Genomic DNA, 82,152 nt, shown 5'->3' with positions numbered 1-82,152 from the left:
CGACAGGCGGTGACGCGGTAGCGGCCGGCGGCTTCGGCGAGACCGGCTGCGCGGCCGGGCGTGGCGGCGGCGCGGGCGGCGTGGTGCGTGGGCGGAGCGTCAGGGGCCGCAGCCACTGTATCCACACGCGCTCGCCACGCGGCGCCGCCGACGGCAACGGCCGCATCACCGCCCACAACAGCGCCAGATGCAGCAGGACGATGCATCCCAGGTTGGCGGCGCGCCGCTGGTTCATCGTGGCTGGAGACCGAGCGCCTTGCGGATATGCGCCGACACGATGCGCCAGGACGGCGACGTGGCGGCGACTTCATCATAGTGGCTGCCGCCCGGCAGCGATACCACTTCCGCCGCATCGCCGGCCGCCTGCGCGCGGCGCGCATAGTCCTGGCCGACGCGCAGCGGCGCGATGGTGTCATGCTCGCCGTGAATCAGCACCGTGCGCACGCCAAGCGGCAGCATCTCCGCCGGCGAGGTGTCGCTGAAGATATCGGGACGCGCGGCGCTGGCGACGCCGGCCAGCTGCGCCATGTCGCGGTCGCAGCTGGTCTTGATCAGCGCTTCCTCGTTGCGCAGGTCGGCCAGGCCGCCAAGGCTGATCACCACCGGCACCGGCAGCGGATCGGCCACGTACAGAGGACTGGTGCGCGGCAGCCGCGCGCGCGCGCCGGCCCATTGCGCCAGGTGGCCGCCGGCCGAATGGCCCACCAGCACGATGCGCGACAAATCCAGCTTGTGCTCCGGCGCCAGCAGGCGCAGGCGGTCCATCGCGGTGGCCACGTCGTGGTACATGCCCGGGTAGCCGCCGCCCTCCTCATCGTAGCGGCGGTACTCCAGATTCCACACCGCGATGCCCTGCGCGGCCAGGTCGCCGGCCATATTGCGCATCTGCGTGATGCCGCCGAACTCCTTGGTCCAGCAGCCGCCGTGGATGATCACCGCCACCGGGAACGGGCCGTCGCCGGCAGGCTGGAACAGCTCCGCGAACTGCGACGGCGCCGCGCCGTAGGTCACATGGCGCGTCGGCGCCGGGCCGCTCAGGGCCAGGTAATCCTGCAACGACATCGGCGCGGCCGCCGCGCCGCCGACACTGCCCGCCATGGCGGCGGCCAGCAGGGTTGTTCTCATTTTTTTCAGCATGCCTGCTCCTCGATTGAGCCGCCATGCTACACCAAGAGCATGCTGACTATGCGGCACCTGTGAAACCCGCACAGCGCTGCGGCCAGGGGCCGGCCCATGGGCCGGCGGGGCGAAGCCCCTACCCTGACCCTGGGTCAGACCCTTTCGTCAGGGGTAAAAAAAAGGGCCGCCGAAAGGCGGCCCAAAAAGCAACTAAGCCCCCGCTTAGAACTTGTAGTTGGCGCGTGCGTAGTAGTAGCCGCCGTTGATGCCGAACGGCGAGAAGCTCGGCAGCACGGTGACCGCCGCGTTGTCGCCCGCCGCGCGCTGGTCAGCCAGCAGCGCCGGATTCACGCCATTCGGATACTTGTTGAACAGGTTGTTGGCGCCGACAGCCAGCGACCAGGCGTTGTTGATCTTGTAGCCGACTTCCAGATCGGTGATCGCCTTGGCCGAGATTTCGGTCAGGTGGTACACCGAACCGTCTTCGCTGCCGTACTCCGACGATTTGCCGTAGATCGCTTCGCGCAGGTTGACGGTCCAGTTACCGATCTTCCACAGTGCGCCCAGGTTCACGCGCACTTTCGGCGACGCGGTTTCCAGATCGGAGATCGCGGTCTTGTCCAGCAGCGTCTGCGGCAGCAGCTGCGTCGGCGCCTGGTTGATCTTGGTGACTTCCACCTTGTTGTAGTTGGCGGCGATCGACCAGTCCACCTTGCCGGCGGTGCCGTAGTTGGAGTTCACCGTGGTGACGAACTCCAGGCCGCGGCTGCGGGTGTCGACGGCGTTGGAGAAGATGTTGATACCGGTCTGGCTGACGGTGCTGTCCAGCACGTTGCCGTTGGCCTTGATGGCCGCCGTCACCGCCGGCGAATTCACCGAACCGCCGGAGCCGTACAGCGCGCCCGAACCGACGATGCGGTCGCGGATCTTGATCTGGTAGACGTCCAGCGTCATCGCCACGTTGTTGGCAGGGTTCAGCACCAGGCCCAGGCTGAAGTTGGTGGAGCGTTCAGGCTTCAGGCCATCGACGCCCACCAGTTTCGCGCCGGCTGAATTCGGCGCCAGCTGCACGAAGGCGGTGGTCGGGCCGACGTTGGTGGCCGAGTAGTATTCCTCGGCCAGGGTCGGCGCCCGGAACCCGTTCGAGAAGGTGCCGCGCATCGCCACCACCGGCGAGAAGTCGTAGCGGCTGGTGAGCTTGCCCACCTTGGCGTTACCGAAGTCGCTGAAGTGCTCATAGCGGCCCGCCAGGTCGACCGTCAGGTCCTGGATCGGATTGCCGGCGAAGTCCAGGTAGGCGGCCTGGTTGGTGCGGCGGTGGCTGCCGGCGTCGGTCAGCGAGAAGCCTGGGTAGGACTGCGAACCTTCCTTGTAGCGCGACGCCGCGTCGCCGGCCTGGATCTCGTACTTGTCGACGCGGTGCTCGATACCGCCGGCGATGTTCAGCGGCTTGGACCAGCCGATGTCGAATTCCTTCGACGCTTCCAGCGTGGTGGTCAGCTGGCTGGCGATGAAGGTGCCGGCGCTGAACACGGTCGGCGTGTAGCCGGTGTCGGTGAACAGCGAGACGTTGCCCGAATCGGCCACGCCGATGCGCGCCTTGTCGCGGCCATAGGTCGAGCTCAGGTCCACGTTCCAGCCGGCCAGCTTGGTCTTGTAGCCGCCGGTGAACGCGAAGTCGTCTTCCTTCATGGTTTCCTTCGGCGAGAAGCCGGTAGGATAGATCAGCGGCAGGCGGCTCGGCAGGCGATAGTTCTCGAACGCGCGCGCTTCCTTGCGGCCGGCGGTGGCAAACGCATACAGCTGGCTGTCGGCGTTGACGTCCCAGCCGAAGTTGGCGGCGAAGGTGTTCAGGTGGTACTGCGCGTCGCCCGAAATATGGTTGACGTGCGGGTAGCCCGGTTCACGGAACATGCCCGGATAGGCCGCCATGTTGGCCGGATCGACCACGCGCGGGTCGATGCCGCCACGGTCGCTGTAGCCGTGGTATTTCGATTCGGCGGTCAGGCTCAGGAAGGCGTCCTGGAACGGCGTCACGCCGATGTTGGCGGTGCCGTCCAGCGTGCGGCCGCCGCCATCGACGTAGCCGCCGCCGCTGACGGTGGCGGTGCCGCCATGGTTGTTCGATTTCAGGATGACGTTGACCACGCCGGCGATCGCGTCGGAGCCGTATTGGGCGGCGGCGCCGTCCTGCAGCACCTCGATGTGGTCGATGGCCGACACGGGAATGTAGTTCAGGTCGGCCGCCGCGCCGCCCTGGTATGGTCCGCCCAGCACCGCCAGGTTGGCGGTGCCGTGACGGCGCTTGCCGTTGATCAGGACCAGCGTGTTGTTCGGGCTCAGGCCGCGCAGGCGCGCCGACAGCGTCATGTTGGCGGCGTCGCCGCCGAAGGCCTGCGCCGTGAACGACGGCAGATTCTGCGCCAGCGCCTGGATCAGGTCCGGCTGGCCGGTGCGCTGCAGCGATGCCGAGTCAAGCACCTGGATCGGCGATGCGCTGTTTTCAACCTTGATGCCGCTGGAACGCGTGCCGGTGACGATCACCGCGCCGACGTTGGGCGCGTCGGCGTCGGCCGGCGCTGCGGCGACCGCGTCATCGGCGGCTGGCGCGGCGGCGTACACGCCGAAAGCTAAAGTGGACAACACGGCAGCAACGCCGATCTTCAGTGTGGCCTTATGCATATTTTAATTCCCCATTTTTTTGAATAAAAGCGAAGGTAAGACCCGAAAACACAACTCCCGATTTGCTACGTATCTTTTATTTTTTGGCGGCGACCACTTCGATTTCCACCAGCCAGCCGGCGTTGCTCAGGCCCGCCACCTGCACCACGGCGCGCGCCGGCAGGTTCATCTGAGGGCCTGGCTGGGCGGTCGCGCCGAAGTACTGGGTGTAGGCTTCCATGAAGCCCTTGGTGTCGGCCTTGCCGCCCTTGGCCGGATCGCCGACCAGGAACACCTGCATCTTCACCACGTCGGACATCTCCAGCTTCATGCCCTGCAGGACTTCCTTGATCTTCTTGAGCACCGACTCGGTCTGGGTCTTGGTGTCGCCGAAGGCTTCCAGCGAATCGGCCGGCGCGTCCTTGTTCACCACCGCCGGCACCTGGCCGCTGATGAAGTGGATGGTGGCGGTCGGCGGAATGCTCACCGCCAGCGCGATCGGAAAGTCGGAGTTGGGAATCTTGTGGCGGACGATGTCGGCTTTCGGCGCGGCGGCGAAGGCGCTGCCGCAGGCGGCGGAGATCAACAGGCTAACGATTGCTTTTTTCATTGTGTGCTCTTTCAGTGTTTGTTGGACATGCTGGCGTCGCCGAAGGCGTCGACGCCGAGTGCGGTGCGCAGCGCGCCGACATCCGCTTCGGTCAGGCCGTCGGCCTTGTTGCCCCAGTTGGAGCGCACGAAGGTCAGCACGGTGGCGATATCGCGGTCGCTCAGCGATTCGCTGAAGTCCGGCATGCCGCCGCGCCCCTTCAGCAGCACGGTGGCGACGTCGGTGTTTTTCCCCTGCACGAACTTGTTCCCCGCCAGCGCCGGGAAGGCGCCGGGTATGCCCTTGCCGGTCGGCTGGTGGCAGGCCGCGCAGTTCTTCAGGAACAGCCCCTTGCCATCGAGCGCCGGTCCCGCGTCCTGCGCCCGCGACGGCGACGACGCCGCCGCCAGCACGGTGGCCACGATCGCCATCACGGCCTTGATCAGCGTGTCTCTCATGCGCTGGCCCTTTCATGGATCTTGGCCAGCTGCTGCCACGCCGACTCGATGGCGCCGGCCTGCCAGCCGGTCAGGTAGCTCAGGTGCTCGCCGGCCAGCAGGATGCGGCCTTCGCCCTCCACCAGGGTCGGATAGGCGGCGGCGCGGGTCTTCTCGGTCCACTCGGCCCAGCCGCCCAGGTTGTACTGCACGCGGTGCCAGGCGACCGAGAACGCGTTCTCGAAGTTCTCCGTGTACTGCGGGAAGATCTTCTGGCCGGCGGCCAGCGCGAACTCGGCGCGTTCCTTCGGCGACAACGCGCTGATTTCAATCGCGGCCGTCTGGTACTGGTAGTAGCCGAGCAGCACGCCCTTCTTTTTCTGGAAGCCATACGACGGCACCGAGATCTGGTTGATGCCTTTCAGGTCGGTCATGATGTGACCACCGTAGATATGGTCGTCCTCTTCCCAGAAGCGGCGCTTCATCTGCAGGCCGATCTTGCCCACCGGCGCGTACGCCACGGTGGCGACGGCCTTCTTGAATTTGTCCGAAAAATCGGTATCGATCTGGCGCAGCACCGACAGCGGGATGGCGCACAGGCAGTAGTCGGCGCTGATGGAGCTGACTTTATTGGTGCCGGTATCCTTGTAGGTAACCGTCACACCCTTGTCGTTCTGACGGATGGTCTGTACTTCGGATTTGTAGCGAATGTTTTTGCCGACGCGTTTTTCGAACGCCTTGGCGATGGAGTCCATGCCGCCCACCGGCTGGAACATGGTGTTCTGCATCGGGAAATCCTGCACCGCGCTGTAGACATTGCCCAGCTTCGACGCCAGCAGGTCTTTGAAGCCCAGCGGGTCGGACAGCTTGCCCGGTCCCGGATTGATGCCGGCGCCAGGATTGGTGGCGAAGCCGCGACCGCTGCGGCCCTTGTATTGCAGGTCGCCCGGCGTCAGCGCGCCTTCATGTTGCAGATAGTCCAGCAGCAGGCGCTGGTCGTCGGCGCTCAGTTCCTGGTCCAGCTGATGATTCTTGACCGACTTGGCCAGCAGCTCGGAGACGTTGCCGCGCATGTCGGCTTTCACTTCCTTGATGCGCAGGCGCTTGCCGGCGAACGGACCGGCGTTTTCGGAATACACGTAGGAGTGGTCGTTCTCGTTGACCATCACTTCCAGCGGCACCTCAAACAGCCTGGTGTAGTGCAGCGTCGACTGGTGATGCAGCGGAATGCGCCATGGGCCGTGATTGATGTAGTGGCCGTCGTCGAATGCGCAGGTCTGCTTTTCGCCGCCCAACTCGGTCAGGCTGAAGCCCTTGCGCGCCGTCTGGCAACGGCCGCCGGCAAAGGCGCGCGCTTCCAGGATCTGCACCTTGTAGCCCAGCTTCTCCAGCTCGAACGCCGCCGTCATGCCGGCCAGGCCGGCGCCCAGGATCAACACCTTCTTGCCCTTGCCGCTGCCGCTCAGGGCCGGCGGCGCCGAGGCGGTGGACTCGATGCCCATGCCCCACGCACTCATGGTACTCAACAGCAGGCCGGTGCCGCCAACCGCCGCGGTCCGGTACAAGAAATCCCTCCTCGTCAATGAGCTAAATGATTTAAATGGTTTTACCGTTTTGCTATCCATCTGCTTCCTCGCCAATCTGCTGAAAAACCCTTGGGCGACTTGCATGCCCATACCTCTTCATTAGCAAACGGCGTGCCACAGATGACAAAAAAATAAAGCTGTTTCGGCTTGCAGGCGTTACACAAGGAAACGGCATAAACGATATAAAACAATGTTTTTACGGCTATCCGTAAATGCTTGTCTATACACGTTAAAGCCGGGAGCGGACGACAAACTTTATTCGTAGCGACAGAACTTTGTTCAGGCCGGACAAAAAAAATGCACTGCACCGTTAAGATGCAGTGCACGAAGGTGGACGGAAATTAACCGACGAAGCTGGCGTAACTCTGCGTAGTGCTACGTAGCGCGGCGGCAGGCAGCGCGGCCTGTGCACGCGGAAGGTGCGCAATCTCGGTGGTCGACAGATGCAGGTGCGCCAGGCTGTTGTCGGCCAGGTGGCAGGCGTGGAACTGCATCGGCGCGGCGGCATCCAGCAAATAAACCGTGTCCATGTTGGACGGGTCGTAGGCCACCTTGACCTGCCATGGACCGCGCAGGCGCGCCCGTTCGAACCAACGCTCGTTGATGGCGCGCGCACAACTGTACCAACTATCGTATAGCGCGATGCCGTCGGCGGTGACGGTGGCTTGTGCCACCGGCATCAGGCTGCAGCGGATCAGGTGCTCAGGATAGATCTTTAATCCGCCACCGCGGTTTTCCACACCCCAGTCCCACAAGCGGCGCGGCGTGGCGCCGTCCGCGGCGGCCAGCGCCTGGCGGTTGTTGTAGTACAGGATGCAGTCGATGACGATGCGGGTGAACTGGTCCAGGTCCATCACGCCATCCAGCCGGCATGGCGCGCCCTGCGCATTCGGCGCCAGCAGGCGGAAACGTTTTTCCAGCACCGCGCGCCAGTCGGACGGCCCCTCCTCCACCGCCACGCAGCGCAGGTTGAAGTTGTTCAGCAGCGTGTCGCCGCTCCAGCCCAGCGTCAGCGCGGCGTTGGCCAGCAGCGTTTCCGGCAGGTGGCGGCACGGCCACTGCTCGGCCTCGATGCGGCGGCCGAGCTGCTGGCTGTAGCGCTGCTTGTCGGCGCCGCAGTTGGCCAGCGCCAGCATGGCGTGCGGCCACTGCGCCTCGCCCAGGCCGATGTAGACGCCGCACACCATGCGGCTGAAGGTGTCCGTCACCACGTACACCAGCGGCTGGCCGATGGCCTGCAGGCGGTCGGCGCGCGACACCAGCTGCACCTCGGCGCGCACGGCGTCCAGGTAGAAGCCGGCGCCGGGACGGCCGGGCGGCAGCGCCGCCAGCGGCTGCTGCAGCGCGCCCGCGACCACGCTGGCCGCAGGCTGGCGGCGCGCCACCTCCGGCGGCCGGTCGTCGTCGTGATCGAGCCAGTAATTGAACTGGCCGAAGGTCGGCACCTCGGTGGCGGCGCCCGGCGATGCCGCCTGCACCCGCCCGGAGGCTGGATCGATGCGGCGCTCGACAAAGAAATCGCCCAGCATCTGCTGGTAGGCGCCCAGCCGCGAGAACTTGGCGTTGGCGGCCGCATAGCGGGCCGTGGCGACACGGAAGGTGCGGCGGATGTCTTCGTCCGCATTCAGGCCCGGACCGGCGTCAGCGCCGTTCTTGCGCGGCCTGCCGCGCTTGACGCCGGCCGACGACTGGCGCACCTTGCCACGGCCGCCGGAATTGCTGTAGTCCGGCAGCAGCGCATTGGGCGTCTGCCCGCGCTGCCAGTAGCGGCGCAGGTAGCGGTAGATGGTGGGATGCGACACCGCATGCTGCGCGGTGGCCTGGGCGATCAGCTGGCCGCGCTGGCGCGCCTCGTAGATGCCCGGCTCCTGCGCCACCAGCGCCTCGATGATTTCCCAGGCGCGCGCACGCAGTTGCAGGTGTTTCGGCGGCAGCAGTTCCTGGCTGACCACCATCAGGTAAGGATCGGCCGCCAGCACGCTGGCATGGCCGGCCCGGATGTCGGCGTGCAGCGCCGACAGTTGGATCATCTCGACTTCCGCCGAGAGCGCCGCCACGTCGAATACATAGGCGTGGCTTTGCTCGGGTGAGATCCAAAGGATGCGGACGGTGCGCGGCGACGGATGCGTGTAGTGCAGCAGGTCGTTCCGCAGCAGCATTAGCGCCCCTTGGAGAAATTGCCAGCGTTGAACGGCCGCGTATCGACGTAGATCGAATGCGGTCCCATATTCGATTCGCGCAGCATTTGCGGCTTGATCGAATCAACCAAGACAGTCCACAGCTTCCTGAATGAAGTCATTGCCTTGCTCCCACGCTAACGTCTCCAGGTTTGAGGCGCTGATGCCGCCGCCACTTATCACGATTGTGCTATCACATATGCAATAAGCGGGCCAGCTTGCTTCTACTATGACAACGCTGGCGACTGCGGCTCTTTAACCTTCGACAAGCTTTGTTTTGGTGCAATGCAGCACCGGCGCTGTGCATGGGCAGGAATGAAAACGGGGCCTTGCGGCCCCGTGGTATCAGTACTTCTTGGCTTTAGGCTTGGCGCCCGGCGCCGGCTTTTTCGGCGGCGTGTGCTTGGCCGATTCCGGCGGCATGCGGTCAACCTGGCTGATCTTCAGCTGCGCGCCGCCGACCCAGACCTTGCCCAGGCTCTTGAACATGTCGTCAGGCATGCCATCCGGCAATTCCAACATGGTGTGGTTGTCGAAGATCTCGATGCGGCCGATGTACTTCGCTTCCAGGCCGGTCTCGTTGGCGATGGCGCCGACGATGTTGGCTGGCGTGACTTCATTGGCGCGGCCCACTTCAACGCGGAAGGCGCTCATCGGCACCGACTGCTTGCCGATTTTTTCCTTTTTCTTCTTGGCCGGGGCGTCGTCCACTTCCTCGGCGGCGGCGCGCACGGTTTTCTCCAGTGGCGACGCGGCCGGCGACGGCGCGGCGGCGGCTGGCTTGACCGGCTTGACGGCGGCGGCCTTGACCGGCTTGGCCGGCGCTGGCGCCGACGCTGCTGGCGCGCCCTCGCCGTCCACGCTGATGCGCAGCGCCTGGCCGGCGACACGGATGCCGGCCATCATGTCCAGCGCTTCGCGGCTCAGGGTGTCCGGCATGTCCAGCACCGCGTAGTCGTCGTAGATCTCGATGCGGCCGATGTTCTTGGAGTCGATGCCGCCTTCGTTGGCGATGGCGCCGACGATGTTGCCCGGCTTGACGCCGTGCTGGTAGCCCACTTCAATGCGGTAGGTGCGCATGCCCGGTTCCGATTCGCGCACGATGCGTTCCTTTTTCGGGAAGCGCTCGCTGCGTTCGCCACGCTCGGCGCGGTCGCCGAAGCGGTCGCCGCGTTCAGGGCGGTCGAACGACGAGGTGGCGCGTGCAGGACGCTCTTCCCACTGCGTGACCTGTTTCTTGTCCAGCAGCAGCGGCACGTCGCCACGGGCCATCTTGGCCAGGGCGGCGGCGATTTCCAGCGCCGGCACGTTCTGCTCGCGCTCGAAGTCCTCGATCAGCGACTGGAACTGTTCCAGGCCGCCTTCTGCCAGCGTGTCGGTGATCTGCTGCTTGAACTTGGCGATGCGGACGTCGTTGACCGCCTGGATGGTCGGCAGCTCCAGCTGGCCGATCGGCTGGCGCGTCGAGCGTTCGATCATCTTCAGCAGGCCTTTTTCGCGCGGCGTGATGAACAGGATCGCCTCGCCGCTGCGGCCGGCGCGGCCGGTGCGGCCGATGCGGTGGGTGTAGCTTTCCGGATCGTGCGGCACGTCGTAGTTGACCACGTGCGAGATGCGCTCCACGTCCAGGCCGCGGGCGGCGACGTCGGTCGCCACCAGGATGTCGATCTTGCCGTCCTTCAGCTGCTGGATGGTGCGCTCGCGCTGCGCCTGCTGGATGTCGCCGTTGATGGCGGCGGCCGAGAAGCCGCGTGCCTGCAGCTTCTGCGCCAGTTCCTCGGTGCCCAGCTTGGTGCGCGAGAAGATGATCATGCCGTCGAAGTTCTCGGCTTCCAGGATGCGGGTCAGCGCGTCCAGCTTGTGCATGCCGGACACCAGCCAGTAGCGCTGGCGGATGTTTTCATTGGTGCCGGTTTTGGCGGCGACCGTGATTTCCTTCGGATTGCGCAGGTAGGTGTTGGCGATGCGGCGGATGGCCGACGGCATGGTGGCCGAGAACAGCGCGGTCTGGCGCGATTCCGGCGTCTCCTGCAGGATGCGTTCGACGTCGTCGATAAAGCCCATGCGCAGCATTTCGTCCGCTTCGTCCAGCACCAGCGTTTTCAGCTTGGACAGGTCGAGCGAACCCTTGTCCAGGTGATCGATCACGCGGCCAGGGGTGCCGACCACGACGTGCACGCCGCGGCGCAGCGCCGACAGCTGCGGGCCGTAGCTTTGGCCGCCGTAGATCGGCAGCACGTGGAAGCCGGGAATGTGCGTGGCGTAGGTCTGGAACGCCTCGGCGACCTGGATCGCCAGTTCGCGCGTCGGCGCCAGCACCAGCGCCTGCGGCGTGGTCTGTTTGATGTCGATGCGCGCCAGGATCGGCAGCGCAAAGGCGGCGGTCTTGCCGGTGCCGGTCTGGGCCTGGCCCAGCACGTCGAGGTTCTGCATCAGCAGCGGGATGGTCGCGGCCTGGATCGGCGACGGCGACTCATAGCCAACGTCGTTCAGCGCCTTGGTAAGCGGGGCGCCGAGATCGAGATCGGAAAAAAGGGCAATAGGGGAGACTGGAGTTGCAGACATGGCGTCACTCAAAAAAATTGTTCGAATCGCCGAATTGCGAAAGAAATTTGTGCGTAGTTTACTCTGTCTGGCCGGAACTCGCGGTTTTTTACGTGAAATCAGGGCAAAATGCAGTCTTTTCATTCTTATATGCTCAAGATTACCTTCCTTGCATTAGCGCTGCTGGCTGGCGGCGTGCAGGCGCAGACGCCGATCTGGCCCGGCGCGGCCCCGGACGCCATCGCCGCGCCGAAACCCGAGTCCTCCGCGCGCGCCGAGGGCCACGGCGGCTGGACCAAGGTCAGCGATGTGAGCGTGCCGACCATGACGGTGTATCCGCCCCAGGGCGACAATAGCGGCGCGGTGGTGGTGGTGTTCCCCGGCGGCGGCTTCAAGGTGCTGGCCATGGATCTGGAGGGTACGGAGATCTGCGACTGGCTGACCGCGCGTGGCATCACCTGCGTGCTCCTTAAATACCGCGTCCCCAACGGCAACCACTACTGGGACGAGAAATGCAACTGCCACATCACGCCCAAGGTGCCGCGCGCGCTGCAGGATGCGCAGCGCACCATCCGGCTGGTGCGCTCCAGGGCCAGGGAACTGAATATCGATCCGGCAAGGATCGGCGTGATCGGCTTCTCGGCCGGCGGCTACCTGGTGGCGCAGACCAGCAACATCTTCACGCCGGCCTACAAGCCGGTCGATGCGGTGGACAGGATCAGCAGCCGTCCGGACTTCGCCATCGCGCTGTATCCGGGCCACCTGTGCCGCCCCGGCGGCAAATTCGACGGCAGCATCCGCGTCACCGCCAACACGCCGCCGACCTTTCTGCTGCAAGCCTGGGACGATCCGGTCGACCCGGTGTGCAACAGCCTGCTTTATGCGGAGGCGCTGGACCACGCGGGCGTGCCGGCGGAAGTCCATCTGTTCGCCAAGGGCGGCCACGCTTTCGGCCTGCGCGACAAGGAGCATCCGATTTCGTCCTGGCCGTCGCTGGTGGAAAACTGGCTCAAAGACATCGGCGTGCTGAAAGCGCTATAGTAAGTGTTTTACTTAGACGGAGTTTCTCCTCATGCGCATCCTGCTCACCGCCGCGCTGCTTGCCGGCTCGGCGTCCGCCGCCACCTACGGTCCCCAGCTGGAAGGCTTTAACTACCCGCATCCGCTGCAGAAATACAGCTTCACCTCGCAGGGCGTGAAGCTGGAGATGGCGTATATGGACGTGGCGCCGACCGTCGCGGCCAACGGCAAGACTGCTGTCCTGCTGCACGGTAAAAACTTCTGCGGCGCGACCTGGGACCAGACCATCACCGAACTGGCCAAGGCCGGCTACCGCGTGGTGGCGCCGGACCAGATCGGCTTTTGCGCCTCTTCCAAACCGGAGCACTATCAATACACCTTCCAGCAGCTGGCCGCGAACACCGATGCGCTGCTGAAGAGCATCGGCGTCAAGCAGGCCGTGCTGGTCGGTCACTCGACCGGCGGCATGCTGGCCACCCGCTATGCGCTGATGTATCCGGACGCCGTGGCGCGCCTGGTGCTGGTCAACCCGATCGGGCTGGAGGACTGGAAGGCGATGGGCGTGCCCGCGCCAAGCGTGGACCAGTGGTATGCGCGCGAGCAGAAGCTGTCGGCCGACAGCGTGCGTTCGTATGAAAAGGCGACCTACTACGTCGGCAACTGGAAGCCGGAATACGACAAGTGGGTGGACATGCTGGCCGGCCTGAACGCCGGTCCGGGCCACAAGCTGGTGGCGTGGAATTCGGCGCTGATCTACGACATGATCTTCACCCAGCCGGTGGTGTACGAATTCCCGCTGCTGAAGGTACCGACCTCGCTGCTGATCGGCGACGCCGACACCACCGCCATCGGCAAGGACGTGGCGCCGCCGGACGTCAAGGCGAAGCTGGGCCACTACAATGTGCTGGGCAAGGAAACCGTGAAGAAAATACCGAATGCGCGCCTGGTGGAATTCAAGGGCATGGGACACGCGCCACAGATGGAAGACCCGGCGGCCTTCCATCGCGCGCTGCTTGAGGAACTGAATCGCTGAAATGCCAATGCAGAAAAGACGGAGTTGGAATCCGTCTTTTCTCTTGCGCCGCCCAGGCCCGGAGGGTCCGGGGCGGCACGTCAAGCCCGAGGCTTACTTGATTACTTGCTGGCTGCTGGCGCCGCAGCTGCCGGGGTCGAAGCTTCAGCTGCTGCCGATGCTTTGACGTGCTTCTTGTGGGTCGCTTTCTTGGCGGCTGGCGCCGAAGCGGCAGGAGCCGAGGCGCTGGCCGATGCCGAAGCCGAAGCGGCTGGCGCAGGGGTTTGAGCGAAGGCAGCGGAAGCGAACAGGCCGGCGATCAGGGTAGCGATTACTTTTTTCATGATTCAGTCCTCTTTAGTTTATACGGTTTATATAATTACTTGCTTGATTACTTGCTTGCTGCTGGTGCTGCTGCGGCAGGTGCTGCGTCTGCCGGTTTGGCTTCTTTAGCCTTGTGATGTACTTTTTTCTTCGCGGCTGGTTTCGCTTCGGTTTTTTCCACGGCTGGCTTGGCTTCTGGAGCGGCAGGGGTGGTGGCAGGCGTTTGCGCGAAAGCTGCGGTTGCGAACAGGCCGGCGATCAGAGAAGCGATTACTTTGGACATGATGTTTTCCTTTTCGGGGTTTTCGGCATCAGGACAATTCCTGTGTCGCATGAGCAAAAAACGCGGCGTCCGACAGTCCAGTTGACGACCATTACAATTGCTTACAATCACGGTTTCACATCGTCCTTGAGGGCCGCCAGCGCGATCTTCTCCACCAGGCCCGGCGCGATCAGTTTCAGCCAGCGTCCCAGCTTGCCCTTGGTCGACATCACCACCTCGCGCTGGCGCGCGTGCATGCCGGCGATGATCAGCGCCGCGCACTCCTCCACCGGCATGGCCTGGTCCTCTTTCAGGCTGCTGCTGCCCAGCTGTCCGCCGGCGGCGTTGTAGCCGCGGTGGCGGATCTGCGTCGCCACTACGCCGGGATAGGCGGTGGTCACGCTGACGCCGGCCGGCTTGAGTTCCGCGCGCAGCGCCTCGAAGAAGCCGGCCATGGCGAACTTGGTGGCGCTGTAGGCGGTGCGTCCGGGCACGCCGACCAGCCCCGCCAGCGACGACACGGCGACGATGCGCCCGCGCGACTGCTTCAGGAACGGCAGCGCCGCATGCGTGCACCACACGCTGCCCCACAAATTAATCCGCATCAGTTCCTCGTACCAGCCCAGGTCTTCGACCTCGGCGAACAGCGCGTGCGCGGAGCGGCCGGCGTTGTTGATCAGCGCATCGATGCTGCCGAAGCGGGCGATCGCCGCATCCACCAGCGCCACGCACTGCGCCTGTACCGAAACGTCGGTGGGCGCCACCAGCGTCCGCGCGCCCAGCGCCGCGCACTGCGCCGCCACCTGCTCCAGCATGGCGGCGTTGCGGGCGGCCAGCACCAGCGCCACATCGGCGCCGTGCTTGCGTGCCAGTTGCCGCGCGATTTCCGCGCCGATGCCGTCCGATGCGCCGGTGATGATGATGGTATTCATAGGTCCCCTTTATTTTTGGCATATACAGTAAGATTACCGCCTTCTGTTCAAGAATTACATCACGGAGTAACTTAATGCGCCTTCCCGTTCTCGCCCTCACCCTTGCTGCCGGCCTTGCCCTGCAAGCCCACGCCCAGCAACCTGTTGTCGCCGAAGCGCCGCTGCGCGCCCACCTGTCCTTCCTGGCCGACGATTTGTTCGAGGGCCGCGGCACCGGCCAGCGCGGCGGCGACCTCGCGGTGCGCTACCTGGAAACGCAGGCCGCCGTCATCGGCCTGAAACCGCTGGCCGATGGCGGCTACCGCCAGTCCGTCAAGATGGAAGGCAGCAGGCTGTTGCCGGGCAGCTTCACGCGCTTCAGCGCCGACAGCGGCAAGATCCTGACGCCGGCCAACGGCAGCGAGATCGTGTTCGGCAGCTTCGGCGGCAAGGAAGACGTCACCGTCGATGCGCCGCTGGTGTTCGTCGGCTACGGCGCCGTCGCCCCGGAAGAAAACTGGGACGACTACAAGGGCATCGACATGAAGGGCAAGCTGCTGGTCATGATGGTCAACGACCCGCAGCCGACCGCCGAGGAACCAAACCGCTTCGCCGGCAAGGCCTATACCTACTACGGCCGCTGGCTGTACAAGTTTGAGGAAGCGGTGCGCCAGGGCGCCGCCGGCGTGCTGCTGATCCACACCACGCCGTCCGCCTCCTACGCGTGGAGCGTGCCGGCCACCAGCTTCGCGCACGAACGCTTCCACCTGGCCGGCAGCGGCAATCCGATCGAAGGCTGGCTGCAGGAAGAGACCGCGCGCACGCTGTTCGCCGCCGGCGGCTTCGATCTCGACAAGCTGCGCGCCGACGCCGAGCGCCGCGACTTCCGCCCGGTCGACCTGAAGGTCAAGCTGCACGCGGAGGTAAAGAGCAAGATCCGCCAGATCGAACAGTTCAACGTGGCCGGCATCGTGCCCGGCACCGATGCGAAGCTGAAAGCCGAAGCGGTGGTCTACTCGGCCCACTGGGACCACCTGGGCATCGACGACGCGGCCAAGGGCGACCATATCTGGAACGGCGCCATCGACAACGCCTCCGGCGTCGCCGCGCTGCTGGCGATGGCGCAGGAAGCGGTCAGGCACCCGGCCAAACGCACCCAGGTCTTCCTGTGGCCGGCGGCCGAGGAAACCGGCCTGCTGGGCAGCGCCGCCTACGTCAAGAACCCGGCCTGGCCGCTGGACAAGACCAGCGCCGACCTGAATCTCGATTCGATGAACTTCGTCGGCAAGACGCGCGACATCGGCGTCGCCGGTTCCGAGCGCAGCAGCCTGTACGCGGCGGCCGGCGTGGTGGCAAAGAAAATGGGCCTGACGCTGGCACCGGCCATTCCCGACCTGTCGGGCGCCTACTTCCGCGCCGACCACTTCAACTTCGCCCGCGCCGGCATCCCGGCCTTCAACGTCGGCTCGGCGGTGTTCTCGGGCGACGGCTACTTCGACTTCGTCAAGGACCAGGAGAAATCGCGCGCGCGCCTGGTGGCGTTCAAGCAGGACTACCACCAGCCGTCCGACGAATACCACGCCGACTGGGACTTGTCGGGCATGGTGCAGCAGGCGCAGTTCACGCTGAACCTGGGCTACGAAGTGGCTAACGCGCCGAAAATGCAGACCTGGAAGGCCGGCGACGCCTTCGGCAAGATCAAGCGTTAAAGAAATGCCACATGGAAACGGAGCGAGTCCGCCTATAATTCAGGCAGGGCGTACAACCGGGGATAGTCGTGTGGCTTAATGTTTTGATCATGTTGCGGCGCGGCCGCTGGGGCGCGGCCGCCGCCGCCCTGCTGCTGGCCGGCGCCGCGTCGGCCGCCAACGTCAATTTCAACGGCAGCAACACGGTGCCGGTGTGTCCGCTGACAGGCAGCACCTACACCTGCGCCGCCCTGCCGCTGGGCGCCAACGACACCGCCGTCATCAGCAGCGGCTACACCGTGGTCGTCAACAGCGACGTGGCGCTGGCCTACGCCCAGGGCCTGTCGATGAGCGGCAGCGCCGTGCTGCGCGCCACCGGCAACATCGACCTGTCCGCGTCCAATGGATTGAACGTCAGCGGCGGCGCGCTGATCGCCGGCGGCAACTTCAAGCTGGGCTCCAACGCCCAGAGCATCACCGCCAACGTCACCGCCGCCACACTCACCACCGGCGGCTCGTCGACCTACATCGGCGGCAGCGTGACCACCAGCGGCAACATCAACCTGGGCTCCAGCTCCACCATCACCGGCGCGGTCACCAGCACGGCCGGTTCCATCACCACCAATTCCAGCGTCAACCTGGGGCCGCTGTCGGTGGCCGGCAGCATCAACCTCGGCTCCAGCAACACCATCAACGGCGCCGTCAGCGGCGGCTCGATCACCACCAATTCCAGCGTGACCATGGGCGCGCTGACGATTACCAACGCGGTCAACCTCGGCTCGTCCAACACCATCAACGGTTCGGTCAGCGCCACCAGCATCACCACCAATTCCAGCGTCACCATCAACGGCTCGATCACGCTGAGCAAGACCAACAGCAGCAGCGTGGCCGACCTGGGATCGGGCATCAAGGTGACCGGCAACGTCACCGCGTATGCGGTCAAGACCAATTCGCCGGGCACCATCAACGGCGCCATCGACGCCGCGACCACCATCGATCTCGGCTCCAGCATCACCGTCGGCGGCCTGATCAGCGGCGCCACCGTCACCACCAACTCGCCGGTCACGCTGAACGGCGGCGTCAAGGCCAGCGTGTCGCTGACGGTCGGTTCCGGCAGCTCGATCACCGGCGACATCGTCGCGCCGGTGGTGACGCTGAATGCCTCCAACATCACGGTCAAGGGCGCGGTCACCGCCACCACCTCGCTGGACATGGGCAGCGGCACCGCCATCACCGGCACCGTCAAGACCGGCAACCTGACGATGCGCGCCTCGAACGCCGTCATCAACGGCAACGCCACCGTCACCGGCGACGTCGACATGGGCTCCGGCACCACCATCAACGGCGACCTGAGCGCGCGCAACGTCAACACCCGCGCCAGCAACGCCGTGGTCAACGGCAACGCGGCGGTCAATTCGATCTACATCGACTGGGGCAACAGCGTCACCAAGACCATCACCTGCACCGGCCCCGGCGCCGCCCTGTGCAGCTGCGTCACCAAGGCCGATCCCAACTACCAGCCGACCTGCGGCGCGGCCCCGTCCAGCGGCGCCGACCACATCCAGATCACCCACAACGGTCAGGGCCTGACCTGCCAGGGCTCGCCGGTCACGCTGCGCGCCTGCGCCGACGCCAACTGCACCAGCACCTACAACGGCAGCACCACCGTGACGCTGACGCCGGGCGGCGGCCAGGTCACCTTCACCGGCACCGGCAACGCCATGGTGTACGACCAGAAAGCGGAGACGGCGGCGCTGTCAGCCGGGGCCAACACCAGCTGCATCAACTCCGCCAGCAGCAACAGCACCAACCAGTGCAACATGACGTTCTCCGCCGCCGGCGTGCAACTGGCGGTGCCGGATCATGTATCGATGTCCTCCAACGTGCTGATGAACATCCAGGCGCTCAAGGCCGGTCCCAACAACGCCTCCTGCGTGCCCCTGGCGCAAGGTCCGGTGCAGATGAATTTCAGCTGCGGCTACAAGAACCCGGCCAGCGGCACGGCTGCGCTCCTGCTGGGCAGCGGCGACAAGGCGGTCGCCTGCAATGGCGGCACCACGCCGGTCGGCGTCACGCTCGACAGCAACGGGGTCGGCACGCTCTCCGTCAAATACCCGGATGTCGGCCTGATGAGCGTTGGCGCCAGTTACAACACCAGCGCCGTCGACGCCGCCGGCAGCACCAGCTTTACCGCCGCCCCGGCATCGTTCCAGATCGTCGGCAAGCCCACCCCGGACATCACCATCAACAAGACCGCCTTCGCGCGCGCCAGCGATCCGTTCGTGCTCAAGGTCAGCGCCGTCAATGCCAAGGGCGATGTCACGCCCAATTTTGGCCAGGAAACCCCGGCGCAGTCGTTTACCATCGGCCAGGTCGTGCTCAAGTTCCCGAGCGACGGCGAGCCGATCACCCCGGCCATGCTGACCCAGGGCACGTTCGCGCGGATTGCCGGCGGCATCGGCCAGAGCAACACCGACAGCAGCGGCCTGTGGGTGTTCCGCGAAACCGGCGTCATCACGCTGAACGCCGCGCTGTCCAACAGCAGCACTTACTACCTGAACACCACCGCGACCGGCTTCAAGACCGTCGGCACCGTCGACCTGCGCTTCGCCCCGCACCATTTCGATACCGTGCTGCTGCCTGGCGCACAAATGCCTTGCGCCCAGCTGGGCGGCTACAGCAATCCTTGCGCCAAGCCCTACGATCAAGGCAATTTCCTGTATGCCAAACAGGGCTTCAACATCCAGCTGAACGTCTACAAGGACGCCACCACGCTGTCGAAGAACTACCGCCTGCGCAGCGCCGGCAGCACCGACACCGAAGACGTGGCCCGCGCCATCACCTTGTCGGCGGCCAACGTGGCCGACGGCAGCGCCAATACCGTCCTGAACGCGGTGACGCCGTCGTTCCTGTTTGCCAAGGGCGTGGGCCTGCTCAACGGCAGCGCCCTGCCGGCGCTGGACTATGTCGCCAGCCAGTCTCCGCCGGCCGTGCCCGGTGCGCCGGCCACCATCTTCGTGCGCGCGGCCGACAGCGACGGCGCCACCTCGGCGCGCAGCGGCGCGATCGAGGCGCCGCTCACCATCGTCAGCGGCAAGATGATGACGGCCAATGCCTACGGCCCCACCACCGCCAAGGTGCCGGTCGAGGTGCGCGCCATGTACTACTCGGCGGCGGCCAAGACCTGGCTGTTCAATCCGCTGTTCCCGACCAGCGGCACACCACCGAACAGCAGCGTGCCAGGCGCCAGCTTCAGCGTGGCGGCCGACGGTGGCGTGTTCAAAAATTGCAATGGCATCAACTGCGCCGCCATGCGGCTGGTGCCGTCCACGGTGACGTTCGCCAACGGCAAGGCGATGTTCATGGTCGCGCCGCCGAACGCCAGCGGCTGGGCGGACGTCAGCCTCAACCCGACGCCGACCAATGCCGCCATGCCGGTCTACCTGCCGGTCTACGACACCGGCCGCCTGACCTTCGGCACGTTCCGCTCCGGCCCGGTGATCTACACGCGCGAGGTGTATAACTGAGCGGCGCTGCACGGCGCCGCAAAACGGGGTAGGATGGCCGTTTTTCTGAACCACCGCATAAGGACATCATGGAAACCAACTCCCAGTGGATCGACATTGACACCACCGACGGCACCTTCGGCGCCTACCTGTCGCTGCCGCGTGGCGGCAAGGGCCCCGGCATCGTGCTGCTGCAGGAAATCTTCGGCGTCAACCAACACATCCGCAACGTCGCCGACCAGTACGCGGCCGACGGCTACGTGGTCATCGCGCCGGACCTGTTCTGGCGTCACGGCGCCCGCATCGAACTGGGCTATGAGGACGCCGACTGGCAGCGCGCCGTCGAACTGATGCAGGCCACCGACTTCGCCACCTCGCAACAGGACATCGGCGCCACCATCAAGGTGCTGCGCGGCCTGGACGCCGTCGGCAACGCGAAGGTCGCCAGCGTCGGCTACTGCCTCGGCGGCCGCCTGTCGTACCACACCGCCGCCAACGGCCTGGTGGATGCGGCCGTGGCCTACTACGGCGGCGGCATCCAGAACGCGCTCAACCGCGCGCCGGAAATCACGGTGCCGCTGCTGATGCACTTCGGCGGCGCCGACAGCCACATTCCGCAGGACGCCGTGAAAAGCATCGCCGAAGCCTTCGACAGCAACGAGCAGGTCGAGATCCACGTCTACGAAGGCGCCGAGCACGGCTTCAACTGCAACCACCGCGGCTCCTACCACCAGCGCGCCGCCGCGCAGGCGCACGGCAACTCGCTGCTGTTCCTCGGCGAACTGCTTTAAGCCGGCAGGCCGCCCGGCGCGCCACGCTGCTTCAGCCGCCGCAGCTGCAACACCACGCCGACCAGGAACAGCAGGAACATCGCCCCGGTGATGGTCTGCAGTTCCGGCGCGTCGGCGTTCGGCAGCAGCGGCGCGCCGTAAGGCAGGCGGGTGGTCGATTCGGTCACCGCCGGAATCATGTGGAAGAAAAACGTCAGCGAGTAGCAGACCGTCGACACCGCCAGCGAGCGGGCGCCGAACCTGCGCTGGTCGGCCAGCCACGCCAGGCCCAGCACCACCAGGGTGACGATCCCCAGCACATGCGGCTTGCCGAAGCCGCCATGCTGAAAGATGCCGAAGCCGGTCAGGCAGGTCAGCAGCGTGGCCCAGACATAGGTTTTGCCCAGCGTACTCTCGGGCACGATGCGCTTGTCGCGCACGAAGGCGATCAGCGCGGCAACCACCGCCACCAGGCTGATCAGGGTGTGGATGACACCCAGGTAGGTGAGACCGTAGATCATGGCGCGTCCTTTCACAGTAGATCGCCTGATGCTACACAGGATGGCCGCCGCTTTCGTACCTCGAAAAGGGTATTGTGGACAAAATTAGAAAAATAACATCAGGATTGCAGCAGCGCGCGCAGCTGCGCCGTGGTCAGCGGCGGCGCCGTGGCGCGCTCGCGCAGCGCCCCCAGGATGCGCACGATCGCCTCCGGCGTGCGCGCCGCGCTGAAGTACCAGCCCTGCACGCAGCTGGCGCCGCGCCGCGCCAGCCAGAGCAGGTCGGCCTCGTCCTCCAGCCCCTCGCACAGCAGTTCCGCCTTGAACAGTTCGGCGATGCCCTGGATCAGGTGGAACAGGCCGGCCACCCGCTCGCTGCCCTCGACGCCGTGCACGAACTGGCGGTCCACCTTCAGGCGGTCGAACGGGAAGCTGCTGATCGCGTCGAGATTGGAATAGCCGGTGCCGAAGTCGTCGACCGCGATGCGCGCGCCCAGCGCGCGGAACTCGGCCACGCGCGGCCCCACCAGGTCGGCCGTGGCCAGCAGCTGGCTCTCGGTCACCTCGAATTCCAGCATGCCGCCGTCGATGCCGTAGCGCGCCAACAACTGCCGCAGATCGGCGATCACCTGCGGATGCAGCAGCGAGCGGCGCGAAAAGTTCAGCGCCACCGGCACCACCGGCAAGCCCTGGTCCAGCCAGGCGCGCATGTCGCGGCACACCTGCTCCAGCACCAGCATGTCGAGCTGGTAGATCTTGTCGGTGCTTTCCGCCAGCGGGATGAAACTGTTGGGAAACACCATGCCGCGCGCCGGATGCTGCCAGCGGACCAGCGCTTCCAGCCCGATCAGCACGCCGCGCAGGTGATCGACCTGCGGCTGGTAGTGCGCCACCAGCGCGCCATACTGGCGCTCGCCGTCCAGCGCGCCCTGCAGCTCGAACACCATGCGCGAGCGCGTCAGCAGTTCGGCGCCGTACTCCTTGAGCGCGGTGCGCTGCAGCGGGCCGCCGATCGACGACGACGCCGTGTCGGCCGCGTCCAGCAGGGCCACGGCGGAGCCGCTGTACGGCAGCGCGTGGTGCGCGATGCCGACCCGGCCGTGCAGCACCTGGGTGCCGCCGCGGCCCAGGCCCAGCGGCCGGCTGATGACCGCCTTCAGCGCTTCGAGCAGCTGGACCTGGCGGTCGCGCGCGCCGAACAGCGCAAACGCGAACTGGTCGCCGCCCAGGTGGCCGACCAGGTTTTCCGGGCCGGCCCAGATGGCGATGCGCTGGCCGATCTCGCGCAGCACCAGGTCGCCCTGCTCGCGCCCGAAGACATCGTTGAACTGGCGGAAGCCGGCCAGGTCGATATAGCCGACCACCAGGTGCGGCTGCGCCGTCTGCTCCAGCCCCAGCTGCAAGTGGTGCAGGAACACGTGGCGGTTGGACATGCCGGTCACTTCATCGCAATAGCGCAACTCCAGCGTATCGACCACCAGCCGGGCCATGCCCTGCAACATCATCTGCTGTTCGGCGTCGAGGCGGCGCACGGCCCTGCTCATCACCCACAAGGTGCCCAGCAGATAGCCGCGCGCGCCATGCAGCGGCACGGCGGCGTAGTGGCGGTAATGGGGCGCGTGGGTCACCAACGGATTGTGGCAGAAGCGCGCATCGTCGCCGGCGTCCTCCACCTCGAAGAAATCGGACTCGGTGGCGGCGCCCACCACCCAGGTGCAGAACGAGCCGGAGCGCGGCACGTGGCGCGCCTCCATGCCCACCCGCGACGGCAGCCAGATCTGCGACTGGTAGACGATGCTGATGCCGCCGATATCGGCGCCCACCGACTTGATCGCCAGGCTGGTGATCAGGTCCAGCTTGGGATCGGGCTCGTCCAGGGTAATGGCGTAGCGCGACAGTTCAGCGAGACGGCGCTGCTCGGCTTCCTGTGCTGGTAACTCGCTGGTATCCATGCTTGCCCCCACTCATTCATGCTTGCATGGTGACATAAAAATGTAATTGTTGCATCCATTTCACGGCGCCTTGGCCTGCCACCAAAGGCGGAGTGCGCGTCTTGCGTTAAAATGCCTGTTACCTTTTCAAGGACCGTCATGGCACGCTTAAAACTGGATTTTCCTGAAGATCAATATTGTTTTTCCACCCAGCTGACGGTGCGCGTCACCGACATCAACGGCGCCAACCACCTGGGCAACGATTCCATGATCTCGATGATCTCCGAAGCGCGCGCGCGCTTCCTGTTCGACCACGGCGTGCAGGAGACCGGGCCGGACGGCATCGGCATCATCGTCACCGACCTGGCGACCACCTACAAGGCCGAGGCGCATGCGCGCGACCAGCTGGTGTTCGAGGTGGGCGTGATGGATTTCAACCAGTACGGCGGCGACATGGTGTTCCGCGTCAGCCGTCCGCGCGACGGCAAGCTGGTGGCGATGGCCAAGTACGGCTTTGTGTTCTTCAACTACCGGACCAGCCAGGTCACCCCGATGCCGCCGGAGTTCCTGGCCAAGTTTCCCAAGGTGAACCGGCTCGACTGACCTAGCGCTGCGCCACCTTCGGCACGATGGCCTTGTTGAACCAGTCGTCGAGCATCTGCTTTTCGTAGCGCATCGGATCGCTGTCGAAGTAGGTGGTGCGGCTCTGCTGGTAATTCATGTTCGACAGATTGTCGTCGCCGCTGCGCAGCACCTGGCCGTTTTCCTCCAGCGTGTAGCGCAGGTGCATGCGCGGCCAGTCGGCGCCGCCGGTCATGATGCGGATGTCCTCGCCGCCGCGGCGCGGATACAGGCGGCCGGCCAGGTCGATGTCCAGCACCTCGATCTTCAGCGTCTGCCCCGGCGGCAGCTTCTTGTCCAGCGTGGCGAAATAGGCGCTGAAATCCTTCAGCGTGCGCTCGCGGTCGTAGCCGCCGCGCGGCACATCGGTGTAGTCTTCCGGCTTGGTGTAGGTGACGGTCACCTCCGCCAGCGCGGCGCGGGAGGCCAGCAGCGCCAACACGGCGGCCAGCACGGTTCGGGTCATCAGGCGCATGATGGCGCTCCTTCCATGGTTGATACCAGCAATATAGACCTTTTCCCCGGCGCGCGCCCGCGCTGAATAAGTTTGTTACCAATCCCCGGCCGCCGCGCCTGCGTGACGTTTTGTATCGCTTTGTATCGCAATGTCACAGCCCTGTCATACCAAATCGCTAAGATTGCCGCCGTCGAAGCCTAGCCAACGCTTCGCATGATGCCCGCCAGGCACATGGACCGGCCACACACTACAACAGGGTAAGCACACCATGACCGAGCAACTTGATCCGTCCCGCCGCAGTCTTCTCAAATTCCTGTCCAGCGCGCCATTGCTGCCGCTGGCCGGTGGCGGCGCCACCGCCGCCCTGCTGGCCGCTTGCGGCGGCGGCGACACCGCCGCGCCGGCGCCGCAACTGATGTCGGTGAGCTTCTCCGGCATGGCCGCGCCAAGCCTGGCCGACGCGCCGAAAATGGCCACCACCACGGTTGCCTCCGCCATGCAGGCGCTGTACTCGGACGGCAAGACCATGCCGTACAACCTGGCTTACCAGACCTTCTTCATCACCGGCGCCCAAGTGCCGAACGGCAGCGGCGGCACCACGCTGGCCGGCGGCTACTGGGACATCAACAACAAGCCCATCCTCGACAAGACCGACGCCAACTCGCGCCAGTTCTTCTCCGACGCGCCGGACGGCACCTCGCTGCTGAAGCTGGCCTCGACCACCGTGGCCGGCATCAAGGGCAACGCCGTGTTCGCCGTGGTGCAGTTCGAATACACCACCCGCAACGTCAAGGGCGACTCCGTGTACGGCATGCTGCCGTCGCCGATCGCCATCCTGACCCTGGACCAGGACAAGACCACCGGCGCGCTGACGCTGGTGAAATACCACAACGTCGACACCAGCCCGGCCAACGGCCTGTGGATCACCTGCGGCGCCAGCCGTTCGCCATGGAACACCCACCTGTCGAGCGAAGAGTACGAGCCGGATGCGACCGTCATCGGCACCAACACCCAGTTCGCCAACTTCAGCCTCAACCTGTACGGCGACGCCGCCAAGGCCAATCCGTACCACTACGGCCACCTGCCGGAAATCACCGTCAATCCGGACGGCACCGGCAGCTGCAAGAAGCACTACTGCCTGGGCCGCATCTCGCACGAACTGGTGCAGGTGATGCCGGACGAGCGCACCACCCTGATGGGCGACGACGCCACCAACGGCGGCCTGTTCATGTTCGTGGCCGACAAGGCCAGGGACCTGTCGAGCGGCAGCCTGTACGTCGCCAAGTGGAACCAGAAGACCACCGACAACGGCGGCTCGGCCACGCTGTCGTGGATCAAGCTGGGCAGCGCCACCTCGGCCGACATCAAGGCCCTGGCCGACAAGCTGAAAGCGACCGACATCATGGACGTCAAGACCGCCGATCCATCGGACGCGTCGTACACCAAGATCCCGTTCAACGGCAAGTTCAACTGGATCAAGATCATGCCGGGCATGGAGAAGGCCGCCGCCTACCTGGAAACCCACCGCTACGCCGCGTTCAAGGGCGGCAGCATGGGCTTCACCAAGATGGAAGGCACCACCGTCAACGCCAAGGACAAGATCGCCTACTCGGCCATCGCCGCGATCGGCTCGGCCATGACCAACGGTTCGGGCGGCATCTCGATCAAGGGCCCGAGCGCCGGCGCCGTCTACGCGCTGAACATGAAGGCCGGCCAGGTGGACGACAGCGGCGCCGCCATCAACAGCGAATGGGTGCCGGTCGACATGGCCGCCGTGCCGGCGCTGCTGTCGGAAGATCTGAAAACCGCCGACGCGCTGGGCAACCTGGCCAATCCGGACAAGGTGGCCAATCCGGACAACATCAAGTTCTCGGAAAAGCTGCGCACGCTGTTCGTGGGTGAGGACAGCGGCACCCACGTCAACAACTTCCTGTGGGCCTACAACGTCGACACCAAGGCGCTGACGCGCATCCTGTCGACGCCGTCGGGCGCCGAATCGACCGGCCTGCACGCGGTGGACGACATCAACGGCTTCGCCTACATCATGAGCAACTTCCAGCACGCCGGCGACTGGGAAGCGGCGCTGCACGGCAAGGTGCAGGCCACGCTCGATCCGCTGATCCGCGCCAACTACCGCGACCGCTACGGCGCCGCCGTCGGCTACCTGACCGGCTTCCCGGCGCTGAGCTTCTAAGGCGCCACGCACCGGTTCGCGCTTACCTGACGATCCGCGTCTCCGGCACCGGGCCATAGCCCTTGCTGGAGCCGGTGAAGCGGAGCTCGAACCGGTCCAGCGTCACCGCCGGATCGAGCGCGTAGACTTCCAGCGTGTGGCTGCCGGCCTGCCACGGCAGGTTGGCGATCTCCGCCGACACCTCGTTATCGAGCACGCTCTGACGCCAGGCCGCCGCGTAATATTCGCGGCCGAAGTCGAGCACCTGCGGCGCGCCACCGTCCAGCGACACCGCGATGCGCATCCTGCCGCTGGTGGTGGCGGGGAACAGCGGCAACGCCACCGCGCGCAGTGTCACGGTCTCGTCGAACACATAGTTGGGGAAGCTGTAGTCGCGCTCCGGCTTCAGCGTGTGGAAGCGGTACAGCAGGCGCGGCGCCTTCGCCAGCGCGGCCGCATCGGCAACGTCGACCGGCTGCAGATCCAGCGCCGCCTGCACATCCGCGCCCGTGTGGCCGACACCGTCCAGCACACGCCATGCGCCGCTCAGGCGGTCCGCGTGCGCGGCATACATCGACACCACGCCCTGCGCATCGATGAAGGACGCCGCCTTATCCGCTATCGGCGGTGCGACACGGACGTGGACATCGATCGGCTGCTGGCCGACGCTGCACGTCACGCGTATCAAGCCATCCTGCATCTGCTTCGGCGCCTGCGACCAGTCGATCGACACCTTCAGCCGCTGTTCATAGCCCGCCGCTTGCGAGAAGCGGCCGGTGGTCTTGTCGAGCTTAATCCACGGCACGCTGGGCACCGCGCTCCAGCTGGCATCCAGCGCCTGGCTGGTGAAGATGTCGAAATAGTAGCTGCGCGCGCCCAGCTCGGGGCTGAAGGTCGGCAGCGTCGGGAAGAACCAGTCCTTGTCGTCGAAGAAGCCGCCGCCTTCTACCTGCACCGGACAGCGCCGCGCATCGTCGGGTATCGACCAGGTGGGAATGGCCGGCGGCAGATAATTGGTCAGCGACTGCGGATAGCTGTTGGAGATGTAGCGCCACTTGCCGCCTTCAATCTCCTCGCCATAGCGGCGCACGTTCGACAGGATGGCTTCGTGCGCGCGCCTCGACGCTTGCGCATAGGCGTTGGCGCTGGCGCGGCGCTGCATACCGTAAGCGATCGACTTGTCCATGGCCAGCTGGCGCAAATTCATATTGCCGGCGACGGCGACCGGGTAACCGACCAGTTCATAGAACGCCGACTTGCGGTCGGCGGGCAACAGCGCCTCCAGCTCCCGCGCTTCGGCCATCAGCGTCTTGTAGGCGTCGGCGCGGCGCGCGTTCTCGTCGCCGAAGTCGGTCAGCGAAAACCGCGTCTGCTGCACCGGCGTCATCGGAAAGGTGGTGTTGAACGCCATGAATTCCGGATTGCGGCCGAAGGCCAGCTTGTAATAGCGCCACATCACGTCGGCGACCTGGCCGCCCTGCTGCGCGCCGAAATTCTGTACCGCCCATTGCTCCATGTAGGCGCGCGCGGAACCCGGCTGGGCGAAACGGTCCATGTCGAAGGCAAGCGCCAGATAAAAGTCGAGCAGGTATTCCACCGGCTTGATGTTACCGGCGTTGAGCATCCACACGCTGCGCGCATTGCCGTGATAAGCGCGCGTCATCTCTTCCCACATCAGGTTGGGATCGGTGGACGGCAGCAGCAGGTAATTGCCCGGCGCGCCCCAGAACGTGGCGTGGTAGTAGACGCCGGAGCCGCCCGCACGTTCGCGCTCGTGGGCGTCGTTCAGCCGCAACAGGTAACCGTAGTTATCGTCGGGCCAGATGATGGTGACGTCGTCGGGCAACTGGATGCGGCCCGTGTTGTAGGCGGCCGTCACCTCCTTGTACGGCGTGAAGGCCTGCGGGATCCGCTCCGCCGGCTTGCCGAGCGTGGCGCTGAGGATCTTGCGCTGCGCCTGGATCACGTCGTGCAGGATGTCGCCCATCTTCGCGGCGAAGTCGGCGCCCTCCATCGGGAAATCGTCGACGCCGCGCATGCCGACCGTGTAGAGATTGTCGTACTTGCCCCACTGCTCGACCGCGCCGCGCCAGTAGTCGGTCAGCCGCTCCTTGTTGGTGCGCCAGTTGTAGGCGCCCATGGTTTTCTCGTTCCACTCGACGGCGTTGTCGCGCAGGAGCATTTCGACGTGCGACGAGCCACGGATGACCGCATAGTCGGCAGCGACATCGTAATTCTCCGGCTTGAGGTTGAACGGCGGATCGGTGCTGTTCATGCCCGGCCAGATCAGGTTGGCCTTCAGGCGCCACATCAGTTCGAATACACGCGCATAGGTCTTCGGCCCGATGCCGCCAGCCTCCGGCTCATGGGTCCGCGCCCAGTCGCGGAAGAAGGACGCGTTGATGAAGAAGCCGCGGTACTTGACCGACGGCGGCCTGGAGAAACTGGCGGCCGCCGACACGTCGATGCGCGCCACCGGCCGCGTCTTGACGTCGGCCCACCATTCCCAGGCCGACACGCCCATCTCGCGCGTCAGGTCGACCACGCCCCACACCGCCCCGCGCGGGTCGGCGCCGAAGATGAGGATGGCGCGCGCTTCCGGATCCCAGGGAGCGGGGATCACGGCGCGGCCGTAGGTTTCCCACTTGCCGGCAATCGTCGCGGCGGACAAGCCGTTCTTGCGCAGCAATTCGGCAATCACCGGCGACGAGGCCAGGCCGACGATCACGCCTGTTCCGTGGCCGGACGCGACGCCTTGGCCGATGTCCGGCGCGCGGCCGGTGAGGTGTTGCAGATCGCCCGCCAGCAGCTCGGCCGCCTTGCGGATCGGCGCACCGCCCGCCGGATCGTAGACGACCCGTGCCACCGTGCCGCCGTCGTACAGCGCCAGCCGTGCCTGCTCGGCGGCCTGCACCGGCAGCACGCATGCCAACAACAGGCAGCAAGCGATGCCTGAAAAATAACGAACCATGTCTCCTCCTTTGGGTTTTTAACCTCTGTCCCCGGAGGATACCTCAAATTGGTAGCGCAACCATTTATACCCTATCGGCGAGACGCCTCGCCGTACTGGCCGCCGCCCAGGCCTTTTGCCCAGTCAGCCATCAAATCATAAAAGCCTGGCGGGATGCGTGTGCGTTTGCGCATCCCATCGGCGGCCTGGTCGTACTCCCACATGCCATGGTCGGTGTGCGGGAACACGTAGATGGCGATATCGCGCCCCTGGCTGCGCACTTGCGCGAGCCGCTCCAGCGTCAGCGCAATCGGCGCTTGCCGGTCCTCGGCCGCCAGCGCCCACAGCTGCGGCACATCGAGATTGCTGATGACTTGCAAAGGATTCTGCGTCCAGTCGACTTCCAGCTTGTCAAAGCGCGGCGTGCCTTGGGTGCGCAGCTCTTCCACCGGCATGCCCAGCAACACGCCGGTGTAACCGCCCTTGATCGTCGGGAACCACGGTTCCTTGGCGTAGCGGCTCTGCGCCTGCGCCAGATCGCCCAGGCCATCCTTGTATCCGGACTTGACCAGCCGCGCCGTGATGTCGGTGATGCCGCGCGCCTTGGCGACGACGTCTTCGCCATAGCCGCGATCGCGCAATTCCTTGGCCACCTGCGCCGCATCCTGCTCGGCGATATCGACCGCCAGCCCGTAGCCGATGCCGACAAACTCCGCCTTCGCACGCGACGCCGCGAGCGGCGCGATCCAGCCGCCCTGGCTCAGGCCCAGCAGCCCGAAACGGCCGAAGCGCCCTGCCGCCAGCCGTTTCGCTTCGCGCGACGCCGCCACCAGATCATCGGCCAGTCGCGGAAAATTCTGCGTGTACTCGCCGCCGGACATGCCGGTGCCGCGCTTGTCGTACACGAACACCGACACGCCCCGCGCCACCAATTGATACGGATCGCGCGCCCGGTCGATCCAGCCGCTGTCCTCCGAGCCGTGCGCGTAGATCACCAGCGCCGTCTGCCTGCCCGCGCCAGGTGGCTCCAGCAAGCGTCCGGCCAGGGTGACGCCGTTGGAGTCGAAGCGCGTATTCGTTTCCACCACCGCGACTTTCGGCCAGGCCTCGCCGTCGACCACCACGGCACCCGCACCGCACACCAGCCGCGTCGCCGCATCCTGCGTACTGCCCACCGTTCCATCGCTGAAGGTATAGCCGAATCCTTTGTTCGCCTTGGTGACACCAACAAAGGCTGTCTGGTTCTTTTGAAAAACGCCCGTCTCGCAGGAGGACGCCGCATGCGTAACGAGAGCAAGGAGCAACAGGGAATAGCGAATCATGGCTGTATCCGGATGGTTGAACTGGCGCAAGCCTAGTCCAATCCCGCTCACTACAGTCATGCCATCTGACCAATCGACAAAATTCCGGTATGAATGGCGCCCACCGGCGATAAGCGAGACAACCCTACCGTGCGTCGCGTGCCCTCCGAAGCGGCCGATAATGGTCGCAGCGGATTTCCCGAGGAGAACGATCATGTGGAAAAGAACAGCTTCGGCCTGGGCCTTCATGATAGTCAGCGGATGCGGCGGCGGTTCCAGCTCCGGCGGCATGGCGCCGGCCACGCCAACAATGCCGACAACGCCCTCCACCAGCACGACGGTGGTCACCACCGGCCTGCAAGCCCCATGGGCCATCACCTTCAACGGCACGACAGCGCTGGTCAGCGAACGCGGCACGGCGCGCATCCTGGCCGTTGGCACGAACGGCAGTTTAACCAGCATCGCCACCATCGCCGGCGTGAACGGCAGCGGTGAAGGCGGCCTGCTCGGCATCACCGTGCATGACGGCTATCTGTATGCCTACTTCACCGCCGGTACGGAAAACCGCATCGAACGCTACCCGCTCACCGGCGCCGGCGCCAGCACGCGCCTGGGCGCCGCCCAGACGCTGCTGACCGGCATCCCCTCGCGCACCAACCACAATGGCGGACGCCTCGCCTTCGGCCCCGACGGCATGCTGTACGCCACCACCGGCGACGCCGGCACGTCCAGCCGCGCGCAAGACCTGACCTCGCTGGCCGGCAAGATCCTGCGCATGACGCCCGATGGCCGCATCCCCGCCAACAATCCTTTTCCCAATTCCTACGTCTACAGCTACGGCCACCGCAACGTACAAGGCCTGGCGTGGGCCAGCGACGGCACGCTGTACGCCTCCGAATTCGGCGAGAACACCTGGGACGAACTGAACATCATCAAGGCCGGCGGCAACTACGGCTGGCCGGCGGCCGAAGGCAAAGTCGGCGGCACGCTGTACATCGACCCGGTGCAGCAATGGCCGACCGCCGAGGCCAGCCCGAGCGGCATCGCCATCAGCGGCGGCAACCTCTACATCGCCAACCTGCGCGGCGAACGCCTGCGCAAGGTGCCGCTGGCCGCCGTCGCCACCGCCACCGAGTTCTACACGAAGCAATACGGACGATTGCGCGATGTCGTCGCCGCGCCCGATGGCCGGCTCTACATCCTCACCAACAACACCGACGGCCGCGGCACGCCGCAAGCCGGTGACGACCGCATCCTGAGTACGCCCCTGCTGTGAAGGATCTGTGCACTCCATGCATAACGGTTGACGAGGTTGGATGGATTGTGCCGACAGCACGGCTGCCTTACGCTGCTCCCATTCATTACTCGGGGAGCATACGAATGTTTGCATCGATCACCATCAAAATGCGGCTGATCGCCACCATGGCGATACTCGGCCTGGTCGTCCTGGCCGCCGGCGGAGTGAGCCTGTGGGGCATGCACAAGGCGAACGCCTCCCTGGATATGGTGTATACCAATCAGCTGGCGTCCGCAATCAACCTCGGCAGCATGAAAAACTATCTGGGCCGCGCCCGCTTCGCGATCGACCGCGCGCAATTCCGTCCCGACGCGGCCGATGTGCCGCAGAGCCTGTCCAAGGCGGAGGAATTCATCCATCTGGCCGACCAGGAGTGGCAAAGTTACATGGCCCTGCCGCTCGATCCCGGCGAACGCGACCTGGCCCGCGCCGTGGGCGCCAGCCGCGACGCCTACGTCAACGAAGGCCTGCAACGGGTCACCAGGGCTTTGCTGGACAAGCGTCCCGCCGATGCCGAACAGCTGATCTTCAACCAGCTGGCCAGCCGCTTCGTGGCCTTCGACAACGCTTGGAACAAGCTGCAGGAATACCAGCTGACCTTGGCCAGGGAACGCTACGACGCCAGCCAGGCCTTCTACGATCGCTTCCGCACCGCATTCTCCCTGGCGCTGCTGTTGATGGCCATGTTCATCACGAGCGTCAGCATCGTGCTGCTGAAGGCCATCATGCAGCCGGTGGCGCAAGCCATCCACCACTTCGGGCATATCGCGGAAGGCAACCTGGCCGAAGCCATCGACATCCGGCGCCGCGACGAAATGGGCGCGCTGCTGCAAGGCCTGGACCGCATGCAGCAGCAACTGCTGACCACCGTGCGCACCGTGCGCGACGGCAGCACCTCGATCGCCCAGGCGGCCAGCGAAATTTCAGCCGGCAACCAGGACCTGTCCGACCGCACCGAAAAACAGGCCGCCAGCCTGGAGGAAACCGCCGCCTCGCTTGAGCAGCTGACCAGCACCGTGCGGCAGAACGCGGAAAACGCCCGCCACGCCAACCGCCTGGTCACCGATGCCGCGCGCGAAGCCCGGCAAGGCGGCGCGCTGGTCTCGCAGGTGGTCGACACCATGAGCGGCATCGAACAATCCTCGCGCCGCATCGTCGACATCATCGCGGTCATCGACGGCATCGCCTTCCAGACCAATATCCTGGCGCTGAATGCCGCCGTGGAAGCGGCCCGCGCCGGCGAACAGGGACGCGGATTCGCGGTGGTCGCCAGCGAGGTGCGCAACCTGGCGCAGCGCGCCGCCAGCGCCGCGCGGGAAATCAAGGGACTGATCGAACAATCGGTGCGGCAGGTCGCCAACGGCACGGCGCAGGTGGCGCAGGCCGGCGCCTCGGTACACGGCATGGTGGCCAGCGTGGCGCGCGTCACCGACATCATGGCCGAGATCATGGTCGCCAGCGACGAGCAAAGCGCGGGCATCCATCAGATCAACGACGCCGTGGCGCAGATGGACGCTGTCACGCAGCAGAACGCGGCCCTGGTGGAACAGGCCTCGGCCGCCGCCGGCGCGCTGGAAGCGCAGGCCGGCACGCTGGACCGGCTGGTCAGCGGCTTTCGCCTGGGACCAGGCTCCAGTTCGGCGGATGGCCGATATGCGCTCGCAATGCGTCCAGCAACACCGTGACGCGCGCCGGCGGCTGGCGCAGCGCGCGCAAGGCGTGGATGCCGGTGCAGGCGCGCGCCTGCTCGGACCATTCGGGAAACAGCTGCACCAGCAGCCCGGCCTTGACGTCCGGCCCCACCACCCAGTCGGGCAGGTAGCCGATGCCCAGGCCTTCCAGCGCCGCCAGGCGCATGGCCTCGAAATCGTCGCAGGCAAACACCGGCTGGCCGCTGGCGGCGCGCGCCGGATGCCCCAGCACGTCGGCCCAGCCCAGCAGGTCGGCGCCGTGCAGCTTGTCGATCAGGCAGTGTGAGGTCAGCGCGGCGAAATCGGCCGGCGTGCCGGCCCGCGCCAGATAGGCAGGGCTGGCGCACAGGATGCGGGTCTGGGTCGCGAGGCGGCTGCCGATCAGGGTGCTGTCGGCCATGTCGCCGATCCGTATCACCAGGTCCAGCCGCTCGGCCACCGGGTCGGCCAGCCGTTCCGTCAGGTCCAGTTCCAGCCGCAGGTCCGGATACTGGCGCGCCAGCTCGCCCATCACCGGCAGCACATAGCGCTTGCCGAAGGTCGGGAAGCACGCCACGCGAAGGATGCCGGTGACCGCGCCTTTCATCGAGGCCAGCTCCTGCTGCGCGTCGGCCAGCGAATCGAGGATCTGCCGCGTGCGCACCAGCAACGCTTCGCCGGCGTCGGTCAGCGTCAGCAGCCGGGTCGAGCGCAGGAACAGCGGCGTATCGAGATAGGCTTCCAGCGTATCGATCTGGCGGCCGATGGAGGATGGCGTGCGGCCGCGCCGCCGTCCCGCACCGGAAAAGCTGCCCTCGCGCGCCACGTCGGCGAACACCCCCAGGAATTCCGCGAATTTTTCTGACTGCATCTGTGCGTTCCTTGCATAGCCGTTGTGGGACCACGCCATCTTATCAGCGGCGCCGTCCGGTTTTACTCTTCTTCCCATGGCAAGTCTACATGCTACCGAGTTCACCCAAGGAAGAAACCATGCAAAAGTCCAGCTACGATCCGCTCCACCTGTTCATCAACGGCGCCTGGCTGGCGGCCGCCGGGCGCGACACCGCCGCCGTCATCAATCCCGCCACCGGCGCCACGCTGGGCCGCCTGCCGCTGGCCACCACCGCCGACCTGGCCGGCGCGCTGGAGACGGCGCGCGACAGCTTCGACATCTGGCGCCGCACCGTGCCGGCTGAACGCGCCCGCGTCCTGCGCAAGGCGGCGACGCTGATGCGCGAACGCGCCGAACATATCGCCACCATGCTGACGCTGGAAGAAGGCAAGCCGCTGGCCGAAAGCCGCGATGAAGTGCTGCGCGCGGCCGACTACTTCGAATGGTTCGCCGAGGAAGCGCGCCGCATCGACGGCCGCGTGGTGCCCGCCAACCGACCCGGCGTGCAGCAGCTGGTGAAGCGGCAGCCGATCGGCCCGGTGGCCGCCTTCACGCCATGGAACTTCCCCGCCATCACGCCGGCGCGCAAGCTGGCGGCGGCGCTGGCGGCCGGTTGCAGCATCATCCTCAAGCCCGGCGAGGAAAGCCCGGCCACCGCACTGGCGCTGGCGCGTTGCCTGGACGATGCCGGCCTGCCCAAAGGCGTGCTGCAAGTGGTGTTCGGCGTGCCGGACCGGGTATCGGCGCAACTGATCGCGTCGCCGGTTATCCGCAAGGTGGCGTTCACCGGCTCGATGCCGGTGGGCCGCCTGCTGTCCGAACGCGCGGCGGCCGGCGTCAAACCGATCACGCTGGAATTGGGCGGCCACGGGCCGGTACTGGTGTTTGCCGATGCCGACATCGACGCGGCCGCGAAGGACGGCGCCGCCAACCGCTTTCGCGGCACCGGCCAGATCTGCATTGCGTCGACGCGCTTCCTGATCCAGAGCGACGCCTATCACCGCTTTGCCGAACGCTTTGTCGCCGCCACCAGGCAACTGGTGATCGGCGACGGCATGGCGCCGGAGACGCAGCTTGGCCCGCTGGCCAATCCCCGTCAACTGGCCAAGATGGAGGCGCTGGTCGCCGATGCCGTGGAACAGGGCGCGACGCTGCTCACCGGCGGCAAGCGCATCGACCGCCCCGGCTACTTCTTTGCGCCCACCGTACTGGCCGATGTGCCGATGAGCGCGCGCATCATGCACGAGGAGCCGTTCGGCCCCATCGCCGTGCTGCGCCCGTTCGACACGCTGGAGGATGGGCTGGCCGAAGCCAACCGCCTGCCCTACGCGCTGTCCGCCTATGCCTTCACGCGCGACGCGCGCACCGCGCTGGACGTCGGCGACGGCCTGGAAGCCGGCATGGTCGGCATCAACCAGTACCGCATCGTCGCCACCGAACTGCCCTTCGGCGGCATGAAGGAAAGCGGCCACGGTTCCGAAGGCGGCACCGAAGGTATCGCGGCCTACCTCACCAACAAGTTCATCTCGCAAGCCCACTTTCAGGAGTAACGCCATGTCTTTCACGCTCAACGTCAACGGCCACCAGCACGTGGTGGACATCGCCGGCGACACGCCGCTGCTATGGGTGATACGCGATGTCATCGGCATGACCGGCACCAAATTCGGCTGCGGCATCGCGCAGTGCGGCGCCTGCACCGTGCATCTGGACGGCGAACCGGTGCGCTCCTGCGTGCTGCCGGTATCGGCGGTCGGCAAGCGTGCGATCACCACCATCGAAGCGGTCGGCGAGACCGACAGCGGCAAGCGCATCCAGGCCGCCTGGCTGGCGGTGGACGTGGTCCAGTGCGGCTATTGCCAGTCGGGACAGATCATGTCGGCGGCGGCGCTGTTGCGGCGCAATCCGGCGCCCACCGATGCCGACATCGACGCCGCCATGTCCGGCAACATCTGCCGTTGCGCGACCTATGTCCGCATCCGCGCCGCGATCAAGCAGGCCGCCACCGGGAATATGGTGGTCACGCAGGCGATTTCAGTGAGCGCAGCGGGAGGCCGGAAATGAGCGATTTTTCAAGCACACGCCGCGCGCTGCTGAAGGCCGGTGGCCTGTCGGTCGCCTTCATGTGGCTGGGCGCACCCAAGCCCGCCCTGGCGCTGGTCTCGCCGCACCGCCAGGCCGGCGACGCCGAAGCCGCCGCAGCGGACGGCGCGCCCGCCTTCACCCCGAACGCGTTTGTCCGCATCGACGCCAGCGGTGTTATCCGGCTGGTGATGCCGATGGTGGAGATGGGCCAGGCGATCTACACCGGCTCCTGCATGCTGCTGGCGGAAGAACTCGACGTCGACCTGGACCAGATCCAGGTCGAGCATGCGCCGCCCAGCGACGCCCTGTACGGCATGCGCATCCTCAAGGCGCAGATCACCGGCGGCTCCACCAGCACGCGCAGCACCTTCACCGAATTGCGCCAGGCCGGCGCCATCGCCAGAACCCTGCTGGTCGCGGCCGCCGCAGCCAGATGGAAGGTCGCGCCGGAGGCTTGCACGGTCGAACGCGGCGTGATCCACCATCGCCCCTCCGGCCGCAGCCTGAAGTACGCGCAGGTGGCCGCCGCTGCCGCCAGGTTGCCGGACCCCGGCGCGGTAAAGCTCAAGTCGCCCGGCGAGTTCCGCCTGCTCGGCAAGCCGATGGCGCGCCTCGATTCGGACGACAAAATCCGTGGCGCAACCAGGTTCGGCATCGACGTCAGCCTGCCCGGCATGCGCATCGCCACCGTCCAGGCCTGCCCGACGCTGGGCGGCACGCTGGCCAGTGTCAACGACCGCGCCACGCGCGCGATTCCCGGCGTGGTCGACGTATTACGCATCGACAACGCGGTGGCCGTGGTGGCGACGCATTTCTGGGCCGCCAGACGCGGCATGGAAGCGCTCGACATCGTCTGGAACCACGGCCCCAACGCCGCACTGACCACGCAGCAGCTGCGCGACGGCCTCGCCGCCAGCCAGGCCAGCGGCAAGGCCATCGTCGGCAAAGAAGTCGGCAGCCGTCCGAACGGCGACACCATCCAGGCCACCTACAAATTGCCGATGCTGGCCCACGCCACCATGGAGCCGCTCAACGCCACCGTGCACATCACGGCGGAGCGCTGCGAAATCTGGGCCGGCACGCAGGTGCCGACCAGAGTGGTCGCCAACGCGGCCAGGATCACCGGCCTGCCGGTGGAGAAGATCGTGCTGCATCCGCAATACCTGGGCGGCGGTTTCGGACGGCGCCTGGAAACCGACTATGTCGACCAGGCGGTCGCCTTCGCCCGACTGGTGCACTGTCCGCTGAAAATCATCTGGACGCGCGAGGAAGACATCCGCCACGACATCGTGCGCCCGATGTATCACGACGTCATTTCCGCAGTGGTGGACAGCAAGGGTTATCCAGTCTGGCTGGGCGATCGCGTGTGCAGCGCCACGGTGCTGGGCCGCTGGCGTCCGGGCGGCATGCGCAAGAACGGCCTGGATGGCGACGCCATTGAATGCGTCGCCGACGTGCCGTATGCGATTCCCAACCTGAAGGTGGAATGGGTGCGCCACGACATGCCGCCCGGCCTGCTGGTGGGCTGGTGGCGCGGTGTCGGCGCGCTGCACAACCTGTTCATTGTCGAGAGCTTCCTGGATGAGCTGGCGCACCGCGCCAAGGCCGATCCGGTGGCCTGGCGCCGCACGCTGTTGCGCAACAATCCGCGCAGTACCGCCGTGCTGGATCTGGCGGCGTCGAAGATGGGCTGGGGGAGTCCGCTGCCGCCGCGCGTCGGCCGTGGCGTCGCGCTTGGCGAACCGTTTGGCAGCAAGGTATGCGCCATGGTGGAAGTGGAGGTCAGCCCACAGGGCGATGTGCGGCTGCGGCGCGCCGTGGTGGCCGTCGATTGCGGCATTCCCGTCAATACCGGTTCGATTGAAGCGCAGATCCAGGGCGGCCTGCTGTTCGGCTTGAGCGCGGCGCTGTTCAACGAAGTCACCATCAAGCACGGCGCCATCCAGCAAAGCAACTTTAACGATTATCGCATGATACGCATGAACGAAACGCCCGACGTCGAAGTCCACATCGTCCACAGCACCGAAGCGCCCGGCGGCATCGGCGAAGTCGGCACCGCGATTGCGGCGCCGGCCCTGGCCAACGCCATCTATGCGGCCACCGGCGTGCGCCTGCGCGAACTGCCGATCCGCCGCGAACTGCTGGCACAGAAAGGGAGCGCGACATGAAACGCGTCCACCTCATCGCATCACTGTGCGTGGCTGCCGCCGTGGCCGTGGCGGCTTACGGCTACCTCACCCGCTCCGATGCGTCGCCCGGCGCCGCACCGGTGCTGCACGGCGCGCCAGCCGCGGCGCCGCAGATCGTGCGCGGCGAGTATCTGGCGCGCGCTGCGGATTGCGTCGCCTGCCATACGACGCCCGGCGGCAAGTCGTTTGCCGGCGGGCTGGCGTTCAAACTGCCGTTCGGCACGCTGTACTCCTCCAACATCACAGCCGACAAGCAAACCGGCATCGGCAACTGGAGTGACGACGACTTCGTGCGCGCGCTGCATGACGGCGTGCGCCATGACGGCCAGCGCCTGTATCCGGCTTTTCCATACACCTCATACTCGCTGTTGAGTCGCGACGATGCGCTGGCAATCAAGGCCTACCTGTTCAGTTTACCGACCGTCAGCCAGCAAACGTCGCAGCCGGACCTGGCCTTTCCCTTCAACCAGCGCTGGGCGATGGGCTTCTGGAACGCGGTGTTCTTCAAAAGCGCGCGCTTCACGCCGGCGCCTGACAAGTCGGCGGAATGGAACAGCGGCGCCTACATGGCCATCGCCCTGGCCCACTGCGCGGAATGCCACACGCCGCGCAATCTCGGCTTCGCGCTGGAACACCGCAACGAACTGGCCGGCGCCATGGTGAACGGCTGGCGGGCGCCGAACATCACTGCCGATCCGGCCCACGGCATCGGCAAGTGGAGCGATGCCGACCTGTACCAGTACCTGCGCTTCGGACATGCGGCCGGCCATGGTTCGGCTGCCGGCCCGATGGGCGAGGCGGTTGAAAACAGCCTGCAATTCCTGGCCCCCAAAGACATCCAGGCGCTGATCACCTACCTGCGCAGCATACCGCCGCGCAGCGGCGACCAGACCGCGACAGTGAACGTCCGGCCCGACACCTTGGCAACCTCCACCGCCTACACGCCTGCGGCCAACACGCCGGCCGATCTGCAGACAGGACTGAAGCTGTTCGAAGGCAGCTGCGCCAGTTGCCACCAGTGGAACGGCCAGGGTCCGCAATCGGAACACGCCGCGCTGCTCGGGGCGCGCTCGGTCAACGATCCATCCGGACAGAACATCGTGCAGGTGCTGCTGCACGGCGAAAAGATGCGCATCGCCGGCAAGGACGTTGTCATGCCGTCGTTCGGCGCGGCCTTGAGCGACGCCGAAATGGCGCAGTTGAGCAATTACGTGATCTTCCAGTTCGGCGGCAAGCAAGGCAAGGTCACGCCCGCCATGGTGATGGCGCAACGCAAGAACTAGGCGCACTTGTGCGCGACGCGCACAGCGCTTTGGCGGCGGCTGGCGATTATCAAAGGGCTGGTTCGCCGCTATCCTGATTTCACTCTCATCCAATCAAGGACTCATCATGAAAGCCATCACTTTTGACCAGTTCGGCGCTGCCGACGTACTGAAGATCGGTGAAGTGCCCGAGCCGGTACTGCGCGCCAACGACCTGCTGGTGCGCACCCGCGCGGCCGGCGTTAACCGCGCCGACCTTACCCACCGTCGCGGCGGCTACGGCTGGCCGGATTTTGGCGACTCCACCATCATGGGCCTGGAAATCGCCGGCGACGTCATCGCTGTCGGCGAGAACGTGCAAGGCTACGCGGTGGGCGACCGCGTGATGGGCATCGTTGGCGGCGGCGCGTATGCCGAGGTGTCGCGCATCGACTACCGCATGGCGATGCCGATTCCGGAAGGCCTGGACTATATCCAGGCCGCCGCCATCACCGAAACCTTCGTCACCGCGCATGAAGCGCTGATCCACCTGGGCAAGCTGCAAGCCGGCGAAACGGTGCTGATCCATGCCGGCGCGGGCGGCGTCGGCGGCGCGGCCGTGCAACTGGCGCGGGCCAGCGGTGCGACCGTGATCGTCACCGCGCAGACGACGGCACACGCACTGGTGCACCGCCTCGGCGCCCATCATGCCATCGATTATGTGGATGAGGATTTCGCGCTGGCAGTCGCCAAACTGACCGCGGATCGCGGCGTGGACGTGATTCTCGACTTCATCGGCGCACCCTACTTCGAGCGCAACGTCAACTCGCTGAACTTCGGCGGCCGGCTGGTACAGATCGGCATCATGGGCGGCATCGAGGATGCGCGCATCCCGCTCGACCGCCTGCTGTATCGCCACCTGCAGATCATCGGCACCGTGATGAAGTCGCGCTCGCAGGAAACCAAACATGCCATGTCGCGCCGCTTCAGGGAGCGTTGGCTGGCGCACTTTGTCAAGGATGGCCTGACCCCGGTCATCGACAGCGTCTTTCCTCTTGCCGAAGCCGGCGCCGCGCAGCAGCGCATGGAGGATGGGCTGAATGTTGGAAAAATTGTTCTCACCACCTAAAGGAGAAATATCATGACTGTCATCCGTTCCGATCTCATCCTGTCGCAATCCGCCTTCAGCCACATCATCGATGTGCCGTTTGAACAAATCGATATCGCCAAGTGGCTGTTCACGCTGCCGGACGCCGAGTACCAGCGTTGCGCCCCGCCCGACCACATCGCCGCCGGCGCGACGTTCACCGACGACGGCCGCCGCATGTCGATCAATGTCGAGATGATCGGCAGCGGCTTGGTGGTGCAGCACTATGTCGGCGAAGTCACCGAAGCGTCGCACTGCCGCATGGTGTCGACCTCCGACGTGTTCACGCCGAACGGCCGCACCAAGGTGCAGGTGATCTGGGATTTGAGCGTCAGGAAAATCGACGCGCAGCGCAGCGAGTACACCAACGCCGTGATTTCCCATCCGACCGAGGAGTTCCTGGCGTTCATCAAGGAGCACGGCATTGCGTGGGAGCAGGCGCAGAATGACCGTCAGCAGTCATCCGGCGACCACAACCGCCGCGAGACGCCGCTGTTCGCCGAAAGCATCGCCCGCGCCGCCCGCCGCGCCAACGCCTGACGCCGCGTCGTTGCCGCGCAGGTGGGAACCCATGCGCTGCCGCTGGGCACGCGGCGTATAGGTTCCCGCCTGCGCGGCAACGACGGTTCAGTGTTCGTGGCTATGCCATTCGGCAACCGGGCTCAGATAATCCTCGTCAGCAACCTTGTCCAGCCACACCACGGCCACACCGTCAAGCGCTTCCTGTACCGCGATATGCGTCATCGCCGTCGTGGCGGTGGCGCCGTGCCAGTGCTTGTGGCCCGGCGGACACCAGATTACATCGCCGGCGCGGATCTCCACCTTGGCCTCGCCTTCGCACTGGGTCCAGCCGCAGCCGGCCGTGACGATCAGCGTCTGGCCCAGCGGATGCGTGTGCCAGGCCGAACGCGCGCCCGGCTCGAAGGTCACACTGGCGGCCGACACGCGCGCCGGCGCCGGCGGTGTGCTCAACATCTCAATGCGGACGCGGCCGGTAAAAGTGGCCTCCGGGCCGGTGATCGAAGGCATGCTGCCTACACGTTTGAGTTCCATGATGTTTCCTTTTAAATGTTGTCCAGCGCCGCCTGCGCGCGTTGCGCCGTCGCGGCATCCACCTGCGTTGCCAGCACCTGAATGAATTGACGCAGCTGCGGCCTGGTGATGCCGACGTTGATGCTGACGCGCACATGCGATTGCAGCTGCGGCTCGACGCCGCTCAGCGCCGCCAGCACGGCAACGGTCGCCAGCTCGCGGCTCTGCCAGTCCAGGTTGTCGCGGTTGAAGATGTCGCCGAACAGGTGGGTCTTGAGGAAGGCGTCGATGGCCGGCGCAAACGCGAACACCGGGCCTTTGACCGGCGCGCCGACCAGCCTGGTCTGGTTCGCCGTGCCGGAGGCCAGCAGCGCCTCGCCGGTCTGGGCCGGCGCGGGATCGCGGCCCGGCGCATCAACCACGCCACGCTGCTTGCGTTCGTCCAGCACCTGCATCAGCGCGGTCAGCGCATTCAGGCTGCGTGGGAAGCCGGCGTAGGCATACAGCTGGACCAGGATTTCCTTGCATTCGCTGATGTTGAGGCCGGCATCCAGGCCGTGACCGAGGGCGGTTTTGAGTTTCGGCATATCGCCGCTGGCGGCGAACGCGGCGATGGGCCCGATCGCCTGCCGGCTGGCGGATAGTGTTTGTTCTGCTTGCATGGCAGCTTGCTCCTTGACTGGTTGAGCGGCGGCGCTGGCGGCGCCCAGGGCGAAGCCCAGCGCAATCATCAGGCGGCCGGCGCGTAAAGGTTTACTGCGGTTGATATTGTTCATCGCTGACTTTCTCCATCCACTCAACGTTCCTGCCGTTCGCGGCGCCGGTCACGGCGAGGTGGGTCATGGCGGTGGTTGGCGCGGCGCCGTGCCAGTGCTTGACGCCGGGCGGGCACCACACCACGTCGCCGGGCCGCAGTTGCTGCACCGGCTTGCCCCATTCCTGCGTCAGTCCCGCGCCGGCGGTGACGACCAGATACTGCCCCTTGGGATGCGTATGCCAGGCCGAACGTGCGCCCGGCTCAAACGTCACGTAGGCGCTGGAGGCGTTGATGTCGGCGTTGGCCGGCGCCAGCATGTCGACCCGCACGCGGCCGGTGAAATACTCGGCCGGTCCAGCGGCGGCGGCAACGGTGCCGGCCTTGGTGACGGTCTGCTCCGCGCCGGCGTTGAGCGCCATGCCGGCGAGCAGGATTGCTGCGATCATTTTCATCGTCATGTCCTTTCGCCTAGCGGCCGACGCGCTGTTGCAAGTGCGCCGGATAGCGGTCGCCCTGCACCGCGATGCCGGACACGGCGTGCTCGATGTCGGCCAGGTCGGCTTCGCTCAGACGCACGTTCACCGCCGCCAGATTTTCCTGCAGGCGATGCGGCTTGGTGGTGCCGGGAATCGGCGCGATCCACGGCTGCTGCGCCAGCAGCCAGGCCAGCGCGATCTGCGCCGGCGTCGCCTGCTTCCGCGCGGCGATGGTGGTGATGACATCCACCAGCGCGCGGTTGCTCTTGCGCGCATCGGCGGCGAAGCGCGGCACGATGTTGCGGAAGTCGGTGCTGTCGAAGGTGGTGCTCTCATCGATGGCGCCGGTCAGGAAGCCCTTGCCCAGCGGGCTGAACGGCACGAAGCCGATGCCCAGCTCGGCCAGCGTCGGCAGGATCTCCTGCTCCGGCTCGCGCCACCACAGCGAATACTCGCTTTGCAGCGCCGTCACCGGACACACGGCATGCGCGCGGCGGATGGTTGCGGCCCCGGCTTCCGACAGGCCGAAGTGCTTGACCTTGCCTTCACGGATCAGATCGGCGACCGTGCCGGCCACGTCCTCGATCGGCACGGCCGGATCGACGCGGTGCTGATAGAACAGATCGATGGCGTCGACACGCAGGCGCTTCAGCGATGCCTCGGCCACGGCGCGGATATGCTCCGGGCGGCTGTCGACGCCGTTGATGGCGCCCTTGTCGTCGAACTGGAAGCCGAACTTGGTGGCGATCACCACCTGGCCGCGCATCGGCGCCAGCGCCTCGCCGACCAGCTCTTCGTTGGCATGCGGGCCGTAGGCTTCCGCCGTGTCGAAGAACGTCACGCCCTGCTCGAAGGCGGCGCGGATCAGCTTGATGGCGGCTTGCGTTTCCGTGGCCGGGCCATAGCCAAAGCTCAGTCCCATGCAGCCCAGTCCCAGCGCCGAGACTTCCCGCTTGCTATTGCCCAATGTACGTTTTTCCATGGCGAGACTCCTTTGATCAGATGGCGTCTAATGTACCGGCTGCGCAACCGTGCGAATAGATGCTAAAGTTGGCATGAACTTATAAGCAGGACTCATCAATGCACTTCTCCAACTACAATGAAATCCTGGCGTTCATCGCGGTGGCCAAGGAAGGCAGCTTCACCAAGGCGGCGGCGAAACTGGGCGTGTCGCAGTCGGCACTGAGCCAGACCATACGCACGCTGGAACAGCGGCTGGATTTGCGCCTGCTGGTGCGCACCACGCGCAGCGTCTCGCCGACCGAGGCGGGCGAGCACATGCTGCGCACGGTGGCGCCGCGCTTTGATGAGATCGAAGCCGAGCTGGCGGTGCTCAGCGAACGCCGGCTCAAGCCGGCCGGCACCATCCGCATCAGCGCGGGCGAGCACGCCGCGCTGACGGTGCTGCAACCCAAGCTGACCGAACTGCTGCTGCAATATCCCGACATCCATGTCGAGCTGATCGCCGAAAACCGCATGACCGACATCGTGGCCGACCGCTACGACGCCGGCGTGCGCCTGGGCGACCAGGTGGCCAAGGACATGATCGCGGTGCGCATCAGCGCTGACCTGCGCTGGCTGGTGGTCGGTGCGCCGTCTTATTTCGCGCGCTATCCGGCACCGCTCGCGCCGCAGGAACTGACGCAGCACAACTGCATCAACATGCGCCTGCCCACGCACGGCGGCATCTACATCTGGGATTTCGCCAAGGATGGCAAGGACCTCAAGGTGCGCGTGGAGGGGCAGCTGGTGTTCAACAATCTCGGCTTGCGCATCAAGTCCGCGCTCGACGGCCTGGGCCTGGCGTTCCTCCCCGAGGACCAGGTCCGGCCCTACATTGAGCAGGGCCGCCTGGTGTCGGTGCTGGAGGACTGGTGTCCGGTGTCGCCCGGCTACCGGCTGTACTACCCGAGCCGGCGCCATCCGTCCTCCGCGTTCACCCTGTTGGTGGACGCGCTGCGCCATCCGGGCTAAAGCTCGAGGCGGCGCTCGCTCATCCACTTGACGATGGCGGGATCGCGGTGCGAGAAGAAGCTGCTGACACCGTTTTCCAGCGCCGCGATGCGGGCCAGGTCGGCATCGTCCAGACGGAAATCGAAGACATCCAGATTCTCCGCCATCCGTTCGCGGCGCGTGGTCTTGGCCAGCGCGACGATATTGCGCTGTACCAGCCAGCGCAGCACGACCTGCCCCACCGATTTATTGTATTTGGCGGCGATGGCCACCAGCACCTCGTTGTGGAACAGATTGTTCTTGCCTTCGGCAAACGGCGCCCACGCTTCGGCCTGCACGCCGTTGTCGCGCATGAAGGCGGTGCTGTCGTCCTGCTGGTGCCAGGGATTGACTTCGATCTGGTTGATCGCCGGCCGCACTTCGTTGAAGGCGATCAGATCCATCAAGCGGTCCGGCTCAAAATTGCTGACGCCGATGGCGCGCAGCTTGCCGGCGCGGTAGGCCTCGGCCATCGCGCGCCAGGAGCCGTGCACGTCGCCGTAGGGCTGGTGGATCAGGTACAGGTCGAGGTAGTCCAGCTGCAACCGTTGCAGCGACTTGTCGATGGCGATCCTGGTGTTGTCGTAGCCGGTATCCTGCACCCACAGCTTGCTCGTGATGAAGAGCTCGGCGCGATCGATGCCGCTTTTCTTGACCGCGGCGCCAACCGCCTTTTCGTTCATATACGATGTCGCGGTATCCAGCAGGCGGTAGCCCGCCGCGATCGCGTCGATCACGCTGCGTTCGCACTCGGCCGGATCGGGAATCTGGAAGACGCCGAAGCCCAGCAGCGGCATCTTGATTCCGTTGTTCAGTGTTACATACTCCATGGTGTTTCCTCGTTAGCTCAGTCGGATGAATCTACTGTAACGAAAACCGGTGGCTTTGATTAGACGGCGCAATCCGCAAATCATTATTAGTCGGACTTATGAATTCCGACGCCGTGGCGTTCAACGCCACTTTTTACAAAAATCTTTGTTTTTCGATAGCAATATTGCTAAAAACGAAGTATTGTTGTGTGTGCACATAGCGTTACAAACGGCTAAAACCCCGCCATATGTATCTCAGCGCACAGTAGAGTAGCCAAGGTGTTGTGCACGGCAACAGGAATTTTTATTGCCTGTTGTTAATGGCTGTGGGTCAGACTACAATCGGGAAATTCACTCTGTCAGTGTCATTTTGCGGAATTTGTTCATATGTCTTTTTTGTCCTCTGCCTCGCCCAAGTTAGCACCGTGGAAAGTCCTGTTGGTCGACGACGAACCGGATATTCATGACATCACCAAACTGACGCTGAGCCGCTTCCGCCTCGACGGCCGCGCGCTGAGCTTCGTACACGCCTACAGCGGCGCCGAAGCCAAGGAAGTGCTGGCGCGCGAAACCGATGTCGCGCTGGTGTTCCTCGACGTGGTCATGGAAAAGGAAGACAGCGGCCTGGAAGTGGCGCGCTGGATGCGTGAAGACCTGGACAACCAGTTCACCCGCATCGTGCTGCGCACCGGCCAGCCCGGCCAGGCGCCGGAAGAACGCGTGATCGTCAACTACGACATCAACGACTACAAGGAAAAGACGGAGCTGGACCGCACCAAGCTGTTCACCACCACCTTTGCCGCGCTGCGCGCCTACCGCGACATCATGAAGGTGGAAGAAGCCCACCGCGCCCAAGTGAATTACCGCGAAGGCCTGGAGCGCGTGATTGCCGCCTCCTCGCATATTTTCCGCCAGCGCAACCTGAAGGATTTCGCCAACGGCCTGCTGCAACAGGTCGTGGCGCTGCTGCGCCTGGAACACAGCATGCTGCTACGCCTGCGCGGCGCCACCGCCATCACCGGCGAGAACGATTACGAAATCCTGGCCAAGATCGGCGACGAGGACGGCACGCTGATGTCGCCCGAAGTGCTGGCGCAGATCGACGCCGCCAAGAGCAACAAGATTTCGCGCGTGGAAGGCGACACCTACATCGGCTACTTCCCCAACAACAGCGGCAAGGCGTCGCTGCTGGTGCTCAAGGGCGTGGAAGAGATTTCGGAAATCGACACCAAGCTGCTGGAAGTATTCTGCTCCGGCGTCGCCATCGCCTTCGACAACATCCTGCTGAACCAGGAAATCACCGACACCCAGGCCGAGCTGATCATGCGTCTCGGCGACGTGGTCGAATCGCGCTCCAACGAAGCGGGCAACCACGTGCGTCGCATGTCGGAAGTGTGCCACCTGCTGGCCCTGGAAGCCGGGCTGCCGGAAGACGAAGTGGCCGTGCTGCGCCATGCCGCGCCGATGCACGACATCGGCAAGATCGCCACGCCGGACGCCGTGCTGCTGAAACCGGGCAAGCTCGACGCCGCCGAATGGGAAATCATGAAGCAGCACCCGGCGGTCGGTTTGTCGATCCTGGACGGCTCGCAGCGCCCGATCCTGAAAGCGGCCGCCGTCATCGCCCACCAGCACCACGAGAAGTTCGACGGCAGCGGCTATCCGCAAGGTTTGAAGGGCGAAGACATCCACCTGTACGCGCGCATCGTCGCCGTGGCCGACGTGTTCGACGCGCTGATGCACAAGCGCTGCTACAAGGAAGCGTGGCCGATCGAGAAGGTCATCGAGCATCTGCGCGAAGTCGCCGGTCATCACCTCGATCCGAAGTATGTCGACCTGCTGGTCAAGAACATCGACAAGGCGCTGGCCATCAACGAGCGCCTGCCCGACTAAGCGAATAAGCATATTAGCAATTGTTCGTAGGGACTGGATTTCCTTGCCCGTAAGATCGTGGTCTGCCTCCCCAGACCACGCAAGGAAATCACGATGCACCAACACCTTCTTCCACCGCTGTTCCTGTTGACCGCGCTGCCCGCTGCGCTGGCACAAGCGCAGGAAGCGCCAGCCGGCGGCGACACCGCCGCCATCGACCAGGTCACCGTGGTCGGCTCGCGCGCCCGCAACCGCACCGTGTTCGATTCCGCCGTGCCGATCGACCGCTTCGGCGCGCGCGAGGTGGAAAACGCCCTGTCCAGCGGCGAGGTAGGCGCGGCGCTGCAGGCGCTGGCGCCATCGATCAATTTCCCGCGCATTGAATCCAGCGGCGCTTCCGACTCGGTGCGCGGCGTGCAGCTGCGCGGCCTGGCGCCGGACCAGGTGCTGGTGCTGATCAACGGCAAGCGCCGCCACGCCAGCGCGGTGCTCGATACCGAAAGCAGCTTTGCCGGCACGGTGCCGGTCGACATCAACGCGATTCCGCCGGGCGCCATCGACCACATCGAGATCCTGCGCGACGGCGCCGGCGCGCAATACGGCAGCGACGCCGTGGCCGGCGTCATCAACATCGTGCTCAAGCAGCAGCGCAGCGGCGGCTCGGCCTCGGTCAGCTACGGCGCCAACCACACCGACTTCAAGCCGACCGACGAGAAGAAGACCGACGGCCAGACCAGGATCGTCAACGCCGACTACGGCGTGCCGCTGGGCGACGCCGGCTTCCTGCGCTTCGGCGCCGAGAGCCGCAGCCGCAATCCGACCCAGCGCGCCGGCTTCAGCGACGCCGGCTGGACGTCCTGGAACACCACGCCGGCCGATCAGGCGCTGGACGGCAAGGTGGTGTTCAAGTCGGGCGATTCGCAATCGCTGAACAACTATTTGTTCTACAACGCCATGCTGCCGATCGCCGACGGCGTGGACGCCTACTCGTTCGCCACCGCCAACAAGCGCAAGTCGGACGGCAGCGCCTACTTCCGCTACCCGGGCGATCCGTCCAACGTGGAAGCGGTCTATCCGCAAGGCTACCGCCCGGTCACGCATGGCGATGCCAGCGACCTCAGCGTGGTGGCCGGCGTGCGCATCGCCAGCGCCGACTGGAACTGGGACATCAGCGCGCGCCACGGCAGCAACATCTTCCACTACGACGTCAACAACTCGCTCAACGCCTCGCTGGGCGCGCAAAGCCCGACCAGCTTCCACCTGGCCACCTTCGACTACCGCCAGGACGCGCTGAACGCCGACGTCACGCGCGAGCTGGACTTCGGCGTGCCGGTCAACCTGGCGGTCGGCGCCGAGTACATCCGCGAAACCTATACCAGCTCGCCGGGCGATGCGGCCTCCTACGCGGCCGGTGCGTTCACCGACGCGCCGCCGGGCGCACAGGCCGGCCCCGGCCTGCGTCCGCAGGACGCGTTCGACGGCAGCCGCAACGTGCGCTCGCTGTACGCCGACATCGAAAGCGACCTGACCAGACAGTTGCTGGTGGGCCTGGCCGCGCGCTACTCGGACTACAGCGACTTCGGCAACGCCAGCACCGGCAAGCTGTCGGCGCGCTACAAGTTCACCGACAACTTCCTGCTGCGCGGCTCGCTGTCGAACAGCTTCCGCGCGCCGGCGCTGGTGCAGACCGGCTTCCGCTTCTCCACGCTCAACTTCAACAGCGACGGCACCGGCCTGCAGACGGCGTCGCTGCTGCCGGCCAGCGATCCGCTGGCGCGCGCTTTCGGCGCTCGGAATCTGAAGCCGGAGAAGTCGACCAACCTATCGCTGGGCCTGGCGTGGAAGCCGGCGCGCAACACCAGCTTCACGCTGGACGGCTATCGCATCAAGATCAAGGACCGCATCATCCGCACCAGCGACTTGCAAAGCGACGCCGCCACCGCCTACCTGGCCGGCATCGGCCGCCGCGACATCCAGTCGGTGGCCTACCTGGCCAACCTGCTGGACACCACCACCACCGGCCTCGACGCGGTGCTGAACCACGACCTGAACTTCGCCGGCGGCAAGCTGGACCTGAACGCCGCGCTCAACCTGAACAAGACGCGCATCGACACCGTGCACCAAAGCTCGGCCGCGCTGTCGCTGATCGATCCCGACCTGACGGTGCTGACCAACGAGAGCCTGTTCCGCATCCGCAATGCCTCGCCAAAGAACAAGCTGGTGTTGAGCGCCGACTGGCAGGCGGCGCAATGGAGCCTGCTGGCGCGCGCCACGCGCTTCGGCGCGCTGAAGGACTTCTCGTATGACGACGAGGCGCCGCTGGAAGACGGCGTGCACGTGCAGCGCTTTGGCGCCGTCTGGACATTGGACCTGGAGGCCCAATACAAGCTGACCAGGCAGCTGACGCTGACAGCGGGCGCCGACAACGTCCTCGACCGCTATCCGCAGCGCGTGCGCGAAACCAACAACGCCACCTATGGCGGCGCCCTGCCCTACAACTTTATCAACCCGATCGGCGTGAATGGTGCATATTTCTATGCACGTGCACGTTACACCTTCTAAGGACACCATGAAAAAACTGCTTACCGCCCTCTGCCTCAGTGTAGCGCTGACCGCCCCGGCCTTCGCCCAGCATGCGCTGGTGCTGCAAACCGACTTCGGCACCTCCGACGGCGCCGTCTCGGCCATGCGCGGCGTGGCCTACGGCGTCGATCCGAAACTGACGGTGGCCGACCTGACCCACAACATCCCGGACTACGACATCTGGGTGGGCGGCTACCGCCTGTTCCAGACCGCCAACTACTGGCCGGAAGGCACGGTGTTTGTGTCGGTGATCGATCCGGGCGTGGGCACGTCGCGCAAGTCGGTGGTGCTGAAGACCAAGGGCGGCCGCTACTTCGTCGGCCCGGACAACGGCCAGTTCACGCTGATCGCCGAGCGCGACGGCGTGGCCGAGCTGCGCGAGATCGATGAAAAGGTCAATCGCCTGGCCGGCTCCGGCGAGTCCTACACCTTCCACGGCCGCGACGTGTACGCCTACGTCGGCGCGCGCCTGGCGTCCGGCGCCATCACCTACGAACAGGTGGGTCCGGCGCTGCCGAGCGAGTCGGTGGTCAAGATCGCGTACCAGCACGCGGTGCGCAGCGGCGACACCATCCGCGGCATCATCCCGGTGCTGGACGTCAAATACGGCAACGTCTGGACCAACATTCCGAAGTCGCTGTTTGATGAACTGAAGATCGGCCTGCACGACCAGGTGCAGGTGCGCATCCTGCACAAGGGCAAGGAGGTCAACAAAGTGGTGGCGCCGTTCGAGCACACCTTCGGCGGCGTCGCCAAAGGCAAGCCGCTGGTCTACCTGAACAGTCTGCTGGATGTGGCGGTGGCGATCAGCCAGGGCAACTACGCCGCCAAGTACAAGATCGACTCGGGCGTGGACTGGGAGGTCGAGATCGCCAAAAAGTAACGATGGCGACAGTGGTGAACGGATTTCCGGGGTTTTGACTCCCCCAGAAGTCTGGTTCGCACCTGTGGAGGATCAACAGTCCGATGTTTCCTTGCTAGCATCATCACTCCCTGCCACAAAAAGGAAACATCATGCACGCCACCCGCTTCAGCCTCGCCGTCACCGCCCTGGCCGCCGCCCTGACCCTCCCGACCGCCTTCGCGGCGGATGCCAAACCGACCGTGGTGCTGGTACACGGCGCCTTCGCCGATTCATCGAGCTGGGATGGCGTTGCCGCCAAGCTGGAAAAAGACGGCTACACCGTCATCGGCGCCGCCAACCATCTGCGCAGCGTCAAGACCGACGCCGCCTCGGTCGCTTCGGTGCTGAAAAGCGTCAGCGGTCCCGTGGTGCTGGTTGGCCACTCCTACGGCGGCTCGGTGATCAGCGCCGCCGCCAGCGGCGCCAGCAACGTCAAGGCGCTGGTCTACGTGGCCGCGTTCGCGCCGGATGCCGGCGAAACCGCTGTCGGCCTATCCGGCAAATTCCCGGGCAGCACCCTGGGCCCGGCGCTGGCGCCGCCGGTCGCGCTGGCCGATGGCGGCAAGGACCTGTATATCCAGCAGGCCAAATTCCACGGCCAGTTCGCCGCCGACGTGCCGGAAGCCAAAGCGCGCCTGATGGCGGTCGGCCAGCGTCCGATCACCGACGCGGCGCTGAACGAAGCCTCGCCGGCGCCGGCCTGGAAAACCATTCCATCGTGGTTCATCTACGGCAAGGCCGACAAAAACATTCCGGCTGCCTCGCAAGACTTTATGGCCAAACGGGCCAATTCGAAAAAGACGATCGTGATTGACGGCGCCTCGCACGTGGTGATGGTCTCGCACCCGGCCGAAGTGGCCAAGCTGATCGAAGAAGCCGCCGCCGCCAAATAAGCGCCAGGCGGAGCCGCGTACAGCGCAGTCAAAGCAAGCGGCACCCGAAAAACCCGCACACCGCTGCGGCCAGGGTCTGACCCCGCATGGGGTCAGACCCTTTCGTTCGGGGTACTTAAGAGAGCGGAGGAAGCATTTTCCCGGCTTAGCGCTGTCCTCCCCCGCCCATCAGCCTCAGCCGTGATGTTCCTGCTTCCTGACCTGCTTCTCCAGCATGGCGCGCAGCGCTTTCAGCGACTGGGAAACCGCCTCCACCTGCTTCGCGTCTTCCTCGCCCTGCGCATCGTAGGAGGAAGAAGGCACTTGTACCGCATCCGCATCGGCGGACGCCTGCTGCGCGGCATACGCGTTGCGGCCTTCCGCATAGGCATCGGTGGTCTCCGTGGCCGGCGCCTCGGTCCCCGCATCCGGCACCGAGGTCGACGCGGCCGTATCCGACACACTGCTTCCGGAAGGCGTCTTCAAAATATCGGCCGCCTGCTTCAACTGGCTGGCCAGCTGCTTCAGCTGTTGTAGCACCGCCTTGGCATCCTTGCCACCGAACAGCATCAGCATCCGGCGCAGGGATTCGATCTGCTCCTTGATCTCCTTCACCCGTTGCCGCGCCAGCGCCTTCTGATCCAGGTCCGCACGCCGCGACAAGCCATCGATGGCTGCCGCGTTCTTCTTCGCACGATCGAGCTGCTTCTGCAGCAGATCCTGGAAGGCATCGCTCTTGACATCAAATGTCGATGAAAAACTGAAGGTGGATATGGGAAGCATGGCAGGTCTCACGAATGGCTGTTCAAGTTACAAAGGCGACAAGAACAGCCGTTTCGTTAAACCGCATTCACCGCGCTACCTATCCACCAACCGGCAGCCACCGCACCTTTCAGTCTGTTTTGGTCGAGGAAACAGGCAATGGGTTATCCTTGCTTTCTCGGCTCCAGGTCTCAGCAAGAATCGAATAGCGCTTCCAATCAAACAAAATGATCAGGTTTGTTTATTCCCCGCCCGGTCACCGCCCCTTGGGGCGCGGTGCGTGACTCGTAGGTGCTCCAGACATTTATCGAGGCGCCAAATTGCCGTATGCTCCGCCCCACTTCGACCTCGTAAAACCCGTCATTGAACGCGCTAGCAGATTGCCGGTGGTACTCCTCGATGCTCATGGCGGTAACGCTGGCGGAACCGTCGGCATCGCGCTTGGGTTAGTTTGCTTATCGCCTTTCCTCGATAACGGCCCCCGCTGAATCAAAGAAATATATCTCATCATTATCACCAAGCAACTTTGCATTCAGCGATTTGGCAATTGAGACTAACTTTTTGATGAAAAGCTCATCAGGATTTTTGGTGTAGATTTCACCACAATTGCTCCACCAAAGCGGCCATGATTCTGAACCGATTACAACAATCCAGTTCTCATTTCCAGCATTTTCCGGATCGGGCTGAATATCGATATCGCTATTGGCGTAGCTAATCCACTCATCTATTGAGATCGATGGTCCATCCTCATCCGACCAGAATTCTTTGCGTGTTATATGGAAATCGTAGCCCATGCGCGCCTTTCGATACACTTAAACTTTCACTATAGTTGAGCTAACCCATAAACGTATAAACCACAATTCCGGATGCCGGCACAACAAGTACCGTTCCGTTTTTGTACCGTCGATAGAAAGATCCTGCTCTACGCAGAGCAGCGTAAATGACGCTATGCAGCTCAGCTCTTATCCATGTGCAACCAAGGGATGCGGCCCAGTCACTTTCTGAAATCAATTCAACGGTATAGGGTGTTTCCTGCCAAACACCGGATCTACCCCTTGTGTTCACATTTGAAACGTCGGCGACACCATCATTCAACGCCGTTATACCGGCAACACTGAGCTTTTCTTTCGCCTTGGCCGTCAGCTCAAATATCGCCGCGCCACAGCCACCACGCACATCCCACGTGATTCCCGAGTCGACCAGTTTCGCCACCTCCACTTCAGGCGGTATGTGTTGCCGGTATGAGTCGTTTCTCCAGCAGGTATAGGAGTCGAAAAGCAAATAGGCAGGCCACAAGATTGCCGCAACCACCACTAAACAGATTAGCGGCTTCCGGATTGGGTTGTCGATGTCATCCAAGTTCTTTTCCTGGTCCAAGGTCCGCTCCTGGCCGGTTGGCGTCACGGGTCAGCGAGTCTCATCGTGTGAGCGTTTCAGGCCAACCGGTCGGCCAGGAACTAAAGCCCTGTTCAGATCGATAGGTTTCGTCATTTTATTGATAGAGGAATACGCCCAAAACCGCAATGGAGGCTAGCGCTACGAGTCCTAGGAGATGTATCGCAACAATTTCAAAATAAATTTGCATTGCCAGGCCTCTCTCGGCTCTGATTTCCCAAAATTCCTTAAGCGTTCTCGGGCGCACACGGCCAAAAGATAAAGCTCTAATTGTGAAGCGCCCCAAACTATAGAAGAGGACATCGCCGACTAAATGGAGTGCGGCCTCGGCAATCAATAGCATCGTTACTCCTTCCATAGCGTCCGACAGCTAATGGCCGGTCTTCGATTCCAGGCCGACGAGCGGACTTGCCTTGGTTCATTCTTGCGTAGCAGATTTGGGCATTCGCGTTTCCTTGGACATTGGTGCTGCTGGCGACGTTTGCCGGGTGATCTCTGCACGCGCCTCTTGGTCCCTCATTAACGCCTCGCCATCCGCGCGACGTTGTTCAGCCTCTGCAGCCGCTCTTGCTTCCCGCATCTGTCGTGCGTTTTTGGCCGCAGTCCCGCTAAAAATGCCGTCTTCCGGGATGCCGACTATTCGACCATCCAGCAACTCAAAACGAATTGAGCCGCTTGTTGTCCCGTTATAAAGCTGCTGCGGCTCATTACTGTGCTGCCATTCAATTGACGTTTTACTCTGACCAGTCGGCGGAATGCCAATGATAGAAATCGCTTGCGCGACCGTCATTCCATTCTTGACCTCATTTGCTCGGCCCTGTGCACGCTGGTAGCTCCCAACGGAGCAACCAGCAAGAACTGACGCCATGCAGAGAATGATGAGTAGTTTTTTCATGTTTGTTTACAAATAGCCAGCCACTGATCCGACGTGCCTTGCTTCAATGGTATTTCCTGAGGGTCTGCAAACGCATTGATGGCCAAGCTAAATAGTGCGGCACATTACGTGTCATATTCGCCGCTGTCCCAGGGTTCAAAGAAAGCCATATAGTTCCCAGGCTGAACCTCCACGGCCCAGACATCATCATCGTCATCGGGTTCGCGAAGCACCAGACCAAACGTTGTATCAAAGCGATCAACTGAAAATGGCGCTATTTCTATTCGCTCAAAGGAAACATCACCGAGTTCTTTCAGACGTTGTTCGTACAGACTCTTGCGCGCTTCGTGGTCCAATGAGGCTCGCGGACCAAGGCTATCGATCTTTGCTTCGATCAGGACGCCTTGCTGGTCAAAGAGATACAACGCAACGAATTCGCCCCCGATCCTTCCAGCGATGGCCGGTTCGAATGGCAATGTAAGAAAGAACTGGTGCCCAGCGGGTGTCCGACCAATGTGTTCCGCATGGTAGTCATCGTGGTCAATTGCGACCAGTTTGGGAGGGCTACTGTTCATGCCAAGCTAACCAAGACGCCAGCGCCAAATAGGAAATGAACACGATAGCGGCAAACAGTGCATCCATTTGATCCAGGTGGCGATACCGATACCAGTGGCCGGCAAGAATAATTCCCGCACCAGGTGCTGCCTTCCAGACATGCTGGCGTATCACCGCAAGAGGACTATTTTTGTCAGCCATGCGCTTTTTCCGATTGCGTTCAATGCTGATGATCGAACTCAGCCAAGGTGCATAGCGTAGCACCTTGCCTAATGGGAATGTTCACACTTTGTCACGTAAGCTACTTACGTTTGACCTTGGGAAAGCGCAGCTTGTAGTGCAACCCCATGCCTGGCGCGCTGACCACCTTGACGGTGCCGCCCAGCGCGCCGGTCACCAGGTTGTACAGGATGTGCGCGCCAAGGCCGCTGCCGCCGGAGCCGCGTTTGGTGGTGAAGAAGGGATCGAACAGCTGCCCCAGCGTGGCGCTGTCCATGCCGATGCCGTCGTCGCTGTATTCGAATTCGACGTTTTCGCCTTCGACCTTGCCGGTGATTTTGATCTTGCCTGGCTGCCCTTCCTCGAAACCGTGCACCAGCGAGTTGACCACCATGTTGGTGACGATCTGCGAGATCGCGCCGGGGAAGCTGGCCATGTTGATCTGCTCGTCGCAATCGATCTCGATCTGGATCGGCTTGCCCTTCAGCTTGGGCTGCAGCGACAGCAGCACTTCGTCCAGGTATTTGCGCAGGTTGAAGCTGCGGATATCGTCCGACGACTGGTCCACCGCCACCTGCTTGAAGCTGCGCACCAGCGCCGCCGCCCGCTGCGTGTTGGTGGTCATGATCTTCAGCGACTGGTCGATGATCTCGAAGAACTGGTTCAGGCCGTCCTCATCCAGCGCGCCGTTGGCCAGGTCTTCGCGCGTCAGCTTCAGCTCTTCCACCAGGTGGCTGGTGGCGGTGACGCAGATGCCCAATGGCGTGTTGATTTCGTGCGCCACGCCGGCCACCAGCCGGCCCAGCGAGGCCAGCTTCTCCTGCCGCACCAGTTCGCCCTGCGCGTCCTTCAGCGACGTCAGCGCGCTTTCCAGCGCGGCGTTCTGCTGCTCCAGCGTGTCCTTGGCGTGACGGATCTGGCGGTCGGCCTGCATGCGGGCGATCGCCACCGCGACATGGCTGGCCATGAAGGCCAGGATGTCCAGATCGGCCTGGCTGTACTGCACCTGCTGGTCGTAGCTCTGGACGATGATGACGCCATACGCCTGGTCGCCCAGCAGCATCGGCGCCCCCATCCAGCTGGAGATTTCGACGTTGCCCAGCGGGTGTTCCATCTCGCCGCTGTCGATCAGCGCCTGAAAGCCCACGCGGTCCAGCAGCATCGCCTGCTTGCGCTGCAAGATGTACGAGGACATGCCAACGCCGTAGTCGAAGCGCTTGACCGGCGCGTGCTCGTCCTTCTCGTCGACAAAATACGGGATGCTGATTTCCTGCGTGTCCGGGTGATACAGCGCCATCAGGAAATTCTTGGCCGGCACCAGCTTGCTGATGATTTCGTGCAGCTCGTGGTTGAGGCGGTTGCCGCCGGTGGTGGTGGCCGACAGGTTGGCCAGCTCGTACAGCGCGCGCTGGATGTTTTCCGCGCGGCTGCGCTCGGCCACTTCGTGCTGCAGTTGCACCGTGCGTTCCTGCACCGCGCGTTCCAGCCGGTCCATGCTCTGCAGGCCCTGCAGCGCGCTCGACACGTGGTGCGAGATCAGCTGGAACAGCGCCTGGTCTTCCTCGCTGAAGGTGTGTTCCTTGTCGTAGCTCTGGATCACCACCGCCCCCAGCACCTGGTGATTCTGGTCCAGCAGCGGGCTGCCCATCCAGTGTTCGGCGATGGTGCCGATGCCGAAGCCGGCGTTGTCCTCGCGCTTGGAGACGTGCTCGGCCGCCGTCATGACGATCGCCTCGCGGCTCAGGATCACCGCCGCCGTCGGCGATTCGCCCGGCACCAGTTCAAACAGTTCCTCGCGGCTGGGCGGTTCGTCGACCTCGTCGACAAAGTAGACGAAGCGCACCATGTTGGCCGGCCGTTCGTGGTCGCTGAGCGCGACGAAGAAGTTGGCCGCGTACATGATGCGGCCCAGCGCCGCATGCACGGCCTGAAGGAATTCGCTGATGTCGGTGCAGCTGCTAGATTTCTGCCCGATTTCGAGCAGCACGGTTTGAACGGCTTCCAGCCGGGTAAGGCGACTTTCCATCAGTTTTCCTATGTTGGGCACATGCACATAGGAAATACTAGCAGGACTGCCTGCGCCGGGCCAGCGCCATCGGGACGATTACGGCTTTTTATAGCCGTTTTCGATCCACGCCGATGCGCTGGCAACGCTGAGCTTGAAGGTTGGCGCCACGCGCACGCGCGCCAGTTCCTCGCCGTACTGGTCGAAGGCGGTCAGCGTGGCGTAAGGATCGTCTTCGTCCGGCGTAATGTCCAGGCAGACTTTGAGCTGGCCGTCATCGGTGCTGACGAACACGTTCTTGTGCAGCTGCGCGTGCAGTTGCTGCTCGTGGCGGCGGATCACTTCGTTGGCGGTCTTGACCAGCGTATTGAAGGCGTTGACGTCCAGCGGCTTGGGATTTTTCTTGTCGCGGCCCATGGTCCACGGACCGACCAGCGCCGGTTCCGGCTCGCCATCCTTGATCATGGCCACCGCCCAGCCGTCGTCGTCATCGTTGTTGATCACGCGCGCGGTCCAGCCGTTGCCTTGCCACAAGCGGTCTTCTTGCACCGGGGCATCGTCGTCGGAATCGGGGAAGTCTGTACTCATGGTGTTTGGGCGAAAAAGAGACGGGGCTGAATGATAAGCGCCGCGCCGCGTAACAACAATAGGCATACCGCAATCGCCCCGGCCGGACACAGATTTCGGTGAAAAGTCACACTTACCGACGAAACGTTCTAAATCTCAATTGGTATTGCAAAGACGCCATTACTATTATTAATTTTGAATCACAGAGTTCCTATAATTAATAAAAAACGGGAGAACGTTCATGCGTATCGCCAAATTCCTGCTGGGCCTTGGCCTGGCCGGCGCAACCGCCGGCGCCAGCGCCACCGTGATCTACACCGCCACCACCGGGCAGAACTCGATGCAATCCGTCACCGCCACCGTCAATTTCGACTCCGGGCTGTTGCCGACCGGCTTTGCCACCTACGACAACATCAATGCGCTGATCCCGCATCCCGGCAACTCGGGCTACGCCGCCCAGCCGCCGGGCGATCCGACCGGCTTCTTCTCGGTGGGCGCCACCCACGGCCAGCCGTCGTCCTCCAGCGTGAGCTTTGCCGGCTACGGCGTCAGCTATTTTGGTTTCTACATGGGCTCGCCTGACGAGTACAACATCGTCACGCTGTACAGCGGCGCCACGCCGGTGCTGAGCGTCAACGGCACGCAGATGGCCGCCGCCGCCGGCCATGCCAGCGACGGCAACCAGAGCGTCGGCTTCTACATGAACTTCTTCTCCGACACCGCCATCACCAAGGTGACGTTCTCCGCCAACCAGGACGCCTTCGAGTCCGACAACCACTCCTACATCGCCGTCGTGCCGGAGCCGGCCAGCTACGCCCTGCTGCTGGCCGGCCTGGGCCTGGTGGGCGCCATGGCGCGCCGCAGTCGCCGCTGATAGTATGAGCGTCTCTGCTATGGCAATCGAATGACGCCAGCTTGGCGCTCCAGGACGCTCATCATTATTACGCTCCCTACCACATCAAGTACTCGCGCCTCATTCCTGGCGGATTGCTTGTCGTGGCGATCATCCATCACCACAATAATTTGGAGTCCTTTGTATTGGTCAACAGCACGAATATCCAGCAACTTTTTTGCGGCAGAACTGACTGAGGCATGGCGAGGATTTACTGCCAGCACTGCGCCGTCATCCAGGCTAAAGTGCAGCTTGTAGACGTGTCCCGATATCCCCTTGTATTCAGGGCTGTCGCTAATGACAGACTTGGGTTTCCACGCGCGCAAACATACTTCAACCTCGTCCAGGAAAAGCGACAGGTCCGTGGATACCCCCACCTGCTCCGATTCCCATTTCGACAGGCCTAGCATCGCAGAAACGTAATTGGCAAAGGCGGCCGGTGCGCCTTCCTCCGTAGACCAGATTTCCAATTCACCCGAATCATTTAAAGTGACATGATGGGGTTCCGCGATATTTTTAACGAATTTCGTCTTCCTATGGTCGTCCAGTGAAACGCCGCGCCTTAACAAATGCAGCAATCCGCCCCCGTCATCGAAAAAACGAATTTGCGGACCAAGCTTTTCTATGAAAACAGGCAGTTCGTCGCCATCCGGGTATCTGAAGGGTGTATCCACCATGGCAATGAGACCATCATCCGTCAGCGGATGACAAGCAAAGCCTAAAATTTCTGACATTCGATTGCAGATCATCTCTCGCCCCTGAGCTCAAAATGCTCCGGATAAACCGGCCCAACCGAAAACACAACATTCGTCGCGTTAGAAAAATATTCCAATATATCTTCAAACTGCCATTGCGCCCACTCTGGGGCGCCAGTCAGCCGAAGCTTACCAATGTGCTCATGTGAAAGGTCATGCCGGTTTTTGATCCGCTTTCTACACTGCCTGATGTCTAACTGATACACCCGCTCAAGACTGTAGGGTGTGCGCTTAAAGACACTGAACACATAGTTCACCATACCGGTTTTATAGCTTCGACGGAAGAACAATTTGACCTGCATCATAGTGCCAACACCATCTTCGTCGGTCAGGCCAGCTGAGATCGTAAAAGTACCGGGCTGTATTTTTTCCGGAATCCAATCACCATCCATCTCGCAAAATGTCCGCCTGCTTAACAACCCTCGTGCTTCTGATTCGGGAATGTCGTTCATGAGCACACGTGAGCAGAAAACAGACAATGCCACTGCAGACTCAAGTCTGCAGTGGCAGCTTATTGATAGTGGTGAACAGCCTCAGCAGGTCATGCAGGGCGCCCGCTCGGTGATCGGCGGTTTCAGCGGCGTGACGCGCGGGTCGATGGCCGGCTCCGGCATCTGGTAGGTGAACGGCGTAATGATGATCGGCGGTATTGTGGGCGGCGCCGAGGGCGGGCCTTTCGGGCCGCCGCCAGTCAGGCGCTGGGCGCTGCGCTGGCGCCGGTTACACATGCGGGTCGAGGGAATCGATTGCCCCTCGCTCATTGCTAGCCAAGCCATGTTGATGCCCTCCATATGCAAGTGAGAGAGTATCAGTGTAGACCAACATATCTTTAAATCAAGGTCTAATCCGCCCGCCGCACGGTTCGTCGTCGCTGCCTCGCGTTCCATCCCGCAAATCCGGCGGTCCGTCGCAATCCGATGGCCGATGACGGCGCGCATCGCTACAGTTCAACCATGCCAAACGGCATCGAACAACATCAAAAGAGGTAACGCCATGAACACCAACGCTAAAAAACTGATCTTCGCCGCCGTGATCTTCCTGCTGGCAATTGCCGCCTGCCAATCGATCTTTGGCGACGGCATGCATGTGAACATCGACGGCGATGAATTCGACGGCCCTGTGGGCGCGGTCATGAGTGTCTTCTTCGGCGGCGCCGGCATCCTGCTCGCCGGCCTGATCATGACCTGCGTGGCGGTCTTTCTGTGCCTGCTGTTTGCCGGCCTCGGCATCCTGGCGGTGGCCGGTGTGGCGCTGGCGGCGGTGATCGTGATGGCCTGCGTCTCGCCCCTGCTGCTGCCGCTGCTGATCCCGATCGGCCTGTACTGGATCTTCGTCAGCCGACCACGCAAGCAACGCCTGCAAGCGACCCTGCAACAGCCTGTGTAAGTTTCAACCGGAAGCGGCCGGGACCTGATGTCCCGGCCGGTCCGCCTCGACATCCATCAGTTCCACCCGGTTGCGCCCGCCACGCTTGGCGCAGTACAAGGCCTGATCGGCACGGATCAGGGCCGGATCGCCCCCCGGCGTCCTGCCGCCCATGGCCGCGATGCCGATGCTGACGGTGATCTTCAGCACCACGCCGCCATCGAGCTGCATCGGCGTCTGCTCCACCCGCTGGCGCAAGCGCTCGGCAAACACCGCCGCCGCATCCAGATCCGTTCCCGGCAACAGAATCGCAAACTCCTCGCCGCCGATGCGGCCCAGCATGTCGATCTTGCGCTGGCTGTCGCGCATCAGGTCGGCCAGCTGGCGCAGCACGGCGTCGCCGGCCGCGTGGCCGTGTTCATCGTTGATGCGCTTGAAGTGGTCGATGTCCAGCAGCAGCACCGCCGCGCCGCCACCGATGTCGCGCTGCAAGCGGCCCTCCTCTTCCTGCAACCGGCCCATGAACTCGCGCCGGTTCGGCAGGCCGGTGAGGAAATCGGTGGTGGCCAGCACGCGCAGCTCGTCGTCCATGCGGCGCCGTTCGGTGATGTCGAGCGTCGAGACGATGACGAAATCCAGGCTGTGCGTATGGCCCGGCATCACCAGCAGCGTCAGCTCGTTCAGGCGCGCCACCCCGTCCAGCCGTTCGAAGCTGCCCTCGCCGGCGAAGAAGTGCTGGCCCTGCGCCAGCGCCGCCAGCGCGCGCGCGAAATTCGGCATGGCGGTGCTGTCGAAATTCTGCGCCAGCGTCAGCGCGCCGATATCCTTGCGGCCCGGCGGCGCCGCCACCTGCTCCAGCGCGGCGGCGTTGACGTCCAGAATCCGCACCAGCGACGCCATCCGCCGCAGCTGGCTCGGATTGGCTTGCAGATAGGCCGGCAGATCCTCGATGCCGGACAATTCCAGTTCCGCCAGCGCGCCGCGCACGGCCGACCAGTCCTGCTCCCACAGCGCCACCGGCGCATGGTCGTACAGGCTGCGGAAGCGCGCCTCGCCGATGCGCAGCGCAATCGCCGCCTGCGCCTGTTCGATGGCGATGCCGGCCAGCCGCGCGCCCTGTTCGATCAGCACGATATTGGCCAGGCTGGGCAGGCGCGCCTCGCGGTGATAGATCGCGAAAGTGCCCAATACCGCGCCGCTGGTGCTGATGATCGGATCGGACCAGCACGAGCCAAGCCGCGCCTGCAACGCCAGGTCGCGGTACTCGCCCCACGAGGTCGCGCTGCGGATGTCCTCGACGATGACGCGGCCGCGCGTCTGCACCGCCAGGCCGCAGGCGCCCAGGCCCTCGCGCGCCGGCATGCCGTGGATGGCGGCGTTGTAGAACGCCGGCAGGCTGGGCGCCGCGCCCACCAGCAGATGCTCGCCGCTTTCGTCGAGCAGCAGGATGCTGCACAACATATCCTCGTTGTCCGCCTCCACGCCGAGCACCACGCTTTCCAGGATGGTTTGCAGCGGCGCGCCGGTGGCCAGCAGTTCCAGCACGTGGCGGCGGGTCTGCTCGCGCTGTTCGATCTGCGTGCGCTCGGTGATGTCGCGGAAGGACCAGATGCGCGCCGGCTCGCTGCCCAGTTGCAGGCCGCGCGTGTGCTTCTCGATCACGCGGCCATCCTTCAGTTGCAGCACTTCGTGCTCTTCCTCCAGCGGCGCGCCGCGCTGCACGCCGGGCAGCGTCAGCTGGCCCGGCTCGTCCAGCTGCAGGCCGCATTCGGGATGGCGCAGCTGCGCGCACATGTGGGCGATCAGCACCGCGCCGTCGCTCTGCCAGTCCAGGCATTCCGGCACATTCCACAACTCGCGGAAGCGGCGGTTGGAATTGAGCACCGAGCCTTTCAGGTTGTCGACCAGGATGCCGTCCACGGTGGAGTCCAGAATGCTGCGCAACATGGCCTGGCTGCGCTGCGCGCTGTCGGCCAGCACCATCAGCGTGGCCTGGCCCTCCTTCAGTTCTTCGGTCAACGCGCGACTGCGCACCAGGCTGGCGCGCGCACGCACGCGGCCGCGCGCCAGCAGCCAGGTCAGGCAGGCCAGCAGGCCGCTCAAGGCCACGCCCAGCACGGCGATCACCTGCGCCTTGTCGCTGCGTGGCGATCCAAGGCCGGGCAGCATGCCGATGCGCAGCGTCCAGCGGTGGTTGGCGACGCTGACCTGCTGATGCGTCGTGCGCGACGTGTCATGCACCTGCGGCGAGCTGTCGTACATCAGGTTTTCCGGCGTCATGGCGACGCCGTCGTAGATTTCCACATCCAGCGCGGCGGCGCGCGGGCCGCCCAGCCCCGCCATCAGGTCGCCCACGCGGAACGGCGCAAACACCCAGCCGCTGATGGCGGCGCGGCGCTGCGCCAGCGTGTCGACTTTCTGTCCATGGTTAAACAGCGGCAGCAGCACCAGGAAGCCCGACTGCGCCGGCTCGCCGGTCTCCTGCACCAGCCGGATCTTGGCGCTCATGGCCGGCTGGCCGGAGTCGCGCGCCTGCTCCAGCGCGGCGCGGCGGCGCGGCTCGGACGCCGTGTCATAGCCAAAGGCGCGGCGGTTGTTGTCGTTGAACGGCTCCAGGTAGACGATGGGCGCGTACCAATCGCGCTCGCCGTCGGGCGTGATGCGGTAGTCGGGAAAGCCGTCGCGCCGCACCAGCGCTTCATGCGCCTCGCGCTGGCGCGGGCCGATCAGCTTCATGTAGCCGATGCCGTGCACGCCGGGGAAGTGATGGTTCAGATCCTGGCCGGTGAGATAGGTGCGGAATTCTTCGCGGTCGACATCCTGCGAACTGGCGAACAATCCCTGCACGCCATACAGCGCCTGCACGTAGGTCTGCATGCGCTGATCGAGGTTGTTGACCAGCTCACGCACGCGGCCGTCGAAATCGGCCTGCGCATCCTGTTCGGCGTCGGCCAGGGCGCCGTGCCACAGCACGGCGGTGACACCCAGGCAGCCGGTCAGCACCAGCGCCGGCAGGACGCGCGGCGACAGCAGATTCTGCAGCAATCGACGCGAACGTGCCTGGGTGTCGGCGGGCATTTACACCTCGGCGCCCACGAACTGATGGTAACCACGGGCGCGCAGCGCGCAGGCCGGGCAGGTGCCGCAACCGTAGCCCCAGTCGTGCAGCGCGCCGCGCTCACCGAGGTAGCAGGTATGGGTGCCGTCGCGGATCAGGTCCACCAGCGCCTGGCCGCCAAGTTCCTGGGCCAGTTCCCAGGTCTGCTTTTTGTCGCGCCACATCAGCGGCGTTTCCAGCTTGGTGCGGGTGTCCATGCCGAGGTTGAGCGCCACTTGCAGCGCCTTCATGGTGTCGTCGCGGCAGTCCGGGTAGCCGGAGAAATCGGTTTCGCACATGCCGCCCACCAGCACCGTCAGGCCACGGCGATAAGCCACGGTGGCGGCCACCGTCATGAACAGCAGGTTGCGGCCGGGGACAAAGGTGTTCGGCAGGCCGTTGGCCTGGGTCTCGATGGCGATATCGTGGGTCATCGCGGTTTGCGAGATTTCGGAAATCAGCGACAGGTCGATCATGTGGTCCTCGCCCAGCCTGGCGTTCCATTCCGACGACTGCTCGCGCAGGCTTTGCAGCAGCTTCGGACGCACGGTCAGCTCGACCGCGTGGCGCTGGCCATAATCGAAACCGATGGTTTCAACGCGGGCATAGTGTTTCAGGGCCCAGGCCAGGCAGGTGGTGGAGTCCTGGCCTCCGCTAAACAGGACCAGGGCGGAATCGGTAGGCAGCATAGTTCTTTCCAGATGAAGCAATATTATAAGTACGCCATCTTTCGGGGCAATCCGGTAACATGCGCATGACGTACCCCTTAGCGTACACCTTCATGGAGTCTCATGTTACCGGCATCGCCAGCAAAAAAACGGACAGGATCACGAATTTTGGCACAAGTTGTGGCAAAAGGGTCTGCCTGCCTCGCTGCGGCCATGCTATCCGCCGCGGCTCAGTCCGCCGAAGGCCTGAAATACGAGGTGCGCATCGACGCGCCGACCGACGTGCGCGAGCTGCTCGAACATAATCTGGACCTGGTCCGTTTTCGCGGCAACGACCGCATCGACCGCGAGCAGCTGCAACGGCTGGTGCGCGTGGCGCCGGAGCAGATCCGCACGCTGGTCGCGACCGATGGTTACTATTCGCCGGTGGTCAGCGCCACCTTCGATCGCGAAGCGCCCGGCACGCCGGTGGTGCAGGTCAAGGTGGAACCGGGTGAACCGGTACGCGTGGGCGAAGTGGATCTGAGCCTGCAGGGCTTTGCCGCCAATCCGGACCAATCGGCCGAAAAGCAGTTCGACGTCAATGCGCTGAAGGCCGGATGGCCGCTCAAGAAAGGCACGATTTTCCGTCAGGACGAATGGGAGTCGGCCAAGCGCGCCATGCTGCGCTCCGTGGTACAGACGCGCTATCCGCGCGCGCAACTGGTCGACAGTCAGGCCACGGTGGACCCGGAGGCGCATCTGGCCAATCTGCGCGTGGCCATCGACAGCGGGCCGGAGATGCGCTTCGGCGAACTGCGCATCGAAGGCCTGAAGCGCTATCCGGACAAGGTCGTGCGCAACCTGAACCAGATCAGTCCCGGCGACTACTACAGCGAGGCGGCGCTGCAATCGTATCAATCGCGCCTGCAGGACACTGGCTACTTCGCCAGCGTGGAAGTGAGCGCCGACACCAGCGCCATCCTCACCGAGCAGCTGGACGCCGCCGCCATGACGCCGGAGCAGAACGCGGCCGCGCCGATGGCGCCCTTGCCGCTGCTGGTGCGCGTGGTGGAGAACAAACGCAAGAACGTCAGCGCCGGTGTCGGTATCTCCACCAACACGGGTAACCGCGCCTCGCTGACGTATGACGATCTGTCGGTATTCGGCCTGCGCATGAAAAGCGCGCTGACGCTGGAGACCAAGAAGCAGACCGCCACCACCAACTTCTACTTCCCGGTGACGCCGGACGGCTACAACGACAGCATCGGCGCGTCCTTCGAACGCAGCGACATTTCCGGCGAGGTGACCAGCGTGGCCAGCATGTCCGGCAAGCGCGCCTGGGGTACGCCGCTGCTGGAACGCTCGCTGACCCTGGAGCTGCTGACGGAGACCAAGACCATCGGCGGCATCCCGTCCAGCCAGAGCAAGAGTCTGCCGCTGACCTACGGCGTCACCTGGCGCAAGCTGGACAACCTGCTGTTCCCGACCAAGGGCTATGCGCTGAACGCGCAGATCGGCGGTGCGCTGCTGCCGATCCTGACCGATGAAGCCTTCGTGCGCGGCTATGCGCGCGGTGTGGCGTACCTGCCGCTGAGCGTCAATACGAATGCGATCTTCCGGGGCGAGCTTGGCGCGCTCACGTCGCGCAACAAGGACGGTGTGCCGGCGGTGTATCTGTTCCGCGCCGGTGGCGACCAGTCGGTGCGTGGCTACGGCTATCAGGAGCTGGGCGTGCCGCTGGACGGCGCGATCACCGGCGGCCGTTATCTGGCCACCGCCAGCGCCGAGTACCAGTACTGGTTCAAGCCGCAGTACGGCGCGGCAGTGTTCTACGATGCGGGTAATGCCGGCGACACGATCAGCGCCTTGCATCCCAAGTCCGGCTACGGTGTCGGCGCGCGCTGGAAGAGTCCTGTGGGGCCGATCAACGTCGACGTGGCGTATGGACACGCGGTTCACAAATATCGTTTGCACTTCTCGCTGGGATTCACTTTCTGATGGCTGACCAAGACAACACTCCTCAAGAACACGTTGCGCCGCGCCGTCGCTGGCCGCGCCGCGTGGCGATCGGCTTCGGCGTGCTGGTCGTGCTGTTGTTCGGCGCATTCTGGCTGCTGGGGCGCGAGTCGACCTTGCAGCAACTGGTGCAGCGCATCTCGAACGCCAGCGGCGGACAGATTGCGGTGACGGGCGTCAGCGGATCGCTTTACCACCGCATGCACATCGATAAGCTGGTGTACCGCAGCAAGGGCACCGTGGTGACGGCGGAGCAGATTGATATCAACTGGTCGCCGTTGCAGTATTTTTCGGAAGGGCTGACCATCAGCGAGCTGCATGCACGCAGCCTGCTGGTGCAGAACAGCGGGCCGTCGGAACCTTCCACGATGCCGGAATCGCTGGCGTCGCCGATTAAGCTCAGCATCTCCGACGGGCGGCTGGACAAGTTGACGCTGACCAGCGATACCGGCAGCAATGTGATCGACCGTCTGCGCTTCAAGCTCGATGGCGACAAACAGGCCTGGCATGTGCAGGACGCGTCCGCGCACACGGCGTTTGGCGACATCAAGGCAGATGCGACCATCGCCGGTAGCAAGCCGTTTGCGCTGCAAGGCAAGGCGACGCTGGTGTATAGCGATGCAACGGCGGCCAGCGGTGCGGCCGCGCCGGCGGGTGGTGCGCGGCTGGCCGTGCAGGCCGGCGGCGACCTGGCGCTGCTGACGCTGAAAGTTCAAGGCGCGGCGAATGGCGCCAGTGGCGAAGCGGCGCTGGCACTGGCGCCATTCGATCCGATCATCCTGCGCGCCATCGACCTCACCGGCCGCGATCTCGATCCGGCCGGCTTCAACGCCGAATGGCCGGAAGCGAAGTTCAGCCTGAAGCTGACCGCCGCCATCGCCAAGGACCAGAAGATCTCCGGCCAGTTCGCCGTCCTCAATCAAGGCAAGGCCGCGCCACTGGACCAGAAAGGCCTGCCGCTGCAAACCTTCAGCGGACGCCTGGACGGCACCCTCACCGCCTCGCTGCTGGACAACGTCATCCTCGACCTCGGCGCCGCAGGCAAATTCACCGGCGCCGGCAAGGTGGATCGCAGCGGCATTGACGCCGGCATCGACGCCGCCAACTTCAAGCTGCACACCGACCTCTTCGACCTGAAAGACATCCACACCAGCATCAACAAAACCGCCATCGCCGGCGACATCACGCTCACCAGCACGCCGAAGAAGCAAGCGCTGACGGCAGCGCTTGCCGACAAAGGCGTCCGCCTCGATCTGCAAGCCACGCTGGCCGACGCGCTGCTGCAACTGCACCAGATGCGCCTGCAAGCGAAGAAAGGCAGCATCAGCGCCACCGGTCAGGCAAGTCTGAAAGACAAGCAGGAATTCAGCGCCAAGCTGACCGCCGATCATTTCGACCCGTCCGCGCTGGGCACCGGCTACCCGATCGCCGACCTGAATGCGGATATCAACGCCAAAGGCGCACTGTCGCCGGCATGGCAAGTGGCAGCAGCGTTCCAGATCAAGGCCAGCAAGTTGATGGGACAGACGCTGACCGGCAACGGCAAGCTCAATGCCGACGCCAAACATCTGAGCGGCATCGACGCGCATCTGGCGATGGCGCAGAACACCGCCGACGTCAGCGGCAATTTCGGCGCGCCTGGCGAGCAACTGAAGTGGAAAATCGATGCACGCCAGCTGTCGGCGGTCAGCAGCGACCTGCTGGGTGCGATCACCGCCAGCGGCGTGGTCACGGGCTCTATGGACGCGCCGCGCAGCAGCTTTGAAGCCGATGCGCGCGGCCTGGCGTTCGCATCGGCCAAGCGTCCGGCGGACAGCCTGATTCACGCTGCCGGCGATGTGGCGATGATCAAGGGCACGCCGGAGCTGAAGATGAACGGCAGCGTACAGCGCCTGAATCCCGCTTCGTTCGGCGCGGCGCAGGCGGGCGCGGTCAATGCCGTCTTCAATGCCGATGCGCGGCTGGCCAGCGATTGGCGCGCGGCGTTCAATCTGACCTTGCAGCCGTCGACGTTTGCCAATGCCCCCCTGTCGGGCTATGCCAAGCTGACGGCTTCCAAGGGCAGCGTGAGCAATGCGGACATCGATCTGCACCTGGCGTCCAACAGCTTGCAGGCCAAGGGCAGCTTCGGCAGCGCGCTCGATAAGCTGGAGTGGAAGCTCGATGCGCCGCAACTCGGTGCGCTCGGCCCGCAGTTTGGCGGCGTGCTGCGTGCGGATGGCACGCTGTCCGGCACCAGCGCCCGCCCGGCGCTCGCCCTTAATCTCGATGGCAGCAACCTGCGCGCGCCCGGCCAGCAGCAGGTCGGCAGCATTCGTGGCAACGCGACGCTGGGGAATACGATTGCGATGGCAAGCGGCGCCGCGACCGGCGGCATAGCGGGCAACGCCGGGCGTGCGGCAGGCAGCGGCGCGGCGGTGGCCGATGCTGCCCGGACGACCTCGCGCAGCGGCGCAACGGCGGCCCGCGCTGGCGCGGCGCAGGCACGTGGCAACGCGGCGGCGGATTCGCTGGCGGACGTGCCGCTGGTGAGCGACATCGCCATCACGCGCTACGTGTCGCCGGCCATCACCATCGACAAGGCGCGGCTGCAAACCAGCGGCACGCGCTCCGCGCACATCATCCAGTTGAGCGCCTCGAATCCCGACTTTGACGCTGCGCTGCGCGTCAAGGGCAGCTGGGCCAACGACACCTGGACCGGCGCCATCGACACCCTGCAAAACAAAGGCCGCTTTGCACTCACCCTGGCCGCGCCGGCGCCGCTGAAACTCACCGCACCGGAAGACACCGGCGTCGCCGGCCTACTCAAGCCCGTGCAGATCGCGCTGGGCGCCACCACCATCAACCTCCCCGCCGGCACCATCCGCATCGACAACCTGGAAAAATCCGGTTCCGAATGGCGCAGCAAAGGCCAGGCCGCCGGCGTGCCGGTCAACTACCTGGCGCAACTGTCCGACGCCTGGCGCGACAACGTCCGCAGCAACATGACCATCGGCGCCGAGTGGGGCCTGAACCTGCAAGCCGCCACGCGCACGCTCGCCGGCATGGTCCACGTCTACCGCGAACAGGGCGACCTGACCATCATCGGCGCCGACCTGCCGCAGCCGCTCGGCCTGCACACGCTGGACGCCCGCGCCGACGTCAACGACGGCACGCTGCGCGTACAACTGAACGTCGACGGCACGCGCGCAGGCCAGGCCAAACTCGATGGCAGTGCCCAGCTGCACGACGGCCGCCTGGCCGACGACAGCACCTTCACGCTGGCGGGCAGCGCCAACATGGGTTCACTGGCCTGGCTTGCGCCACTGGCCGGCCAGCCGGGCCTGGAAATCGACGGCACCTTCAAGATGGCGATCAACGGCAGCGGCACCATCGCCGCGCCGCAGCTGAGCGGCGACATCACCGGCGACAAGCTGGTGGTCAACTGGCTCGATCAGGGCATCAAGCTGCGCAACGGCCAATTGCAGGCGCGCCTCACCGGCGACCAGCTGCAACTGCAAAAACTGGCCTTCGACGGCAACCAGGGCCGCGCGCAGGCCGATGGCTGGATACGCTACGCCGCCAACGAGGCGACCATGCAGCTCAAGCTCACCGCCGACAAACTCGAAGTGCTGTCGCGCCCCGACCGCATCCTGGTGGTCAGCGGCACCAGCAACCTGACGCGCGACGCCAGGCACTTCCAGCTGGACGGCAAATTCCGCGCCGACCGCGCCAGCATCGAACTGGCCGGCGCCGACACGCCGACGCTGAGCGACGACGTGGTCATCGTCGGCAAGGGCGCGGCGCCGGTCAAGGCCGCGCAAGGCATGCCGCTGAATATCGACGTCGAAGCGGACCTCGGCAACGACTTCAATCTGAGCGGCAAAGGACTGGATGCGCAACTGGCCGGCGCGCTGCGCATCCGCGTGGCAGACCGCCGGCCGCCGCGCGTCAACGGCAGCATCCGCGTGGTCAGCGGCACCTATGCGGCATATGGACAGAAACTGGTGATCGACCGCGGCGTGATCAACTTCACCGGCGCCTACGACAACCCGGGCCTCAACATTCTGGCCGTGCGGCGCGGTCCGGAAGGCGAAGCGCTCAGCGAAACCAATGTGGAAGCCGGCGTGGAAGTGCGCGGCACGGCGCTGGCGCCGCAGGCCAAGCTGGTGTCCACGCCCACCGTGTCGGACAGCGACAAGCTGGCATGGCTGGTGCTGGGCCATGGCATCGACAATACGCAGGGCAACGACATGGCGCTGCTCAGCACCGCCGCCGGCGCGCTGTTCGGCGGCTCGGGACAGGGCAAGCTGGCCAAGTCGCTGGGCGTGGATGAACTGGGCGTGGGCCAGGCGGCCGGCACCTCGACGGCCGGTGCGGCCACCGGCTTGCAGAATACGGTGGTCACGGTCGGCAAGCGCATCTCGGCGCGTACTTATCTGAGTTTCGAACAGGGCGCCAGCAGCGCGACCAGCCTGGTCAAGCTCAAATACAAACTCAACCCGCGCATCACGCTGCAATTCCAGACCGGCACCAACAACGCGCTGGACGTGCTGTACAACTGGGCCTTCGACTAACTGGGATTGTGATCCGGCACCGGATCATCCTGCGGCGCCGGATGCGGAATATTCGGCGGCGCGGGATCATCCACGGGAACGACAGGATCAGGGGCGCGGTGAAATAATTTCATGGTCGATACTCCAGTCGAAGGAACACTGCGACCATTCTACGCCGTTGCGTGTTTGACGTATTTCTCCAGCCAGGCATTGGTTTCGTACAGCATGTGCATGATCGATTCGCGCGCGCGGTAGGCGTGCGATTCGTTCGGCAGCATCACCAGCCGCGCGGTGCCGCCCAGTCCTTTGATGGCCTGGAACATGCGCTCGCTCTGCAACGGAAAGGTGCCGGAGTTGCTGTCCTCCGCGCCGTGGATCAACAGCATCGCATCCTTGATCTTGTCGGCGTTATTAAACGGCGACATGGCCTGATACACCTGCGCCGCCTGCCAGTAAGGCCGTTCCTCAGACTGGAAGCCGAACGGCGTCAGCGTGCGGTTGTAGGCGCCGCTGCGCGCGATCCCGGCGCGGAACAGGCGCGTGTGCGCCAGCAGATTACCCGTCATGAACGCGCCATACGAATGGCCGCCGATGGCGATGCGGTGGCGATCCGCCACGCCGCACCGCACCACCTCCTCCACCGCCGCTTCGGCCGACGCCACCAGTTGCGGCAGATAGGTGTCGTTCGGCTCTTCGTCGCCGACGCCGACGATCGGGAACGACGGATTGTCCAGCACCGCGTAGCCCATCGCCAGGAAGGCCGCCGGTCCCCAGTAGCTGACGGAGTTGAAGCGGTACGGCGAGCCGGTGGTCTGGCTGGCCGCGCCGGCGGATTTGAATTCCTGCGGATAGGCCCACATCAGCAGCGGCAGCGGGCCGTCGCGCGCGGCGTCGTAGTCCGGCGGCAGCATCAGGGTGGCGGTCAGTTCCACGCCATCCTCGCGCGTGTAGCGGATCTGCTGTTTCGCCACGTCCTTCAGCTGCGGCGTGGGATGCGGATAGTTGGTCAGCGCCGTCAGTTGCTCGCCTTCCGGCCTGGTCAGGTCGCGCAGATAGTAGTTCGGCCGCTCGGTCGGCGATTCGCGCGTGGTGAGCAGCAGCGTGCCGTCGTCGTTGAGCACCGCCGCCACGTTTTCAAAATATGGCGCGGCGCTCTGGAACAGGCGCTCCTTCTTTTTCGTGGTCAGGCTGACGCGGTCGATGAATGGACGGTCGCCGTCCGGCGTGGCGCCGGCGCCGTCCATCAGCACCGTGGTTCCGGGGCCGATCAGCAGGCGCGGGAAGCCGTTGACGTCCGCGCGCATCACCGGCGAACCTGGGCTGTTGTAGCGGTCTTCATATGAACCGGTGTGGATCAGCTCCGGCGGCGTCGACAGGTGCCCCGGTTCGATCATCCACTGCTTGTAGGCGCGCGTCTTGTGCCAGCGTTCATTGATCAGCGCGACGTCGTCACGGCCCCAGGCGATGCCGGCATAGCGCATGGTCAGCCGCGCCAGCACCAGCGGCGGTTGGCGGAACGGCGCCGCCTGCAGCATCACCAGGTCGCGGATGCCGTCGACGACTTCGCGCGCGGGATCGCCGCCATCCTGCGCCTCGGCCCACACCAGGCTGGCCGGCGCATCGGCGCGCCACGACACATGGCGCACGCCGTCGGACACCGCGTCGTTCCCCTGCGGCAGACCTTCCTCCAGCGGCAGGTTGGCCACCGTGTGCACCACCACGCCGTGCAGGTCGCGTACCTCGACCCGCTCGCCGAAACTGGACGCCGGCACGATGTAGGAATACGGCCGCGTCACGCTTTGCGTCAGCAGATACTCGCCGCCCGGCGCAATCGAAGTGCGCGAAAACTGGCCCGGCGCGCCGACCAGCCGCGTTTTGCCGTGCAGGTCGATGATCGCCATCTGCACCGTGATGTAATACTCGAACAGGCGCGCGTCGTCCTCGCTTTTCAATAGATCCTGATAGGTGCGCAGCTGGCGCACATGGCCATCCGACGTGCTGTCCTGCGCTATCGGCCCGGAGGGAATTCCGCTCGACACCGGCGCCTTGCCGATGCCCGCCGGCCGCCAGTGCACCAGCAGCCCGCTGCTGTCCGGCAGCCAGTTGAAGCCGCGCGTCAGCACCGCCGACAAGGGTTGCGGCGACAGCTTGCGCGCCTTGCGTTCGGCCACATCCACCACCCACAGCTCCACCGATCCGCGCTCGCCCTTCAGCGCCACGTGCGTGAAGGCCAGGTGGCGCTGGTCCGGCGACCAGCTCACGTCCGACAGCCGCAGGCCGCGCGGCAGCCCGGTGATGCGGCGCTCCTTGCGCGTGGCCACTTCCAGCAGCGACAGGTCGGCGCCGAACGAAAACCGGGAAGCAGAACAGGTGCGCGGATTGATGCGCAGGCCGGCCAGCTTCAGCTCCGGCTGCGCCACTTCGGCGATGCCGGGCAGCGGCGGCGTCTCGATCACGGCGACGATGTCGCGTTGCGGACTGAGACTGAGCGCCGGCGCGCGCGCCGCGTCCACGATGGCTTGCAAGGCGGCAGGCGGCAGGCGATAACCGCCCTCCTGGGCGCCGGCTTGCGGCGAAGCGGCCATCAAGCCAAGATTCAGCGGCAGCACGGATAGGGGTTGGTTCATGATGTCCTTTCGGTCCAGTTTGCTTATGCTAGCCTTGATTGCCGATCCGTGCCGTACAATCACAGTTTTTCAGATTTCTACCTCGGACAGATTATGGAAATGACCACAATCGTACTGCTGCTGCTCGTGCCGCTGGCGGTATGGCGTATTTATTCGCGTCTCAAGATCGTCTTGGGCCGCACCAAATCCGAACTGTGGCGCCACTACGCCACGCTGGGCGTGATGGTGTTCATGCTGCTGGCGGTGGCCGTGCAAACCTTCGGCAACTGGACCGCGCTGGCGGCGCTGGCGGCGGGCGCCGTGATCGGCGGCCTGCTGGGCCAGCGCAACATGAAGATGAGCCGCCTGGAAAACCGTCCCGACGGTTTTTTCTACACGCAGAACCGCAAGCTTGCGCTGCTGGTCATCATGCTGTACATCAGCCGGCTGATCTACCGCTTATTTGAGGCCTATCTGCACATGCACAATGGCCTGCCGCTCGATCCGGACTTCCTCGGCAATCCACTCACCGCCTGGCTGTTTGGCCTGCTGGGCGGCTTCTATGGCGTATACGCGTGGCTGCTGGTGCAATGGCGCCGCACGCAGAAGCCGGTGCCGCGTCCGATAGACATCTTTGACATCAAATAAGGCGCGGTGCTATCTTTAGTCTGACTAAGGAGCACCGCCATGACCACCCGCCAGCAGCTCGCGGTTTACGACTTCTACACGAAGACCATCAGGAGTACGATCGGCCTGCGTGGTTTCACCTTGCAACTCAGGGTGGAGAAGGCCGCGACGCTGGATGAACTGCGCCAGCTGCGCGCGCCCTATCTCGAAGCCGTACAAAAAGCAAAGGGCCGCGACAAGGCGGCCCTCCTGGCGCAGCAGCTGGACCAGCTGCTGGACACACCCCTTCCCGATTAAGCGGCTTTCGCCGCCTCCTCCTTGCGGCGCTGCAGCACGAAGATCGGCTGCGCCCACTCGGTATCCTTTTTCTTCTTGCTCGTGATGAGCGTCAGTTCCGAAGGATCGTAGACGTCGGTGTTGTGCGTCAGCGGCGTCGTCATCAGGTACTGGGCGTCGGTGTTCTTCAGGAACTCGCCGACCAGCTGGATGTTACGGATATCCAGGTGGGCAAACGGTTCGTCGATGAACACAAAGCCGCCGGAACCGTCTTCCGACTTCAGCAAACCAATCAGCAGCACCAGCGATTTCATCACCTGCTGGCCGCCCGACGCTTCGCCGTCGTTCATGCCGATCACGCCCTTGCCGTCGAACTTGAAGCGCACGTGCAGGCCGGCCTGCGCCAGCTGCACGTCGTCGTTTTCCAGCTTGACCGGGTCCGCATGCACCTCGATGCCGGCCAGCTGGCCCAGCTCCTTGATGTTGGCGGCGTAGGTCTTGATGGTGTAGCGCAGCCGCTCGATGTAGGCGCCGCGCGCATTGCCGGTCGCTTCGATCGCGCGGTTGTTCTGGTAGCGGCGCTCCTCGGTTTCCGACTGGCGCGAATGCAGCTGGTCGTTCAGGCGCTGGTACTGGTCGATCACGGTCGCATCGAGTTCCCAGTCGCTGCGCGCCAGGCTGGCTTCCAGGCTGTGTACGCGCAGCGTGACCTGGTGCGCGTTCTGGTGTTCCTTGACCAGCGCGGCGCGCCGCGCCGGACGGCGCCAGCCCTGCGGCAGGTGGCGCCAGCTCTTGCGCAGCGCCAGCAAGGCCCTGGCGTGTTCGGTACGCTGCTCCAGCACGCGCTTGTGGTTCAGGCGCATGCCGGCTTCCGCTTCCGACAGGGCGAAGCGGGCGTTCTGCCAGGTGGTGTCGGCGCGGGTGCGCGTGACCACGGCGGTCTTGATCAGGTTTTGCAGTTCGCCCAGACGGGCGCCGACTTCGCTGCGTTCCGCGCGCAGCGGCACGGCGTTGCGTGCGGCGTCGTCGAATTCCTCGGAGCGCGCGCCCAGTTCCTTGGCCGCATCGACACCGGCCAGGCGCGTCTTCAGCGAGCTGATTTCGGTCGCCAGCTTGGACACTTGCAGCGTCAGTTGATCCTCCTGCGCCTCCAGCGCCGGCAGCGATTTCTGGATCGCTTCCATACGCTGCGTGCGGCCGGCGGAGCCGAAGCGGTAGCGCGAGGCTTCCACGAACAGCGAGCGGCCGCCGCGGCGTTCGCGGTGGTAGGCTTCCGGCGTGATCCACTCCTCGTGACTGCCCAGCCTGGCGCCGACGTCGACGCTGTCCACGCGGGTGATGCGCGACAGCTGTTCCACCAGCCATGCCGGCACCTTGGCCGAGAACTTCACCACCGACATCAGGCTCTCGTCCTTGATGGTCGGCGCGTGCACCAGATCCGGCACGATGAAGTGGCGATAGCGCTCCTTCTCCGCCAGGCGGTACGCGGCGGCGGCGTCGGACGATTTATCCAGCAGCACCACGGAGGCATAGCCACCCAGCACGCCTTCGATCGCACCCTGCCATTTCGGGTCCGTCACTTCGACGATGTCCGACAGCATGGCGTGGCTGATGCCGGCGTCGTTCAGCGCGCGGCGCATGGTGCGCTGCACTTCCGGCTCCGGCAGCGCGGTCTTGCCCTGCAGCGCCGAGATGGTCGACAGCTCGCTGGCGATCTTCGAGGCGACGGCGTCGCGCGCGGTGCGCTGGCGCGCCAGTTCGATTTCTTTTTCCTGCAGCGTCTTGGCCACTTCGGCCAGGTCCGAACCGGAGTCCGACGCCAGCTTTTCCAGGCGCGCCTTCTGCTCCAGCAGGCTTTCCAGCGGCTTGAGTTTGCCGTTGATGTGCGTCAGGCGCGTTTGCAGCGAGGTCGATTCCTGCTCCAGCACCGTCTCGTGGCTTTGCGCGTCCGACAGCGCCTTGGCTTGCGCCGCCAGCATGTTGCGCTTGTCGGCCAGTTGCGCGTCGGCCTGCATCAGCGGCTTGCGTGCTTCGCGCAGCTGGCGGCTCAAGGTCGCATGCTTCTCGCGCGCTTCGTGATATTCCAGCGACGGCAGCACTTCCTCTTGCAGGTTGCGGCGTTCCTTGTTCAGGTCTTCCCACTGGTGGTAATTGGCCACGCGCAGGCGCAAGCCTTCCAGATTGGTCTTGGAGGCTTCCAGTTCCGCTTCAAAGCGTTTCAGTTCCGTCTCGGTGTCGCGCTGGTGGCGCTTCGCTTCGTCGTAGGCGTCCAGCACTTCCTTGTCGCCGAAGACCTGGAACACCAGGTCCAGCAACTGGCGCGGCGCGTATTCGCACAGCTTGTCGGTCTCGCCCTGCTCCAGGGCCAGCACCTTGGCCATGGCCGGCGACAGGCCGGCATTGGCCAGGCGCTTGCGGTAGTTTTCCACGCCGAGCCAGTCGTTGCCGGCTTCGCCGATGTCTTCGATCTGCACGTTACCAGGACGCATAAGGTACTGGCGCTTCCAGTCGCCGCCGTTCTTCTGGATCTGGCAGAACAGCGTGACTTCGTCGTCGCTGAAGAAGCCGGAGCTGCGGAACGGACGGTTGGACAGCTGGCGGCCCATGGCCTTGTTGTCCACCACGGCGCGCAGCCAGGCGGTCTGCTGGCCGCTGTGGCGCGCGTAGTGCTTGTAGGTGCGGCCCATCGAGCAATCGAGGCCGAACAGCGTGCGCAATGCGTCCAGCAAGGTGGTCTTGCCGGAGCCGTTCTGGCCCGCGATGGTGATGATCTTGGCGTCCAGCGGGATGTTCTTGATGCGTTGCCAGTAATCCCAGTGGACCAGTTCTAGCGATTTAATGTGAAACATGGCTTAGTCCTTGGCTGGAGTGTCTGGATCGATAGGGGCAGGCGGCGGCGCCTCGAAGGCGGGCAGGATCTCTTCTTCGTCCTCGGCCGCTGCGGCTTCCTCGTCGTCATTGACGTCATTGACGTCATTGGCGGCCACCGGCGGCGCGCTGCGCGGCACCGGGATGATCTGCGCCGGCGCGCGCTTGAACACGTCGGCCAGCGCGCCGTTGACGATGCGTTCCTTCAGCACGTCGGTATCCATCAGCAGGTCCAGCAGCGGGCCTTCAACGATGATGTCGCCGCGGCGCTCGATGAAGCCCAGCTTGGACAGGATGCCGAGGTTCATGTCGAGACGCGTTTTCTTGCCCAGCTTGTCGCCGAAGTCGGCCAGCAGCGCCTTGTAGGCGATGCCGATCGAAGTGTCTTCCGCGCGCGGCAGCGGCTTGTCGACGCCGAACATGTCGTTCTGGTCGTCCTCCGCGTGCTGGTGGGTTTCCTGGCGTTCGCGCTTGGGCAGGATGATCTGCGCCCACAGCACCACCAGCAGCGCCACGCCATCGCGCGACAGGCCGAAGTTATTGTTCTGCCAGACGTCCTTGGCGCCGAAGATCTTCGGCTCGATGGCGCGGTGCAGCGCCAGCGTCACGTGGTCGGCATACACGTTGTCGAGCAGCTTGAGGCCGACGGCCAGCAGGCGCGCATCGACTTCGGTGCGGAACTGTTCGTCCGACAGCACGCGCTTGACCAGTTTGTCGTCGCGGCGCAGGGTCTGGTGCGACAGCAGGCGCGCGATCAGGATTTGGGAATCGTCATTCATCAGACTTGTCGCCTTCCGGATTCAAAGACAGTGAGAGGGAGGCAAGGGACATCGCTGCGACCTCGAGGTCGGGCAGCTGGACCATTTCGTCCTGCGGCGAGAAGGTCACCGGCAGGCGCGCCAGTTCGGCGGTGGCGCCTTGCAGGCGCGCTTCGTCGGCATCGCCCAGCAGCGGCAGCAGCGAGGCGCGGTACGACGCCACGGCGAACGACGCCGGCAGCAGCGACTCGTGCGCCTGGATGGATTTCGGGCCTTCGTCGGCGATGCTGGGGAAATTCCCCAGCGCGGCGAAGTCGGACAGGCGCGCCAGCCAGTCGTCCAGCTCCTGCTGCATCGCAGGGCCGTCGCTGATGGTGGTGGGCGCGTCGGTGCCGGTCGGCAGGCCATTGGATACGGTGGTGTTTACGCGGTCGGCCATTAATTCTGTTTCTGCTACGTCTATCATTTCTGCGGGCGTGATGAACAGCGGGACCACCGGCTGGTCGATCGCCCCCAGGGCCAGCGAGGCCAGGTCTTCGTGTTCCAGCAGCCAGCGCTTGATGTCGGTGGTCGACAGGCCGGACTGGCCCAGGTGCACCCGCTGGCGCTCGATCTGGTTCAAGGCGCGCGAGAACATGCCCTGCATGTTCAGCAGCGCCGATTGCGCGCGGCCGATGGCCTGCGCCGCCTTGTGGGTGGCGCTGTCGGCGTTTTCGTCGGTGGTGATGGCGCGCAGGATCTCCGAGCCCTTCTCCACCCAGTCGCAGGCCATGTGCCACTTGGCCTGCGACGCGCGCAGGCGGAATTCGGAACCGGAGGCGATGGCGTCCGAGAATTCCTCGGTCAGCTCCATCAGGCGGCCCAGCAGGTGGTTCAGCTGGTCGACGGTGACGCCGCCCATCACCTGGGCGCCGGCCACCTGCGACAGCAGGAAGCCCATGTCCGAGCTGTCTTCCTCCTTGCCCAGCGCCAGCAGCGCGTCGATCGCCGACAGCACGTTGCGCGCCATCGGCGTGACGCGGTACACGGCCTGCTGGGCGTCCCACGCCAGCAGCTGGTTGGAGCGCAGGCGCATCAGCACCGTCTCCAGCGATTCCGGCAGCAGGTAGCCCAAACGGGTGTTGATGTCGGCGCGGGTGAAGCTGGTGACGCCGGTTTCGGCGGCCAGCTCGCGCAGCACCAGCAGGCGCACCAGCACACCATCGAAACCGCCGTGGAACAGGGCGGTAAACACCTGCAACAGCGGCTGCGCGCGTTTCAGGTGGTAGACCTGCTCAATCTCGTCAGCGGAAATGTGCGGCTGGAAGTGGGCCTGCAGACTGTCCTGCTCCTGCGGGTCCGGTGCGGCTTCACTAGTTATAGGTTCGATCATTCTTTGCCATTCTGTGCACCCCGCCATTGTATTTTTTACAAATAAACCTCATTGTCGCGGGGGCGTCAGTATAGCAGGAGCCTATTTCTTCACGACCTTTTCCAGCGTCTGGTCGACAAAGTCGCCGTCGTTGTCGTTAAAGCGCACCCGCACCGGATACCAATCCATCGACGGCGCCAGCCACAGGTCGACCTGCTGGCCCTGCGCATCCGGCGGCGGCGCCTTGATCAGGTGCACCGCGCTGACGTCGCCGGAGCCGATCTGCACGTTCTCGGTCTTGACCACCTTGAAGGTCCACTGCTCGGCGTCGCGGCGGCCGGCCACGAACAGATGCCACTCGCTGCCCGGCTTGAACTTGTCCGGCGTGGCGCGCGCCAGCGCGGCCAGCTGCCATTGGGCGCTGCTGCGATCCTGCTCGCCCCCCAGGATGGGATAGGTGACGTCGCTTTCGGTAAATGCAATAGTCTTGCCGTCGCGCTTGAAGCTGGTGGTGTACGGCTCCTTGCGCAGGCGCTTCTCGTAGAAGCTGACCGGCGCCAGGCCGAAGTCGTCGATGCCGCCTTCGCTGCGGTTCTCGACCACCTTGCCGAAGATGGCGGCGCGGCTTTCGGTGGCGATCGAATACTTGCCGTCGCCGGCGCGCCATTGCACGGTGGCGGTGCCGTTCAGCGACAGGCCGCTCTGCTTGATCTTCAGCGCGTAGCTCAGGTCCGCCGACGGCGGCGGATTGGTCGGATGTTTGGCGCTCGGATGTTCGTCGGCCGCGTGGGCCAGCGCGGCGCCGGCCAGCAGCAGGGCTGCGCAAAGGGTGGTCATGTTTTTCATCTTATTTTCCTGCTTCAGTCATCTTGATATCGGATACGGTCTGGGTGGTGACCGCGCCATTGCCTTCGCTGACGCGGATCTGCACCGGATACCAGTTCAGTCCCGGCGCCAGCCAGATTTCCAGCCTGGACGAATACGCGCCCGGTTTCGGCGGACGGTTCAGATGCCAGGTCACCACCTTGCCGGTCTTCATATCGAGTTCCTCTTCGCCGACCAGCTGGAAGCGGTAGACCACCGCCTCCTTGTCGTTGGCGACCTGGATGTCGATGTCGCCGCCGAACTGGTTGACGTCGGCCCGGCCGATGCCGCCCAGCTGGAACGGCACCGTCACCGTGTCCTGCGCACCCACCAGCAGCGGATAGGTGGTCTCGACCGCCGAGAAGCTGATGGTGCTGGCGTCGCGGTTGAAGTGGGTCGCGGTTTCGGCGCGGCGCGCGCGCTTTTCCGTGCTCTTCACGGGCGCGATGCCGTAATCGTCGATCTCGCCCTCGCTGCGCGTCACCAGCAGGTTCAGACGCGTGATCAGCAAACTCAGGCCCGCCTCCACCGACGCCCGGTAGTGGCTGCCGTCAGTATGCCACGTCATCGTCGCGGCGCCCGTCCATTTGGTGCCGTCGGCGTCGACCCGCGCCACCGCCATGTCGAACACCGCCGGCGGCGGCAGGTTGACCTTGTAGCGGCGCATGCCGGGATGCGGCGCGGGATCCGGCACGGCGGCGGCCGGCGTCTCGCCCTGCGCCACCGGAGGCGGCGGCGTGCCGGTCTGCGCCTGCGCGGCA

The 82,152-nt window shown here is 64.7% G+C and carries 68 protein-coding genes and 1 pseudogene; 26 read left to right on the top strand and 43 right to left on the bottom strand.

The window, feature by feature from the left end; genetic code table 11:
- The 9 genes and pseudogenes from GJ695_RS23010 to GJ695_RS22970 form a co-directional block, all read right to left on the bottom strand.
- Positions 1-235: pseudogene (locus GJ695_RS23010) on the bottom strand (hypothetical protein); the annotation flags it as partial.
- Positions 232-1,125, bottom strand: a complete 894-nt coding sequence (locus GJ695_RS23005) for an alpha/beta hydrolase (RefSeq protein ID WP_229260614.1) — start codon at positions 1,123-1,125, stop codon at positions 232-234. The gene GJ695_RS23005 and the pseudogene GJ695_RS23010, both read right to left, overlap by 4 nt.
- Positions 1,126-1,341: 216 nt before the next feature.
- Positions 1,342-3,801 (bottom strand): TonB-dependent receptor plug domain-containing protein, encoded by a 2,460-nt coding sequence (locus GJ695_RS23000; RefSeq protein ID WP_154368906.1) that lies wholly within the window; start codon positions 3,799-3,801, stop codon positions 1,342-1,344.
- Positions 3,802-3,877: 76 nt separating this feature from the next.
- Positions 3,878-4,390, bottom strand: coding sequence for a RidA family protein (locus GJ695_RS22995; protein ID WP_154368904.1), 513 nt, complete (start codon positions 4,388-4,390; stop codon positions 3,878-3,880).
- Positions 4,391-4,401: 11 nt separating this feature from the next.
- Entirely contained in the window at positions 4,402-4,827 is a 426-nt protein-coding gene (locus tag GJ695_RS22990; protein ID WP_154368902.1) for a c-type cytochrome, read from the bottom strand.
- The gene (locus GJ695_RS22985) at positions 4,824-6,431 is read right to left on the bottom strand and encodes a flavin monoamine oxidase family protein (RefSeq protein WP_154368900.1); all 1,608 of its coding nucleotides are present in this window, start codon (positions 6,429-6,431) and stop codon (positions 4,824-4,826) included. The genes GJ695_RS22990 and GJ695_RS22985 overlap by 4 nt, the downstream gene beginning before the upstream one ends.
- 302 nt (positions 6,432-6,733) lie before the next feature.
- Positions 6,734-8,551 carry a TnsB C-terminal domain-containing protein gene (locus GJ695_RS22980; RefSeq protein ID WP_154368898.1) on the bottom strand — a complete coding sequence of 606 codons (1,818 nt, stop codon included), beginning with the start codon at positions 8,549-8,551 and terminating at the stop codon, positions 6,734-6,736.
- Complete coding sequence (locus GJ695_RS22975; protein ID WP_154368896.1) at positions 8,551-8,691, bottom strand: hypothetical protein; 141 nt, start codon at positions 8,689-8,691, stop codon at positions 8,551-8,553. Before GJ695_RS22975 ends, GJ695_RS22980 begins: the two co-directional genes overlap by 1 nt.
- Before the next feature lie 223 nt (positions 8,692-8,914).
- A complete protein-coding gene (locus GJ695_RS22970) occupies positions 8,915-11,134 on the bottom strand; it encodes a DEAD/DEAH box helicase (protein WP_154368894.1) in 2,220 nt (739 codons plus the stop codon).
- Positions 11,135-11,263: 129 nt separating this feature from the next.
- Between GJ695_RS22970 and GJ695_RS22965 the strand changes: the two genes are divergently transcribed.
- A complete protein-coding gene (locus GJ695_RS22965) occupies positions 11,264-12,154 on the top strand; it encodes an alpha/beta hydrolase (protein ID WP_154368892.1) in 891 nt (296 codons plus the stop codon).
- Between the two features lie 31 nt (positions 12,155-12,185).
- Positions 12,186-13,166 (top strand): alpha/beta fold hydrolase, encoded by a 981-nt coding sequence (locus GJ695_RS22960; protein ID WP_154368890.1) that lies wholly within the window; start codon positions 12,186-12,188, stop codon positions 13,164-13,166.
- Between the two features lie 101 nt (positions 13,167-13,267).
- On the opposite strand, the gene GJ695_RS22955 is transcribed toward GJ695_RS22960, so the two are convergent.
- The 3 genes from GJ695_RS22955 to GJ695_RS22945 form a co-directional block, all read right to left on the bottom strand.
- Positions 13,268-13,489, bottom strand: a complete 222-nt coding sequence (locus tag GJ695_RS22955) for a hypothetical protein (RefSeq protein WP_154368888.1) — start codon at positions 13,487-13,489, stop codon at positions 13,268-13,270.
- Positions 13,490-13,536: 47 nt separating this feature from the next.
- Complete coding sequence (locus GJ695_RS22950) at positions 13,537-13,752, bottom strand: hypothetical protein (protein ID WP_154360930.1); 216 nt, start codon at positions 13,750-13,752, stop codon at positions 13,537-13,539.
- A 107-nt stretch (positions 13,753-13,859) separates the two neighbouring features.
- The gene (locus tag GJ695_RS22945; protein ID WP_154368886.1) at positions 13,860-14,663 is read right to left on the bottom strand and encodes an SDR family oxidoreductase; all 804 of its coding nucleotides are present in this window, start codon (positions 14,661-14,663) and stop codon (positions 13,860-13,862) included.
- A gap of 74 nt (positions 14,664-14,737) precedes the next feature.
- On the opposite strand from GJ695_RS22945, the gene GJ695_RS22940 reads away from it, so the two are divergent.
- From GJ695_RS22940 to GJ695_RS22930, 3 genes are all read left to right on the top strand, one after another.
- Complete coding sequence (locus tag GJ695_RS22940; protein WP_154368884.1) at positions 14,738-16,351, top strand: M28 family peptidase; 1,614 nt, start codon at positions 14,738-14,740, stop codon at positions 16,349-16,351.
- 68 nt (positions 16,352-16,419) lie between these two features.
- Entirely contained in the window at positions 16,420-19,857 is a 3,438-nt protein-coding gene (locus tag GJ695_RS22935) for a DUF6701 domain-containing protein (RefSeq protein WP_154368882.1), read from the top strand.
- 68 nt (positions 19,858-19,925) lie between these two features.
- Positions 19,926-20,627: a dienelactone hydrolase family protein gene (locus GJ695_RS22930; RefSeq protein ID WP_154368880.1), complete on the top strand. Its 702-nt coding sequence runs from the start codon at positions 19,926-19,928 to the stop codon at positions 20,625-20,627.
- On the opposite strand, the gene GJ695_RS22925 is transcribed toward GJ695_RS22930, so the two are convergent.
- Together GJ695_RS22925 and GJ695_RS22920 are read right to left on the bottom strand one after the other, a co-directional pair.
- Positions 20,624-21,127: a hypothetical protein gene (locus GJ695_RS22925; RefSeq protein WP_154368878.1), complete on the bottom strand. Its 504-nt coding sequence runs from the start codon at positions 21,125-21,127 to the stop codon at positions 20,624-20,626. The genes GJ695_RS22930 and GJ695_RS22925 overlap by 4 nt on opposite strands.
- Before the next feature lie 98 nt (positions 21,128-21,225).
- Positions 21,226-23,058, bottom strand: a complete 1,833-nt coding sequence (locus GJ695_RS22920) for a putative bifunctional diguanylate cyclase/phosphodiesterase (protein WP_154368876.1) — start codon at positions 23,056-23,058, stop codon at positions 21,226-21,228.
- Positions 23,059-23,196: 138 nt separating this feature from the next.
- On the opposite strand from GJ695_RS22920, the gene GJ695_RS22915 reads away from it, so the two are divergent.
- Complete coding sequence (locus GJ695_RS22915) at positions 23,197-23,640, top strand: thioesterase family protein (protein ID WP_154368874.1); 444 nt, start codon at positions 23,197-23,199, stop codon at positions 23,638-23,640.
- 1 nt (position 23,641) lies between these two features.
- Here the strand turns inward: GJ695_RS22915 and GJ695_RS22910 are convergent, their stop codons facing one another.
- A complete protein-coding gene (locus tag GJ695_RS22910; protein ID WP_154368872.1) occupies positions 23,642-24,133 on the bottom strand; it encodes a DUF3016 domain-containing protein in 492 nt (163 codons plus the stop codon).
- Positions 24,134-24,383: 250 nt separating this feature from the next.
- On the opposite strand from GJ695_RS22910, the gene GJ695_RS22905 reads away from it, so the two are divergent.
- A complete protein-coding gene (locus GJ695_RS22905) occupies positions 24,384-26,309 on the top strand; it encodes a PhoX family protein (protein WP_154368870.1) in 1,926 nt (641 codons plus the stop codon).
- A 22-nt stretch (positions 26,310-26,331) separates the two neighbouring features.
- Here GJ695_RS22905 and GJ695_RS22900 read toward each other — a convergent pair whose 3' ends face one another.
- Together GJ695_RS22900 and GJ695_RS22895 are read right to left on the bottom strand one after the other, a co-directional pair.
- Positions 26,332-29,259 (bottom strand): glycosyl hydrolase 115 family protein, encoded by a 2,928-nt coding sequence (locus GJ695_RS22900; RefSeq protein ID WP_154368868.1) that lies wholly within the window; start codon positions 29,257-29,259, stop codon positions 26,332-26,334.
- A gap of 71 nt (positions 29,260-29,330) precedes the next feature.
- On the bottom strand, positions 29,331-30,413 hold the full coding sequence (locus GJ695_RS22895; RefSeq protein WP_166455406.1) for an alpha/beta hydrolase: 1,083 nt from the start codon (positions 30,411-30,413) through the stop codon (positions 29,331-29,333).
- Between the two features lie 340 nt (positions 30,414-30,753).
- Here GJ695_RS22895 and GJ695_RS22890 point away from each other — a divergent pair, with 340 nt between their 5' ends.
- Both GJ695_RS22890 and GJ695_RS30525 read left to right on the top strand, forming a co-directional pair.
- A complete protein-coding gene (locus GJ695_RS22890) occupies positions 30,754-31,815 on the top strand; it encodes a PQQ-dependent sugar dehydrogenase (RefSeq protein WP_154368864.1) in 1,062 nt (353 codons plus the stop codon).
- Positions 31,816-31,919: 104 nt separating this feature from the next.
- A complete protein-coding gene (locus GJ695_RS30525) occupies positions 31,920-33,521 on the top strand; it encodes a methyl-accepting chemotaxis protein (RefSeq protein WP_154368862.1) in 1,602 nt (533 codons plus the stop codon).
- Here the strand turns inward: GJ695_RS30525 and GJ695_RS22880 are convergent.
- Entirely contained in the window at positions 33,442-34,377 is a 936-nt protein-coding gene (locus tag GJ695_RS22880; protein WP_154368860.1) for a LysR family transcriptional regulator, read from the bottom strand. The two genes, GJ695_RS30525 and GJ695_RS22880, sit on opposite strands and share 80 nt — an antisense overlap.
- A 119-nt stretch (positions 34,378-34,496) precedes the next feature.
- Here GJ695_RS22880 and GJ695_RS22875 point away from each other — a divergent pair, with 119 nt between their 5' ends.
- The 6 genes from GJ695_RS22875 (at position 34,497) to GJ695_RS22850 (ending at position 41,597) form a co-directional block, all read left to right on the top strand.
- Complete coding sequence (locus GJ695_RS22875) at positions 34,497-35,948, top strand: NAD-dependent succinate-semialdehyde dehydrogenase (RefSeq protein WP_154368858.1); 1,452 nt, start codon at positions 34,497-34,499, stop codon at positions 35,946-35,948.
- 4 nt (positions 35,949-35,952) lie between these two features.
- Positions 35,953-36,459: a (2Fe-2S)-binding protein gene (locus tag GJ695_RS22870; RefSeq protein ID WP_154368856.1), complete on the top strand. Its 507-nt coding sequence runs from the start codon at positions 35,953-35,955 to the stop codon at positions 36,457-36,459.
- Positions 36,456-38,648, top strand: a complete 2,193-nt coding sequence (locus GJ695_RS22865; protein ID WP_154368854.1) for a xanthine dehydrogenase family protein molybdopterin-binding subunit — start codon at positions 36,456-36,458, stop codon at positions 38,646-38,648. Before GJ695_RS22870 ends, GJ695_RS22865 begins: the two co-directional genes overlap by 4 nt.
- Positions 38,645-39,952, top strand: coding sequence for a c-type cytochrome (locus GJ695_RS22860; RefSeq protein WP_154368852.1), 1,308 nt, complete (start codon positions 38,645-38,647; stop codon positions 39,950-39,952). The genes GJ695_RS22865 and GJ695_RS22860 overlap by 4 nt, the downstream gene beginning before the upstream one ends.
- Positions 39,953-40,058: 106 nt before the next feature.
- Positions 40,059-41,039, top strand: coding sequence for an NAD(P)H-quinone oxidoreductase (locus GJ695_RS22855; RefSeq protein ID WP_154368850.1), 981 nt, complete (start codon positions 40,059-40,061; stop codon positions 41,037-41,039).
- A 12-nt stretch (positions 41,040-41,051) separates the two neighbouring features.
- Positions 41,052-41,597, top strand: coding sequence for a hypothetical protein (locus GJ695_RS22850; protein WP_154368848.1), 546 nt, complete (start codon positions 41,052-41,054; stop codon positions 41,595-41,597).
- A gap of 87 nt (positions 41,598-41,684) precedes the next feature.
- Here the strand turns inward: GJ695_RS22850 and GJ695_RS22845 are convergent, their stop codons facing one another.
- The 4 genes from GJ695_RS22845 to GJ695_RS22830 are packed head-to-tail and all read right to left on the bottom strand — an operon-like array spanning position 41,685 to position 44,304.
- Positions 41,685-42,110 (bottom strand): (R)-mandelonitrile lyase, encoded by a 426-nt coding sequence (locus tag GJ695_RS22845; RefSeq protein ID WP_154368846.1) that lies wholly within the window; start codon positions 42,108-42,110, stop codon positions 41,685-41,687.
- 11 nt (positions 42,111-42,121) lie between these two features.
- Positions 42,122-42,865 (bottom strand): carboxymuconolactone decarboxylase family protein, encoded by a 744-nt coding sequence (locus tag GJ695_RS22840; protein WP_208023447.1) that lies wholly within the window; start codon positions 42,863-42,865, stop codon positions 42,122-42,124.
- Positions 42,843-43,298, bottom strand: coding sequence for a (R)-mandelonitrile lyase (locus tag GJ695_RS22835; RefSeq protein WP_229260615.1), 456 nt, complete (start codon positions 43,296-43,298; stop codon positions 42,843-42,845). Before GJ695_RS22835 ends, GJ695_RS22840 begins: the two co-directional genes overlap by 23 nt.
- A 16-nt stretch (positions 43,299-43,314) precedes the next feature.
- Positions 43,315-44,304, bottom strand: coding sequence for an aldo/keto reductase (locus GJ695_RS22830; RefSeq protein WP_154368842.1), 990 nt, complete (start codon positions 44,302-44,304; stop codon positions 43,315-43,317).
- 98 nt (positions 44,305-44,402) lie between these two features.
- Here GJ695_RS22830 and GJ695_RS22825 point away from each other — a divergent pair, with 98 nt between their 5' ends.
- On the top strand, positions 44,403-45,296 hold the full coding sequence (locus tag GJ695_RS22825) for a LysR family transcriptional regulator (protein WP_154368840.1): 894 nt from the start codon (positions 44,403-44,405) through the stop codon (positions 45,294-45,296).
- Here the strand turns inward: GJ695_RS22825 and GJ695_RS22820 are convergent.
- A complete protein-coding gene (locus GJ695_RS22820; RefSeq protein ID WP_154368839.1) occupies positions 45,293-46,144 on the bottom strand; it encodes an aldo/keto reductase in 852 nt (283 codons plus the stop codon). The two genes, GJ695_RS22825 and GJ695_RS22820, sit on opposite strands and share 4 nt — an antisense overlap.
- Positions 46,145-46,510: 366 nt before the next feature.
- Between GJ695_RS22820 and GJ695_RS22815 the strand changes: the two genes are divergently transcribed.
- The 4 genes from GJ695_RS22815 (at position 46,511) to GJ695_RS22800 (ending at position 52,375) form a co-directional block, all read left to right on the top strand.
- On the top strand, positions 46,511-48,016 hold the full coding sequence (locus tag GJ695_RS22815) for a DUF3369 domain-containing protein (protein ID WP_154368837.1): 1,506 nt from the start codon (positions 46,511-46,513) through the stop codon (positions 48,014-48,016).
- Between the two features lie 93 nt (positions 48,017-48,109).
- Positions 48,110-50,557, top strand: coding sequence for a TonB-dependent receptor plug domain-containing protein (locus GJ695_RS22810; RefSeq protein ID WP_154368835.1), 2,448 nt, complete (start codon positions 48,110-48,112; stop codon positions 50,555-50,557).
- Positions 50,558-50,564: 7 nt separating this feature from the next.
- A complete protein-coding gene (locus GJ695_RS22805; protein WP_154368834.1) occupies positions 50,565-51,461 on the top strand; it encodes an SAM hydrolase/SAM-dependent halogenase family protein in 897 nt (298 codons plus the stop codon).
- A gap of 131 nt (positions 51,462-51,592) precedes the next feature.
- Positions 51,593-52,375 (top strand): alpha/beta fold hydrolase, encoded by a 783-nt coding sequence (locus GJ695_RS22800; protein WP_154368832.1) that lies wholly within the window; start codon positions 51,593-51,595, stop codon positions 52,373-52,375.
- Positions 52,376-52,549: 174 nt separating this feature from the next.
- Here the strand turns inward: GJ695_RS22800 and GJ695_RS22795 are convergent, their stop codons facing one another.
- The 9 genes from GJ695_RS22795 to GJ695_RS22760 all read right to left on the bottom strand — a co-directional run bounded on the left by GJ695_RS22795 (position 52,550) and on the right by GJ695_RS22760 (position 58,752).
- Positions 52,550-53,137, bottom strand: coding sequence for a hypothetical protein (locus tag GJ695_RS22795; protein WP_154368830.1), 588 nt, complete (start codon positions 53,135-53,137; stop codon positions 52,550-52,552).
- A gap of 434 nt (positions 53,138-53,571) precedes the next feature.
- Complete coding sequence (locus GJ695_RS22790; RefSeq protein WP_154368828.1) at positions 53,572-53,910, bottom strand: hypothetical protein; 339 nt, start codon at positions 53,908-53,910, stop codon at positions 53,572-53,574.
- A 40-nt stretch (positions 53,911-53,950) separates the two neighbouring features.
- On the bottom strand, positions 53,951-54,475 hold the full coding sequence (locus GJ695_RS22785) for a hypothetical protein (protein WP_154368825.1): 525 nt from the start codon (positions 54,473-54,475) through the stop codon (positions 53,951-53,953).
- 133 nt (positions 54,476-54,608) lie between these two features.
- Positions 54,609-54,854 (bottom strand): hypothetical protein, encoded by a 246-nt coding sequence (locus tag GJ695_RS29705; protein WP_154387906.1) that lies wholly within the window; start codon positions 54,852-54,854, stop codon positions 54,609-54,611.
- A 75-nt stretch (positions 54,855-54,929) separates the two neighbouring features.
- A complete protein-coding gene (locus tag GJ695_RS22780; RefSeq protein WP_154368824.1) occupies positions 54,930-55,406 on the bottom strand; it encodes a hypothetical protein in 477 nt (158 codons plus the stop codon).
- 104 nt (positions 55,407-55,510) lie between these two features.
- On the bottom strand, positions 55,511-55,960 hold the full coding sequence (locus tag GJ695_RS22775) for a hypothetical protein (protein WP_154368821.1): 450 nt from the start codon (positions 55,958-55,960) through the stop codon (positions 55,511-55,513).
- Positions 55,950-56,141, bottom strand: a complete 192-nt coding sequence (locus tag GJ695_RS22770; RefSeq protein ID WP_154368819.1) for a hypothetical protein — start codon at positions 56,139-56,141, stop codon at positions 55,950-55,952. Before GJ695_RS22770 ends, GJ695_RS22775 begins: the two co-directional genes overlap by 11 nt.
- 100 nt (positions 56,142-56,241) lie before the next feature.
- Positions 56,242-58,185, bottom strand: a complete 1,944-nt coding sequence (locus tag GJ695_RS22765) for a GAF domain-containing sensor histidine kinase (protein WP_154368817.1) — start codon at positions 58,183-58,185, stop codon at positions 56,242-56,244.
- 78 nt (positions 58,186-58,263) lie between these two features.
- Entirely contained in the window at positions 58,264-58,752 is a 489-nt protein-coding gene (locus GJ695_RS22760; protein ID WP_154368816.1) for a hypothetical protein, read from the bottom strand.
- Positions 58,753-58,972: 220 nt separating this feature from the next.
- Here GJ695_RS22760 and GJ695_RS22755 point away from each other — a divergent pair, with 220 nt between their 5' ends.
- Positions 58,973-59,605: an Npun_F0296 family exosortase-dependent surface protein gene (locus tag GJ695_RS22755; RefSeq protein WP_154368814.1), complete on the top strand. Its 633-nt coding sequence runs from the start codon at positions 58,973-58,975 to the stop codon at positions 59,603-59,605.
- 17 nt (positions 59,606-59,622) lie between these two features.
- On the opposite strand, the gene GJ695_RS22750 is transcribed toward GJ695_RS22755, so the two are convergent.
- From GJ695_RS22750 to GJ695_RS22740, 3 genes are all read right to left on the bottom strand, one after another.
- On the bottom strand, positions 59,623-60,372 hold the full coding sequence (locus tag GJ695_RS22750) for a DUF1828 domain-containing protein (protein ID WP_154368812.1): 750 nt from the start codon (positions 60,370-60,372) through the stop codon (positions 59,623-59,625).
- On the bottom strand, positions 60,369-60,830 hold the full coding sequence (locus tag GJ695_RS22745; RefSeq protein WP_154368810.1) for a hypothetical protein: 462 nt from the start codon (positions 60,828-60,830) through the stop codon (positions 60,369-60,371). The genes GJ695_RS22750 and GJ695_RS22745 overlap by 4 nt, the downstream gene beginning before the upstream one ends.
- An 81-nt stretch (positions 60,831-60,911) precedes the next feature.
- On the bottom strand, positions 60,912-61,154 hold the full coding sequence (locus GJ695_RS22740) for a hypothetical protein (protein ID WP_154368808.1): 243 nt from the start codon (positions 61,152-61,154) through the stop codon (positions 60,912-60,914).
- Positions 61,155-61,371: 217 nt separating this feature from the next.
- Here GJ695_RS22740 and GJ695_RS22735 point away from each other — a divergent pair, with 217 nt between their 5' ends.
- Positions 61,372-61,764, top strand: a complete 393-nt coding sequence (locus GJ695_RS22735) for a hypothetical protein (RefSeq protein WP_154368807.1) — start codon at positions 61,372-61,374, stop codon at positions 61,762-61,764.
- Between the two features lie 3 nt (positions 61,765-61,767).
- Here the strand turns inward: GJ695_RS22735 and GJ695_RS22730 are convergent, their stop codons facing one another.
- Together GJ695_RS22730 and queC are read right to left on the bottom strand one after the other, a co-directional pair.
- Positions 61,768-64,821, bottom strand: coding sequence for a sensor domain-containing diguanylate cyclase (locus GJ695_RS22730; RefSeq protein WP_154368805.1), 3,054 nt, complete (start codon positions 64,819-64,821; stop codon positions 61,768-61,770).
- On the bottom strand, positions 64,822-65,529 hold the full coding sequence (queC, locus tag GJ695_RS22725) for a 7-cyano-7-deazaguanine synthase QueC (protein WP_154368803.1): 708 nt from the start codon (positions 65,527-65,529) through the stop codon (positions 64,822-64,824). It abuts the gene before it with no gap.
- Between the two features lie 192 nt (positions 65,530-65,721).
- Between queC and GJ695_RS22720 the strand changes: the two genes are divergently transcribed.
- Positions 65,722-67,488, top strand: coding sequence for an autotransporter assembly complex protein TamA (locus tag GJ695_RS22720; protein ID WP_229260612.1), 1,767 nt, complete (start codon positions 65,722-65,724; stop codon positions 67,486-67,488).
- Entirely contained in the window at positions 67,488-72,062 is a 4,575-nt protein-coding gene (locus tag GJ695_RS22715; protein WP_154368798.1) for a translocation/assembly module TamB domain-containing protein, read from the top strand. The genes GJ695_RS22720 and GJ695_RS22715 overlap by 1 nt, the downstream gene beginning before the upstream one ends.
- A 149-nt stretch (positions 72,063-72,211) precedes the next feature.
- On the opposite strand, the gene GJ695_RS22710 is transcribed toward GJ695_RS22715, so the two are convergent.
- Positions 72,212-74,668, bottom strand: coding sequence for a S9 family peptidase (locus GJ695_RS22710; protein ID WP_154368796.1), 2,457 nt, complete (start codon positions 74,666-74,668; stop codon positions 72,212-72,214).
- Between the two features lie 99 nt (positions 74,669-74,767).
- Between GJ695_RS22710 and GJ695_RS22705 the strand changes: the two genes are divergently transcribed.
- Together GJ695_RS22705 and GJ695_RS22700 are read left to right on the top strand one after the other, a co-directional pair.
- Positions 74,768-75,295, top strand: a complete 528-nt coding sequence (locus GJ695_RS22705; RefSeq protein ID WP_229260611.1) for a CcdC protein domain-containing protein — start codon at positions 74,768-74,770, stop codon at positions 75,293-75,295.
- A gap of 39 nt (positions 75,296-75,334) precedes the next feature.
- Positions 75,335-75,571 carry a hypothetical protein gene (locus tag GJ695_RS22700; protein WP_154368792.1) on the top strand — a complete coding sequence of 79 codons (237 nt, stop codon included), beginning with the start codon at positions 75,335-75,337 and terminating at the stop codon, positions 75,569-75,571.
- On the opposite strand, the gene GJ695_RS22695 is transcribed toward GJ695_RS22700, so the two are convergent.
- The 5 genes from GJ695_RS22695 to GJ695_RS22675 all read right to left on the bottom strand — a co-directional run.
- A complete protein-coding gene (locus GJ695_RS22695) occupies positions 75,568-78,399 on the bottom strand; it encodes an ATP-binding protein (protein WP_154368790.1) in 2,832 nt (943 codons plus the stop codon). The genes GJ695_RS22700 and GJ695_RS22695 overlap by 4 nt on opposite strands.
- A 3-nt stretch (positions 78,400-78,402) precedes the next feature.
- Positions 78,403-79,197, bottom strand: a complete 795-nt coding sequence (locus GJ695_RS22690) for a hypothetical protein (protein ID WP_229260610.1) — start codon at positions 79,195-79,197, stop codon at positions 78,403-78,405.
- A complete protein-coding gene (locus GJ695_RS22685; protein ID WP_154360891.1) occupies positions 79,190-80,548 on the bottom strand; it encodes a hypothetical protein in 1,359 nt (452 codons plus the stop codon). Before GJ695_RS22685 ends, GJ695_RS22690 begins: the two co-directional genes overlap by 8 nt.
- 81 nt (positions 80,549-80,629) lie before the next feature.
- Complete coding sequence (locus tag GJ695_RS22680) at positions 80,630-81,373, bottom strand: DUF3108 domain-containing protein (RefSeq protein ID WP_154368788.1); 744 nt, start codon at positions 81,371-81,373, stop codon at positions 80,630-80,632.
- 1 nt (position 81,374) lies between these two features.
- On the bottom strand, positions 81,375-82,152 hold a 778-nt coding region (locus GJ695_RS22675), incomplete at its 5' end, for a DUF3108 domain-containing protein (RefSeq protein ID WP_154368786.1).

The organism is Duganella alba (assembly GCF_009674495.1).
In the GTDB taxonomy this organism is placed as follows: domain Bacteria; phylum Pseudomonadota; class Gammaproteobacteria; order Burkholderiales; family Burkholderiaceae_D; genus Rugamonas; species Rugamonas alba.
The sequence above is the reverse complement of the archived record's forward strand: the minus strand, read 5'-3'. Positions and strand labels throughout refer to the sequence as shown.

What these genes read in the sequence shown, in the direction of transcription:
- GJ695_RS23005 (WP_229260614.1), bottom strand. Translation starts at nt 1,125, where the DNA reads ATGAGAACAACCCTGCTGGCCGCCGCCATGGCGGGCAGTGTCGGCGGC.
- GJ695_RS23000 (WP_154368906.1), bottom strand. Translation starts at nt 3,801, where the DNA reads ATGCATAAGGCCACACTGAAGATCGGCGTTGCTGCCGTGTTGTCCACT.
- GJ695_RS22995 (WP_154368904.1), bottom strand. Translation starts at nt 4,390, where the DNA reads ATGAAAAAAGCAATCGTTAGCCTGTTGATCTCCGCCGCCTGCGGCAGC.
- GJ695_RS22990 (WP_154368902.1), bottom strand. Translation starts at nt 4,827, where the DNA reads ATGAGAGACACGCTGATCAAGGCCGTGATGGCGATCGTGGCCACCGTG.
- GJ695_RS22985 (WP_154368900.1), bottom strand. Translation starts at nt 6,431, where the DNA reads ATGGATAGCAAAACGGTAAAACCATTTAAATCATTTAGCTCATTGACG.
- GJ695_RS22980 (WP_154368898.1), bottom strand. Translation starts at nt 8,551, where the DNA reads ATGCTGCTGCGGAACGACCTGCTGCACTACACGCATCCGTCGCCGCGC.
- GJ695_RS22975 (WP_154368896.1), bottom strand. Translation starts at nt 8,691, where the DNA reads ATGACTTCATTCAGGAAGCTGTGGACTGTCTTGGTTGATTCGATCAAG.
- GJ695_RS22970 (WP_154368894.1), bottom strand. Translation starts at nt 11,134, where the DNA reads ATGTCTGCAACTCCAGTCTCCCCTATTGCCCTTTTTTCCGATCTCGAT.
- GJ695_RS22965 (WP_154368892.1), top strand. Translation starts at nt 11,264, where the DNA reads ATGCTCAAGATTACCTTCCTTGCATTAGCGCTGCTGGCTGGCGGCGTG.
- GJ695_RS22960 (WP_154368890.1), top strand. Translation starts at nt 12,186, where the DNA reads ATGCGCATCCTGCTCACCGCCGCGCTGCTTGCCGGCTCGGCGTCCGCC.
- GJ695_RS22955 (WP_154368888.1), bottom strand. Translation starts at nt 13,489, where the DNA reads ATGAAAAAAGTAATCGCTACCCTGATCGCCGGCCTGTTCGCTTCCGCT.
- GJ695_RS22950 (WP_154360930.1), bottom strand. Translation starts at nt 13,752, where the DNA reads ATGTCCAAAGTAATCGCTTCTCTGATCGCCGGCCTGTTCGCAACCGCA.
- GJ695_RS22945 (WP_154368886.1), bottom strand. Translation starts at nt 14,663, where the DNA reads ATGAATACCATCATCATCACCGGCGCATCGGACGGCATCGGCGCGGAA.
- GJ695_RS22940 (WP_154368884.1), top strand. Translation starts at nt 14,738, where the DNA reads ATGCGCCTTCCCGTTCTCGCCCTCACCCTTGCTGCCGGCCTTGCCCTG.
- GJ695_RS22930 (WP_154368880.1), top strand. Translation starts at nt 19,926, where the DNA reads ATGGAAACCAACTCCCAGTGGATCGACATTGACACCACCGACGGCACC.
- GJ695_RS22925 (WP_154368878.1), bottom strand. Translation starts at nt 21,127, where the DNA reads ATGATCTACGGTCTCACCTACCTGGGTGTCATCCACACCCTGATCAGC.
- GJ695_RS22920 (WP_154368876.1), bottom strand. Translation starts at nt 23,058, where the DNA reads ATGGATACCAGCGAGTTACCAGCACAGGAAGCCGAGCAGCGCCGTCTC.
- GJ695_RS22915 (WP_154368874.1), top strand. Translation starts at nt 23,197, where the DNA reads ATGGCACGCTTAAAACTGGATTTTCCTGAAGATCAATATTGTTTTTCC.
- GJ695_RS22910 (WP_154368872.1), bottom strand. Translation starts at nt 24,133, where the DNA reads ATGCGCCTGATGACCCGAACCGTGCTGGCCGCCGTGTTGGCGCTGCTG.
- GJ695_RS22905 (WP_154368870.1), top strand. Translation starts at nt 24,384, where the DNA reads ATGACCGAGCAACTTGATCCGTCCCGCCGCAGTCTTCTCAAATTCCTG.
- GJ695_RS22900 (WP_154368868.1), bottom strand. Translation starts at nt 29,259, where the DNA reads ATGGTTCGTTATTTTTCAGGCATCGCTTGCTGCCTGTTGTTGGCATGC.
- GJ695_RS22890 (WP_154368864.1), top strand. Translation starts at nt 30,754, where the DNA reads ATGTGGAAAAGAACAGCTTCGGCCTGGGCCTTCATGATAGTCAGCGGA.
- GJ695_RS30525 (WP_154368862.1), top strand. Translation starts at nt 31,920, where the DNA reads ATGTTTGCATCGATCACCATCAAAATGCGGCTGATCGCCACCATGGCG.
- GJ695_RS22880 (WP_154368860.1), bottom strand. Translation starts at nt 34,377, where the DNA reads ATGCAGTCAGAAAAATTCGCGGAATTCCTGGGGGTGTTCGCCGACGTG.
- GJ695_RS22875 (WP_154368858.1), top strand. Translation starts at nt 34,497, where the DNA reads ATGCAAAAGTCCAGCTACGATCCGCTCCACCTGTTCATCAACGGCGCC.
- GJ695_RS22870 (WP_154368856.1), top strand. Translation starts at nt 35,953, where the DNA reads ATGTCTTTCACGCTCAACGTCAACGGCCACCAGCACGTGGTGGACATC.
- GJ695_RS22865 (WP_154368854.1), top strand. Translation starts at nt 36,456, where the DNA reads ATGAGCGATTTTTCAAGCACACGCCGCGCGCTGCTGAAGGCCGGTGGC.
- GJ695_RS22860 (WP_154368852.1), top strand. Translation starts at nt 38,645, where the DNA reads ATGAAACGCGTCCACCTCATCGCATCACTGTGCGTGGCTGCCGCCGTG.
- GJ695_RS22855 (WP_154368850.1), top strand. Translation starts at nt 40,059, where the DNA reads ATGAAAGCCATCACTTTTGACCAGTTCGGCGCTGCCGACGTACTGAAG.
- GJ695_RS22850 (WP_154368848.1), top strand. Translation starts at nt 41,052, where the DNA reads ATGACTGTCATCCGTTCCGATCTCATCCTGTCGCAATCCGCCTTCAGC.
- GJ695_RS22845 (WP_154368846.1), bottom strand. Translation starts at nt 42,110, where the DNA reads ATGGAACTCAAACGTGTAGGCAGCATGCCTTCGATCACCGGCCCGGAG.
- GJ695_RS22840 (WP_208023447.1), bottom strand. Translation starts at nt 42,865, where the DNA reads ATGAACAATATCAACCGCAGTAAACCTTTACGCGCCGGCCGCCTGATG.
- GJ695_RS22835 (WP_229260615.1), bottom strand. Translation starts at nt 43,298, where the DNA reads ATGAAAATGATCGCAGCAATCCTGCTCGCCGGCATGGCGCTCAACGCC.
- GJ695_RS22830 (WP_154368842.1), bottom strand. Translation starts at nt 44,304, where the DNA reads ATGGAAAAACGTACATTGGGCAATAGCAAGCGGGAAGTCTCGGCGCTG.
- GJ695_RS22825 (WP_154368840.1), top strand. Translation starts at nt 44,403, where the DNA reads ATGCACTTCTCCAACTACAATGAAATCCTGGCGTTCATCGCGGTGGCC.
- GJ695_RS22820 (WP_154368839.1), bottom strand. Translation starts at nt 46,144, where the DNA reads ATGGAGTATGTAACACTGAACAACGGAATCAAGATGCCGCTGCTGGGC.
- GJ695_RS22815 (WP_154368837.1), top strand. Translation starts at nt 46,511, where the DNA reads ATGTCTTTTTTGTCCTCTGCCTCGCCCAAGTTAGCACCGTGGAAAGTC.
- GJ695_RS22810 (WP_154368835.1), top strand. Translation starts at nt 48,110, where the DNA reads ATGCACCAACACCTTCTTCCACCGCTGTTCCTGTTGACCGCGCTGCCC.
- GJ695_RS22805 (WP_154368834.1), top strand. Translation starts at nt 50,565, where the DNA reads ATGAAAAAACTGCTTACCGCCCTCTGCCTCAGTGTAGCGCTGACCGCC.
- GJ695_RS22800 (WP_154368832.1), top strand. Translation starts at nt 51,593, where the DNA reads ATGCACGCCACCCGCTTCAGCCTCGCCGTCACCGCCCTGGCCGCCGCC.
- GJ695_RS22795 (WP_154368830.1), bottom strand. Translation starts at nt 53,137, where the DNA reads ATGCTTCCCATATCCACCTTCAGTTTTTCATCGACATTTGATGTCAAG.
- GJ695_RS22790 (WP_154368828.1), bottom strand. Translation starts at nt 53,910, where the DNA reads ATGGGCTACGATTTCCATATAACACGCAAAGAATTCTGGTCGGATGAG.
- GJ695_RS29705 (WP_154387906.1), bottom strand. Translation starts at nt 54,854, where the DNA reads ATGCTATTGATTGCCGAGGCCGCACTCCATTTAGTCGGCGATGTCCTC.
- GJ695_RS22780 (WP_154368824.1), bottom strand. Translation starts at nt 55,406, where the DNA reads ATGAAAAAACTACTCATCATTCTCTGCATGGCGTCAGTTCTTGCTGGT.
- GJ695_RS22775 (WP_154368821.1), bottom strand. Translation starts at nt 55,960, where the DNA reads ATGAACAGTAGCCCTCCCAAACTGGTCGCAATTGACCACGATGACTAC.
- GJ695_RS22770 (WP_154368819.1), bottom strand. Translation starts at nt 56,141, where the DNA reads ATGGCTGACAAAAATAGTCCTCTTGCGGTGATACGCCAGCATGTCTGG.
- GJ695_RS22765 (WP_154368817.1), bottom strand. Translation starts at nt 58,185, where the DNA reads ATGGAAAGTCGCCTTACCCGGCTGGAAGCCGTTCAAACCGTGCTGCTC.
- GJ695_RS22760 (WP_154368816.1), bottom strand. Translation starts at nt 58,752, where the DNA reads ATGAGTACAGACTTCCCCGATTCCGACGACGATGCCCCGGTGCAAGAA.
- GJ695_RS22755 (WP_154368814.1), top strand. Translation starts at nt 58,973, where the DNA reads ATGCGTATCGCCAAATTCCTGCTGGGCCTTGGCCTGGCCGGCGCAACC.
- GJ695_RS22750 (WP_154368812.1), bottom strand. Translation starts at nt 60,372, where the DNA reads ATGATCTGCAATCGAATGTCAGAAATTTTAGGCTTTGCTTGTCATCCG.
- GJ695_RS22745 (WP_154368810.1), bottom strand. Translation starts at nt 60,830, where the DNA reads ATGAACGACATTCCCGAATCAGAAGCACGAGGGTTGTTAAGCAGGCGG.
- GJ695_RS22740 (WP_154368808.1), bottom strand. Translation starts at nt 61,154, where the DNA reads ATGGCTTGGCTAGCAATGAGCGAGGGGCAATCGATTCCCTCGACCCGC.
- GJ695_RS22735 (WP_154368807.1), top strand. Translation starts at nt 61,372, where the DNA reads ATGAACACCAACGCTAAAAAACTGATCTTCGCCGCCGTGATCTTCCTG.
- GJ695_RS22730 (WP_154368805.1), bottom strand. Translation starts at nt 64,821, where the DNA reads ATGCCCGCCGACACCCAGGCACGTTCGCGTCGATTGCTGCAGAATCTG.
- queC (WP_154368803.1), bottom strand. Translation starts at nt 65,529, where the DNA reads ATGCTGCCTACCGATTCCGCCCTGGTCCTGTTTAGCGGAGGCCAGGAC.
- GJ695_RS22720 (WP_229260612.1), top strand. Translation starts at nt 65,722, where the DNA reads ATGCTATCCGCCGCGGCTCAGTCCGCCGAAGGCCTGAAATACGAGGTG.
- GJ695_RS22715 (WP_154368798.1), top strand. Translation starts at nt 67,488, where the DNA reads ATGGCTGACCAAGACAACACTCCTCAAGAACACGTTGCGCCGCGCCGT.
- GJ695_RS22710 (WP_154368796.1), bottom strand. Translation starts at nt 74,668, where the DNA reads ATGAACCAACCCCTATCCGTGCTGCCGCTGAATCTTGGCTTGATGGCC.
- GJ695_RS22705 (WP_229260611.1), top strand. Translation starts at nt 74,768, where the DNA reads ATGACCACAATCGTACTGCTGCTGCTCGTGCCGCTGGCGGTATGGCGT.
- GJ695_RS22700 (WP_154368792.1), top strand. Translation starts at nt 75,335, where the DNA reads ATGACCACCCGCCAGCAGCTCGCGGTTTACGACTTCTACACGAAGACC.
- GJ695_RS22695 (WP_154368790.1), bottom strand. Translation starts at nt 78,399, where the DNA reads ATGTTTCACATTAAATCGCTAGAACTGGTCCACTGGGATTACTGGCAA.
- GJ695_RS22690 (WP_229260610.1), bottom strand. Translation starts at nt 79,197, where the DNA reads ATGAATGACGATTCCCAAATCCTGATCGCGCGCCTGCTGTCGCACCAG.
- GJ695_RS22685 (WP_154360891.1), bottom strand. Translation starts at nt 80,548, where the DNA reads ATGATCGAACCTATAACTAGTGAAGCCGCACCGGACCCGCAGGAGCAG.
- GJ695_RS22680 (WP_154368788.1), bottom strand. Translation starts at nt 81,373, where the DNA reads ATGAAAAACATGACCACCCTTTGCGCAGCCCTGCTGCTGGCCGGCGCC.